This window comes from Streptomyces paludis (genome assembly GCF_003344965.1).
GTDB lineage: Bacteria > Actinomycetota > Actinomycetes > Streptomycetales > Streptomycetaceae > Streptomyces > Streptomyces paludis.
Genome location: NZ_CP031194.1, coordinates 4,989,828 through 5,103,423 on the forward strand (window position 1 = coordinate 4,989,828; position 113,596 = coordinate 5,103,423).

Below are 113,596 nucleotides of genomic sequence, written 5' to 3' on the forward strand. Positions count from 1 at the left end.
TACGTTGCCGCGCGCGCCCGTGGCGCGGACCGCCGGGCGTCGTGGCGGGCAGCCGTACGGGAGGCGGTGCCGGTGTCGGTCCGCCGCCTGGTCCTCCACGAGCTGCGCGCCCTCGCCTCCCTGGCGCGGTGGGTCCGGCGCGGCACGCACGGGGTGCGCCCCGGGGACCTGGCCGCCGCGTACACCGGGCCCCAGACCGGGATGATGTACGGGCTGCTCTTCGTGCTGGTCGTCGAGACAGTGGGGCTGGCCCTCCTCATCCCCTGGCCGGCGGTCCACCGGGTGGTCCTGGTGCTCGACCTGTACGGCGTCGTTCTCGTACTGGCCCTGCACGCCGCCTGCGTCACCCGGCCGCACGTCGTACGCCCCGACGGCTCTCTCCGGATCCGCTACGGAGCCCTCTTCGACCTCGCCGTACCGCCGGACGCGGTCGCCTCGGTCCGGATTGACCGCCGCTACCCCGAAGGCCGTCTGGTCACCCTGTCCGAGGACGGGGTCCTCGACCTCATCGTGGGCAGCCAGACCTCGGTGACCCTGGAGCTGAACCGGCCGCTTCCCTTCACCCGCCCGCTCGGCGCCACGGAGGAGACACACACCATCCGCTTCCACGCCGACGACCCGCGCGCACTGGTCCACGCACTCCGTCAGCCCGCCTGACCAGCGCCCGGAACCGAAGCCGTCGGCGCGTTATCGGTCCTTCGGCTCCGAAGCGGGAGAGAGCGATCCGCTCAGGATCTGAGGCGCGCCCGCTGAAGGCGCGTGCTCAGTTGCCAGGTGGTGGCGTACAGCAGTAGGGCGACTGTGAAGGCGGCGCCCGCTCGTTTGGTGGCGCCTGTCAGGACGCCTTCGGCGACGGTGGGCCAGGGGGCCAGGGTGGGTTTTTCGGGGTAGGTGGTTTCGCTGGTGCCGTCGTTTTGATTGATGGTGGTGGGGCGGCTGTAGTCGACTTCCGTTATGTGGCGGTAGGCGTCGAAGTCGGCGCGGGCGTGGATGGTGGCGCCCAGTGCGGGGGATGCGACGAGCAGGGCCACCGTGGTCCAGCGTGCCGCGGGGCTCAGGCGGGTGGCGGGGGTGCCCGGGGCCGTGGGGGTGCTTGGGCAGTTGCGGGTGCGGCGCCACAGGTGGAGGCCGATGGCTGCCAGGCCGAAGGCGGTGCTCGCGTACTGGAGCAGGCGGGCGGCTCTCAGCCCGCCCGGCATCTCGGCGCGCAGCAGCGCCACATGGGTGACCACGAAGCCGTCGCCGTGGGTGAAGGAGTCCCACACCAGGTGGGTGACGATGCCGATGACCGCGGAGATCAGCAGCCACAGCGCATACCCCGCCCTCGCCCTCGCCCGGCCGCCCGGCACCGGATCGGGCTTCGGAGTCGGCGTCGGCGTCGGCAGGCGGAGGCCGGCCGGGAGCAGCGCTGTGACCGGTGCGCGGAGCATCCGGTACGCCGCGACCAGCGCGAGGGTGAAGGGCAGGCCGACGAGCGGGCCGACGACGAAGGAGTGGGTCTCCGTGGCGTTGAGGAGCGGCCCGTACCAGTCCTCGGCGCTGGTCGACGACACGCCGAGAACGCCCAGGAAGTACGGGGCGTCGGGTGCGATGGCGCCCGCGACCAGCGCGGCCGGTACGAACGGCGGGCGCAGGAACGGCAGTACCGCGGCGGGATGGGACAGGGTGAAGGGCAACTCGGTGATCTTCCGGTGGAACGGGTCGACAGGGCATTCGGCACGGGCATGCGACAGGGCTCGATAGGCCATTCGAGAGAGTATTCATCTTGACGGACTATCGCAACCTCCGCTTCCTCTTCCGCTTCCCTTCCGCCTCAGCGCCTGCCGCGCACCGCCCGCACGGACGCGGCCAGCACCGCCACGCCCGCCAGCAGCGGGACCACGATGCCGAGAACCGGCAGGAGTTCACCCCAGGCGTCCGCATAGGCGTACGCGACGAGCGGCGGCGAAGCCACGGCCATCGCGCCCGCCTCCCGTACACCCGGCGAACCCGCGCGCACGGCGAGCGCCACGCCCGTCACGGCCAGGACCAGCAGCGGCCAGGCGCCGTAGTCCGTGGTCACGACGAAGGCGCCGGTGTGTACGGCCACCACCGGGAACCACGCCACGGCCGCCATCGCCCCGGCCGCCGCCGACAGCCCCCGGTCCCCGCGCAGGTCCGGCGGGCAGGCGAGGACCACGGCGACGGTCAGCAGCGCCGCGACCGGAGTGGCCACCTGTTCGCTGTGCGCGGGGGCGGAGACGGACCACAGGGCGGCCGTGCCCAGCGAGCCGCACACGGCCAGGCCCGCGCCCAGCGGCCACCGGCCGGTCAGCGCGACGACCGCGCCGACGCAGACCAGCGCGGACAGCAGCATGTACAGGGCCCAGACACCCTCCGTGGCCGCGGAGAGCTGGATCCACGCGGGCGCGGGCGAGCGGACGAGCGACTCGTACCACCTCGCCAGGCGCAGCCCGCAGTCCACCGCGCCGGCCGCCAGCGCGAAAGGCGCCGCCAGGCCGAGAAAGCGCCCGGCGGGCGAGGCCGAGTCGAGGCGCAGCCGGACCCGGACGGCGTGCGCGGCCAGATCGGCGTCCGCGCGCAGCCGGGCGGCACGCGGCAGGTCGGCCGTCAACTCCCGGTGCACATCGACGATTTCGCGGCCGTGGGCGGCCCGGTACGCGGCCGGGTACAGCCTCCACAGCGGGTCGCGCGGCGGGTCGCTCGGCGGGTCGAGCAGTGGATCGAGCAGCGGATCGAGGTGGCCGGTCCGGTCGGCTCCCGTCCTCCCGCTCACGCCGGCGCCGCCGATCCCTCCGCGCCGAGCCGCCGCCTGACCTCCCGCGCCGTCGCCGCCAGCCGCTCCGCCTCGGCCTCCAGCCGCTCCCGGCCGGCGGGCGCGAGGGCGAAGACCCGGCGCGCCCGGCCGTTCACGATCTCCTCGCGCTCGACCTGGATCAGCCCCTCGGCCAGCAGCCGGTCCAGCGCCCCGTACAGCGCCCCGGTACGCGGCACCACCCGGCCCTCGCTGATGGCCTTGACCTCCTGGGCGATGGCGTATCCGTGCCGGGGCGCGTTCGCCAGCGCCGTCAGCAGGAGCAGCGCCAGTTCCTGCATTCCTCTTTCGCTCATGTCAGCAGAGTATTCCGCCCGGCGGAGTCGGCGGAGTCGGCGGAGCCGGCGGAGTCGAGGGGCCCGGCTGAATCACCGCCCCTGGCCGCCTCAGGTGCCGGGCTTCCGCCCGTACACGTACACCGCGGTGCCCGTCTTCAGCATCGACCAGTACTTCTTCGCGTCCGCCGTCGTCATGTTCACGCAGCCGTGCGAGCCCGGCGGGTTCCACATGCTCAGCTTCACCGAGTGGAACGCCTGCCCGCCGTCGAAGAACTGGCTGTACGGCATCGGGACGTTGTAGATCGTCGAGACGTGGTCCTTGTTCCGCCAGTAGACCTTCTTCAGCCCGGTCCGCGTCGCGTACCCCTTGCGGCCCGTCCGCACCGGCACCGGGCCGTACGCCAGCTTCTTGCCGTCCTGGATCCAGCTCAGCTGCCGGGTCAGGTCGACGCACGCGATACGCCCCTTGTTCGTGGGGCACTTGCCGGCCTTGTTCGGGTCCTTGCCCGCGGCCTTCTGCTGGTTCATGAGGTCCATCACGCCCCAGGTCACCGGGCCCGCGTAGCCCGCGGTCGGTGTGATGCCGTGCTTCGACTGGAAGCCGCGGATGGCCGTGCAGTCCGCCGTGGACTGCTTGCCGTCCACCGGCCGGCCGAGGAACTTCTCCACCTGCTTCTGGTACGGGCCGACCCCCGCCGTACAGGCCGACGCCGCCGCCGCGGGCGTCGCGCCGAGCCCGACCACGGTCAGGGGCACCACCAGCGCCGCGATTCCGGCCGCCACGGTCCCACCGCGCGATATGTGTCCCATCCGCCCCGTCCCCATCCGCCCCGTCCCCCTCCAAGCAACATCCAATATGGCCATATGTGTGGCCTGTCTTGGGTGGTAGACGACCGGGGCGGGTGCGTAGTTGCGCGTTGGGGGCGGTTTATTTCCCGGCGGTACGGAGACGATCACGCGACCGGCGAAAACGATCACGCGACCGTACGGAGACGATCACGCGCCCGTACGAAAACGATCACGCCGCCTTCGCCGACAGCGCCTGCCGCCGCCTCTCGCCGCGCGCCGCGTGCGTCCCGTACAGCGTGACCGATACGACGCCGGCCCCCGCCAGCAGCCCCAGCGACACCGTCGCGCTCCAGCCGCCCGCGTGGAACGCGACCGCGCCCAGCGTGCCGCCCGCGCTGCTGCCCAGGTAGTACGCCGACTGGTAGAGCGCCGACGCCTGCGCGCGGCCCGTCGTGGCCGTACGGCTCACCGCCGCGGACGCGACCGCGTGGCCCGCGAAGAAGCCCGCCGTGATCAGCACCAGCCCGAGCAGGACGGCCACCAGCGTGTCCGCCAGCGACAGCAGCAGCCCGGCGGCCGTCGTGCTCACCGCCAGATACAGCGCGCCGCGCCGGCCCAGCCTCGCGACCAGCCGGCCGGCCGCCGCCGAGGAGACCGTACCGACCAGATAGACCAGGAAGATCGAACCGATCACGCCCTGCGGCAGATTGAACGGCGCCTCCACCAGCCGGTAGCCGAGCGCCGTGTACACCGCGCCGAACACCACCATGAACAGCCCGCCGATCGCGTACAGCCGGCGCAGCAGCGGATCGGAGAGATGGCCGCCGACCGTCCGCGCCAGCGCGCGCGGGCTCAGCGAACGCGGTGTGAAGTGGCGCGCCTTCGGCAGCAGCAGCCGGAAGACCACCGCGCACCCGACTGCCAGCAGCCCGACCGCACCCAGCGCCGCGCGCCAGCCCCACAGCTGGGCGACCCAGCCCGCGACGACCCGGCCGCTCATCCCGCCGACGCTGTTGCCCGCGACGAACAGCCCGATCGCCGCGATCAGCGCCTTCGGCCGTACCTCCTCCGCCAGATACGCCATCGCCGACGCCGGAACCCCGGCGAGCGCCGCGCCCTGGAGCGCGCGCAGCGCCACCAGCCACTCGATGCTCGGCGCGAACGGCACCAGCAGGCCCACCGCCACCGCGACCGCCAGCGACGCGGTCATCATCGTGCGCCGGCCGAACCGCTCGGACAGCGCGCTCAGCGGCAGTACGAACAGTGCCAGCGCGCCCGTCGCAGCCGAGACCGTCCAACTGGCGCGGCCCGCCGTCACACCGAAGCCGGCGGATATCGCGGGCAGCAGCGCCTGCGTGGAGTAGAGGAGGGCGAAGGTCGCGACCCCGGCGGCGAAGAGCGCGAAGCTCGTCCGGCGGTAGCCGGGGCGGCCGGGCGCGAGGCGCGTGTCGACGACGGACTCGGAGGTGGCGGGGAACTGCGCGGCGGAGGCACCCGTGGTGACGGGTGCCCCGGTACTGACTGAAGGCATGCTTCGAACGTAAACACCGCCGGTTCATGCGTCCAATGCACGGAATGGCGATAATCGTTCCCATGGTGCATGAGCCGAGGTCACAGCCGCGCGTGTCATGGAACAGTTACGAACACGACATGGATCACACAGAGCACGGCGCCGCCGCCGTCCTCGCCCCCCGCCTCGCGTACTTCGCCGGGGTGGCCCGCCACGAGCACGTCACCCGGGCCGCGCAGGAGATGGGCGTCCCGCAGTCCACGCTCTCCCGCGCGATGGTCCGGCTCGAACAGGATCTGGGCGTCGCCCTGTTCGCCCGCCGCGGCCGTACGGTCTCGCTGACCCCCGCCGGACGCACCTTCCTCACCTCCGTCGAACGCGCCCTCGCCGAGGTGGAGCGGGCCGCCGAGTCGGTACGGGCCGACGCGGACCCGGCGTCGGGGAAGGTCGCCTTCGGGTTTCTGCACACCCTCGGCTCCGAGACCGTACCGGGCCTGATCAGGACGTTCCGCGCCGACCATCCGCGTGTGCGGTTCCAGCTCGTGCAGAACTACGGCGAGGCGATGATCGAGCGGCTGCGCGCGGGCGATCTCGACCTCTGCCTCACCTCACCGGTGCCGGACGCCCCCGACCTCGTCGCCCGCCGGCTGGACGAGCAGCGGCTGCGGCTCGTCGTCCCCGACGACCACCGGCTCGCCGGCCGCCGGCGCGTACGCCTCGCCGAGGCCGCCGACGAAACGTTCGTCACGCTCGAACCGGGTTACGGGCTGCGCCGTATCACCGACGACCTCTGCGCGGAGGCGGGCTTCCGCCCGCGCGTGGCCTTCGAGGGCGAGGAGGCCGAGACCCTGCGCGGGCTGGTCGCGGCGGGTCTGGGCGTGGCCCTGCTGCCCCCGCCCGCCGTGGCGCGGCCCGGCGTGGTCGAGCTGACGGTGACGGCGCCGCGCGCGGTCCGCGAGATCGGGGTGGCCTGGCTGGACGGCCACCCGGACACCCCACCGGTGGCCGCCTTCAAGCGCTTCCTGCTCTCGCGGAGGGGCCAGCTGCTCGGCTAGATGGCCGGTTCCAAGGAGAGGGGATCCGCGGGCACGCGCGCCAACGTGACGTCGGTTTCCTGCCAGCGGACACACGTGCGCCGAGCCAGCATGGGCGCATGACCAAGTACACCGTGCTCCCCGTTGACGCTGCCGCCCTCAAGGAACTGCGGGTCGCCGACGACGCGGGCCGTCTCCGCGTCCCGTACGTCGCCACCCACGACGACGAGGGCTCCCCGCTGCGCTGCTGCCTGCGCCCCATCGGGCTCGGCGAGCGTATCGCCCTTGTCTCGTACGCCCCGTTGCGGCGCTGGGCCGCCGCGGAGGGCGCGCTTCCGGGCGCCTACGACGAACAGGGTCCCGTCTTCATCCACGCCGATGACTGCGGCGGGTTCACTCCGGGCGAGGAGTACCCGTTCGACCGGCCGGGCGCGCTGCGTACCGTGCGCCGCTATGACGCCCGGGGGCATATCACTGGTGGCCGCCTGCTGGAGATTCCGGCCGACGCGACGGCCGGCTTCGACGCCGCCTTCGACGAGGCGTTCAGCGACCCGGACGTGGTGCTCGTGCACGTCCGGGCACTGGAGTACGGATGCTTCCACTTCGAGGTGCGACGGCCCTCCGCCGAGGAGCGGTAGCCGTCATGGAGGCTTCGCGAGACCCCGCTCACGGCCGTAGCCCGGATACGGTCGCAGCCCGGTCACGGTCGCAGTGAGCGCCCGAAGCCCGCCGCCAGGGGCATCCGCAGCCCCAGTGGCGGCGGCGCCGCCAGTGCGTCGGCGACCGGCCGGGAGTACGTACGCGACAGCAGCGCGCCCAGCATGAAGTCCGAGGCCAGCGCGAGGACTTCGGCGTGGTGCTGGCGCAGCGCGTGGCCGTCGGAGTGGACCTCGAAGCGGCAGGTGTCGCGGTTCGCCTTCTTGGCGCGCTCGGCCAGCCGGAAGGAGAGCCGGGGGTCGGTGTGCGCGTCGTTCGTGCCGTGCATGATGAGCACCTGCCGCCCCACCAACTGCCGTACCGGCTCGGCGTCCTGACGGTCCTCGGCGGCCGGCAGACAAGGCGCCATCGCCAGTACGGAGTTGACCGCCTGATGGCCCGCCGCGCGCAGCGCCGCCCGGCCGCCCGTGCCATGGCCGGCCAGACAGACGGGAACGTCCCCGTACCGGCGTACGACCTCGTTCACCGCCCACTCGGCATCCGCCACGTGCGGGACGGCGTCCGTCACATGCGGGGCATCGGGGCCGGTCCCTCCCGTTGGCCGCCCGTAGCGCACCACATGCACCACCAGCCCCTCGGCCGCGCCCGCCGCCGCCAGCGACCGTGCCAGGGGCCGCATTCGCGCGTAGCGCGCGTACGACCGCAGATACGGGAGCGGCGACAGTGGCAGCCCGGTGTCTCCCGGTGCCGGCCCGCCCCCGGGGAGCACCAGCACCACGCCGCCGACCGCCGTGCCCTCCGGCGGCGCGGCGACCGCGCGGGCCAGCCTCGGGCCCCTCGTTCGCGGCGCGGCATCACGAACGTGTGCTTCCCCCAGCTGTCCCATAGCAGAAGAGTCTCAGAAGGGCAGGTGTACTCCACCCGTACGCGCGGTCACTGTTACGTATCGCCCGGTCGTACTCTACGCGCGTAGGGGGAGAGGCGTTACAGTGCTGGGATGACGAGCCAGACATACCGCCCACCCACCGCCGACCAGATCGGCCGCGCCCCCAAGGTCCTTCTCCACGACCACCTCGACGGCGGTCTGCGGCCCGGCACGATCATCGAACTCGCCCGCGAGGCCGGTTACGAGGCCCTGCCGGAGCAGGAGTCCGACAAGCTCGGCCTCTGGTTCCGGGAGGCGGCCGACTCCGGCTCGCTGGAGCGCTATCTGGAGACCTTCGCCCACACCTGCGCCGTCATGCAGACCCGTGACGCGCTCTTCCGGGTCGCCGCCGAGTGCGCCGAGGACCTCGCGGCCGACGGTGTGGTCTACGCGGAGGTGCGGTACGCGCCCGAGCAGCACCTGGAGTCGGGGCTCACCCTCCAGGAGGTCGTCGAGGCCGTCAACGAGGGCTTCCGCGAGGGCGAGCGGCGCGCCCGCGCCGACGGCAACCGGATCAGGGTCGGCGCCCTGCTCACCGCGATGCGGCACGCGGCCCGCGCGCTGGAGATCGCCGAACTCGCCAACAGCTACCGGGACTCGGGCGTCGTCGGCTTCGACATCGCGGGCGCGGAGGCGGGCTTCCCGCCCACCCGTCACCTCGACGCGTTCGAGTATCTGAAGCGCGAGAACAACCACTTCACCATCCACGCCGGCGAGGCGTTCGGACTGCCGTCGATCTGGCAGGCGCTCCAGTGGTGCGGCGCCGACCGGCTCGGCCACGGTGTGCGGATCATCGACGACATCGAGGTCGCCGAGGACGGTTCGGTGGAGCTGGGCCGGCTCGCCGCGTACGTACGGGACAAGCGGGTCCCGTTGGAGCTGTGCCCCAGCTCCAACCTCCAGACCGGCGCCGCCGCCTCGATCGCGGAACACCCCATCGGGCTGCTCCGCAAGCTCCACTTCCGCGCCACCGTCAACACGGACAACCGGCTGATGAGCGGCACGAGCATGAGCCGGGAATTCGAGCTGCTGGTCGACGCGTTCGCTTACACGCTCGACGACATGCAGTGGTTCACAGTCAATGCGATGAAATCAGCTTTCATTCCTTTCGATGAAAGACTGGCCATGATCAATGACGTGATCAAGCCCGGTTATGCGGAGCTGAAGTCCGAATGGCTGTTCAAGTAAAGGGCGTTGACCAGCACATACGCCCGCTGAATGGGCTCATCACATAAATCGGGAAGCGGCTCGGGACACGGAATCCCGGCCGCTTCCGGGTGTTTGCGGGCACCGCCCGCGTCTGGCTAACTTGCGGAGCCGCCCACATTCCCACCTCCGCAAGGACGAAAACCCAGATGAAGCAGTCCGCCGTCAAGACCATCGGTGCCGCCGCCCTCGGCGCCGCCTTCGCCGTCGCCGCCGCGGGCAGTGCCTCCGCCGCGCCCGCCCTCCCCGATGTCGGCGGGGCGCTGGACACCCTCGGTGTCGTCACGGAGACCCTGCCGCTGGAGGCCGTCGCCGAGAAGCTCCCGGCGCCCGCCTCCGAGGTCGTCACCACGGGCCGCGCCGCGCTCGACACGGTCAAGAAGACCGCGCCGCAGCAGGCGCAGCAGGTCCAGAAGGCCGGCCAGAAGGCCGCGCCCAAGGCCGCCAAGGCCGCCGACCCGCTCAGCGGTCTCCTCGGCGGGCTCCCCATCGGCGGCCTGACCGGGAACGGCCTCAACGGCATCCCGCTGGGCTGACCCGGCCGTACGCGCCCCCGGCCGTACGCGCCGTACCGCACGCTCAGACGCGCCCCGCACCACCCCGCCCGGTGGTGCGGGTTTGTGCTGTGCGGCGCGTCGGCTACCAGGCGGTCGCGGACGACTTCTTCTCGCCGGGCAGCAGCACCCACAGCGCCAGATAGACCAGGAACTGCGGTCCCGGCAGCAGACACGAGACCACGAAAATCAGCCGCATCGTGTTCGCGGAGATGCCGAAGCGCCGTGCCAGCGCGGCGCACACCCCGCCGATCATGCGTCCCTCACGCGGGCGGACCAGTCCGGACATGGTGGGCTCCTTCGCGAGACCGTCGAGGGAGCCGCTTCTTCGTATGCGCTCCCGATGTCTCCATGGTCCGCCCACAACGGGGACGAAGCATCGCTCTACGGGGCGATCCCGACCCTGGGAATCGTCGGGGTGGCCCCCTGAGGGATGTCATCCCGGGAACCCTCACGGACCCTGGACAGCTCACGCACCCGGGACGCCTCACGCACCCGCGAAGCCTCGCGAGCCCGCGACGCCTCGCGCATCCGGGCCGCCTCGCGGACCCTGGACACCTCCCGGAACATCCGCCGGGAGCCGCCGCCCGCCGAGCCCGGGCCGCCCTCCAGGCGCCGTCCCCGGCCGCGTACGGTACGGCGCGGCTGTCCCCGGCGCAGCCAGGAGCGGCCCGCGGGCACCAGCGCCACATGGACCAGCGCCACACCGGCCGTGTTCAGCATGAGCGAGTCGACATCGACCACCCGCCCCGGCACCACCGTCTGGATCAGCTCGATCCCGAGCGAGATCAGCGCGCCGGCCGTGGCCGTACGGGCCAGCGAGGCCCAGTAGGAGACGGTGAGCCGGCCGTCCGCCATCGGGAGCAGCGCCCCGAGCGGCGCCAGCAGCAGCAGGCTTCCGCCGATCCGGCGCGTGGCCTCCAGGGGCCCCAGCGCCAGGCTGGCCTCGATGCCCGCGAACGGCGTCAGATTGGCCGCGTGCACCCACAGAGCGTCCAGCGGGCGGAGCGTCAGCCAGCCCACCAGCAGGAGATGCAGGAGGAGGAGAACGCACCCCGCCTTACGGAAGCGGATGACGGCGCTGCCGTCCGGACCTTGACGCACGCTCCCCAAGACGCCACGCCGTGAGCGATCGGTTCCGCCGACGGCGTAAGAAGACGTTCATGAGACGCGAGTCACCCGGATGGCGGTACAGGCTCCGGGGGCCACGGGTCCTACCGGGACTTCGCGGACTCCGGGTCCTACGGGTCCTACGGGGACTCCGGCGACGCGGCGGAAGAGGCGGCCGGGGCGACCGGGCTCGGCGCGGCGACGTTCGGGTCGACGGTCGGCACCTCCGCGTACGGGGTCCGCTTGGTCTCGGGACCGCACTCGTACCCGCGCGCCGGATAGTCGCCCGGCCCGCCCAGGACCACCCGGCCGTCCGTGGACTCGCTGGACTCGCTCTCCGCCAGTGTGCAGACGATCTGCGCGAGCGCCGCCGTCGGCAGGTCCTCCGGCTGCCGGCTGATCCGCAGCGTCCCCTCGGGGTCCCCCTTACGGGCCCCGGAGACAACCAGCGGTCCGCGTACGGAGGTGGTGAAGCCCGCCTCCCGCTCGGCGGACGAGGGCTCGGCGAGCAGCTCGTCCACCAGCCCCTGGGCGATCTCCACCCGGTTGCCCGGCGAGGTGCCCTTGACGATCCGGGCGGCCCGCTCCACGGAGGAGAGCCCCGAGGCGCAGAGGAGATAGATCCGCACCGGAACGCCGGGTTCCGTCTGGGTGATGACGTTCTTGCCGGCGATGGCGCACGGCATCCGCGAGGGCGCGGCGCCCGCGTCCACCGGTATGGAGGTGGTCCTGATCCCGCACCCCGAGGCCAGCACGGAGAGCACGGCGAGCGCGAGCACGACGCCCGGCGCCGTCCGCCCCGCCCGGTTCTCGCAGCGGTTCTGTCCCCGACTCCGGTTTCGGTACGTCATGACGCGTCGCCCCCTTCCCCGGGAGCGTTCGGTTCCTCCGCGTCCTCCGGCCGGCCGTCGCGCGGCAGCCGCAGGACGAACATCGCGCCGCCGTCCGGCACATTGGCCGCGCTGATGTCACCGCCGTGGATATGCGCGTTCTCCATCGCGATCGACAGCCCCAGCCCGCTGCCCTCGGAACGCGGCCGGGAGGCGCTCGCCTTGTAGAAGCGGTCGAAGACGTGCGGCAGCACCTCCTCCGGGATACCGGGGCCGTGGTCCCGTACCTCGATGATCAGCTCGTCGCCCTCCGTACGGACCGCCACCCGGACCGGCGAACCGCCGTGCTTGAGCGCGTTCCCGATCAGATTCGCCATGATCACATCGAGCCGGCGCGGATCGAGCCGCGCCATGATGCCGCGCTCGGCGTCCAGATCCACCGCGTCCAGCCAGGCACGCGCGTCGATGCACGCCGTGAGCTGGTCGGCCACATCGACATCGTCCAGGACGAGCCGGGCCGTACCCGCGTCGAAGCGGGTGACCTCCATCAGATTCTCCACCAGCACATTGAGCCGCCGGGTCTCGCTCACCACCAGCGTCACCGCGGGCGCGATCATCGGATCCAGGCTGTCCGCCTCGTCCTCCAGCACCTCCGTCACGGCGGTGAGCGCCGTCAGCGGGGTACGCAGCTCGTGCGACATGTCCGCGACGAAGCGGCGGCTGGACTCCTCCCGCGCGCTCATGTCCTCGACCTTCTTCTGGAGCGACTCGGCCGCGTTGTTGAACGTCCGCGAGAGTTCGGCCAGTTCATCCGTCCCCGACACCCGCAGCCGGGTGTCGAACTCGCCCTCGCCGAGCTGCCTCGCCGCCTCGCCGAGGCGCTGCACGGGCTTCAGTACGGTCGTGGCCGCGGCCTGCGCGAGCAGCGCCGAGCCGATCAGCGCGAGGGCGGCGGCGATCCCCAGCGACCAGGCGAGCGAGTTGAGGTCCGCGCGCTCCTGGTCGAGCGACTTGAAGAGATAACCGGTCGGCCCGCCCCCGATCACCCGCGTACCGCCCACCAGATAGGGGGTGTCACCGCGCTCGGTGCGCTGCCAGAAGACGTGGTACGGGTGCTTGTTGGCCGCGGTGACCTGCTGCCGGCTGTTCACCGCGTCCTGGAGCGACTGCGGTACGTCGTCGAGCGTGAACCGGTCGGGATCGGAGGCGCCGACGATCGGCTTGCCCCGGTCCCGCTCGCCTATCAGCAGCACGCAGTAACCGGCGTTGTCGCCCGCCATCTGCTCGGCCGTGGTCTGGAGGTCGGACTCGCTGGGCCGCAGGGGCAGTTCGGCGGCACGGTTCTGCATCTCCTGCTTGAAGTCCTTGAGGGCGGACTCCTGGGTACGGGTCAGCACGGCCTCGCGGTTCAGCCAGTACGCGATACCGGAGGAGGAGACGGCGGCGGTCAGCGCGACGGCGCCGAAGACGACGATGAGACGCAGCCGCAGACTGCTCCAGCGCAGCCCCGACAGGACGGCCCTGCGCAGGCCCCGGCGGCTCTTCTCCGTACGCGCGGTGTCATGTGCCGGGTCGCCACGCTCCGTGTCGCGCGCTTCGTCGTGCGGTCCGTTGTTCAGGGGCTTATCGCTCACGAAGGCGTGTCCAGCCGGTAGCCCACTCCCCGTACCGTACGGATCAGGGTCGGCGAGGACGGCACGTCCTCGACCTTCGCGCGCAGCCGCTGCACACAGGCGTCCACCAGCCGCGAGTCGCCCAGGTAGTCGTGCTCCCACACCAGCCGCAGCAGCTGCTGCCGGGACAGCGCCTGGCCGGGGCGGCGGCTCAGCTCCAGCAGCAGCCGCAGCTCGGTCGGTGTGAGCTGCATGTCCTCGCCGTTCTTGGTGACCGTCATCGCGGACCGGTCGATCACCAGGCTGCCGAACGTCGCGGAGTCCGTGGACTCCCGCTCGCCGCGCCGCAGCACCGCGCGGATCCTGGCGTCCAGCACCCGGCCCTGCACCGGCTTCACCACGTAGTCGTCGGCGCCGGACTCCAGGCCCACGACCACATCGATGTCGTCGTTGCGCGCGGTCAGCAGGATGATCGGCAGCTGGTCGGTACGCCGGATCCGCCGGCACACCTCGAAGCCGTCGATCCCGGGCAGCATCACATCCAGCACGATCAGATCCGGCCGCTGCTCACGCAGCAGTTTCAGGCCGTCCTCTCCCGTCGCCGCGGTGGCCACTCGGTGGCCCTGGCGTGACAGCGAGAGTTCGAGGGCCGTGCGGATGGCGTCGTCGTCCTCGATCAGCAACAGGAAAGGCACGAGGAGCATTCTGTCTCATGGGGGGCCGTAGTACGACTGCCGGAGCCCGCCCACGGAGGTTCCCGCGCACTCCGTACTTTCCGCCCGGAAGCCGAAGTCCCCTGTGACAGGGCTGTGACAGTCGACGGACAGGGCCATGAAACTGCCCCGGCAAGCTCATTGGCACACGGAACGAAGCAACTCCAAACGACGGGGGGCGCGGGATGAACGCACCGCACGGCACGACCACCGGACCGGTACTGGTCACGCGTCTGCACGACGTCATGAGGAGCGCCGAGAAGTCCGGTGCCGTGAACGGGCGGGGGTGCGTTCGCGGCACCGGGCGTCAGCACAAGCCGTCGTACATGACGGTGGTTGACGCGACCACGGAGGAGCGGACGCTCCGGACGAACACGGCGGACGCGGGGGCGTCCGGTGTGTCCGGTGCGTCGGGACCGGCCGGTGTGCCGGGGGCGGCTGGGGTGGCTGAGGTGTCGGGGGACGCCGAAGCCGCCTTCACCGCCTACGTCCAGGAGCGCCGCGCCTCCCTCTACGCGACCGCCTACCACCTGACCGGCGACCGGTTCGAGGCCGAGGACCTGCTTCAGAGCGCCCTCTTCTCGACGTACCGGGCGTGGGACAGGATCAGCGACAAGGCGGCGGTCGGCGGCTATCTCCGCCGCACGATGACCAATCTGCACATCAGCGCGTGGCGCAGGCGCAAGCTCAACGAGTACCCGACGGAGGAGCTGCCGGAGACGGCGGGCGACACCGACGCGATGCGCGGCACGGAGCTGCGCGCGGTGCTCTGGCAGGCGCTCTCGCACCTGCCCGAGTTGCAGCGCACGATGCTGGTGCTGCGCTACTACGAGGGCCGCACGGATCCGGAGATCGCGGAAATCCTCGACATCAGTGTCGGCACGGTGAAGTCGAGCATCTGGCGGTCGCTCCGCCGGATGCGCGAGGACAACGTCCTCAGCTTCGGCCGTGACGAGGAAGAGTCCTTCGGCGAGCTGGTCGCCTGAGGGCAGTAGGGGGAAACCGGGGGGACCGGGAAACCGGGGGACCAGGGGGAAAATCGGGGGAAGCGGGGAATGCGGGGCCCGTCGGCTTCGGGGGGAGCGGCGGGAGCAAGGGGGAACGCGGGGAAGCGGGAAGGAAGCGGGACTGTACGGGCCGGGGGGCCTGTAGGGTCCCGCTTCTCTGCGTTCAGTGGGTGGCGCCGGCTTCCGCCTCTGCGGCGGTCTGCGCCGCTTCCACTGCTTCGGTCGTCTTCGCTGTCTGCGGCGTACGCTGCCGGACCGCCGGGCCCGCCGCCGCGGTCGCGATACGGCCGAACGCCTCCGCCTTGTCGCACGGGTGCGCCCCGAGGGCCGTCTGCCGGCCGACGATCGCGCGCTCCGCGCGCATCAGCCGCCAGCCGCGCCGCAGCAGGAACGGCACCGACTTGCGGCCCTCGCGCAGATCGCGCATCAGCCGCCGCCGGAACGTGGTGGACGGCCGGCCGCGCAGACAGAGCGCGTCGGCGAGGACGCCCAGCTCCTGGCAGCGGGCCACGATGTCGGCGGCGAAGATCCCCTCCGCGAGGAAGAGCGGGGTGCGGCCGATGTCGAGGGCCTCCGTGTCCACGCGGGAGCTGGTGGCGATGGCGTAGACGGGGACGGTCGTCCGTCCCGTACGGCACAGCTCCACGACCGCGGCGACGGCGGCGTCCGCGTCCCACGAACGGACCGAGTCCCAGTCGATGTCCGTGCTCTCCGGCACCAGCGGCAGCGTCGGGTCGTCGCCCTCCTTGTAGAAGTCGTCAAGTCGCAGCACGGGCAGGCCGGTGCGGGCGGCGAGGGAGGATTTTCCGGAGCCGGAGGGGCCCGCGAGGAGAACGACGCGGGCCGGCGTGGTGGGAGCGGTCACGGGACACCAGTGTGCGGCATGCGAGCGGAAAGCGAACCCTCGGGGAACGTTTCGGGCGGACAGGTGGACGCCTTCGGGTGGTTTGGTGTTTTTGGCCGTACGGCACAACCTTGCGTCAACTACGCTGTGTGCCGGTCCGCTTACTCAATCCACCGGCCGGGCCTGTCCGGCCAGGCAGGAAAATTCCATGGCACGTCACGCAGCTCCCCCCTCCCCGCGCCGTACTCTGCTGCGCGCCGGTCTGACCCTCACCGCGGCGGGCGCGGCGCTGGGGCTGGGCGGCGCGGCGGCCCAGGCGGCGGCCCCGGCCGCGCCCCTGCCCCTGTCGGGCACGGACAAGCCGCTCCTCGACATCACGGAGGTCCCGGTCGCGGGCGAGGCCGTGGCCTCGGCCCTCGGCCACTCGGCGGCGGGCGCCCTCGGCCCGGTCAAGAACCTCCAGCTCGACCCCCTGGCGGGCACCGGCACCGACCCGCTCGACAACGTCCTCGGCACCCAGATCGCAGACTTCAAGCCCATCTCCACGGCAGCGGTCACGGGCCCACTGACGGACGGCGGCGCGTTGAAGGACCTGCCGTTGGTGGGGGGAGTGGTGGCGCTGCTGCCGGGGTGAGGGTTTCTCTCAGGCGCTGCGCCCCAAATGCATGACGGTGATGGTGATCACGGCGTCATCGATCTCGTAGATGACTCGGAACAGTCCGATCTGGATGCGGCGGAGGTCCGGGGAGCCGTACGCGAAGGAGCCGTTGGGGCGTGGCTCATGGGCCAGCAGGTCCACAGAAGCGAAGACCTGTAAGAGGCCGGCCGGATCGTCGACCATGAAACGGTCGGCCCCCTTCAGGGCCGCTTCCCGCCAGTGAATTTCGTAGGTCATGCCCGCGGCTCCAGACCGAGCCTGCGCTTTGCCTCCTCGTGGGTGACGGTACTCAGGGTTCCGTTGGCCTTTTCGGCCATGTACTGGGCTACCGCGACCGCGTCTTCCAGATCCTCCAGCTCCTGCGGGTTGATCAGTATGGCCGCCACATGCCCGTGGTCGGTGATGGCGATCCGCTCGCGGGAATGGGCGGTTCTGCGGACCAGCGTGCCGAAGTTGGCGCGGGCTTCCGTCATGGCGTATGTGTCAGTCATGTACAGAAGCGTACGGTGCTGCAAAGTGCTGTGCACTGAAGAAGTCCCGCATTCCTCCGAACGAGGGAATGCGGGACTCCGTGCGTGACGCTGTGTGTTTGTCGGTAGAAATCAGTACGCCGAGCCGGACGCGCCCAGGGAGCCCGTTGGGTGCCAGACCGTCTTTGTTTCCAGGAAGGCGGTCAGGCGGTGGGTGCCGGGGTTGGTCAGCCAGTCCTCCGTGCGGGGGCGGAGGACGCGCTTGAGGTTGTCGGCGGCGGCGATTTCCAGTTCCTTGGCGAGCGCCTCGTCCGTGCCCGCGCCCGTCAGGTCGATCCCGTTGACGTCCTGGTGCGCCGCGAGCGGGGCGCCGATCTCGGCCGCCGAGCCCGACAGGATGTTGACCACGCCGCCCGGCACGTCGGACGTCGCGAGCACCTCGCCGAGGGAGAGCGCCGGCAGCGGGTGCCGCTCGCTGGTGACGACGACCGCCGTATTGCCCGTGGCGATCACGGGGGTGATCACCGAGACCAGCCCGAGCAGCGACGAGTCCTGCGGCGCCAGCACCGCGACGACCCCCGACGGCTCCGGGGTGGACAGGTTGAAGAACGGCCCCGCGACCGGGTTCGCGCCGCCCGCGATCTGGGCGATCTTGTCCGTCCAGCCCGCGTACCAGACCCAGCGGTCGATCGCCGCGTCGACCACGGCCGTCGCCTTCGGCTTGGACAGCCCCTCGGCGTCCGCGACCTCCCGTACGAACTGGCCCCGGCGGCCCTCCAGCATCTCGGCGACGCGGTAGAGCACCTGGCCCCGGTTGTACGCGGTCGTGCCCGACCAGCCGCCGAACGCCTTGCGGGCCGCGACGACCGCGTCACGGGCGTCCTTGCGGGACGCGCGCGGAGCGTTGGCCAGCCACGCATCCTTCGAGTCCGTCACTTCGTACACCCGGCCGCTCTCACTGCGGGGGAACTTGCCCCCGACGTACAGCTTGTAGGTCTTGAGGACGTTCAGACGGTCAGACATCGAGGTATGCCTCCAGGCCGTGACGGCCGCCTTCACGGCCGTAGCCCGATTCCTTGTAGCCGCCGAACGGCGAGGTCGGGTCGAACTTGTTGAACGTGTTGGCCCAGACGACGCCCGCCCGGAGCCTGCTCGCGACCGCGAGGATCCGCGAGCCCTTCTCCGTCCAGATGCCCGCCGAGAGGCCGTACTGCGTGTTGTTGGCCTTCGCGACGGCCTCGTCCGGCGTACGGAACGTCAGTACGGAGAGCACCGGGCCGAAGATCTCGTCGCGCGCGATCGTGTGCGCCTGGGTGACGTTCGTGAAGACCGTCGGGGCGAACCAGTAACCGGCGGAGGGCAGTTCGCAGGCCGGGGACCAGCGCTCCGCGCCCTCCGCCTCGCCCGCGTCGGCCAGCGCCTTGATCCGGGCCAGCTGCTCGGCCGAGTTGATCGCGCCCAGGTCCGTGTTCTTGTCCAGCGGGTCGCCCACGCGCAGCGTGGCCAGCCGGCGCTTCAGCGCGTCCAGCACCTCGTCGTGCACCGACTCCTGGACGAGCAGCCGCGAGCCGGCGCAGCAGACCTGGCCCTGGTTGAAGAAGATCCCCGTGACGATGCCCTCGACGGCCTGGTCGACCGGGGCGTCGTCGAAGACGATGTTCGCGCCCTTGCCGCCCAGCTCCAGCGTCGCCTTCTTCCCCGTACCGGCGATCTCGCGCGCGATGGCCTTGCCCACGGCCGTGGAGCCCGTGAAGGCCACCTTGTTCACATCCGGGTGGGCCACCAGGGCCGCGCCCGTACCGCCGTCGCCGGTGACGATGTTGACGACGCCCCTCGGCAGCCCCGCCTGGCGGCAGATGTCGGCGAAGAAGAGCGCGGAGAGCGGGGTCGTCTCGGCGGGCTTGAGGACCACCGTATTGCCGGTGGCGAGCGCCGGGGCGATCTTCCAGGCGAGCATGAGGAGCGGGAAGTTCCACGGGATGACCTGGCCGGCCACGCCGAGGGGGCGCGGGTTCGCCCCGTAGCCCGCGTGGTCGAGCTTGTCGGCCCAGCCCGCGTAGTAGAAGAAGTGCGCGGCGACCAGCGGGAGGTCCGCGTCGCGCGTCTCCTTGATGGGCTTGCCGTTGTCCAGCGTCTCCAGAACGGCCAGCTCGCGCGAGCGCTCCTGGATGATCCGGGCGATCCGGAACAGATACTTCGCCCGCTCGGCGCCGGGCAGCACCGACCACTTCTCGAACGCCTTACGGGCAGCCTTCACCGCCCGGTCGACGTCCTCGGCGCCGCCCTGCGCGACCTCGGACAGCACCTCCTCGGTGGACGGGCTGACGCTCTTGAAGACCTTGCCGGCGGCCGCCTCGGCGAACTCGCCGTCGATGAACAGGCCGTAGGAGGGCGCGATGTCGACGACCGCGCGGGACTCCGGGGCCGGCGCGTACTCGAATGCCATGGGTCAGTCCACCGTTACGTAGTCGGGGCCGGAGTACCGGCCGGTGCTGAGCTTCTGGCGCTGCATCAGCAGGTCGTTCAGCAGGCTGGAGGCGCCGAAGCGGAACCAGTGGCTGTCCAGCCAGTCCTCGCCCACCGTCTCGTTGACCAGCACCAGGAACTTGAGCGCGTCCTTGGTGGTGCGGATCCCGCCGGCCGGCTTCACGCCGATCTGCGTGCCGGTCTGCGCCCGGAAGTCGCGTACGGCCTCCAGCATGAGGAGCGTGTTCGCCGGAGTCGCGTTCGTGCCGACCTTGCCGGTCGACGTCTTGATGAAGTCCGCCCCGGCGATCATGCCCAGCCAGGAGGCGCGGCGGATGTTGTCGTACGTGGACAGCTCGCCGGTCTCGAAGATGACCTTGAGCCGGGCGGCCCCCGCGGCCTCCTTCACGGCGCGGATCTCCTCGTACACCTTCAGGTAGTGGCCCGCGAGGAAGGCGCCGCGATCGATGACCATGTCGATCTCGTCGGCCCCCGCCGCGACGGCGTCCCGGGTGTCCGCGAGCTTCACACCGAGCGCGGCGCGCCCCGCCGGGAAGGCAGTCGCGACGGAGGCGACCTTCACCCCGGAGCCGGCGAGCGCGGCGGCGGCCGTCGCCGCCATGTCCGGATAGACGCAGACCGCGGCGGTGGCGGGCGTGGTGCGGTCGGTCGGATCGGGGTGGCGGGCCTTGGCGGAGAGCGCCCGGACCTTGCCCGGGGTGTCCGCGCCTTCCAGCGTGGTCAGGTCGATCATCGAGATGGCCAGGTCGATGGCGTACGCCTTGGCCGTGGTCTTGATCGAGCGCGTACCGAGCGACGCCGCGCGTGCCTCCAGGCCGACGGCGTCGACGCCGGGCAGCCCGTGGAGGAAGCGGCGCAGTGCGCTGTCGGACGCTGTCACGTCAGCGAATGCGGGGGTGATGGTGGGCATGGTCACTAGATGAGCATATCTACGCGCGTAGCGACCTGTACAGGGGGTGTGAGGTTGAGCGGGGATTGCCCGGGCGGTTGTGCGTGGGGTTGTGCGTGGGGTTGTGCGGCGTGGGGGTTGTCAGTGGCGTACGGCAGAATCGGAGCCATGACGAGTCCCAGCCCGAACCCGCCGCCGAGCAGCGATGGCCCTGGCCCTGGCCCCGGCCCCGAGGGGGCGTCTGGCCCGTCTGGTGCGTCTGGTGGGGGCGGCGCGTCTGGTGGCTCGGGTAGCGGCTCCGGCGGGGAGCCGGGCTTCGCCGATCGTGTGTACCGGTCCGCCGGCGGGATCATGGGCGGCGGCATGCTGCTGCTGATCGTTCTGTGGCTCGGCTTCGACGCGCTCTTCCGCGGCACGGGCCGTGCGCCGTGGCTGTCGCTGGCCGCGATGCTGTGCGCCGTGCCGCTGATCGTCGCGTTCAGCCTGCGCCCGGCGGTCTTCGCGGGCGCCGATCAGCTCCGTATCCGTAACCCTTTCCGTACGATCACGCTGCCCTGGGGGGCGGTCTCGACCGTACGGGCCGAGTTCTCGTGCGAGGCGCTGACCGAGGACGGCCGGAAGTTCCAGCTGTGGGCCGTGCCGGTCTCCCTGCGCCAGCGCAAGCGGGCGAACCGCCAGACGGTGGGCGGCGGATTCGGCCGCCGCGCGGTCGACGCGAACGAGCAGCCGCAGCAGGCCCAGGCGGACCGTACCGTCGTGGAACTGCGCGAGCTGGCCGACGGGGCCGCGACCCGTCCTTCGGCGCAGGGTGAGCCGGCGGTGCGCTGGGCGTACGAGGTGATCGCGCCGTCGGCGGCGGGGCTGGTCGTGCTCGTAGTGCTGCTGCTGATGACGGGCTGAGTGGGGGGCCTCCCGGTTGGGGGCCGTGGTCCGGGCGTCGGTTCGGGCTGGGCCCGGTCGTCTCGGTGCCGGGGGCCGGGGCACTCCGGAGGCGCATCCCCGGATGCATGATTTACGCCGCGTGCGGCATATCGGCCGACTGTATGCGCGTACAGCGGCACAAATCACGCTCTACATCCGGGGACGTCACCTCCTGCGACCCCGGCCCCCTCCCGCCGGTGGGGCGGACCCCGGCGCCCTCCCGTTGGGGACAAGTACCGGCCGGTGTCGTCATGATGGACGCGGTCATCCGGAGCGCAGGGGTAGTGGGGGCACGATGGATATCGGGATGGTGCGGGCCGCGGTTGGGCCCGAGAGTGACGTGGTCGTCAACGGCCCAGGTGTGTACGTCTGGATCGATGCCGGTGTTCCCGAGCGGCCGGTGCTCTACATCGGCAGGTCGGGCAATGTCAGCCTGCGTACGAGCAATGAGCGCCTGTGGACCGATCAGTTCCGGAACGCCCGGGGGCGCGGCAACAGCCTGTGGTATTCGGCGGGTTGCGGGCTGGCGCCGGTCCTCGCGGGCGCGCGCGATCCGCAGGTGCTGGCGTGGCCGATGGAGAAGGCGCGCGCGGGTGCGACGGAGACCGCGCTCATACGTCTGGCGGCGATGACCGGCGGGACTCCGCCGGCCCAGGGCGCGGGGTGGGGTTGGGGCCGTGGCGACTGCGCTGACAGTGCCCATCCGGTGCATACGCTGCTGAACGCCTGGTTCGACCCGGAACACGCGGTCAGCGTCAAGCTTGCGAGCAGAGAGGGAGAGCCGGCCCTTGGACAGGTCGGTCACTCGGTCCAGGGGGAGGGGGCGAGGGGCCGGGAGCTGTAGCGTTCGCCGCAGATGAGGTAGGCCGTACGACCGGTGGTCCATGCCTCGTGGGCCGAGTGGATACGGTCGCGCTCGTCGGCGCGGCACAGGGTGTTCGTCTCGTGGAGAGTGGCCCAGCGGTAGGTGACCGGGCTGCCGTCTTCTGTGTCGTGGGGTGCGCCCAGCGCACTGTTCGGCGGGATGCGGCTGCCCTTGAAAACGACATCGAGCCCCTCGGCCTCGGTGACCCCTCGGGGGATGTGGTCCACGACGAGGATCTCCTCGGGCGACGCGGCGGGTAAGCCGGCCTTCGCGGTGACCTCCCGCACGTACGCCTCGTGGAGGAATTCGTCGTCCTGGGCGTTGCCGCCCGGCAGTTGCCATGTGTGCCGGCCGTGGTCGCTGAGCAGGACGTTCAGTTCGCCGCCGATACGCCGCGCGAAGAACCCGGCGACGCCGGTGCGGCGGGGCGGGGGGCCGGGCCGGTCGATTTCGTCGTACATGCTCACCGTTCCTTCTGGCGGGGAGTTGGCTGCGCGGGCGCCTGCCACTGGAACACCAGGCCCTTGCCGGTCAGCGTTCTGACGACCGACCACCCGGGCGCGAGCGCGTCGAGCAGCTCCAGGCCGCGCCCGTGCTGGTCCCAGGCGCTGTGCGGTCGGTGGCGCCTGGTGGGCAGCGTCGTCTCGCCGCGGTCGTGAACCTCGATCCGTACGGTGCGGTGCCGCGGGGCGTGACAGATCAGATCGAACGCGCCGCCGCCGGCGTGCAGCACGGCGTTGGTGACGGTCTCGCTGACCAGCAGCTTCACGACGCCGTGGTCGACCCACGGGTATGGGGCGTAGGCGCGGGCCGCTATGGCTCTGGCCTGGGGTACGGCTACGGCGGTGCAGGGGTAGCGCTCTACGGCCAGGACGTATTCGTGTGCGGGCAGTTCCATGTCCGTGCCTCTGCCTTTCGGTGCGCGCGGAACCAATACGCCGTGCGGCTGTGTGCGTTCGCAGGGCGCGCCCCAGTGTGTGTCACGTGACTTGCCCTGCGCAACTCAGTGTGTGGAGTTCATTCCGGAGAGTCATGGTGCGGTCGGATGGCCGATACTCTGGGCGCGTCAGGAGACGACGCCGCCGAAAGGGGAGCCGTGGCTGTCAGTGTCAACGCGAACGCGATCTTCGCGATGCGTCGGGTAGGGGAGGAACTCCAGCGCCTGCGCAGCCAAGCCGGCCTCCAACAGGAGGCGGTCGGGCAGGTGTTGGGCGTCTCGCGCTACACGGTGGGCAAGATCGAGCGGGGCCGGGCGTTCCCGACGGATGAGCAGCTCCCGAAGCTGCTCAAGCTCTTGAAGGTCACGCCCGAGGAGCGCGCGGGCATCGTCGCGACGATTGAGCAGGGCCGGTCGTACGGGCGGACGTGGTACGAACAGCCTGAGGTGCAGGCGCTGTTCAGCGGCGACTCGTATCGGTACCTGTCGCTGGAGGACGCGGCGGAGCGCGTGTCGATGCATTCGGGGACGTATGTGCCGGGGCTGTTTCAGACCCGTGAGTACATCGAAGCGATCGTGGCGTTCGGGCAGCGGCACGAGAGCACGGAGCATCGTGAGACCTTCGTCAAAGCCCGGCTGAAGCGGCAGGAAGTGCTCACGCGCAGGAATCCTCTTGCGGTGGACGCCCTCATGTTGGAGTCTGCGCTCAGAGCGGTTGTGGGTGGACCGGAGGTGATGCGTGCGCAGCTACGACACTTGGTGGCGTGTGCCGGGCGGCCGAATGTCACATTGCGCGTGATCCCGTTCTCGGCGGGTGCTCCGAGTGTTGCCGCCGCGATGTTCACCATCGTTGACTTCCCGGGCGCCGACAATCGCAGTGTCCTTCTACAGGAGCGGGTAACCGGCGAGACCCTCCAGGACGATCCGGCAGAGGTGCGGCGGGCCCGCCGGAGGTTCGCTGACTCAACGTCCTACGCGTTGGATGAGGAGGCAACCATTCGATGCATCGAAGAGATCGAGAAGGAACTCCTGTGAGCAACCCGAAAGACGACCTCTACGCCGCGCCGCTGGACGGCGAGTGGGAGAAGTCTTCGTTCAGCGCCATGAACGGCGACAACTGTGTCCAGATCATGCCGATAGCCGGGGGTGTTGCCTTCGGTGACAGCAAGCGCCGGGATCTGGATGGTGCGTTGCGCTTTACGGACGGGGAGATGCTGGCGCACATCCTGGCGGTCAAGGCGGGTCAGTACGACCACTTGATCCCGGACGGGACGGAACTTTGAGGGTCCCCAAAGGCGCGGGGAGTAGGCGAGCAGCCGCTCTCAGACCGGCCATTTACGGGGAACACCCCCGCACGCGCGGGGAGCAGCTCGCGTTCCACCGTCACGCCATCGCGCTGGCGGGAACACCCCCGCACGCGCGGGGAGCGGGGAGACGAACGCGGCGCCCTGTTCGGCGTGCAGGGAACACCCCCGCACGCGCGGGGAGCGGGGGACGTCTGCGCCAGCTCGATGCGGCGGACGGGGAACACCCCCGCACGCGCGGGGAGCGGAGCCTCGCTGCCCTGACCGCCGTACTCCACGTGGGAACACCCCCGCACGCGCGGGGAGCGGACTTCGTGAGCTGGGAGTTTATGGCAGGGGTGCAGGGTTTTGCAGCAGTTTCGTTGAATCCGGCGGATCGGCCATAACGGGCTTTGGCGGCAGGGGTATGTGCCTCGGGGCGTCCCGCGCTCCGGCACGGTACCGGCTGGCCCACACCCCCGCCGAAGGCGGCCCGTGGCTATGTGCCGGGGCTCTTGCAGACCCGCGAGTACATCACGGCCATCGCCGCGTTTAGTCAGGAGACTGACCCGGCGGATTTTGCGCTGGGCGGGGAAGAAAACATTCGACGCATCAAAGGGATTGAGAAGGAGCGGTCATGAGTGATCCGAAAGACGACCTCTACGCCGCGCCGCTTGACGGTGAGTGGGAGAAGTCCTCGTTCAGCAACGGCTCCGGGGATGCCTGCGTCCAGATCATGCCGATAGCCGGGGGCGTTGCCTTCGGTGACAGCAAGCGCCGTGACTTGGATGGCGCGTTGCGCTTCACGAACAGGGAGATGCTGGCGCACATCCTGGCGGTCAAGGCGGGCCAGTACGACCACCTGATCCCGGACGGGACGGAACTCTGAGGTCCCCGCAGGTGCGGGGAGCAGTGATTGATCGCGCGCTTGGCCCCGAGACCGGCGGGAACATCCCCACACGCGCGGGGAGCAGTATGCGCGGGCTGTTACACCGTCAGGCATTTCGGGAACAATCCCGCACGCGCGGGAGCAGGCCACCGACGTCTTCCCCACACCGCCCTTGTTGGGAACACCCCCGCACGCGCGGGGAGCAGCGGGCGCGCGGCCCGTCCCAGGAATGGGAGACGGGAACACCCCCGCACGCGCGGGGAGCAGCACGCCAAGGCTGCGGCGTGATGGGCAAGCAGGGGAACACCCCCGCACGCGCGGGGAGCAGCACGCCAAGGCTGCGGCGTGATGGGCAAGCAGGGGAACACCCCCGCACGCGCGGGGAGCAGCTCACGGTGATGAATCCGTTCTTCGTCTGGTGGGGAACACCCCCGCACGCGCGGGGAGCAGTGAACCTGCCGGAGGGCCTTGATGGCCGTTCCGGGAACACCCCCGCACGCGCGGGGAGCAGACTTCGTGACCTGGGAGTTTATGGCAGGGGTGCGGGGGTTTGGGGCGGTTTCGTTGAATCCGGCGGATCGGCCATAACGGGCGTTGGCGGCAGGGGTTTGTGACGTGGTGTCACCACCGGCGGGAGGGGGGTGGGGTCGTAGGAGGTGCGTGTCCGGACGTAGAGCGTGATTTGTGCCGCTGAGCGATACCCGCGCGTACGTTCCGGTCCGCACGCGGCGTAAATCATGCAGTCCGGGCATGTGCCTCCGGAGGCCCCGCGCCCCGGCATCAGGCCGTACCACCCGCGCAAAGGCGGACCCCGCCGGAGGCGACCCGTACCCCGGCATGGGACCGGCTGGCCCGCGCCCCCCGCCGGAGGCGACCCGCCGCCCTCGCCGGAGGCGACCCCCGTCAGATGCCCGCCGCCTCCGCCACGTCTCGCTTCAGCGCCGTCAGGACGGCCTCGCCTCGCTCGCGCGCCGACGCCAGCTCCGTCGCGTTTGCCACCGGCACCACCGCCTCCAAGTAGCACTTCAACTTCGGTTCCGTGCCGCTGGGGCGGACGATGACTCGGGCCTGGTAAGCGCCGTCGAGGTGGTAGCGGAGGCCGTCCGTGGGGGGGAGGGTGGCCGTGCCCTGGGTGAGGTCCTCGGTGGAGGTGACCTGGACGCCGGCCAGTTGCTTCGGCGGGTGTTCGCGTAGGCGGTGCATCGCGGCTGCGATCAGGGAGAGGTCCTGGACGCGGACGGAGAGTTGGGACGTGGCGTGGAGGCCGTGGGTTACGGCCAGGTCGTCCAGGAGGTCGGTCAGGGTGCGGGCCGATTCCTTCAGCTCTGAGGCCAGTTCGGCCACCAGGAGCGCCGCCGTGATGCCGTCCTTGTCGCGGACGCCTTCGGGGTCTACGCAGTAGCCGAGGGCCTCCTCGTAGCCGTAGCGCAGGCCCTCGACCCTGGCGATCCACTTGAAGCCGGTGAGGGTCTCCTCGTACGGGAGGCCGGCCGTTGCCGCGATGCGGCTGAGGAGGGAGGAGGAGACGATCGACTCGGCCAGTACGCCCGTCGCGCCGCGCGCGACCAGGTGCGCGGCCAGGAGCGCGCCCACCTCGTCGCCCGTCAGCATGCGCCAGCCGGTGTCCGTTCCGGGGGCGGGTACGGCGACCGCGCAGCGGTCCGCGTCGGGGTCGTTGGCGATGATCAGGTCGGGGTTCACGCGGCGCGCGGTCGCGAAGGCCAGGTCCATCGCACCCGGTTCCTCGGGGTTGGGGAAGGCCACGGTCGGGAACGCGGGATCGGGCTCCGACTGCTCCGGTACGGGTACGGGCGCGGGGAAGCCGGCGCGGGCGAACGCCGCGAGGAGCGTTTCCGTACCGACGCCGTGCAGCGCGGTGTGCACGATCCTGGCCGTACGCGCCGAGCCGGGCGCCAGTACCGCGTCGGTACGGGCCAGGTAGGCCGTCAGGACGTCGTCGTTGAGGGTCTCCCAGCCGGACTCGGGGCGCGGCACAGCCGACAGTGCCTCCACCGCCGCGATCTCCGCCGCGATCTCCGCGTCCGCCGGCGGCACGATCTGCGAGCCGTCGCCCAGATAGACCTTGTAGCCGTTGTCCCGGGGCGGGTTGTGGCTCGCGGTGACCTCCACGCCGGCCACCGCGCCGAGGTGGCGTATGGCGAAGGCCAGCACGGGTGTCGGCAGCGGGCGCGGGAGTACGGCGGCGCGCAGTCCGGCGCCGGTCATCACGGCGGCGGTGTCGCGCGCGAAGTCCGCCGACTTGTAGCGGGCGTCGTAGCCGATGACGACCAGCCCGGCGCCCTCGCCCTTGGCCTTCAGGTACGCGGCCAGCCCGGCGGCGGCGCGGATGACGACGGCGCGGTTCATCCGCATCGGCCCGGCGCCCAGCTCGCCGCGCAGGCCCGCCGTACCGAACTGGAGCGTGCCGGAGAACCGGTCCGCGAGGTCGGCGAGGGCGTCGGGGTCGCCGGCCTCCGCCGTCTCGATCAGCGCGCCCAGTTCGGCGCGGGTTCCGTCGTCCGGGTCCTCGGCCTGCCAGGCGGCGGCCCGTGCGAGGAGGTCCCGTCGCGCGGTCGCCGCGGTCTCCGTCGTCGTCACGTCCTGCTCCTGCCGCTCGTTCTGCCGCATGGTGGAGGTACCTCCGTCTGGGCTGCTCATGTCGTCTGGGCTGCCGGTGTCATGTCCGTACGCGTACTCAGATACGTTCCAGCACCCGTGCCAGCAGCGACCCCATCTGGGTCGCCGAGTCGCGGCCCGCCTGAAGGACCTCCTCATGGTTGAGGGGCTCGCCGGAGATGCCCGCCGCCAGGTTCGTCACCAGCGAGAGGCCGAGCACCTCGGCGCCCGCCTCGCGGGCCGCGATGGCCTCCAGGACCGTGGACATGCCGACCAGGTCGCCGCCCATCGCGCGGACCATGTTGATCTCGGCGGGCGTCTCGTAGTGCGGGCCGGTGAACTGGACGTACACGCCCTCTTCGAGATCCGGGTCGATCTCCTTGCACAGCGCCCGGAGCCTCGGCGAGTAGAGGTCCGTCAGGTCCACGAAGTTCGCGCCGACGATGGGCGAGACCGCCGTCAGGTTGATGTGGTCGCTGATCAGCACGGGCTGCCCGGGGCGCATGCCCTCGCGCAGGCCGCCGCAGCCGTTCGTCAGGACGATGGTCTTGCAGCCGGCCGCTACGGCGGTACGGACGCCGTGCGCGACGGCCGCGACGCCCCGGCCCTCGTAGAAGTGCGTACGGCCGAGGAAGACCAGCGCGCGCTTCTCGGCGATCTTGTACGAGCGGATTCTGCCGCCGTGGCCGGCCACGGCCGGGGGCGGGAAGCCCGGCAGGTCGGTCACCGGGAAGTCGGCCTCGGGCTCGCCGAGGGCGTCACCGGCCGGTCCCCAGCCCGAGCCCATCACAAGAGCGACGTCATGGGTCTCGGCGCCGGTCAGCTCGCGGAGCCGCGCTGCGGCGGCCTCGGCGGCGGCGAGGGGGTCGGCGGGTCCGTCGGCGTTGGCCTGGATAACTGATGCGTTCACGCCGATGAGGGTAGCCGGTCAAGCCCTACGCGCGTAGATGATAGGGGGATTGGTCTGGACATCGTTGTGTTGTCGTTTCCGAAGGAAGTGTCCGGCCGTCCCCGGCGCGGGCGGTTCCTCCCCTTCCGCGCCGGGTTTCCGCGCCCGCCTCAGCAGGGGCGCTTGCGCAGCTCCATCACGTAGTCGTGCGGTGCCCCCGCCGACTCCGCCGCGTCCGCCAGCTCGCCCAGATACCGGGCCGAGGGCAGCCCGCCCTCGTACCCGTTCAGGACGTACAGCCAGGTCGGCTCCTCGCCGTCCAGCGTGTGCACCCGTACCCGCATCCGGCGGTAGATGTCGAGCCCGACACCCTCCCAGCGGTCCATGGAGTCCTCGTCCATGGGGGCGATGTCGTACAGCGCGACGAAGACCTGGGAGCGCGGCGCCTCCACGATCGTGACCAGCGCTCCCTCCCAGCCCATCTGCTCGCCACCGAAGGTGAGCCGCCAGCCGTTGAGCCAGCCGGTCCCGCGCAGCGGTGAGTGCGGGGCGCGGCGGGACATCAGCCGCGCGTCGAGGTTGCCGGCGTACGCGGCGTAGAGCGACATGGGGTCGAGGGTACGGGAGGTACGGGCGTGGCCGCCGATGTGTCCGGAGGGTCACATGCCCGGCCGGCGCCTCCGGGCGGCGCTCGTGCGGCGGGGGCGGGCAGGTCAGAGGGGCGGTGCCCGGATGGCGGGCCCCGGGGAGAAGCAGCTTGGCGGGTGCGGGACAATGGAGTACGTACTGCATCCCCCGGGGCTTCCCCCGGAACCCCGGCCGGGGTGGCAGACGGGCCGGGTTGACACGCGAGGCGGATTTTTTTCGTGACCCGGATCGTGATCATCGGCGGCGGACCCGGCGGCTACGAGGCGGCCCTGGTGGGCGCCCAGCTCGGTGCGGAGGTGACCGTCGTCGACTGCGACGGGCTCGGTGGCGCCTCGGTGCTCACCGACTGCGTACCGTCGAAGACGCTCATCGCGACGGCCGAGGTGATGACCACCTTCGACTCCTCCTACGAGGAGCTGGGGATCATCGTCGCGGACGACCGGGAGCCCGCCGAGAAGGCGGCCCGCGTCGTCGGCGTCGACCTCGGCAAGGTCAACCGCAGGGTCAAGCGCCTCGCGCTCGCCCAGTCCCACGACATCACCGCCTCCGTCACCCGGGCCGGCGCCCGGGTCATGCGCGGCCGGGGGCGGCTCGACGGGCGGCAGGCCGTGGACGGCTCGCGCCAGGTGATCGTGACCGCCGCCGACGGCAGCGAGGAGTCCCTCACCGCCGACGCCGTCCTGATCGCCACCGGCGCCCACCCGCGCGAGATCGCGGACGCGCGCCCGGACGGCGAGCGCATCCTGAACTGGACGCAGGTGTACGACCTCGACGAGCTGCCCGAAGAGCTGATCGTGGTCGGCTCCGGCGTCACCGGCGCCGAGTTCGCCGGCGCGTACCAGGCGCTGGGCTCCCGGGTCACGCTCGTCTCGTCCCGCGACCGCGTGCTGCCCGGCGAGGACCCGGACGCCGCCGCCGTCCTGGAGGACGTCTTCCGGCGGCGCGGCATGAACGTGATGTCCCGCTCGCGCGCCGAGGCCGTGAAGCGCGTGGACGACCGGGTCGAGGTCACCCTCGCCGACGGCCGTACGATCTCCGGCACGCACTGCCTGATGGCCGTCGGCGCGATCCCCAACACGGCGGGCATGGGCCTGGAGGAGGCCGGCGTCCTCGTCAAGGACTCGGGCCACATCAAGACCGACCGGGTCTCCCGTACCTCCGCGCCCGGCGTGTACGCGGCGGGCGATGTCACCGGGATCTTCGCCCTCGCCTCCGTCGCCGCCATGCAGGGCCGGATCGCGATGTACCACTTCCTGGGCGACGCGGTCGCGCCGCTCAACCTCAAGACCGTCTCGTCGAACGTCTTCACCGACCCCGAGATCGCCACCGTCGGCTACAGCCAGTCCGACATCGACGACGGCCGGATCGACGCCCGCGTCGTGAAGCTGCCGCTGCTGCGCAACCCGCGCGCCAAGATGCAGGGCATCCGCGACGGCTTCGTCAAGATCTTCGCTCGTCCGGGTACGGGCATCGTCGTCGGCGGCGTTGTCGTCGCCCCCCGCGCGAGTGAACTGATCCACCCGATCTCGCTCGCCGTCGACAACAATCTGACGGTCGAGCAGATCGCGAACGCCTTCACGGTGTACCCGTCGCTTTCGGGTTCGATCGCCGAGGTGGCACGGCAGTTGCACACGCGGAAGTCGGGCGAGGAGATCTGACGGGGCGGGCGGCTGCCGCCCGCTGGGGCGTTGCGGGCCTTGGTCTTCGAGTCTTACGGCTCGGGGCCGGGGCCCGTTTCGTGTGTGCCTGCCGGTGCCCGTTCGGGCGGGCCGTCCGTCCGTTCCGGCGCTGAAAGCCCTTTCTGGGCGTACACGTTCGAGCGGATGGGATCGCTTTATACCATCGTGGACGCTCGTCTGTGTACAACTTCTGTTATTCGGCGCAAACTGCTGAAAGCAGACGGTCGTTGGGGTTACTGTCAGTTTCGTGTTCGCTGCAGAACGTCGCCAATTGATTCTCGAAATGGTGCGCGCCAACGGGGCCGTGTCGCTCCGTGAGCTTGCCCGTGTCGTCCAGACCTCTGAAGTGACCGTACGGCGGGACGTGCGGGCGCTGGAGGCCGAAGGACTCCTCGACCGCCGGCACGGCGGTGCGGTACTGCCGGGTGGATTCACGCGAGAATCCGGCTTTCCGCAAAAATCGCATCTCGCAACGGCGGAGAAGACGGCCATCGCCGATCTCGCCGCGAGCCTCGTCGAAGAGGGCGAAGCCGTGGTCGTCGGCGCCGGTACGACCACGCAGGAGCTGGCCCGCCGGCTCGCGCGGATCCCCGGGCTGACCGTCGTCACCAACTCCCTGCTGGTCGCGCAGGCGCTGGCGCACGCCAACCGCGTCGAGGTCGTCATGACCGGCGGAACGCTGCGCGGCTCCAACTACGCGCTCGTCGGCAGCGGCGCGGAACAGTCCCTCCAGGGCCTCCGCGTCACCCGCGCGTTCCTCTCGGGGAGCGGGCTGACGGCCGAACGCGGCCTCTCCACGTCCAACATGCTCTCGGCGAGCGTCGACCGGGCGCTGGTGCAGGCGGCGGCGGAGGTCGTCGTCCTCGCCGACCACACGAAGCTCGGCACCGACACGATGTTCCAGACGGTGCCCACCGATCTGATCAGCCGCCTCGTCACCAACGAGCCGCCCGCGCAGGACGAGCGCGCGGCGACGGAGCTTCAGGCGCTGGCGGATCAGGGCGTACGGGTGTCGGTGGCGGGCGGCGTCGCGTCCGGGGTGGCCGGCGGGTCCGGTGGTTCTGCCGGAGGTGACTCGGGGGGGCCGCCGGGGGCGCGGTCGCGCCGCGATGTGCCGCTTCCGGGGCAGCGCCGTACGCATGGCCCGTCCGGGCCGGGGAGCCCGTCCGGCGGGACGGGGGGCGCGCAGCCGTTACGGAGCGCACCGCCGCTGGCCCAGCAGGAGCCGGGGGAGCGGGCTCGGGTGGCGGACATGCGGCGTCGGTAGTCCGGGGTGCGACCGGGTCGCCTCCCGGCTGGGGGTCGTGGGGTTTGGACGGGTGCGGGGTGCGGCTGGTTCGTTTTGTGCCGGAGGCCGGGGCACTCCGGAGGCGCATCCCCGGATGCATGATTTACGCCGCCGCGCGGCAGGGTTCTTCGACTGCGGACCGTACAGCGGCACAAATCACGCTCTACATCCGGGGACGTCACCTCCTGCGACCCCGGCCCCCTCCCGTCGGTGGACGGCCTGTGTCCAAACGTCCTGGGCTCAGCCCGAGACGTCCGGAACCCCAGGTTCTTACCGCGTCGCAAGGCCCATCAGCGTCAGTTTCAGCAGGCGGTCCGCCACGTCCGGGTCGGACGGAGTCTGTTCCGCGGCCAGGGCGATCGCGTTGGTGAGCTGGAGGAGGTCGTCGATGGAGACCTCGGGGCGTACATGGCCGGACTCCACCGCGCGGGCGAGGAGGCGGGCGCCGGCCTCGCGGAGGGGGGCGCAGCACTCGAAGAGGGCTGAACTCGTGTCGTGGGACGCGGACATGAGGGCGCGGGAGAGGCCGCGGTACTCGCCGGCGTGGGTGACGATGGCGCCCAGCCACTCGACCAGCGCCGTGCAGGGGCGGTCCGCCGCGGCCAGTTCGCGGGAGCGGGCCAGGAGTGTGGTGAGGGCTTCGCCGAAGACGGCGTTCATGAGGGCGTGGCGGTTCGGGAAGTGGCGGTACAGCGTGCCGATGCCGACGCCCGCGCGGCGCGCGATGTCCTCCAGGGAGGCGTCCGTACCGTGCGCGGCGAAGCTGAGGCGGGCCTCGGTGAGCAGGCGGTCGTAGTTGCGGCGGGCGTCGGCGCGCATCGGCCGGGCCGGTGCTGTCGCCGGTGCCGGGGCCGGGCCGGTCGGCCTCGTTGCCGTGTTGCTCGCCATCGCGGTGCCTCCTGTCTCTCCCCGTGGCGTCCAGGATGCCACCGAGGCCCCGTCCGGTGGACCGGGCGGGGCCTCAGGGCCGTAGAAGGAAGAGCGTCAGCTCTTGATCTCGCAGATGGTGGCGCCGGACGTGAGGGAGGCGCCGACCTCGGCGCTCAGGCCCTTGACCGTGCCGGAGCGGTGCGCGTTGAGGGGCTGCTCCATCTTCATGGCTTCGAGGACGACGATGAGGTCGCCCTCCTTGACCTCCTGGCCCTCCTCGACGGCCACCTTGACGATGGTGCCCTGCATCGGGGAGGCGAGCGTGTCGCCGGAGGCCGCGGAGGCGGACTTCTTGGCGGCGCGCCGCTTCGGTTTGGCGCCGGCGGCGAGGCCGGTACGGGCCAGGGACATGCCGAGGCTGACCGGGAGGGAGACCTCCAGGCGCTTGCCGCCGACCTCGACCACGATGGTCTCGCGGCCGGACTCGTCCTCGTCGCTCTCACCGGGGACGGTGAACGCCGGGATCTCGTTGACGAACTCCGTCTCGATCCAGCGGGTGTGGACCGTGAACGGGTCGGCGGTGAAGGCGGGGTCGCTGACCACGGCGCGGTGGAAGGGGATCGCGGTGGCCATGCCCTCGACGTTGAACTCGGCGAGGGCGCGGGCCGCGCGCTGGAGGGCCTGCTCGCGGGTGGCGCCGGTGACGATGAGCTTGGCCAGCAGCGAGTCCCAGGCGGGGCCGATGACCGAGCCGGACTCCACGCCCGCGTCCAGCCGGACGCCGGGGCCGGACGGCGGGGCGAAGACCGTCACCGTGCCGGGGGCCGGGAGGAAGCCGCGGCCCGGGTCCTCGCCGTTGATGCGGAACTCGAAGGAGTGGCCGCGTACGGCGGGGTCGCCGTAGCCCAGCTCCTCGCCGTCGGCGATACGGAACATCTCGCGGACGAGGTCGAGGCCGGTGACCTCCTCGGTGACCGGGTGCTCCACCTGGAGGCGGGTGTTGACCTCAAGGAAGGAGATCGTGCCGTCCTGGCCGACGAGGAACTCGACCGTGCCGGCGCCGACATAGTCGGCCTCGCGCAGGATCGCCTTCGAGGCGGCGTACAGCTCGGCGTTCTGCGCCTCGGTGAGGAACGGCGCGGGGGCCTCCTCGACCAGCTTCTGGTGGCGGCGCTGGAGCGAGCAGTCGCGGGTGGAGACGACGACGACGTTGCCGTGCGAGTCGGCCAGGCACTGGGTCTCGACGTGCCGGGGGCGGTCGAGGTAGCGCTCCACGAAGCACTCGCCGCGGCCGAAGGCGGCGACGGCCTCGCGGACCGCCGAGTCATACAGCTCGGGGATCTCTTCGAGCGTACGGGCGACCTTGAGGCCGCGTCCGCCACCGCCGAAGGCGGCCTTGATGGCGATCGGCAGGCCGTGCTGCTCGGCGAACGCGACGACCTCGGCGGAGCCGGAGACCGGGTCGGGGGTGCCCGCGACCAGCGGGGCGCCGGCGCGCTGGGCGATGTGCCGGGCGGCGACCTTGTCGCCGAGGTCGCGGATGGCCTGCGGGGGCGGGCCGATCCAGATCAGGTCCGCGTCCAGTACGGCCTGGGCGAACTCGGCGTTCTCGGACAGGAAGCCGTAGCCGGGGTGGATCGCGTCCGCCCCCGAGTCCTTGGCAGCCTGGAGCACCTTCGCGATGTCCAGATAGCTGGCCGCCGGGGTGTCACCGCCCAGGGCGAACGCCTCGTCTGCCGCGCGGACATGCAGGGCGTCCCGGTCCGGGTCGGCGTAGACGGCTACGCTTCCGATCCCGGCGTCCCGGCAGGCCCGGGCAACGCGGACAGCGATTTCGCCACGGTTGGCGATGAGCACCTTGCGCACGATGGCTCCCTCCTCGAAACAAGTTGAGTTTAGGGACTGCCGACACGCCCTTCTGGCCTGTCCCCCATGTTGACGCAGATTGCGCGGAGCGCGGTCAGGACCTGGCTCGCGGCGCGAAATCCCTTGTGACACCACGGTACGCCGGGATCCTTTGTCGCACAGTAGCGCTCGAATGTGGTCCAGCTCTCTGTCCGAGTGCCCCTCGGCGGATCACGATTCTTTGTGGGGTCCCTACGAATGGCGGAATGATTTTTTGCCCCGGTGCCGGTCCGGTGCCGGGCGGTGCGGCCCGCTGCCCAGCCCGTGCCGGAGAGTGGGGGCGCGTCAGGCCCAGAGGTCGGTGATTCCCACCCCGTGCTCGGCCAGGAGCCGGCGCAGCAGCGGCAGCGACAGACCGATGACATTGCCGTGGCTGCCCTCGACGGAGTCCACGAACGGTGCCGAGCGGCCGTCGAGGGTGAAGGCGCCCGCGACATGGAGCGGTTCGCCGGAGGCGACGTACGCGGCGATCTCGGCGTCGGTCGGCTCGCCGAAGCGGACGGTGGTCGAGGCGGTCTCGCCGACGCGGCGGCCGGTCGCGTTGTCGATGACGCAGTGGCCCGTACGGAGCACACCCGCGCGGCCGCGCATGGACTTCCAGCGGGCGGTGGCCTCCTCGGCGTCGGCCGGCTTGCCGAGCGCCTCGCCGTCGAGTTCGAGGACGGAGTCGCAGCCGACGACGAGGGCGCCGGCGGTCTCTTCGAGCGCGGCCACGGCGGTCGCCTTGGCCTCGGCGAGTACGAGCGCGAGTGCGGCGGGGGTGGCGGCGGTCAGCGCGTCCTCGTCCACCCCGCTGACGATCACCTCGGGGGCGAGCCCGGCCTGCCGGAGCAGTCCGAGACGGGCGGGCGAGGCGGAGGCCAGGACGAGACGGCGGCGGAGCGGTTCGGCGGTCATACCGGTCATCGTAGGACGCGGGGGTACGGGGCCGGCCGGGCGGGCGTGCGGGGGCGGCGGAGCCTCGGTCGCCCGTTCAGATGAAGCCCAGGATGATCATGCCCGCCACGATGGCGAGGGCGAGCAGGATGCCTGCGCGGCGCATCATGAACTGTGCGTCGCGCAGCTCCTGCGGGGGCTGATTCTCAGGGTCGGACCACAACATGCCTTTGATCCTCCGGCGCGGTCGGCGTGGATGCCTGAGTACCCGTACTCAAGAGTTGTTCAGGAGTGCACCGGTCGTCCGCTCAGCGGCCACTCGTTCCGGCGCCGATCGCGGGCCGCGGGCGGGGTTCCGGGCCGCGGCCCTGACGGCCTTGGCGGCCCCGGCGGCCCTGGCGCCCCGGGCGGCCGGGCCGGCCGGGCGAGCGGCGCGTCGGGGTGGACGGGACGCCCTGGAGCCGGATGACCGCCTGGAGGCCGCCGCCCTGGGCGGGCAGCAGGATCGCCTCGCCGCCGCCGGCCAGCGTCAGGCGCTGGACCAGGGAGAGGCCCAGGCCCGTACCGCCCTTGGGGGCGTCCGGCGCGCGCCAGAAGCGGTCGAAGGCGCGGCGGCGCTGCTCGGCCGTCATCCCCGGCCCCTGGTCCACGACGCTCAGCTCCGCGCCGGTGGAGGTCGGCCGCAGGACCACGGTCACCGAGCCGTTGATGAAGGAGACGCGCAGCGCGTTGGAGAGCAGGTTGTCCAGGATCTGTTCGACCGCGCCGGGGACGGCCAGCGCCGGGCCGACCGTCTCGCCCGCCAGGAGCAGCCGTACGCCCTGCTGCTCGTACAGGCCGTGCCACGCCGTGAGGCGCTCCCGTACCACCGCTTCCAGATCGACCGGCTCCGGCGTGAGCGCGGTCTCCTCCATCCGGGCGAGCGCCAGCAGCCCTTCGACCATCCGGGCCAGCCGGTCGGTCTCGGTCATCGCCGCAGTCAGGTTCGGACGCAGATGGGGCGGTACGTCGATCTCCAGGTTGTCCAGCCGCAGCCGCAGCGCCGCCAGCGGGGTCTTCAGCTGGTGGGACGCCTCGCCCGCGAAGGCGCTCTGGGAGGCGAGCAGGTGTTCCAGCAGCGCGGCCGTCCGGTTGAACGTCGCGGCCAGCCGCCGTACCTCGGGCGGCCCCTTGGTGACGGAGGCCGGGCTGGTGAGGCTGCCGCTCGCCAGCGTGCGGGCGGCGCGCTCCAGTTCGAGGATGGGCCTGCCTATCCAGCGGGTCAGGACGAGCGCCACCACGGCGACGCCCACCAGCACCCCGAGCCCGCCCAGCGCCAGCGTCAGCCACACCCGGTGGACATCGTCGGCGACCGTGTCGGTGGGCACCGCCAGCCGTACCGCGCCCTGGAGCTGTCCGTCGTGGCGCACCGGCACGGCGACCGACAGCCAGCTGACGCCGCCGACGGTGGTCGTACGGACATCGGCGCCGGCGCCGCCGCGCAGCGCGTCGACGACCTCCGGCAGTTCGGCGAGGCCCTCCCGCTCCTGGGCGGTGAGCCCGTGGGAGGAGTAGAGCAGCGCGCCCCGGGGGCCGACGACGAAGATCTGGCCGCCGATCCGGGTGGCGCACGCCGTGACATGCGTGGCGAGGTCGTCCGGCCGCCCGTACGCGAGGGAGAGCGCGGCGTAGTCGGCGACCGACTCGGCCTCCTGGTGGGCCGCGTTGGTGGCGCGGTCCCGCTCGGCGCCGCTGTAGACGTACCCGAGCGGGATCTCCAGGCAGACGAGGACCAGCGCGGCCAGCGTCAGATAGCTGAGGAGCAGTCGGCGCGTCACCGGAGCGCGTCGCTGCTGGTGCGGACCGCGAGGCGCAGACCCACCCCGCGCAGCGTCTGGATCCACGCCGGGTCGCCCAACTTGCGCCGCAGCGTGGCGACATGGACGTCCAGCGTCTTGGTCGGACCGTGGAAGTGCGGATCCCAGACCCGGTCCAGGATCTGCTGGCGCGAGTAGACCGCGCCCGGGTCCTCGGTCAGCAGCGCCAGCAGGTCGAACTCCTTGGGCGTGAGCGGGATCTGCCGCTCCCCGACCCAGACCTGGCGGGTGCGGCGGTCGACGATCAGCGCTCCGGTGGGGGAGGTCGGGTCGGGATCGGGGGCAGGCTCGGGGGCGGGATCGGGGGCGCGCAGAGGTGCGGACCGGGGGGTCGACAGGGGTACGGGTATGGGGAAGCCCACCGGGTCCTGTGCGCCGAACGCCGGTCCGAAACCGAAGCCGGCGGCCGGGGCCGGTGTCGGTGCCTGGAACGGTGTCGGCGCCGGTGCTGGGATCGGTGTCGGCAGCGGTGCCTGGAGCGGGCCCGGGTCGGTGCCGAACCCCGGCGGCGGGCCGAAGCCGTCCGGTGTGCCGAAGCCCGCCGGCACACCGCTGCGGCGCGTCACCGCGCGGATCCGGGCGATCAACTCCCGTACGCTGAACGGCTTCGCGAGATAGTCGTCGGCGCCCAGCTCCAGCCCCAGGACCCGGTCGGCCTCCGTGCCGCGCGCCGTGAGCATGATGATCGGCACGCCCGAGACCCGCCGGATGCCCCGGCAGACGTCGATGCCGTCCATGTCCGGCAGCCCCAGATCGAGCAGCACGATATCGCCGTACGGGCCACGCAGCCCGGCCGCGCCGGTGGCCGCCCGGTCCACCGTCAGACCGTATCGGCCGAGCCCCTCGGCCAGGGGTTCGGCGATGGTCTCGTCGTCCTCGATGAGCAAGGCCCGAAGGGTCATTGAGTTCCGTTTCTCCCTGAATCCGGACACCGCGAATTCCCCGGGTCCCGGACCCGGGGAGCACACCGTACAGTGAATTCACTGAAGGTGCCCGTATTCACCGGCACTGGGATCCGGATCACAGGATAGAGGCCACTCGGGCCAAATTCTTCCTGAGGTTTAGTGTTCTTCTAACCTTCGCCTTGCCCGGTCGTCCCTACGGTGTGGAAGCAGGTCCTGGCCGCAGCCACACCGTTGGAGGAGGCACCATGAAGGCACTGCTCGACCGCGCCCGATCGTTCCGGCGCAGGGTGGATTTCGAGAGCGACGCATACCGGAAACTGGCCGAAGGTCAATTTCCGGAGGCGCTCTTCGTCGCCTGTTCCGATTCTCGGGTGATTCCGGCACTGATCACCGGTGCGCGACCCGGCGAGGTATTCGAAATGCGCAATGCGGGCAACATCGTGCCGCCCCACCGGCCCTGCGCGGTGTCCGGGGAGGCAGCCACCATCGAGTACGCGCTGGAAGTGCTGGATGTTCAGGACATCGTCGTCTGCGGCCACTCGCACTGTGGTGCGATGGGCGCGCTGGCCTCCGGCAAGGATCTCTCCGGGCTGCCCGGGGTCGGCGCCTGGCTGGAGGTCGCCCGGCCGGGGCTCGCCTCCGTACTCGAACGGCCCGTGCCCGGCGACGGCGGGATCATGGGCGGAGCTACGGGCCAAACCCCGGGCGAACCCGGATCCGCGCTGGTCACCGAGCTGGCGCAGCTGAACGTACGGGTGCAGCTGGCCGCCCTGCGCGAGTACCCGGCCGCCCGGCGGCGGCTGGCCGAGGGACGGCTGCGGCTGCACGGCTGGTACTACGAGGTGGACACCGGCGAGGTGTGGGAGCTGGACGAGAGCGACAACAGCTTTCTGGTGCACGCGTGCTGAGCCCGGGACAGGGCCGGCGCCATGAGTACGGTTACGGTCCCGGCGCCGTCCAGCAGGCCCCGGTCGGCGGCGGCGGACGCCACCGCGCACGGCACGCCGCGCCGCCAGGACCCAGCCGTACGCACCCCCAACCGGTCACCTCCTACGCGGACTTCGACGCCTTCGACGCGCACTACGCGCAGGGAGCACAGGGCGCGCAGGGCGCGCACGGGACCTATGGCGCGCCCACGCGCCCCACGATGCCGCCCCGCCCGCCGGCCGCGCCGCCGCCACGGCCACCCGATCTCGCGAAGAAGCCCGGCAACGCACCTGGTACCGCGCCCAAGGTGGACCTCGCCACCGAGATCGTCGCCTCCTTCGTCGTCTTCCTCGTCGCGCTCCCGCTCTGCATCGGCGTCGCCGTGGCCTCCGGTGCCCCGCCGGAGCTGGGCATCATCTCGGGTGTCGTCGGCGGCCTGGTCGTGGGCATGGCGCGCGGCTCGACGCTCCAGGTCAGCGGCCCGGCCGCCGGGCTCGCCGCGCTCGTCGCGGACGCCGTGCTGGAGTTCGGCCTCGCCACCCTCGGGGTGATCGTGCTGGCGTCCGGGGTGCTCCAGATCGGACTGGGGCTGATCCGGCTCGGCCGGATGTTCCAGGCGATCTCCATCGCGGTCGTCCAGGGCATGCTGGCCGGGATCGGGCTGCCGCTCATGTTCAGCCAGCTCTATCCGATGGCCGACGCCAAGGCGGTCGGCAAGCCGGTCGAGAACATGCTCGGTGTCCCCGGGCTCCTCGTGGACACCTTCGCCGATCCCCAGAAGGCGATCGCGGCGGCGCTCGGCGCGGTCACCGTCGCGCTGAGCTTCGTATGGAAGAAGATCCCGCTGCCCGGCCCGCTGAAGAAGGTGCCGGCCGCGCTGGTCGCGGTGGCCGGCGGGATGGCGGTGGCGGCGCTGCCCGGGGTGGAGATCACCACGCTCCAGGTCGGCAATCTGCTCGCCTCCGTACAGGTGCCGGGACCCACGCAGTTCGCGGCGCTCGCCAACGGCGCCGTGCTCACCACCGTCCTCACCTTCACCGTCATCGCCTCGGCGGAGAGCCTCTTCACCGCCGCCGCCGTGGACCGTATGCACAGCGGCCCCCGCACCCGCTACAACTCCGAGCTGATCGCCCAGGGCGCCGGCAACACCCTCTGCGGACTCCTCGGCGCGCTGCCCATGACGGCCGTCGTCGCGCGCAGCTCGGCCAACGTCCAGGCGGGCGCGAAGACCCGGATCTCCCGCACCCTGCACGGGCTGTGGCTGCTGGCCTTCGCGCTGCTGCTGCCGAACGTGCTTGCGCTCATCCCGGTCTGCGTACTGGCCGGGGTGCTGGTGCACAGCGGCTGGAAGCTGTTCGCGCCGGAGGAGTTCCCGAAGATGTGGCGGCAGGACCGGGGCGAGTTCGGCGTCATGACCCTGACCACCGTAGTGATCGTCGCCACCGCCCTGCTCGAAGGCGTGCTGGTGGGGCTGGCGGCGGGGATCGGGCTGGCCGCGCTGCGGATGTCCCGTACCTCCGTACGCACCGAGGTACGGGACGACACGGCGAAGCTGGTCATGACGGGCAACGTGACCTTCCTGCGGCTGCCGAAGCTCATCGACGCGCTGGAGGAGGTCGCCGCCGCCGGGACGCCCCGGATCCGGCTCGACCTGACCGGTGTGACCCACTGGGACCACGCCTGCCGCAGCCAGGTCGACGAGTTCGTCGCCCAGCGCCGGGCCTCGGGCGGGATACGGGTGGAGCTGCTCCGCCCGGACGAGCCGGGCGCCCCGACCCCGCCGGTGGTTCAAGCGGCTCCCGCGGCGCCGGACGTGCCCGGCCCGACGGCGGAGTGGTTCTACCTCGACCCGACCCCGGTGGAGGATCTGCTGCCGCCGGAACAGCGCATCTGGGCGCGCGCTGACCGCTAGCCGGCACGCTCTAGCCGGGCCAGTACGTACGTGCCCACGCGCGCGGTCCCGGCGCCGGCAGCCGGTGGTGGGCGATCCGGGCCGGGGCGGACCACTCGGCGGGCGGCGCCGGGGGGCCCGCCGCCTGCCCGGACGCCGCCGTCGCCGCCGCGCGGGCCTGGACCACGGCGAGGGCGGCGGCCAGCTCCTCGGGGGTGGGGTTGCCTCGTACAACCTTGATCATCGTGGGCTCCAGGGCTGGACAGGAACGGATAGGACTAGAGGGGGATGTTGCCGTGCTTCTTCGGCGGGAGGCTCTCCCGCTTCGTCCGCAGCTGCCGCAGCCCGCGCACCACATACGCCCGGGTGTCCGACGGCATGATCACCGCGTCGACATAACCGCGCTCGGCCGCCACATACGGGTTGAGCAGCGCGTCCTCGTACTCCTGGATCAGCCCGGCGCGCACCGACTCGCGCGCCTCGTCGTCGCCCGCCGCCGCGATCGCGCGCCGGTGCAGGATGTTGACGGCGCCCTGCGCGCCCATCACGGCGATCTGGGCGGTCGGCCAGGCGAAGTTGAGGTCGGCGCCCAGGTGCTTGGAGCCCATCACGTCGTACGCGCCGCCGAACGCCTTCCGGGTGATCACCGTGATCAGCGGCACCGTGGCCTCGGCGTACGCGTAGATCAGCTTGGCGCCGCGCCGGATGATCCCGCCGTACTCCTGGTCGACGCCCGGCAGGAAGCCCGGCACGTCCACGAAGGTCAGGACGGGGATGTTGAAGGCGTCGCAGGTCCGCACGAACCGCGCGGCCTTCTCCGAGGCGTTGATGTCCAGACAGCCCGCGAACTGGAGCGGCTGGTTCGCTACGACGCCCACCGGGAATCCCTCGACCCGGCCGAAGCCCGTGATGATGTTCGGCGCGAAGAGCGCCTGTGTCTCCAGGAACTCGCCGTCGTCCAGGACATGTTCGATCGCCGTGTGCATGTCGTACGGCTGGTTCGCGGAGTCGGGGATCAGCGTGTCCAGCTCGCGGTCCTCGTCGGTCGCTTCGAGGTCGGCCTCCTCGGGGAAGGCGGGCGGCTCGGAGAGGTTGTTCGACGGGAGGTACGAGAGCAGGGACTTGACGTAGTCGATGGCGTCCTTCTCGTCGCCCGCCATGTGGTGCGCGACCCCGGACACGGTGTTGTGCGTACGGGCGCCGCCCAGCTCCTCGAAGCCGACGTCCTCGCCCGTCACCGTCTTGATCACATCGGGACCGGTGATGAACATGTGCGAGGTCTGATCGACCATCACCGTGAAGTCCGTGATCGCCGGCGAGTACACCGCGCCGCCCGCGCACGGCCCCACGATCAGGCTGATCTGCGGCACCACACCGGAGGCGTGCACATTGCGGCGGAAGATCTCGGCGAAGAGACCGAGCGCGGCCACCCCCTCCTGGATCCGGGCGCCACCGCCGTCGTTGATCCCGATCACCGGGCAGCCGGTCTTCAGCGCGAAGTCCATGACCTTCACGATCTTCTCGCCGTAGACCTCGCCGAGCGAGCCGCCGAAGACCGTGAAGTCCTGCGAGTACACACAGACCGGACGGCCGTCGACCGTGCCGTAACCGGTGACGACCCCGTCCCCGTACGGGCGGTTCTTCTCGATGCCGAAGTTGGTGGAGCGGTGCCGCGCGAACTCGTCCAGCTCGACGAACGACCCCTCGTCGAGCAGCAGACCGACCCGCTCACGGGCCGTCAGCTTGCCCCGGGAGTGCTGCTTCTCGACGGCGCGCGCGGAACCGGCGTGGGTCGCCTCGTCGACGCGGCGCCGGAGGTCCGCGAGTTTTCCGGCGGTGGTGTGGGGCGCGGCGGCGGTTTCGTGGGTGCTTTCCGGCTCGGACATCGGGATGCGGCTCCCTGCGGGGTCACGGGTGCGGGTGCGTGTGCTGGTGCGGTTGGGGGTTCTGTGCGGTGCGGGTTGCTACTGATCCGTAGCGTATCGGCGGGGGTGCGGTTCGGCAGTGCGGTGTATCCCACACCTACGCTGGGTTGCATGACGGAGCACCATGACCCGGCCAACCGCTGGTCCGACCTCGAACGCCCCCCGCTGAACCTGCGCGCGCTGCGCCGCGGGCTCGTCGTCCCGGGCGGTCTGTGGACCGCGCTCGACGTGGTGACCGCGACCGGGTCCACCAATTCCGACCTGGCCGCGCGCGCCCGCGACGGGGCGGTGGAGGGCGCCGTACTCGTCGCCGAGGAGCAGACCGCCGGGCGCGGCCGGCTGGACCGGCGGTGGACGGCGCCCGCGCGCTCCGGGATCTTCTTCTCCGTACTCCTGCGGCCCGGACCCGAGGTCCCCGTCGAGCGTCTCGGCTGGCTGCCGCTGCTGACCGGGGTCGCCGTCGCGACCGGGCTGGCGCGCGCGGCCGGGGTGGACACGGCGCTCAAATGGCCCAACGACCTGCTCGTCACCGTCGGCGGCGAGGAGCGCAAGGCCGGCGGGATCCTCGCCGAGCGCGCCGGGGCGGACGCGGTCGTCGTGGGCGTCGGCCTGAACGTCTCGCTGCGCGCCGACGAACTTCCCGTCCCGACCGCCGGTTCGCTCCACCTCGCCGACGCGGTCTCCCTCGACCGCGACACCCTGCTGAGGGGCGTACTCCGGTCGCTGGAGCAGTGGTACGGCAGATGGCGCGCGGCGGGCGGCGACCCGGCGCTGTCCGGACTCCAGGAGGCGTACGCGGCGGGCTGCGCGACCCTCGGCCGTACGGTACGGGCCGAGCTGCCCGGCGACCGCGCGCTCACGGGCGAGGCGGTCGCTGTCGACGGCGACGGGCGGCTGATCCTGCGGACGGCGGACGGGACGCGGCAGGCGGTGAGCGCGGGCGACGTGGTGCATGTGCGGCCGGCGGGGGCGGCCTGAGGAAGCGGGGCGGCCCTGAGGAAGCGGGGGCGGCCCGAGGGGTCCGGTCGGGTGTTCTGCGCCTTCTTTGCTGGTCGCGGGCGGGGGCACCGGCGGGGGCATCGGCAGGCAGGGCGGTTCTTGACCGACGGCGATACGTGAGCCAGGGCACATCTGCCGTATCGTTGAGGCGATCCACGACAGATCGGTAGGGCAGTGCGCAGGGAACGGGCAGGAGGCGGCTGGTGACCGTCGATGATTCGACTTCCGGCGAGGAAGCGCAGCCTCCGCCTCCGCCGTCGCCGTCGTCGGACTCCCCGGGCCATCCGAACCCGCACCACATCGTCGACCACACGGCCGAGCCCTCCGACGACCCGCTGGCCATCCGGCTCGAACAGCTGATCCTCGGCGCCGAGCGCCGCTACACCCCCTTCCAGGCCGCCCGTACGGCCGGTGTCTCGATGGACCTGGCGTCCCGCTTCTGGCGGGCGATGGGCTTCGCGGACGTGGGCCAGGCCAGGGCGTTCACCGAGGCCGACGTACTGGCGCTGCGCCGGCTCTCCGGACTGGTCGAGGCCGGGCTGCTGAGCGAGCCGATGGCCATCCAGGTCGCCCGGTCGACCGGCCAGACCACCGCCCGGCTGGCCGAGTGGCAGATCGACTCCTTCCTGGCCGGGCTCATCGAGCCGCCCGAACCCGGGATGACCCGTACGGAAGTCACGTATCCGCTGGTGGAGCTGCTCCTGCCGGAGCTGGAGGAGTTCCTGGTGTACGTGTGGCGGCGCCAGCTCGCCGCCGCCACCGGACGCGTCGTTCAGGCGGCCGACGACGACGAGATGGTCGACCGGCGGCTCGCCGTCGGCTTCGCCGACCTCGTCGGTTTCACCCGGCTGACCCGGCGGCTGGAGGAGGAGGAACTCGGCGAGCTGGTCGAGGCGTTCGAGACGACCTGCGCCGACCTCGTCGCCGCGCACGGCGGCCGGCTGATCAAGACCCTCGGCGACGAGGTGCTGTACGCGGCGGACGACGCCGGTACGGCGGCGGAGATCGCGCTGCGGTTGATAGAGACCATGACGCACGACGAGACGATGCCGGCGCTGCGCGTCGGTATCGCGTTCGGCACGGTCACCACGCGGATGGGCGATGTCTTCGGTACGACGGTGAACCTCGCGAGCCGGCTGACGTCGATCGCGCCCAAGGACACGGTGCTGGTCGACGGCGCGTTCGCCCAGGAGCTGATCCGTACCGGCGAGGTCCCGGCCTCCGAGGCGCAGGCCGCCGAGGCGGCGGCGCGCGCCGAGAAGGAGGGCGCGGTGCCGCCCCCGTACCGCTTCGGGCTCCAGCCGATGTGGCAGCGGCCGGTGCGCGGTCTTGGCGTGGTCGAGCCATGGCTCCTGGGGCGGCGGACGACTTAGGATCCCTTCCGGTGAACCGTCGTTAACCGGAAGGTGGTCGGGGTCGTGGGTGAGGACGCAGAGCTGGTAGGGGCGGACGCGGAAGCGGTGCCGGCGCCGCTACCGGTCGAGCAGCGGTTCGGGGAGTTCGTCGTGGTGCGGCGGCACGGCCCGGTCGCGGAGCTGGTCCTCGACCGGCCCAAGGCCATGAACGCCGTATCGACGGAGATGGCCCGCTCCCTCGCCGCCGCGTGCGCGGCGCTGGCCGGGGACCGGGGCGTACGGGTCACGGTGCTGACCTCGACCCACGCGCGCGCCTTCTGCGTCGGCGCGGACCTCAAGGAGCGCAACTCCTTCAGCGACGCCGAGCTGGTGCGCCAGCGGCCGGCCGCGCGCGCCGCGTACACCGGTGTGCTGGAGCTGCCGATGCCGACGGTCGCCGCCGTGCACGGCTACGCGCTGGGGGGCGGCTACGAGCTGGCGCTCGCCTGCGATCTGATCGTCGCCGACCGGACCGCCGTCGTCGGACTCCCCGAGGTGTCGGTCGGGGTGATCCCCGGCGGCGGCGGTACGCAGCTGCTGCCGCGCCGGGTCGGGGCCGCGCGGGCGGCGGAGCTGATCTTCACGGCGCGCCGGGTCGAGGCGGCGGAGGCGGGCGCGCTCGGGCTGGTCGACCATGTGGTCGACGCGGGCACCGACCGGGACGAGGCCCTCGCGCTGGCCGCCCGTATCGCCGCGAACTCGCCGGTCGGCCTGCGCGCCGCGAAGCGCGCGCTGCGGCTCGGGCAGGGGCTCGATCTGCGGGCCGGGCTGGAGGTCGAGGACGCGGCGTGGCGTTCGGTCGCCTTCTCGGGGGACCGGGCGGAGGGGGTCGCGGCGTTCAACGAGAAGCGGGCGGCGAGGTGGCCGGGGGAGTAGGGGCGGCACCGCGCAGCCTCCCGCGGCACCGCGCGGCATCCCGTTCCGCGTCTTCAAATCGCCCTAAACCACCTCAAGGTACTTAAGGTGGAGTGATGGGAGTGGATGGGGACGCGCGACTGCGCGCCATAGTGGCACTGTCCCAGGCGATGGCCGCGGCCCCCACGGCCCAGGACGCCTGGCGGGCGGCGGCGCGGGGCGCGTACGAGGCGCTGGGCGGGAACTTCGCCGCGCTGTCGCTGTGGGAACGGGATCTCGGGCGGCTCAAGGTGCTGGTGAACGCGGGGGAGCGGGTGGCCGGGGAGGAGGAGTTCCCGGCGGACGAGTCGTATCCGGTGCACCGGTTCCCCGAGATCGCGGACTTCCCGCAGGAGCGGTGGCCGGCGGAGCCGGCGGGTTGCGGGGGTGCGGCGGGGGGTGCGGGGGCTTCCGGACCGGCTTCCGGATCGGCTTCCGGGACCGCCGGGGCCGCTGGAACTGCCGGAACCGCTGTCGTTGGCGTGGTCACGTCGGACGTGGACGGGCCCGCCGCCGGGGCGCGGGCGGCGGCGCTGCGGCGGCGCGGGCGGGGCTGCTGTGTCGTCGCGCCGATCGTCCTGCACGGGCGGGCGTGGGGCGAGCTGTACGTGGCCCGGCCGCGTGGCGCGCCGCTGTTCGACGCGGACGACGCGGGCTTCGCCACCGTCGTCGCCTCCGTCGTCGCGGCCGGGATCGCCCAGACGGAACGCCTTGAGGAGGTACGCCGGCTCGCCTTCACCGACCCGCTGACGGGCCTGGCGAACCGGCGCGCGGTCGATTCGCGGCTCGACGAGGCGATCGCGCGGTACCGGGAGGAGGGGGCCGTCGTCAGCCTCGTCGTCTGCGACCTCAACGGCCTCAAGGCCGTCAACGACACGCTCGGTCATGCCGTCGGTGACCGCCTGCTGGAACGATTCGGCTCGCTCCTCTCGGTCTGCGGCGCCCGCCTCCCGGGCGCGCTGGCCGCGCGGCTCGGCGGCGACGAGTTCTGTCTGCTGACGGTGGGGCCGTCGGCCGACGAGGTCATCGCCGTCGCCGACGAGCTGTGCCGCCGGGCGGCGGCGCTGGACCTGGGCGAGGGCGTGGCCTGCGGAATCGCCTCCACCGGCGACCCCATCGGCGAGCTGCGCACCGCCCGCCGCCTCTTCCGCCTGGCAGACGCAGCCCAATACCGCGCAAAGGCGGCCCGCTCCCCGGGCCCGGTGGTGGCCGGCCGAGACGACGAGGTACTCACCCTGGCCGACACGCCGTCGCCGGCGGCAGGCGACCGGAGACGGTTCCGCGGGGCGTAGGCGGCGCGGGGCCGGGCTGGGCGCTGTGGGGCGGCCCCTCCAGCCTGGGGGCCCAGGAGGTGGTGCCGCACTGCCACTCGGCTCAGGGTCTGGCGGGCGGGTGGGCCCTGCGGGGCTGCGCGGTAGAGGATTGGGGCTGCCGGGGTTGTCTCGGCGGCTGACGGCCGCCGGTTGGTTGAGACTCATGCGCCGCTGGGCGCTGTGGTGTTGCTGTCTGCGGGTCAGTACCAAGAGGTAGACCGGGGTGTACGGGGGCGAGGTGCTGGGCGCTGGGCCGCCCCTCCTTTCGCCAGTGTCGCGCCTCCAGGGGAGGTGTAAAGGGCGCTCCTTCGTCGCGTCGCTGCGCGATGGGCTGCGCCCACCCTTGACACCTCCCCTTCCGGCGCGTGTACGGGAGAGGGGGGGCGGCCGGGGGGAGGGGGGCCCGGGGGGTGGTGCCGTGCTGCCGGCCGGTTTAGGGTCCGGCGGGCCGGTGGGCCCTGCGGGGCTGCGCGGCAGAGGAATGGGGCGGTCCGACACCGGCTCGGCGGCTGGCGGTCCGATGTTTGCTGAGACTCAAGCCCCGCTGGTCACCGTTGCGCTGTGGTGCCCGGAAGGTGGATGGGTTCTGCGGACTGGTCGGGTCTGCGGGCCGCCCTCCTGTCGATCCGCCCCATATGGGGCGTTTTGGCTGGCGGTTGGGGGGCTCTTTGGGCGGCACGTGTGTCCTCGGGTGCGTTAGCGGCACTCCAGGGCGCATGGGTGGCCCTCGGGGGCCCACTTGGTGCCACATGCGTCCCGGCGGGCGCCTTTCCGTGCCGCCGGACGGGGCCTGCCGCCCGGTCGGCCTCTCGGGCCACCCGCCCCCATCCGCATGTCCCATATGGGCAGGTTTGGCGACCCGTTGGGGGGCTCCTCGGGCGGCACATGTGTCCTCAGGTGCGTTAGGAGCCCTCCTTGCCGCATGGACGGCCTTCAGCGGCCCACTTGTTGTCACACACGTCCCGGCAACCCCACAACCCACACCACGGTGACCAGCGGGGCATGTGTCTGAGGAACCGGCGGCCGTCAGTCGCTGAGATGAGCCGGGCGGCCCCATTCCTCTGCCGCGCAGCCCCGCAGGGTCCACCGGGCCGCCAGCCCCTGAGCCGAGTGGCAGTACGGCGCCACCTCCTGGGCCCCCCTTCCCCCCGGCCGCCCCTCCCGAAAGCCGCACTTGCGCCGGAAGGGGAGGTGTCAAGGGTGGAGCGCAGCGTAATCGGCGCAGCCGACGCGACGAAGGAGCGCCCTTTACTCCTCCCCTGGAGGCGCGACGCTCAAAGGCTGGAGGGGCGGCCCCACGCCCGACAACCTCCGCCACCGGCCCACCCCCGACAGAGTTCCGCTCTGACCCGCACCCGGCAACCCCATGGCGCCCGGCGAGGCATGGGGCTCCGGCTCGTGACAGTTGGGGATTCAGTCCGTAGGCTCCTGAATATGGATATGCACACTGTCGTGGTGGGGACGGCGGGGGCGACCGCCGAAGGTGTTGTCGCTGTTGCCCGTGGCCGTGCTCGCGTTGAGCTTTCGGGGGAGGCGCTTGCCGCGCTCGCTCGGGCTCGGGAGGTTGTGGAGGCGCTGGCCGCCAAGCCGGAGCCCGTGTACGGGGTGTCGACCGGGTTCGGGGCGCTGGCCACGCGGCACATCGGGCCGGAGCTGCGGGTGCGGTTGCAGCGCAACATCGTGCGGTCGCATGCCGCCGGCATGGGGCCCCGGGTCGAGCGTGAGGTCGTACGCGCGCTGATGTTCCTGCGGCTGAAGACCGTCGCGTCGGGGCACACCGGGGTGCGGCCCGAGGTCGCGCAGACGATGGCGGACGTGCTGAACGCCGGGATCACGCCCGTGGTCCACGAGTTCGGCTCGCTCGGCTGCTCCGGGGACCTCGCCCCGCTGTCGCACTGCGCGCTGACGCTGATGGGCGAGGGCGACGCGGAGGGGCCGGACGGCACCGTGCGGCCCGCCGGGGAACTGCTCGCCGCGCACGGCATCGAGCCGGTGGAGCTGCGGGAGAAGGAAGGGCTCGCGCTGCTCAACGGCACGGACGGCATGCTCGGCATGCTGGTCATGGCGCTCGCCGACCTGCACCGGCTCTACACCTCCGCCGACATCACCGCCGCGCTCAGCCTGGAGGCGCTGCTCGGTACGGACCGGGTCCTCGCGCCCGAGCTGCACGCCATCCGGCCGCACCCCGGCCAGGGCGTCAGCGCCGCCAACATGCTGCGGGTGCTCGCCGGGTCCGCGCTCACCGGGCACTTCCAGGAGGACGAGGCCCCCCGGGTGCAGGACGCCTACTCGGTGCGCTGCGCGCCCCAGGTCGCGGGCGCCGGGCGCGACACCCTCGCGTACGCGCGTACCGTCGCGGACCGGGAGCTGGCCTCGTCCGTCGACAACCCGGTGGTGCTGGCCGACGGCCGGGTCGAGTCCAACGGCAACTTCCACGGCGCGCCCGTCGCGTACGTACTGGACTTCCTGGCGATCGCCGTCGCCGACCTCGCCTCCATCACGGAGCGGCGTACCGACCGGCTGCTCGACAAGAACCGCTCCCACGGGCTGCCGCCGTTCCTCGCCGACGACCCCGGTGTCGACTCCGGGCTGATGATCGCCCAGTACACGCAGGCCGCGCTGGTCAGCGAGCTGAAGCGGCTGGCCGTACCGGCCTCGGTGGACTCGATCCCCTCCTCCGCCATGCAGGAGGATCATGTCTCCATGGGCTGGTCCGCTGCGCGCAAGCTGCGGACCGCCGTGGAGCATCTGACCCGGGTCGTCGCCGTCGAGCTGTACGCCGCGACCCGCGCCATCGAGCTGCGCCGGGACCACAAGGGGCTGACGCCCGCGCCCGCCTCGTGCGCCGCCATCGACGCGCTGCGCGCCGCCGGTGTGGCCGGGCCGGGGCCGGACCGGTTCCTCGCGCCGGATCTCGCCGGTGCGGAGGCGTTCGTACGGGAAGGACGGCTGGTCGAGGCCGTGGAGGGGGTCACCGGGCCGCTCGCCTGAGCCCCCCACGTAGGACGCAGGCGTACACGAGCGGTACGGGAGTCGTTACGCGAAAAGGCCCGTGGATGCGCGCGCTCGCGCACCCACGGGCCCCTTGATCAACTCAGCTCGCGGCCTTGACCGGGGTGTTCACACTGCCCCGGCCCTCCGTCAGCAGCCACTCCTTGTTCACGGCCACCAGCGGGATGTCCTTCTTGAAGAGCGGGGTCCCGAAGATCGTCAGCTGGAGCCTGAGCGAGCCGTTCAGGTCGATGCCGCCGTGCAGCTTCCAGGCGCCGGACGCCGCTCCCGTGGAGTCGGCCGATCCGGTGGCGACGGCCTCGGCCTCGGCGCGGAGGAACGGGGCGACATCGCCGACCACGCCGACCGTGCCGTACAGGCCCACGGCGGCCTCGACGCCCAGGGACGCCTTCACCTTGCCGGCGGTGGCGACGGAGGCGCGCAGCGGCTCACCGGACATGTTCGACTCGCTGATCGGCTTCCAGCCCTTGAACAGGGAGAAGCTGCCGCCGACCTTGAAGTCGCCCTTCAGGTCCTGCTGTACGTCGACCTCGATCCGGCCGTCACCGTCCACCTGGAAGTAGGCGGTCACATCGAGGTTGACGACGATCGGCACCACACCGACCTGGATCACCGGGTTGGTGTGCAGCTCGGCGAAGGGGATACGCAGCGGCTTGCCGCCCTGCGTCTTGGCGGCGGCCTGGCCCTTGAGCGACCACTGCGAGGCCCAGTCGCCCGCGAGCGCGAGCGACGCGGAGCCCGGCGCGCTCTTGCTGCCGGAGCCGTTGTACGAGAACTCGACCTCGGGCGCGAGCTGGACGAAGCCGTTCACCGAGGCGGCGGCGGACGCGGGGGCGCCCTGGGCCGTGGCGACGGCGGCGCCGACGTCGATGCGCAGGCTGCCGAAGGGCAGCTTGGCGGACTTCGGGCCGAAGGTCAGCCCGGCGCTCTTGGCCCAGGACACCTTCACGCCCTCGACCAGCGGCTTGACCTCCACGGTGGAGGGGTCGACCGGGACGCTGCCCTCGGCGGTGGCGTCGCCGAGCAGGGCGTTCAGGGTGGACGGCGCGGTCGCGACCTCCGTACCCGCGTAGGTGGTGCCGATGACCTCGGTCACCTCGGCGAGCAGACCGTTGGGGGCGCCGGGGGCGGGGGCGCTGGCGATGATGTCGCCCACGGAGACCGTGTCGGTGTCCTCGGCGGTGTCCCCGGCGTCGGTGTCCCCGCTGTCGCGGTCGCTGTCGCTGTCGTCGGCGGGGGCCTCGGTGGCGGGCGCTTCCGTGGCGGGGGCCTCAGCCGCGTCCGCGTCCGGGGTGGCCGCCGGCTCGGTCCCGTCCGGGCCGGCGGGGGCCTCGGTGGCGTCCGTCGTCGGCGCGGTGTCCTCGGCGCCCTCGGCCGGGGTCCCGGCCTTGTCGCCGCTCTTCTCCCCGTCTCCCTTCCGGGTGACGGCCGCGATCACGGCCCGGCCGGTGTCCGCGTTGTACGACGCGACCTTGAGCCCGGGCTTGTCCTGCGCGGTGGAGCCGTTCGCCGCCGGGGTCGCCACGGCGGTGGGGGTCGTACCGTCGTCTCCGGTGGTCGCCGGGACGACCGCGAGCTGTTCGCCCGCCGGGTTGGCCTTGGAGCCCACGCCCTCGGCGGAGGCGTCGGGGGACGGCTCGGCCTCGCTCGCGGTGCCGACCATGGACGTGTCGCCGCCGGAGGAGCAGCCGGTGACGAGGAGGGTGGCCGCCGCCATGGTCGATATCAGGGCGAGGCGGGTCGCTCTTCTTGATCTCTGCACGCTTCTTGAACTCTGCACGCAAATCCTCGGGGGACGGAGAGGCGGGGGAGTGCCCACCCGGGAGAAAGCACCGGGAGGGGAGGGAGCACACGGAGCCCCCACTGGGGGCTACTGATCGGTAGCTCATGGGGAGCATGCCAGTCCCGCTCCCGGTGCCGTCACCGATTCCGTACGGCCGGGGCCATGATGTGGGTCACTTCTCGATGCTCAACCCGCCAGGAAAAGTGCAGAGTTGGTCAGAACTCGCGGGCTCCCCGGCGTATCGAGTACGTGACGAAGCCCGCGCCGATCGCCAGACAGACCGTCCCGCCGACCACATACGGCGTGGTCTCGATGGCGCCCGTGTCGGCCAGCACCGGCTGCACCGACGGCTCGGGCTCCGGCTCCTCCGGCTGCCCCTGGACCTCGGCGCCGGGCGCGGCCGGCGGGTCGTCGGAGTCGGTCGAGGTGATGGGCTTCTCCGAGGCCCCGGCGGTCGTGGACACCTCGTAACTCTGGAGCCCGAGGCTCTGTGCCGACGGTGCGGAGCGCTGTCGAGGCTCCTCCGGCGCGCCCGTGGCGTTCGCCGACGGTACGAACCAGAGCGCGCCGAGCAGGGTTCCGGCGGCGGTCGCTGTCAGCAGTGGGCGGCGTGCGACGGACACGTAAGGGATCCCCCTTGAACAACACCGAGGTGGCTGGGTGCGCTGATGCTAGTGAAAGCAGCGGGTCGCGGGAAAGTCGTGAGGGTCGGTGGCCCTACGCTCCGTCGTATGAGCACTTCTGAGACATCACGGTATGTACGGCTGCGCGTCGAATTGGTGCTGGAGGTGGAGGACGCCGAGCGACTGGGCGCCGCGGCCCTCGACCGCGTCGACGCCGACGAATCCCTCCCGGACGCCGAGCGCGCGCAGGCCCGCTCGGCGGTCCGGGCGGACGCGGCGGAGGCCCTCGCGTACCTCGTGGAGCCCTTCGACCTGGTCAAGGACGTCCCCGGGATCGAGCTGGCGCAGGCGTCCTGGACCAGCGAGCTGATCGACTACGACCCCGACGCGGTCGAGTGGGACCTCGACGACCTCGACGAGGACGACGAGAGCGGCGAGAGTGACGAAGTAGACGAATCCGATGAGTCTGTGCAGGTCACGGCGGTGCGCGCGAACGGAGGCGTGGGAGTCGGTAGAGCCTAGCCGAGGAGCGTGACACTCTGGTGAGCCCCGGACCCGCGGTGGACGCGGCGGGCCGGGGCTCGCCCGTTCCCCGAGGGGAATCGGTTCACTCGCGACGCATTCCCCGGTACGAGTGGTGTTCACCACAGCTTGGGCCGGGGTGGAACCGGATGGGTTGCCGAGGGCGTTCTTAAGGGTTATCGGCAGGGTAAGCGGCGATGATGGAGAAACGTGTGATGACGGACAGCAAGCGGCGCAGGAGCCTGGCGGTGGCGTCTGCGGTGCTCGGTGGCGTTCTGGTGCTCTCGGCGTGCAGCGGCAGCGACAGCAAGGCTGACGCCGACAACGCCAAGGGTTCGTCGTCGTCGCAGGCCCAGGCGGACGCGGCAGCGGCCAAGGAGTCCTCCAAGGCCCAGATAGCCATCGCGCCGAAGAACGGCGCGACGAACGTCGGTATCAACAACGACGCCAAGGTCTCGGTCACCGAGGGCACCCTCACCGACGTCAAGATGACCACCGCCGATGGCACCGCCGTCAAGGGCACCCTCGCCGACGACAAGCTGAGCTGGCAGCCGGACGATCAGCTCGAACGCTCCACCGTGTACAAGATCGCCGCGACGGCCACCGACGCCAACGGCCTCAAGGCCGTCGACAACTCCTCCTTCACCACCGTCTCGCCGGAGAACAGCTTCATCGGGAACTTCACCCCCGAGGACGGCTCCACCGTCGGCGCCGGTATGCCGGTCTCGATCAACTTCAACAAGGCGATCACCGACAAGAAGGCCGTCCAGGAGGGCATCACCGTCACCTCCAGCAGCGGCCAGGAAGTCGTCGGCCACTGGTTCAACGCGCAGCGCCTCGACCTGCGCCCCGACGACTACTGGAAGGCCGGCTCCACGGTCACCCTGAAGCTCGCGCTGGACGGCGTCGAGGGCGCCAAGGGCGTCTTCGGGGTCCAGGAGAAGACGGTCAGTTTCAAGGTCGGCCGCAGCCAGGTCAGCACGGTCGACGCCAAGGCCAAGACGATGACCGTCACCCGCGACGGCAAGGTCATCAAGACCATCCCGATCTCCGCCGGCTCCCCGGAGACCACCACCTACAACGGCCAGATGGTGATCTCCGAGAAGTTCAAGGAGACCCGGATGAACGGCGCGACCGTCGGCTTCACCGACTCCGACGGCAAGGGCGAGTACGACATCAAGGACGTCCCGCACGCCATGCGGCTCTCCACGTCCGGCACGTTCATCCACGGCAACTACTGGGGCGCCAAGTCCATCTTCGGCGCGGTCAACACCAGCCACGGCTGTGTGGGCCTCTCGGACACCCAGGGCGCCAACGACTCCAGCACACCCGCCGCGTGGTTCTACGACAACTCGATGATCGGCGATGTCGTCATCGTCAAGAACTCCGACGACAAGACCATCGCCCCGGACAACGGCCTCAACGGCTGGAACCTGAACTGGGCCGACTGGAAGGCCGGCTCCGCGGTCTGACCGCACCTGGTCCGACCTCACCCGGCCTCATCGCGCACGCCTGACCCGTACGCCCCATCGCGCACGTCTGACCCCGACGGCGGCGGCACCCCTCCGGTGCCGCCGCCGTTCGCGTTCTCATGCGGCTCTCACCCGGGCCTTAACTCCTCATCACAACGGGCCCCTAACTTCACGCCCATGTTCTTCACCTACCTCAGGCGCGAGCTGCGCCGTCGCAGAAAGGCGGCGCTCGTCGTCGCCTCGGGGCTCGCCCTGGGAATCGCCCTGGTCATCGTCGTCAGCTCTGTCTCCACCGGCATGAGCCAGGCCCAGGACAAGGTCCTCCAGTCGCTGTACGGTCTCGGCACCGACATGACCGTCACCAAAGCCGCCACCCCGCCCGGCGAGGGCGGTACGGCGCAGCGCCCGCGCTTCGAGTTCGACGCCAACGACGGCGACTCCGAGCAGAGCAGCGACCGGGTGATGGTCCAGGGCTTCCAGACCCTGGCCTCCTCGACCGTCACCGAGGTCGGTGACCAGAAGGGCGTCTCCGAGGCCGTCGGCGGTCTCAGCCTGAACGTGGTGAAGATCGACGGCCAGTTCTCGCGCGGCGAGATCACCCCGCAGGAGGGCACCACCGGTGGCGGCGGGGGCGGCGGCGGTCCCGGCGGTTACGGCGGCGGTACGGGCGGCAACGGCGGCGGCGAGGTCCGCGGCGGTGGCGCGGCGTTCGACGTGAACGCCTACACCGTCTACGGCGCGGACGTCACCGTGACCGGCCTCGGCCCGCTCACCTCCTCCAAGATCACCAAGGGCCGTACGTTCAAGACGACCGAGACCGACGCGGCCGTCGCGGTCCTCGACAGCGCGTACGCCAAGGAGAAGAGCCTCGCCGTCGGCAAGACGCTGACCATCGCCAAGACGAAGTTCACCATCATCGGCATCGCCACCGCCGACAGCGGCGACGCCGCCGCGAACGTCTACATCCCGCTCAAGAAGGCCCAGACCCTGGCCGACGCCAAGAACAAGGTCACCACGGTCTACGTCAAGGTCACCGACTCGCAGCAGATCGACACCGTCAAGGCCGCCATCCAGAAGAACATCTCCGGCACGACGGTCACCACCTCCGCCGATCTCGCCGACACCGTCTCCGGCTCCCTCTCCACCGCGTCCAACCTCGCCTCCAACGTGGGCAAGTGGCTCTCCATCGCCGTGCTGATCGCCGCGTTCCTGGTGGCCGGTCTGCTCACCTCGTCGGCGGTCAGCCGCCGCGTACGGGAGTTCGGCACGCTGAAGGCGCTCGGCTGGACCAGCGGCCGGGTCACCCGGCAGGTCGTCGGCGAGGCGCTCGTCAACGGACTGCTCGGCGGTGTGCTCGGTATCGCGCTCGGCGTCGGCGGCGCGTACCTCGTCACGGCCATCAGCCCGACCCTCACCGCCGAACTCGCCTCCGCCGGACGCGGTGGCGGTATGGGCGGGGGCATGGGCGGCCCCGGCGGCATGGGCCCCCAGGCCGCGGCCAAGGCGGTCGACATCGCGCTCAGCGCGCCCGTCGCGCTCAGCTCCGTGGGCATCGCGGTCGCCCTCGCCGTGACCGGCGGGCTCGTCGCGGGCGCGTTCGGCGGCTGGCGGGCCTCGCGGCTGCGCCCGGCGGACGCGCTGAGCCGTGTCGAGTAGCGCGGGCGTGCTCGCTCCGTACGGTGCCGATCCGGCGCGCGTGGTCGTGCCGTACCGCGTCACCGTTCCGTATCGCCTCGCCGTTCCGTACCGCGTCGTCCCCTATCGCATTCCGTACAGCAGGAGTTGAACCGTGTACCAGCTCAGCGGCGTCACCAAGCGCTACACGCGCGGCAAGAAGACCGTCGACGCCCTCGCCGGGGTCGACCTGACCATCGAGGACGGTGGCCGCCTCGTCATCCAGGGCCCCACCGGCGGCGGCAAGTCCACCCTCCTCCAGATGCTCGGCGGGCTCGACCGGCCGACCCAGGGCACCGTCGAGTTGGACGGGATGAACCTGGGCGGACTGTCGGAGGCCAAGCTCACCAAGGTGCGTGCCGAGAACATCGGCTTCGTCTTCCAGAGCTTCAACCTCATCCCCACCCTGACCGCCCAGGAGAACGTCGAGACCGCTCTCGTCCCGCTCGGCATCAAGACCGCCGACCGGCGCGAACGGGCCGCGCAGGCACTGGAGTCCGTCGGGCTCGGCGAGCGCGCCGGGCATCTGCCGAGCGAACTCTCCGGCGGCCAGCAGCAGCGGGTGGCGATCGCCCGCGCGCTCGTCAAGCAGCCGAAGGTACTGCTCGCCGACGAACCCACCGGAAACCTTGACGAATCCACCCGTGACGACATCATGGAACTGCTCGAAGGGCTCTGGAAGGAGCACGGGCTGACCTTCATCATGGTCACGCACGACAGCTCGATCGCCCGCCGCGCACCCCGGCTCGCCACGATCCGCAAGGGCAAGGTGACGATCACCGAGAACGCCGCGGCCTGACCGCCGCCGAACGGTCCCTCCCTGCGCGGGCGGGACCGTTCGGACGTCCGGACGTCCCCGTAACCCCGGGGCGTCATCACTTCCGTACGCGTAGGTTCGAGCCATGCTGATCACTCTGGGAAGCCCGCCCTCGGACACCGAGACAGACGCCTGGCACGCGGTGGTCGTGGCGGCACACGACCGTGATCTCCCCGCCGCGGTGCCCGAGCCCAGCAGGACCGAGACGGCCGGCCGGCTGCGGGTGCACTCCGTCGGCGGGCCGAGCACCCATCTCGCGATGACCGCGTCCGACGGGTCGTACCAGGGTGTCGCCTCGCTCCGGCTGTTCGACGAGCCGGAGAAGCGCCGCACGGCGTTCCTCACCGCGCTGGTGGTACGGCCCGACGCCCGGCGGCGCGGTGTCGGCGCCGCGCTCTGGGCCGAGATACGGACCCGGCTCGCGGCGGCGGGCCGCGACTCGGTCGCCGCGGTCCTCGAAGTCGGCGGCGCGGGCGAGGCGTTCGTGGACAGCCTCGGCTTCACGAATGTGCTGCCGCTCGGCTGGTACGTACAGCGCGTACGGCAGACGCTGGAGGAGATACCGCCGCCGGTGCTCCCGGCCGGCCTGCGCTTCGTGGAGTGGACGGGGGCCGTACCCGACGCGTACGCCGACTCGTTCGCCCGCGCGCACGCGTCGATGGACGACGCGCCGGCCGGCCGCCTGGACGATCCGCCCGTCCGCTGGGACGCGGAGCGTGTACGGGCCGCCGCGCGCGTCATCGAGGCGCGTGGCGGCGTCATCCACACGGCGGCGGTGGTGGACGCGGACGGCGCGATCACCGCCTACACGGAAGTGGTCCTCGCGGACCCCGGTGACACCCGCGCACTCCAGTACGACACGGTCGTCGTCCCCGGCAGCCGGGGCCACGGGCTCGGCCGCGCGGTCAAGCGCCACCTGCTGGAGAGCCTGTGCGCGGCGCGGCCCGAGCTGCGGGAGATCAGTACGACGGTCGCGGACGGGAACACGGCGATGCTCGCGGTGAACGAGTCGCTGGGGTACCGGCGGGAGCGCCCGGCGGGGATCTTCCAGATGAAGCTGTAGCGGGGGGAGCCTTCAGGCCGCGCTCCCGGCCGCGGTGGCCGTCCGTGCCCGGGCCCTGGTCGCGGCCCCTCCCGCCGGGGGCCCCGGTCGCTACCCTCCGCAACTCGCGCGCGGCAGGCGGTACGCCGACCCCAGGCGGTAGTCGCCCGGCTCCGTGACCGTCAACTTCGTCCAGTCGCCGTCGCGTTGGACGCAGGCGCCGGGGGCGTGGAGCCAGGGTGAGTACGCGATCCGTACCGTCACCGAGCCCGCCGCCGGCAGGCGTACGGTCAGCTCCGCGTCGTCGCCGCGTACGACCGTGGCCGGTGCCGGGACCAGCGGTACCGCGTTCCGTACCCGGTAGACCGTCCAGTCGGCGTCGCCCCACACCCGCTCCAGCCAGTCGGGCCCCGACGCGACGAGCGCCGCCTCGGCCTCGGCCGGGCCGTCCGGCTTTCCGTGCGGGACGACGACGAGACCGACCGCCCAGCGGTCCAGCCAGGCGCGGTACGCGGCCGGGTCCAGGGTGTCGGTGCCGGTGTGGTTGGCGTAGAAGAGGCGTCCGCGCTCGACGTCGAGCTGCCGGTTCCAGCCGCGCGCCATGTTGACGTGCGCGGCGAGGACATCCGCCTCGCGGTGGTTGCGGGCGGGCACCACCTCGACCCGGGTACGGTCCGCCCCCAGCCGCTCCAGCGCGGCGACCACCCCGTCGGTGCGGGTGGCCCAGCCGGGCACGACGGTGGACACCGCGAGGTCGTCGTCCGTCTTGCTGAGCAGCCAGTACGAGTTGAAGGCCACCCCGCCCGCGAGCAGCGCCGGGAGCACGGCGGCGAGCACGGCCGGGCGCGCGACGGCCGGGCGCCCGGCCCGGCGCCACGCGCGCGGGGCGGTCCGGGCCAGGTCCCGCAGCGGGCCCACCCCGCGCGTCAGCAGTGCCGCGAGCAGCACCGGCGGGCCCGCGAGCCCCACCAGCCGCTCCACGTTCGTGCCGACCGGCGAGGACACGAGGAACGTCAGGACCACCCCGAGCGCGTACACCGCCGCGCCGTACCGCACCACCCGCCACGCGCGCGGCGCCGCGCAGCACAGGACCGCGCAGACCAGCAGCGGTGTGGTCAGCTTGCCGGGCGCCATCGGCTGCTCGCCCTGGAAGGGGAACAGCAGCGTCGTCGCCCCGACGACCAGCGCGGGCGGCACCAGCAGCGAAGCGCCCCTGACCCACTGCCGGTCCAGCGCGTACGCCGCCCCCGCCACCACGAGGAACAGCCCGGCGACCGGGCTGGCCAGGGTGGCGAGCGCCGCGAGGGCAGAAGGGAGGGCCGCCCCGAGGGCCGCCCCGGGGGCGCGGCGCTGTACGAGCAGCAGCGCGAAGAGGCCGATGGCCACGCCCAGCGCGAATGTCGTCCGCCCCGACGCCACATTGCACCAGAGGGCCACCGCGCCGAGGAGCGCCGGCCACAGCGCCCGGGGCACGCCGGTCCGTACGAACAGCGCGGCCATCGCCCAGGTCCCGGCGAGGCCCGCCAGCACGGAGACCGTACGGACGCCGAGGAGCGCCATCAGCGGCGGCGCGAGCACGCTGTAGTTGACGGTGTGCATACCGCCGTACCAGGACAGGTTGTACGCGGAGCCCGGATGCCGCGCCATGAAGCCCGCCCACGCGAACTGCGCCGCGAGATCGCCCCCGCCGGTCGCGAGGAACGCGGCCCACACGGCGTACAGCGGGACGGCGCCGGCAGTCACGAGGAGCGGCATCCGCCACCACGGCCGGGGGCGCCCCTGCCCCTGCTCGGGGGCCGGGTCCGGGGCCTGCGCCGGGGTGTTGTCGCGTTCGGCCGCCGCCGTACTGTCGCTGGTCCACACGGGTGTCAGCCTAGGGCGTCAGTACGGCTCCCGTACGTACGGCGGGACCGGTCAGCGCCCGCAGAGTTCGGCGAAGCGCCGCGTGTCGATGTTGCCGCCGGAGAGGATCACCCCGACCCGGCGGGGGAGCCGCTCGACCCGGCCCGCGAGCAGGGCGGCGAGGGCGGAGGCGCCGCTCGGTTCGAGGACGGTCTTCAGCCGTTCGAAGGCGAACCGCATGGCGTCGCGGATCTCGTCGTCCGTGACCAGCGCGATGGAGTCGACCAGCCGCCGGTTGACGGAGAACGTCAGCTCACCCGGGATGTCGGCGGCCTGGCCGTCGGCGATCGTACGGGGGACCGGGATCGCGACGCGCTCGCCCGCCGCCAGCGACCGCTTCGTATCGTCGCCTGCCGCAGGCTCGACGCCGACCACCCGGATCCCGGGCAGCAGCCCCGTCGCGGCGGTGGCGCTGCCCGCGATCAGCCCGCCGCCGCCGACCGGCACCACGAGCGCGTCGAGCGGGCCGGCCTCCTCGATCAGCTCCAGCGCGGCGGTGCCCTGCCCGGCGATGACCTGCGGGTGTTCGTACGGCGGGATCAGCGCCAGCCCGCGTTCGGCGGCCAGCGCCTCACCGATGGCGACACGGTCGCCCGTATAGCGGTCGTACGTGACGATCTCCGCCCCGTACCCGACGGCCGCCTCCCGCTTGGAGGCCGGGGTGTCCTCCGGCATCAGGATCACGGCGGTGGTGCCCAGCTCCCGCGCGGCGAGTGCGACGGCCTGGGCGTGGTTGCCCGAGGAGTACGCGGCGATGCCGGCGGCCAGCTGGTCCGGCGAGAGCCGGGAGGCGGCGTTGTAGGCGCCCCGGAACTTGAACGCGCCGACGCGCTGGAGGTTCTCGCACTTGAGATGGACCTCCGCGCCGACAAGCGCGTCCAGCGTGCGGGAGCGCAGTACGGGTGTGCGGTGGGCGACGCCCTTGATCTGTTCGGCGGCGGCGCGTACGTCGTCCAGGGTGACCGGGGGTGGGGGAGTCATGGGCGGGGCGCTCCGTCCGGGAGGTTCGTGGGTGAGTTGGCGTTGTTGCCTGTGCCGGACTGCGCGCGGGCGTCGCCCAGGTAGTGGTACGCGGAGGCCCGGGAGATGCCGAACCGGGCCGCGACCTGCTCGACCGCCCGCCGTACGGCGAAGACCCCGCGCTCGTCCAGACTCCGGAAGAGCGCCAGCCGCTCCGCCCGGTCGAGATCCGCCCAGGACTTGTTCTGCCGCAGTTGGTGGGCGTCGACCATGGCGTCCACGACGGAGTCGATGTCGTTCCCGAAGGTGGTGGCGGGCATGGCCGTAAGCGGGGCGACCCCGGCGATTTCGCCGATCACGGCATGTGCCTGGTTGACGGCGGTCACGTCGAGGTTGACGCACAGCGCTCCGAAGACCGTGCCCGCCGAGTCGCGCAGGATCATCGTGGAGGACTTGACGATCTTTCCGCTCTCCGTACGGGTGAGGTAGTTCACCTCGTCGGTGGCCTCGTCGCCGCGCGCCAGCAACCGCATCCCGATCTCGCTCATCGCCCCGCCGACCCGGCGCCCGGTCACGGCCCCGGCGATCGCCACGACCGAACGCTCCGGGCGGCGGTAGTCATGGATGACGACCTCGCAGAACGAGCCGAAGGTGGCGGCGATCCCGTCGATGACGGGGGTGAGCGAGGCGATGATCGCGTCCTGCTCGTGCTCCTGCTCCCGCTCCCGGTCCAGCTCCCGCCCGATCTTGCCGGTCTTATCGCTCTTAATTTTCTTCGGGACGGTCATCCGGGCGCCACCACCTTCGTTCTGCTATGTCTCTGGCCGCTGCTCTCCTGGACTGGTTGTCCAGAGGTTGGATTTAAAATCTAACCCCTGGGTCCGGGTCACGGCAAGACCACCCGCCCCGCCCGCAGCTCCAGCCGCCCGCCCGTGAACCGCGCGCGGAAGCGCCGGTCGTGGGAGACCGCGACCACCGCCCCCGGGAACCCGGCGAGCGCCTCCTCCACCTCCTCCACCAGGTCAGGCGCCAGATGGTTCGTCGGTTCGTCGAGAATCAGCAGGTCCGCCGGACGGGTCACCAGCCGGGCCAGTGCCAGCCTGCGGCGCTGGCCGACCGAGAGCGCGGCCACGGATACGGCCAGATCGGCCGGGCGGAAGAGACCGAGGGCCAGCAGCTCGTCCCCGTACTCCTCCGGCGGTCCCGGACGGCCCGCGGCGAAGGCGTGCAGCAGCGGGCGGCGGGACGGGACGGCGGGCAGCTCCTGGGCGAGATAGCCGATCAGGCCGCGGTGGCGGACCGTACCGCCGCCGGGTTCCAGATCACCGGCCAGGACCCGGAGGAGGGTGGTCTTGCCCGCGCCGTTGGGGCCGGTCACCAGCAGCCGTTCGCCCGCACGGACGCGGAGGCCGGGGACGCGCAGGCGGTCGGCGACCGTGACGTCGGTCAGTTCGGCGACGGTGGTGTCGTCCGTACCCGTACGGGCGCTGTCCGGGGTACGGGGTGAGGTGGGCGCGGTGAACGCCGCCGTGAACCGCAGCGGCTCCGGCGGCGCCGGTACCGGGGCGCGCTCCAGCCGCTCCAGCCGCCGGCGCGCCGCCCGTACCTGCCCGGACAGCTTCGCGTCATGCGCGCGGCGGTGCTTGCCGAAGCCCTGGCGCGGGTCCTTGCCGGTGGCCGCGAGGCGCTGCCCGGCGGCGCTGGACAGCTCCCGCGCGCCGGCCACCTCGGCCAGCCACGCCAGGTGCTCCTGCTGCCGGCGCAGCCGTTCGGCGGCCTTGGCGGCGCGGTAACCGGCCCAGCCGTCGCCGTACCGGCGCACCGTCCGGGTGTCCCGGTCGACTTCGAGGACCGTCGTCGCGATCCGCTCCAGGAACGCCCGGTCGTGGGTGACGGCCAGTACCGTGCCGCGGTGGGCCCGCAGCCGCTCCTCCAGCCAGGCGGTGGCCCGGTGGTCGAGGTGGTTGGTGGGTTCGTCGAGCAGCAGCAGTTCGGGGGAGGCGGCGAGGACGCACGCGAGCGCCAGCCGGGACCGCTCCCCGCCGGAGAGCGAGCCGAGGGTGCGGTCGCGGGTGATCCGGGCGAGGCCGAGGCCGTGCAGGGCGGCTTCGACGCGGGCGTCGGCGCGGTAGCCGTCGCGCTCCTCGTAGGCGGTCAGCAGCTCGCCGTACGAGGCGAGTTGGGCCGCGCTGTCTGCCGTATCGCCTACCGCGCCGCTTGCCGTACGGTCCGTGATGGCGCTCGCCGCGCCGAGTGCGGACTCGGCCGCCGCGATCCGGCGTTCGAGATCCCGCAGCTCGGCGAGGGCGTCGTCCACGGCGTCCTGGACGGTACGGTCCGGGCCGAGGCCGAGGGTCTGGGCGAGATGGCCGACCCCGCCCGGGAACGAGACCGTCACCTCGCCGGAGTCCGGGTGCTCGGCCCCGGCCAGCAGCCGCAGCAGCGTCGACTTGCCGGAGCCGTTCTCCCCGATGACCCCGGCCCGCTCACCGGGCCGTACGGTCAGGGAGACCTGATCGAGAACCGATCGGTCTCCGTATGCCTTCGATACATCTTTGATCGCCAATTGGGCGCGTTCGCGCATGACTCTTCCTGGGGTGTCGCTGGGACTGATCCGGACCCTGAAGTGCGGGTCCGGATCACAGGAAGAAGTAGTGCTTGAACATGCCGTCCACCGTAGCCGCGCGATCCGGCGCGGCCCACTGGTTTTATCGCTGGCCGGGCTTTGGCGTGCTGGGCTTGGTGGTCTTGCAGGGCTTGCCCGGCTTGACGGGGAGGTGGGCGCGGTAGTCGAGCGCGTACGCGAGCTTGCCCGGCTTCGCCTCGGTGACCGGCGTACCGAGCTTGCCGAACTCGCCGCCGGTCGCCTTCTTGCCGTCGTTCCACTGCGCCATCCGGCCCAGCTCGTCGGCCGTGCGGCCATCGGCGATGACGGTGTCGCCGGGTGTCGCCGACATCGCCTCGGAGGCGGCGCGGATCGCGGCGAGGTACGAGTCCGTGGAGGTCAGGTCGTACGAGGCGAGGTTCACCCGGTCACGCAGCCAGGTGCCCCACTGGAACTCCAGGAACTCCGCCGCGTCGGCGGGCGGCTGGTAGCCGATGTCACGGGTGAAGTAGACGAGGCTGCGGTAGCGGTCGTCGTGGAACCGCGCCAGGCCGAGGCGGCTGGGCAGCTGCTGGACGGTGATGGGGCGGTTGTTCTCGTCGCGCAGCCGGACCCACTTGCGCTCCTGCATGGTCTTCCAGAACGCGGTGGTGGAGAGATTGCTGAGGTTGGCCGTGACGCGGAGCCGGATGTGGGTCTTCGGGCCGCCGCCGGGCGTCTCCAGGAAGGACGTCAGCGAGTGGTGCCCGTCAGTCAGATAGAGGGTGCGCCCGGGGCCGACCACGACGGTCTTCATCGCGGCGCGGGTCTCGGCGGTCTCCTTGCCGACGGGCACGGTGCAGGTGAAGGACGACGCGTCGGAGATCTTCGCGTTCGGCTGCACACTTGCGGCCTTCTCCTGGCCGTTGGTCTCGCACCAGTCGTCGAAGCGCTTGTTGAAGTTGCCGTTGGCCTCGTCCTTGGTGGAGCTGTAGCGGCCGAGCTTGTAGTAGATCTGGTCGAAGCCCACGGTCGGCTGGGTGGGGCGCAGCTGGTCGAGCGTGACGTCGAGGAGGTCACCGGCCTGGGGGGCGGCGGGCTTGGCGGGCGTGGCGGGCTTGGCCGGGGCCGGCTTCGGGGCGGCCTTCTGAGGGGCGGCTGTCTGAGGGGCGGCCGTCGCCGTACCGCCGCCTGCCAGGGCGCCGCCGAGGGCCAGCGCGGCCACGGTCAGGGCCGTCACCGGGCGCCGGGCGAGAGCGTTCTGGGGGCGGGTCGAGGTGGTCATACGGACTCCACGTGTCTGCGGGCGGGACGCGCTGGCGTGGGGGTGCGCGGCGGGTGGGGAAGAATCGGTTCCTCATCCACTCATCCCTGCCCGCCCCATCCGGTGGATCCTGCCGGTCGCTCAGGTGGCCGCCCGGTGAACGCCGTCGTCGGCGCCGATATGGGTGATGTGGGACCGCAGCAGCCAGACGCCGTAGCCGACCGGGAAGACATAGACGCACGCCTGCCACCAGTCGGGCGCCGCGCCGGGCGAGTGGATGCTGAAGAAGTTGCCGGACCAGTGGACGACGACACCCGGCCAGACGGAACCGGTCGCGTACCGCAGCGTCGCGCAGCCGAACCCGAAGAGCGATGTGGACAGCACCTGCCACAGCGTGTTGTCGAGCGGCGAGCCGAAGAACAGATAGTTCTGGAAGTGGCCGACACCGAACAGCACGCCGACGAGGACCGACGTCCGCGCGGGCCCGAGCGGGGCGGCGGCCCGCTGCACCAGACCGCGGCTCTGGAACTCCTCGTTCACCGAACCCCAGAACAGCAGGACCACCCCACCGACGAGCGTTCCCGGGCCGCCGGAGACACCGGCGGCGGCGTACGAGCACTCGACGAGCAGCAGCGGTACGGCGAGCCACCAGCGCCGAGGGGCGCCCAGGGTCGCCACGCCCGAGGAGCGCAGCCACCCCCAGCGCCACAGCAGGCCCAACACGGCGACCGCGCACGCCACGTTGACGAGCGCCGAGCCCAGGTCGGGGAACCAGCGCGGTGCCAGCGGCGGCAGGATCACCTCGGCCACGAGCAGCAGGACGGCATGCCACGCGAGCGTCAACTCGACGGCACCCAGGACCGGATGGCGTACGACATGGAGCTTCCACCGTCGGACCATGCGAGGACGGTAGCGGCTGCCGGGGGAGTGCGGCAGGGGAGGCGGGGTATGACCGCCTCCCCTGCGGTCACTGGCTGGGCGGGACTTCCGCGTTCAGTGCGACGGTGTTCGTGTACAGGACACGGCCGAAGGACGCCACCTTCGCCAGCGCCCACCACTCGCCGGAGGCCCCGGCCGGACCCGGGTCCGGCGCGGTGGTGACGGTGAAGTCCAGGGCGGTCGTGGCGCCGGGCGCGAGCGCGAAGCCGCGCAGCCGGGGCGCGAGGGTGAGCGGGTCGCCGGGCGCGCCCCAGGTGCCGTACGGGCTGATGAGGTGGGCCTCCCCGCGCACCTCGCCCGCGGTCGGGTTGGCCAGCAGCAGCGTGAGCCGGCCGGGCCCGGGGCGGGTGAGCCGGGCGCCGAGGTCCAGCGGGGCCGCCGGGTCCTCGGGTGTGAACGGCAGCGCGTCCTCCAGCAGTTGGCCCTCCTCGTCACGTAGGCGCGCGGCCACGAAGTACGTGCCCGGCGCCGCCGCCGAGTCCCGGCGTACGCGGATCTCGAACTCGGCGTACTCGCCGGGCGCGAGGTCGTAGTCGAGCGGCGGCAGGGGGAGCGCGCTGAGGCCGGGCGGGAGGTCGAGGGTGACGGTGCCACGGGCGGGCCGCGCGGAGACGGAGACGGTGATACGGAAGGCGGCGGTGTCGGGTGTCTCTGCCGTTCCCGCCGTTCCCGTCGTCTCCAGTCGCGTCAGGCGGATGTTCGTGGGGAGGCCGCCGATGGGTGCGGGGCCGGTGTTGTGCAGCCAGTAGCGCGCGAAGACGGGCTGGACGGGCTCGTGGGCGGGCGACGGCCGCTGTTCCTCATGGCCCGCTTGCTGCTGTTGCTGCCGCCCGTCCGGACGGTGCAGGGGTACGGCCGCGATCGTCGCGATGTCGGCCGCGCCGAGGGGGATCCGTACCGCTCCGTCCGTACCGCACTCCAGGGCGGTCGGTGCCGGGGCGGTGGAGTGCTCCAGGAGGTCGGTGCGCTCGGGCGCGGCGAGGCCGCCGTACACCCGGAGTTCGGCCGTGACGGGGCGGCCCTGCGTCTCGTACAGCCGGACCGTCAGGCCGTCGCGCGCGGGTGCCGTGTCGCCGGGCAGGCCGGACGACAGCGGGTTGCCGCGCGGCTTGAGCGCGCTGAGGCCGACCGTGGCCGGGGCGACCTCGACGAGCGAGACGCGCGGCGGCAGTTGACCGGGGGAAGGGGCGGTGGCGGTGGCCAGCAGCGGGTGGTTCGCCTCGTGGCCCGCCCGTACGAAACCGGCCTGGCGCCAGTCGCCGGGGCCCGCGGTGAGGCTGAAGCGGAAGTCGTGGCTCCAGTGCTGGAGGTTGAAGCCGCTGCCGTCGGGCGCGGTGCGCCGCTCGCCGTCCAGCCAGACCCCGGCCGGCCAGTCGGTGCACGCGCGCATGAGGGTGAGGTGGAGGCTTCCGTCGGGGGTGGCGACGGAGCTGGGGGTGCCGTGGTTGAGGAGCGCGGCGGAGTAGTCGCAGGCGGGCTCGGCGGTGGTCGGGAGCCCGGCCGGTACGGGGACGTCGACGGCGCCGTCGACGAGGTCGGCCAGGGTGTCCCCGGCCCGCACGATCAGGACCGGCAGGTCCCGTACGCCGCGCAGGTCGGCGCCCGGCCGCCAGGACGCGTGCCGGGACCGTTCGGCCGGGACGAAGACCCGCCCGTGCGCGGCGAGTGCCTGCCGGAACTCCGGTGCGCAGGAGGCGAGGACGGCCTCGGCGAACGGGTTGTCGGCGGGATTGTCAGTGGTGGGTGTCACTCTGATGTCGGGCAGATTCGAGTCGGCGTCGAGCGAGCCGTAGCGCGGGCTGTCCGGACGGGTGCTCGTGGCGGTCACGCCGCGGGCGACGAGACGGGTGAGCAGGGGGCGGACGTGAAGATCGGCGGGGGCGATCACTTCGGCGATGCCGAAGGCGTGGTGCAGGGTGGTGCCGTCGGCGCCGTGCAGGGCGACGCGGGCGGTGGTGGAGAGGCCCGACCAGGTGTGGGCGGGGTTGTCGAGGGTCCACATATGTTCGGCCGCGTCGGAATCCGGGAAGCCGAACGGCCGCCCGATGGCGGCGAATCCGACCTCCGAGACGGGCAGCGTGCCGGGCAGATCGAGATCGAAGCGTACGCGCAGCAGCCGGTCCTCCCCGATCGAGCCGTCCACACGCGTGTGGAAGTCGACGCGCTCGGAGCCGTGCAGCAGCGTGGCGGTCTGGGTGAGCCGCAGCCCGTCGAGCGGCGTCTCGGTGACGAGGCGCTCGCCGAGGGGAGAGCGCTCGACGCGTACGGACGCGGCGGGCCGGTCGCCCGTGCGGTGCGAGGCGGGCCCCTTGGGGAGCAGATGCCAGGGGCCCTCGCCCCAGACGGGGTGGGTGGTGTGCTCGTCCTGGAGGGTGAGTTCGGCCCCGACGCCGTTGGGGCGCAGCAGTTCGCGGCCGTCGCGCAGGTCGGTGATACGGGTGAGGACGCCGCCCCGGGCCGGGTCCGCCTCGATGCGGAAGCGGTCGTTGGCGGCGGCGGTGGCGCCGGGGACGGGGGTCCAGGCGGCGGGCTGGTCGTGCGTTTCCTCTTGTACCTGATCGGTTGGCTGCTCGCCCTCCGCCAGGGGGGCCAGGTGGTACACGCGGTGGCCCAGGGAAGGCACGTCGCGGGCGAGGAAGGTGACGGTGCCGGCGCCGGTGGCGGAGGGGACGGTCACGGAGGGGACGGTCTTGCCGTCCGTGTCGCGTACGACGACGGGCCGGGAGCCCGTAAGGCCCTCGACCGGCAGGGTGTCGTGAGGCAGCGTGTCGAGGGGCAGCGTCACGAGCCCGTCGCGTTGCCACGAAAGGGTGTTGGCGACAAGCACGGCCTGCCCCTCGCCGCGCGTGTCGGTGTGGCAGGCGAGGGCGCGCAGGGCGGTCGTCCGGACGCGGTCACCGAGTTCGTACGCCTCGCGCCAGCCGCCGACGAGGTCCAGGTACACCTGGTCGGACTCGGTCCCGGTGATGGCGTCGTGGTGGGCGCCGTAGGCGAGTTGGCGCCACGCCTTGTCGAGGTCGGCCGCCGGGAAGGACTCGCCGAGGAGCGCCGCCAGGGTGGCGAGCCGCTCGCCGTCGAGGACGGCGGTCTCGGCGGCGCGCTGGGCCTGCTTGGTGTCGATGTAGGAGACGTCCTTGCCGGTGAAGACCGGGTTCATGTCGCGGGTCTGCGGGCTGATCCGGCGCGCTGGCGATCCGGTTCCGCCCGCCGACTCACGGCGTACGGCGGCGAAGAAGTCGCGCGGCAGCCCCATGGTGAAGCGGGGCCAGACGTACTTCTCCGACCAGGCGCGGTGGATCTCCGTGCACCAGCGGGAGGGCACATTGTGGTCGTGCCCGACGGGCAGCAGGACGTTGCGGGTCGCGGCGACTTTCTTGAGCGAGGCGAACTGGTCGTAGGCGGCGGCCATCGCCGCGTCGAGCGACTCGGTGCGGTGGATGGCCCAGCCGGCGGTGTAGTGCCCGGCCATGTAGTGGGTGAGGACACCGCGCCCACTGGGCGAGATCCACTCGAACTCGGAGGGGAACTCCATCCGTTCGATGTCGCCGGTGTGCCCGACGGGGCCCGAGTTGTGGAAGGGGCCGCGCGCCCAGGCGCTGGAGTCGAGTCCGGCGTCCGCCAGCAGCCCGGGGTAGGCCGGGTCATGGCCGAAGACATCGAGCTGCCAGCCGGAGCGGGGGTCGCCGCCGAGGATGTCGCGCTGGTAGCCGACGCCCATGACGGTGTTGCGGATGGTGGACTCGGGGTGGGTGAGATTGGTGTTGGGCTCGTTGTAGCTGCCGCCGACGAGTTCGATGCGGTCGTCGCGCAGGAAGCGGCGCAGATCGGCCCGGTCGCGGGGGAAGGCGTCCCAGTGCGGCTTGAGGTAGTCGATCTCGGCGAGGACGAAGCGGTAGTCCTCGTCGTGGCGGGCCGCGTCGAGATGGGCGCGGACGAGGTCGAAGGCGCTGCGGACGTGCGGCGGGCGGAGCCGGTCGACCCAGGGGAGGTCGGGCAGTTGGTGGCGGATCTCGGTGAAGCCCGCCTGGGTGTTCCACCAGACCGGGTCGTAGTGGAAGTGCGAGATCATCCACATCGTCCAGCCGGTGGCCGAGGCGACCACGCTGCCGCTCCCGACGGCCTGTCCGCTTCCGCCGGCCCGCCCGGCGCCGGTGCCCGAGCCGCCGCCGCTCCCCGGGCCTGTGGTCTCCTCCCACACCGCCGTGACCCGGTGGACCGAGCCCTCGGGCGCGGGCGCGGCGATCACCACGCCCGCCTCGACGACCCGCTCCTCGCCCGCCGCCAGCGCCGGTACGGGCACGGGCGCGGGCGTGGAGACGGTCGGGCCCTCGACGCGCAGCCGCGACGGTCCGGTGCCGGCCCCGGGGCCGGCCTGCACGGTGACCCGTACGACCTGGCGGGGGGCGTGTGCCGGGCCGGTGAACAGGTCGGTGGACCGGACGTCGCGGATGCGCATGCGGGAGGGTGCCTTTCGTCGTTCGGTGTGCTCAGGCCGTTGGGGTCGCTCAGCCGGTTATGGCCATGGCGGTTACGGCGGTTGAGGCGGCTACGGCTGCGGCTGCGCGGACGCGGGTCAGCGCCTGGTCAGCCGTACGGAGAGGCCGTTCGCGGTGTAGACCGGCTCGGCGCGGTATCCCTTGGCGGTGACGGTGACGGTGTCGAAGCGCCCGCGCAGCTTCCGGGCGCCGATGACGGGGACGGTGCGGTCCTTGAGTCCGGTCCTGGCCCCGGCCGCGGTCGCGGCCTGCTCGGCGTCGAGGTTGATGACGAGCGCGCTGCCCCGGCTCAGGACGGCCTCGTGGGCGACGACGAGCGCGGGGTCACGGTGGGAGGCGCCGGGGGTGATCTCCAGGATCGTGCCCGCCGACTGCGTGTAGCCCCTGCGTATCTGTACGCCGCCGTTGGCGGACGCGGTGCGCAGGGTCCCGCCGCGCACCTGCACGTCGCCGCGGCCCAGTGCGTGCGGGGACGCGGCGGTGAGGGTGCCCTCCTGGACGACGGTGCCGCCCGTGTACCGGTTGGCGCCGGTCAGGGTGAGCGCGCCGGTGCCGCGCTTGGTCAGACCGCCGCCGCCGTCGATGTCGTTGCGCCAGGTGTCGGCGGCGCGGAAGCCGCCGCCGGCCGCGTCCAGGGTGACGCGTACATCCCGGTCGAACGCGGCGTAGCCGTCGGCCGCAGCGAAGAGGTCCAGGCGTCCCCACAGTTCGCTGCCGTCCAGCAGGACGTATCCGGAGGGCAGCGCGGTGGTGCGCAGCACCTCGCGGCGCTGGGCCGCGTCGAGGTAGGGCAGCCGGGTCTCCAGCAGCACTTCGGCGCCCTTGGGCACGGTCATCGGCCGTGCGCGGCCGTGCCGCCGGGGCAGCACGTAGGTCAGCCGGGGGGTGACGGCGGCGGCGTTGGCGGCGCGGTCGGCGTACGGGTCGGTGGCGGTGCCCGCCGCGTGCGCGGTGGCGTACAGGGTGTCGGCGGTGCTGCCGGTGCGCGCCCGGAAGTAGGCGGCGGCCTGCTGGACGGCGGCGGACTTGAGGTCGGCGTTGCGCGGGTCGGACAGGGCGGCGGCGGCCAGCGCGGTGGCCATGGTGCGTCCGCTGATGACGTCGACGGTGGAGTGCATGCCGGCGACGATGCGGCTGTGGCTCAGCTCGGACGCGCGGGCCACCAGCTCCTGGAAGCGCTCGGGGACCGCGTACGCCAGTGCCAGGCAGGCCAGGTAGAAGGCGTTGGTGTGGCCGCTGGGGTAGCCGCCGTCCTCGGTCGGTGTGCTGCTGCGCTGGCGCAGCAGCTGCGGGACGACCACGACGTCCGACCGGTAGACGGGGTAGCCGAGGTCATCGGTCCGCCCGGTGTCGACGACCTTGCTGTCCTCGGTCATGCGCCAGGGGCGGGGGTACTGGTAGGCGAACTTGCTCGGGTTGCTGGAGGCGGACGGCCCGCGCAGGGTGTTGACCAGCTCGACGACCTTGCCCAGCTCCGAGTCGGGCGAGCCCGCGCCGATCGCGGACCCGGCGGGTGCGCCGGCCGGGACGGCGTCGTTGATCTTGGTGTCCGGGACGGTGTCCGGGGCGGCGGTGATGCTGGTGACGGCCTTCGCGCCGGCGCGGTACAGCTCGGCGAGCGGGCCGAGGCCGCCGATCGCGGCGTAACTCTGGTCCTGGCGGTCGTAGATGAACGCCTGGCGGGCCTGCGCGTCGGTGCGTGCGCGGGTGATGCGCGCGCAGTAGCGCATGTTGGCGCGCAGGACGTCGGGCTGGAGCGGGGTGCCGGTGTTCCAGGCGTCGCCGGTCTTCCACACGTCGGCCATGCCGCCGAGGATCCGTACGACGGCGTTGGTCTCGGGGGTGAGGTTGGCGACGGTGTTGGTCGTGTAACTGTCGACGAAGGCGGCGGTCCGCGCGGCCGTGGCGGACGCGGCGGAGTTCGCGGCGGGCGCGGCGCCGGTCAGCGGCGCGGCGGCGGCCGTGGTGGGGTGCGTCAGCCAGGTCAGCACGGTCGGGGCGGTGACCAGTGCGGCGGAGACGCCCGCGGAGCGCAGCAGGAAGCCGCGCCGTCCGAGCGTGTCGGGGCCGGCCGGGGGGAGGGTCGTCATGCGGTGCTCTCCTCATCGTCGAAAGCATCGGGGGCGCCGGGTGCGGCCACGGCTCCGAAGGCCCGGGAGACTTCGGTCACGGGGGCTCCGAGGGTTCCGGGGGCTTCGAAGGCGCCGCGGGCGCGGGGTCAGGTGAGGGGCCGGGCCAGTGCGACGGCCCCCTCGACGGGCGGCACCCGCAGGGGGTGCGTCCGGGTGTCCGGGAGGGCCAGGGCCAGGGCCTCGGTGAAGGCGGTGTACAGGGCGGGTTGCGCGAGTACGGTGCCGCCGGCGACGACGACATCGGCCACCGAGGCCCCGCGTGCGGCGAGCCGCACGACGAGTTCCGCGAGCGCCCGCCCGCCGTCAGCGATCACCGTACGGGCGAGGGATGAACCCGCGGCGGCCGCTTCGAAAACGCTCGGTGCGTGGCGGCCCCACTCGGCGGAGAAGGAGGCCGCCGCCTCCAGGGCGGCACCCAGCGCGGGCACTTCGGGTACGTGGAGGGAGGCGGTGAGCAGCCGGGCGAGTTCGTCCGGGGGTTCGGCCCGGTCGTGGGCGGCCCATACGGCGCGGGCGGCCTCGCGGACCAGACCGGCCGAGGCGCCCTCGTCGCCGAGGGCCGCGCCCCAGCCGCCGACCTGGACGGCGGTGCCGTCGGGCAGCCGCCCGACGGCGACCGAGCCCGTACCGGCGACGAGGCCCACGCCGTCGGGCAGTCCGGCGGCGGGCGCGAGGAGTTCGGCGTCGCCCACGACCAGGCAGGGCACACCGAGCCGGGTGTGGAGGGCGGCGCGAATACCGGCGCACTGCCGGGGGGTCTCGCAGGCGTGACCGCCGACGGCGACCGCGGCGGGCGCGGTCCCCGGTGGCAGGGCATCGTGGATCAGGGCGGCGAGCCAGTCGGCGGCGCCCGCGGTGTCATGCGGCCGCCAGCCGTCGCTAGGACGGACATGGTCGGTGACGGTGTCCGCCCCCGCGCAGGCGCGGAGGTGGGTTTTGGTGCCGCCCACGTCGATTCCGACCGTGAGGGGCGGGGGGACCTGCACGGGGCCTCTTTCGTTGCGCGGTACTGCGCACGGCGGGCGAACCGTGGCGGGAACTGCGGGGGTTCGGTGCGGTGGAACGGTGGATGGAACTGCTGAGACCGCTGCGCGGCAGGCGAGTACCGCGCAGTTGATTAGGAAATTAACTAACGAAGTAGGGTGCGTCAAGAGGTGTGACACAGAGGTCTGACAACCGGAACCTCGGGACGCGCGACCCGGGCCAACGACTCGCAGACGAACGACTCGCAGGCCAACGACTCGCTCCGGGCCGGACGGCCGGACCACACTGTCCCACCACACGATCCACACGACCCGCGCCACCGCACGACCCGCGCCACCGCACGATCGACCACAGCACCCGATCCACCCCACCACCCGACCGCACAGGGGGACGCATGCAGTTGACCGAGAGCGCCGGCACCGTCTTCACGGTGCTGGCCGACGCCGGGGTCGCGACCAGACCCCAGCTCGCCCTGCGGGCCGGCCTGTCAAAACCCACCGTCTCCACCGCCGTCGCCGAGCTGGAGTCCGCCGGGCTCGTCGCCCGCTCCGGCACTTCCTACGGCGGCATGGGGCGGTCCGCCGCCGTGTACGGGCTCGGCCGCAGCGCCGGATCCGTGCTCGCCATCGACCTCGGCTCCACCCACACCGAGGTACGCGGCTGCGCCCTGGACGGCACCGTGCTCGCCACCCGCAGCACCGACGGCGACCCGAGCCCGCGCGAGGCCGTGCGCGCCGTGCTCGACAGCCTGCCCGGGACGTCGGTCCGCGCCGCCGTCATCGCCGTGCCCGACGTCGCCTCCGTACGGGACGGCGCGCCGCCCCGGCCCGCCACCCCGCGCGTCGCGGCGGCCGTCGACGCGCTGGAGCTGCCCCGGGACATCCCGGTCCACATCGAGAACAACGTCAACTGCGCGGCCCTGGCCGAGCTGCACGAGGGGGCCGCCCAGGGCCGCGACACATTCGGCTATCTCCAGGTCGGGTACGGGATCGGCCTCGGTCTCGTGGTCGGCGGCCGGGTGCTGCGCGGCGCCAACGGCGCGGCCGGCGAGATCGCCCGGCTGCCCTACCCCTGGGCCGACGGCCGGGACTCCGTCCACGAGGGGCTGGAGGCGTACGCGGGGGCCCGTTCCCTGCTCCGGCGCGCCGAGGCGGCCTGGCGCCCGGCGGACGGGCCCTGCCCGCGTTCCGCCGAGGAGCTGTTCGCGCTCGCGGCCGAGGAGACCCTGCCCGGTGGGGCCCCCACCGGGCAGGCGCGGGCCGCCGAGTTCGTCGCCGCGCACGCCCGCGAGGTCGGCCGGCTGGCCGCCGCCGTGGCCGCCGTACTGGACCCGGGGCTGATCGTGCTCGGCGGGGGCATCGGCGCGAATCCGCAGCTCCTGCCGGGGGTACGGGCCGAGCTGGCCCGGCTCAGCTGGCCCACCGAAGCGGTCAGCAGCATGGTCGGCGAGAGCGGGACGGTGGCCGGTGCGACCAGGCTCGCCGTGGCGCGTGGAGTCCGAACCGTTACCGGAGGGTAGGGGTCCGGCCATTGACTCCTTCCGGCCATTCGGTGAATATCTCGGCAAGCGCTTACCGAGTCGGCTGGAATCCGACTCCGGATGAGGCGTCCCGCCGTGCTCCAGAGCACGGCCGCCGTACGAGGGCGTGCTCGTACGGTGAACGGCCCGTCACACCGGTCGCGTTGACCGGCGGTCGGACCGGGGACCCCCCGTCCGTCAGGAGTGCACCGGCCGGGCGAGGCCGCTGCTCCCGGAAGCGCACCCCGAGGGAACCCGTACGGCACCGGCCGGCGGCGTATCCGACACGCACACCCAGGGAGACACCCAGTGGGCCACACCATCTCGCGCAGGAATCTGCTCCGTTCGGCGGGCGTGGTCGCCGCCGCGACGACCTTCGGCTCCGTCCTCACCGCCTGTTCGGGCACCGGGGCGGGCACCACCGGCGGCGATCTGACCATGGCCTGGTGGGGCAGCGACGAGCGCCACACCGCCTACCAGAAGGCACTGAAAGCCTTCACCGCGAAGAACGCCGACATCAAGATCAAGCCGCGCTACTCGGGCTACGACGGCTACTTCGACAAGTTCAACACCCAGGTCTCCGGCGGCAGCGCCCCCGACCTCGTCCAGATGGACACGGCGCTGGTCGCCGCGTACGCCAAGAAGGGCGTGCTGGCACCGCTCGACGAGTACGTCGGGAAGTCCCTGGACCTGACCGGCTTCTCCAAGTCGCTGCTCGCCGCCGGCACGGTCGACGGCAAGCTCTACGGAGTGCCGTCGGGCATCGGCGTCAACATCGTCACCATCAACGTCACGGGGCTCAAGGAGCTGGGGCTGACCGAGCCCGACAAGGAGTGGACCTGGGAGGAGCTGAAGAGCTACGCCGCCAAGATCTACAAGGCCAGCGGCGGCAAGATCTTCGGCGTCGACGACGGCGGCGGCTCGACCAACCAGGCGTTCGACATCTTCGCGCGGGAGAAGGGCCAGAACCTCTACACGGCCGACGGCAAGCTCGGCTACACCAGGGAGACCCTGGAGGAGTGGTGGACCTACTGGGCCGAGATGCGCAAGATCAACGCCTCGGCCGGCGGCGCCGTCACCTCCTCCGCGCACAACGACCTCACCAAGAACGCCGTGGTCATCGGCAAGGCGATGATCACCTTCGACTCCGGGCTCAACAACTCCGGCGGCTCGATCACCGGCGCCACCCTCGACTTCGTCCCCACCCCGCAGGGCGGCTGGTCCGGCGCGCGCGAGGGCAACTACGTCAACGGCGGAGTGCTGCTCAGCGCGACCAAGCGCAGCTCGCGCGTCGCCGACTCGGTCAAGATCATGTCGTACTTCGCCCAGGACGAGGGGGCGATCAAGGACATGGCGCTGCTGCGCGGCATCCCGCCGACCGACAAGGCCCGCGCCCTCGTCGCCCCCGAGATGACCCCGAACGACAAGCGCGCCTCGGACGCCGCCGCCTATGTCTCGGACCGGGTCGCCAAGGCCACCGACGCGCTGCCCGCGCCCGTCGCCCCGCCCGAGGGCGCCAACCAGATCACCGAGCTGCTGTTCCAGTCCAACCTGGCGATCGCCTTCGGCAAGAAGTCGGTCAAGGCCGCCCTGAGCGAGTACTTCGACCAGGCCGAGAGCATCCTGTCGGCGTAACCGACCCGCACCGGGAGATTCCACGCGCCGACAGACCGCGCGAGCAGCGAGCCAGGAGAAGCCAGGGAGATGAGTGTGACCACCGAGACACTGCACAAGGCCGGGGAGGAGCCGCCGGCCGCGGCGGCCCCCGCCGGCCGCGAACGCGACCGGGAGCGCGAACGCAAACGCGCGGCCCGCCGCCGCGCCGGGGGCTGGTGGCCGTTCCTCTTCCTGGCACCCTGGTTCATCGGTGTGTTCGGGCTGGTCATCGGGCCCATGCTCGACTCGCTCTACCTCTCCTTCACCAACTTCGACCTGCTCACCCCGGCGCAGTGGACCGGCGCCGACAACTACACCCGGATGTTCACCGAGGACCCGAACTTCTGGCAGTCGGTCCGGGTGACACTCGTGTACGTCGGGGTCTCCGTCCCCCTCAAGCTCGCCCTCGCCCTCGGCGTGGCGATGCTCCTCAACCGGCCGCTGCGCGGACTCGGCTTCTACCGCGCCGCGTTCTATCTGCCGTCGCTGCTCGGCGGCGCGGTCGCCGTCGCCATCATGTGGCGGCAGATCTTCGGCGAGGACGGGCTGTTCAACGCGGTGCTGGGCTGGTTCGGCATCGAGGGCCAGGACTGGATCTCGTCGCCCGACACCTCCATCTACACCCTGATCCTGCTGGCGGTCTGGCAGTTCGGCACCCCGATGGTCATCTTCCTGGCCGGCCTCAAGCAGCTCCCGAAGGACGTGTACGAGGCCGCCGCCATCGACGGCGCCGGACCGTTCACCCGCTTCCGCCGGATCACGCTGCCCCTGCTGACACCGATCGTCTTCTTCAACGTGATCCTCCAGATCATCGGCTCCTTCCAGACGTTCACCCCCGCGTATGTCGTCAGCAACGGCAGCGGCGGCCCGATCGGGTCGACCATGCTCTACTCGCTCTACCTCTACAAAAAGGGCTTCGCCGACTTCCAGATGGGATACGCCTCCGCGCTGGCGTGGGTGCTGTTCCTGGTCATCGCCCTGTTCACGGCTGTGAACTTCATCGCCAGCCGCTACTGGGTTCACTACGACGACTGACCAGTCGGCGAGGAGTACGTACGACATGTCCATGCTCGCAAAGATGACCTCCGCCACGCCCGCGAAACCGAAGGGCCCGGCGGGCCCCGGCCGCCGTATCTTCATCCACACCCTGCTCATCGGCGTGGCGCTCGTCATGCTCTATCCGCTGATGTGGATGATCAGCAGCTCGCTCAAGCCCGACCAGGACATCTTCACCGACCCGTCCCTCTGGCCCCAGAACTTCCACCCGCAGAACTACGCCAAGGGCTGGACCGGCTCCGGCAACTCCTTCACGCTCTACCTCACCAACTCGCTGATCGTCACGATCGGCGCGGTGATCGGCAACGTACTGTCCTGCTCGCTCGCCGCCTACGCGTTCGCGCGGTTCGAGTTCCGGGGCCGGCGGATCTGGTTCGCGCTGATGCTCGGCACGATGATGCTGCCGATGCAGGCGACCCTGATCCCGCAGTACACGCTGTTCTTCAACCTCAACTGGATCAACACGTTCCTGCCGCTGATCGTCCCGAAGTTCCTCGCGACGGACGCGTTCTTCATCTTCCTGATGGTCCAGTTCATCCGCTCCATACCGCGCGAACTCGACCAGGCGGCCATGATGGACGGCGCCAACCCCGGCCAGATCTATCTGAAGGTCATCCTGCCGCTGATGAAGCCGGCCCTGGTCACCACGACGATCTTCACCTTCATCTGGACGTACGACGACTTCTTCAGCCAGCTCGTCTATCTCTCCGACAACGAGAAGTTCACCGTGCCGCTGGGACTGACGCTCTTCCTGGACAAGACGGCGGGGTCGTCGTTCGGGCCGATGTTCGCGATGTCGGCGCTGGCACTGCTGCCGACGCTGATCTGCTTCCTGGTGTTCCAGAAGCGGCTGGTGGAGGGCATGGCGACGTCGGGGATGAAGGGCTGAGGGCGGCAAAGGTGACAGAGGAAGTAGCGCAGCGACACGGGGAGTCCGCCGAGGACGAGCGGAGCCCCCAGCCCCAGCCCCTCCCGTTCCCCCTCCCCCTCCCGCTCCTCCCGCACCAGTGGGCGTCGCTGCACGATCTGCCGGACGACCCGGCGGCGTACGACGAGGTGCTGGCCCGTGTCACGGAAGAGGCGCTGGCCCGGCTCACCCCGGCCGGGAACCTGGAATCACCGGCGGCCGACGACGACATCGGGGACACGTCCCTGGGCGTCACGGCGCTGCTCGCGCTCGCGTGGCACCGTACGAAGGACCCCAGGCTGCCCGAGGCCGTACGGCGCTCCACCGCGTTCCACCTGCGCGAGCGCGTCTACCGTACGGACAACCCCGGCTATCCGAACCTGCGGACGCAGCACTCGGGCCTGCCGTACGCGCGCTATGTCCTCGCCCCCGGCGCGCACCCGATCGGCGACTGGCCGTCCACGGTGTGGGCGCTGCTCCAGGCGGTCAACGTGCTGGACGCGGCGCGCGGGACGGCACGCGGGGAAGCGCACGAGGCGGCGTGCGGGGAAGCGCACGAGGCGGGGGACTGGCAGCTCTGCGACCGCGAGCAGTACGACGAACTGCTGTCCGTCGCCCACGGCTACTGGCGCTGGCTCACCGAGGTCACGTACTTCAACCCGCAGGCCGCCGCCAACCAGGCCATCGGCTGTGTCACCGGCGGCCTGATGCTGGCCGCGCACCTGCCGGAGGCGGCGGCCGGTGCCGTACGCGCGTGCGCCCTCCGCCTGTACGAGACGGAGATCCGCGCCCACCGCGTACACGACCGGGGCGCCCTGCTGCCCCCCGAGCACGGTGGCGCGTACGACAACAACTACGGCCCGATCTCCCTCTCCTTCCTGGCCCAGGCCCACCGGGTCAGCGGCGAACAGGTCTTCGCAGACGACGGCGACGAACTCGCCCGCTACCTCGACGCACGCCTCGCCGGCAGCGGCTTCGACATCGGCGGCCCGCGCTACAGCGAGCAGCACTCGGCGTTCGAATCCGTCCTCGGCCTGCGCTACTTCAGCGCCCGGATCGGCGCGGACCTCGGCCGCTACCGGGGCGACACCCGCTGGTCCCGGCACGCCGTCGCGGCCGATGGCGGGCTGGACGGCCACTTCGCGTTCATGCTGGTCTGGCAGATCCAGGACACCGCTCGCTGGCACCGCACCCCGAGCGAGGCGCCCGCCCGCCACCAACTGCGCGCCGGTACGGTGACGGTCTCCTTCGACGAACGGCTGACCCCGGCCCTGATCGAGGTCGCGGGCACGGTCGTCATCCCGGCGGCGGTCAACCGGCAGCACGGCTTCGGCCCGGTGAGCGAGGGACATCTGCTCTGCCGCCCGATGGGCCGCATCCGGGTGGCGGAGGCGCGCGTAACCGAGGGGCGTACGGCCGGCCTGACGGCCAAGCTGATCACCACACCGGTGGTGACCCGTGACCACACCCTGCGCCATGTGCGGACGCTGTACGTCACGGACGGCTCGCGCCTCTGGCTGACGGCGGTGGTGGAACGCCTGCCGGGCACCCCGTACCTGCTGGGCGGACTCCCGTACGTGACAGCGGAGGGCGACCGGCTGCGCCGGATCGCGGCACCGCCCGAGGGCTTCGCGAACGCCCCGGCCGGCAACGTACGCCTGACGCACCCGGAGCCGCCGGACCCGACCGTCTTCCTGTCGACGTCCCCCACCACCCAGGAGACGGCGGCCTTCGCACTGGCGGCGGACCCGAGGGGCTACGGCGACCCGGACGAGGGCTGGGGCCATATCGTCGCGACATCGGCGCTGGAGGCGTCCCCGCTGGCCGACACCCCGGATGACCTGCACGTTTTCGCGATACGGTACGGCGCGGCGGACGGGCGGCCGGAGCTGAGGGTCGAGCGGACGGCCGAGGGCCGCCTGTCGATCGTGACGCCGGAGTTCACGGCGCTGGTGGACGAGCGAGAGCCGGACCCGACGGTGACGCTCACGGTAACGCTCACGGAGCAGGTATCGAGCCCGGCCGGAGCCGATGGATCAGATCCAGGCGGCCGTTGAGCAGATCGTCGTGGTGGAGGGCGAAGTCTCCGTTGGGGAGGCGGACTTCGCCGAAGTGGGCGCCCATCACGGTCCGGGGCAGGAACCCCCGCAGCTCATGCCGGATTCCCGCCGGATAGTCGACGGGCGCTCCCCCCTCCGGGGCCACGTCCGTCCCGTACAGCACACAGTGGTCCGTGGGTACGTCGGCGGTGAGGTCGGGCGCGCCGCCGGTGTGGCAGTCGAGGGCGGGCAGGACCAGCAGGTCGGGGGAGTGCGGCGCGTACCACATCATGAGCGGCTTGGCGCGTGCCGCCTCGGTGTTGTCGAAGCAGCACACCGCGAGTGAGTGGCCGGGGTAGTGGGCCGCGTAGAACTCCAGCAGCTCCGGATCGAGCCGTGGCCGCTTGCGCCACGGCACCCGGGCGAGGGCGGCGGGCAGGAGGGTGGGGTCGTCCGCGAGCAGCACCGTATAGATGTCGTGCTCGAACACCTCGACACGCGGCCCGTCGTCCGCCCCCATCCAGTCCATGGCCCCGGCCGAGGCGGCACCCACGGGCATGGGCCACACGGCGTCGACCATCCGGCTGAGCACCTCGCCGGCGCGTCCGACGGAGAGGAAGTTCTCCTGGCCCATGCGCCGGCGCGCGGGCAGATGCAGAAGCATGGCGTTGCCGCCGCCACTGGGGTTGGCGTCGGCGGCGAGGCTGACGGCGGTGTTCTGGTACCCGAGGACATGGATCAACCCATGCTCGGGGTGCCGCAGCCGCCCGGCGTACAGGGTCGTCTCGGAGAACTCAGCCCGGTCCATGGAAACGCACATGCCCAAAACGTAGTTCACCGCCCGCGTTACGTCGCCGGGGCCACCCACACCACCCGAGCACTGACATCCGCCCCACGCCCAAACATCCGCACCACCCGCTCCAGCGAGCACACACGCATCCGGCACCCACTGTCCACCGAAACCACCTCAGCCCCCTCCTCAAACGCCATCCCCCAAGCCGCCACCCGCGCGTCGGCCCCACCGGGGTCGCGGTCACCGGGCTCGTAGGACTGGACTACGGCGAAGAGGCGGGGCGCGGTGTCGTGGACCAACTCGTCGGCGAGGGTGGCGAGTTCGGTTGAAGTGAGGGTGGGGCTGAGGTTGAGGGGTTCGGCGGTCACGGCATCCTCCACTGTTCGCGATCGGTTAACTCCGTTGCGTGACACTATGGTGGCATGGGTGATGCGAAAAAAGTGGGTCTTCCATTTTTCGCTCAAACGGGTCACTGGACGGCGGAGGTTTGATCATGACTCAGGGGCAGTTCGGTGGGGCGTCCGTGGTGCGACGCTGGCAGCTCGCCGACTCGTTGAAGGGGCTGCGGGAGAAGGCGGGATTCACCCAGGAGCAGGCGGTCGCCGAACTCAAGAAGGGAGCGGGCCGTTGGTCCGCCGCGAAGCTCTCACGGATCGAGACCCGTGTGCACCGGGTCAAGCCGCGTGAGGCTGAGCAACTTCTGGACGCGTACGGTGTCACCGATGTTGAACTCCGCGACAGCCTTACGCAGTTGTCGGCCACTGCTTCTGAGCAGGGGTGGTGGGTCGGGTTCGACAATGAACTTCCGAAGGCCGTGAAGCCGTTGCTCAGCATTGAGAGCGGCCTGGTCGCGCTCCGCGACTTCCAGCCGCAGCTTATGCACGGGCTGTTGCAGACGCCTGACTACGCCCGCGCGCTGATGAATGCCGTCTCGCCGGGCACCTGCCACCCGGAAGAGCTTGAGCGCAGGGTTACCGCACGAATGATTCGGCAGCATGTGTTGCTCAAAGAGCCACGGCCGAGTGTGCACTTCGTCATCGATCAAGCGGTCCTGGAGCGAGTCATCGGGGATCCGCAGGTCATGCGTGGTCAGTTGCGGAAGCTGCTCGACGTTTCGGAAGAACCGAACGTGACCATCCAGGTTCTCCCGCGCGACGCGGGCGGCAGTCCCGGGCTGGAAGGTCCCTTCGCCATCCTGACGCTGCCGGACCCCATTCCCGACATCGGCTATACGGAAGGACCTGCGGGTATGGTCTACGTCGAGGATCGCGACCGAGTTCGAGCATGGACACTGCGTTTCGGCATCCTGACCGAGTTGGCGCTCTCATGCGGCGACTCCGTCGATGTCGTTGCTGCGACGATGGAGTCGTTCGAATGAGATAGGGCGAGAGGGACGGCCAGATGTCACAGGCGGACTCGTTGACGCATGTGGAGTGGCGCAAGAGCAGCTTCTCCGGTGGCAGTAACGGCGGCGGAGGCGAGTGCCTTGAGACGGCGTTCCTCTCGGACGGCCGAGTGGCAGTCCGCGACAGCAAGATCCCCAGCGCGGGCGCGCTGGTTTTCTCGCGTACGGGCATGGCTGCCTGGCTGGCCGGCGTCAAGGCGGGCAGGTTCGACAGCTTCGATGTCTGACGGTGCGGAGCTTTGTCGGGTGCGGGTCAGTACCAAGAGGTAACCGAGGTGTACGGGAGCGAGAAGCTGAACGCCGGGTGCCTGCCGGGCCGCCCCTCCTTTCGGCAGTGTCGCGCCTCCAGGGGAGGTGTAAAGGGCGCTCCTTCGTCGCGTCGGCTGCGCCGACTCCGCTGCGCTTCGCCCTTGACACCTCCCCTTCCGGCGCGTGTACGGGAGAGGGGGGGCGGCCGGGGGGAGGGGGCCCGAGGGGTCCGCTGTCCTGCCACTCGGCTCAGGGGCTGGCGGGCCGGTGGGCCCTGCGGGGCTGCGCGGCAGAGGAATGGGGCGGTCCCACACCGGCTCAGCGGATGACGGTCCGCTGTTGGTTGCGACTCATGCCCCGCTGGTCGCCGTTGCGTTGTGGTGCCCGGATGGTGGGTGGGTTCTGCTGCTCGGATGGGGTCCGCGGGGGCTCCTCGGGCGGCTCATGTGTCCGGGGGTGCGTTAGCGGTACTCCTGGATGCATGGACCGCTTCCAGGGGGGTCTGAGTGGCTGGTGGGGCAGGGGTGGCCGGTCCGGTGGTGGTTAATGCGTGGCGTGTTGTTGCGCGGTGTTGGAACACTGCGGCGGTGACCACTTCGGTACTGCTTCGGCCGCGTGCTCTGAGTCCCGGCGATCTCGTTGTCATTGCGGCGCTGTCCGGGCCGCTCCACGCTGTCTATGAACCTGATCTTGAGCGGGCGGTGGTGGTGCTGGAGCGGATGGGGTTTCGTGTGCGGCGGGCGCCGCTTCTTGAGGCGGGGCGGGGTCATTGGTGGAGTGCGGCTCGGCCGGTGGAGATTGCTGAGGAGTTCAATGGGTTGCTGCGTGATCCGGAGGTGCGTGCGATTGTCGCGCATGACGGTGGTCAGACGGCGCTCGGTTACCTGGACCTGATCGACGTTGAGGCGGTGAGGGCCGATCCCAAGCCGATCCTCGGGTACAGCGACATTTCGTTGTTGCATTTGGTGCTCTATGCGCGTGCGGGGCTGGTGGGTTTCCATGCGGACCTGGCCACTCCCGGACTCGGCGGGCACTGGCAGGCCGCGCCCGCAGCGCGCCAGGCGGTGCTTGAACAGCTCTACTCGACGCTGTTGACGAGCGACGAGCCGATCGGTGCGCTGCCTGCCACTCCGTCGTGGGAGTGCTGGCGCGCGGGGCGTGCCGAGGGTCGGCTGCTCGGTGGTGTCATCAACCGGATCGTGCTGGCGCAGGCGACGCCTTACGCACTGCCGCTCGAACGGTTCGACGGCGCGGTGCTGTTCTGGGAGGAGATGGGCGGCTACGCATCGTATGTGTGGAGCAATCTCCAGGTGATGCGGCACTGCGGCATCCTCGACCGGATCTCCGGCATGGTGGTGGGTGTCCCGCACGCGATCGACGGCCTAGGGACGGACGGGTCCCCGACCCTCCGCGAGATCGTCCTCGACGTTCTGGGTGACCGTGACATCCCGGTCCTGGGCAACGTCGAGTTCGGCCACGCCGGCCCCAACCTGCCAATGCCGGTAGGCATCCGCGCCGCCCTGGACGCGGGGCAGCGAACCCTGTCACTCCTCGAACCAGCAGTACGCCCCCGATAACGCCCCCGAGCCCGCACTTCTCGCCCACCGCCGGCCCGCCAGCCTCCCCGCCCCACCCGTCACTCCAGTCCCCCTGGAGCCGCTCCATGCATCCAGGAGTGCCGCTAATGCACCTCAGGACACATGAGCCGCCCAAGGGAGCCTCCAGCCGCTCACCAAACCACCCTATATAGGACATGCGGGCGGGAGTGGGTGGCCCGAGGGGCCGACCGGGCGGCAGGCCCCGTCCGGCGGCGCGGGAAAGTGTCCGCCGGGGCGCGTGTGGCGCCAGGCGGGCTCCTGGGGACCGTCCATGCGCCCCGGAGTGCCGCTAATGCGCCCGTGGATGCATGAGCCGCCCGAAGGGGCCTCCGGCCGCTCACTAAACCGCCCCATATGGGGCAGATTGGCGGGAGGGTGGCCCGCAGACCCGGCCGGACAGCAGAACCCGCCCACCTTCCGGGCACCACAGCGCGACGGTGACCAGCGGGGCTTGCGTCTCAGCAAACGGCGAACCGTCAGCCGCTGAGCCGGTGCCGAGTCACCCCATTCCTCTGCTGCGCAGCCCCGCAGGGCCCACCGGGCCGCCGGACCCTGAGCCGACCGGCAGGACAGCGGACCCCTTGGGCCCCCTCCCCCCGGCCGCCCCCCCTCTTCCGTACACGCGCCGGAAGGGGAGGTGTCAAGGGTGAAGCGCAGCGTAATCGGCGTAGCCGACGCGACGGAGGAGCGCCCTTTACTCCTCCCCTGGAGGCGCGACACTGGCAGGAGGAGGGGCGGCCCACCCCGCACCAAGCGCCCAGCACCTCGCCACCGACCCACCCCGGTCTACCTCTTGGTACTGACCCGCACCCAACAACCCCACAGCGCCCAGCGGCGCATGAGTCGCAACCAACAGACGGCCGTCAGCCGCCGAGACGACCCCGGCCGCCCCATTCCTCTGCCGCGCAGCCCCGCAGGGCCCACCCGCCCACCCGCCCGCCAGCCTCTGAACCGACCGGTAGTACGGCGCCACCCCTCGGGCCCCGGCCCAACGCTCGGCACCTCGCTCCCGTACACCCCGGTCTACCTCTACCTCTTCCTCTTGGTACTGACCCGCGCCCGACACCCCCACGGTCCCCACTGCCGCCTCAAAAAATTGCGCCGCATGTGAAGCAACCGCCCACTGCTGTCGCGCATCTCTCTCTGCGACAAGATCAGCCCCGGCAGCGCGATCCAGCTATCCAACGGATAGGTCCTGTTGATGCCTGCCGGTGACAGAGTGCGCAATCGTCCTTGGGGGGACAGTTGTTCAGCAGCAGCAGCAGCAACAACAACAGCAGCAGAAGAACCGGCGCGGCCATGGTTGCGGCGCTGCTCACCGCCGGGCTCGCCACCGGGTTCGCCCCGGCGACCGCCGCGACCGCTGCCGGAGCGGGCGGTGCGAATGGCGCCCTCGGGGTGTCGGCGGCGGCCTCCCCGGGTGGGGGTGGGACGGTGACGCTGATCACCGGTGACAAGGTGCATGTGGACGCCAAGGGCCGGGTGAGCCGGGTCGAGCCTGCCAAGGGGCGGGAAGCGGTGCGGGTTTCGATCACCCGGCATGCGGGCGGGACCTTCGTCATCCCGCAGGACGCGGTTGAGCTGGTCTCCCAGGGCAAGCTGGACCGGCGGCTGTTCAATGTCACGGGCCTGCTGAAGGCGCAGTACGACGACGCGCACCGGGCGACGCTCCCGCTGATCGTGTCGTACGCGAAGAACGCGAACCAGAAGGCGGCGGCGAAGGCCGCCATCGCGGACGCGGACGTCTCCGTCCGCCGTACGCTGCCCGCTGTCAGCGGCGAGGCGCTCACCGCGCCCAAGGACGAGACCGCCGACGTCTGGGACGCGCTCACTGCGGCCGGCGACACGCAGAACGAGGCGCGCGAGGCCGCACCCGGCATCGAGCGCGTGTGGCTGGACGGCAAGCGCAAGGCGCTGCTCGACAAGAGCGTCGCGCAGATCGGCGCGCCGACTGCGTGGGGGGCCGGTTACGACGGTACGGGCGTGAAGGTGGCCGTCCTGGACACGGGTGTGGACCAGACGCACCCCGACCTCAAGGGCGTCTCCATCGCCCGTAAGGACTTCTCCGGCTCGGGCAACACCGTCGACCACGTCGGCCACGGCACGCATGTCGCCTCGACCGTGGCGGGGTCCGGCGCGCAGTCGGGCGGCAAGTACAAGGGGGTCGCGCCCGGCGCGAAGATCCTGGACGCCAAGGTGCTCGACGACGACGGGTTCGGTGGCGAGTCCGGGATCATCGCGGGGATGCAGTGGGCCGCCGACCAGGGCGCCAAGATAGCCAACCTGAGCCTCGGCACCGACGACACGCCCGAGGTGGACCCCGTGGAGGCGGCGGTCGACAAGATCTCCGCCGAGAAGAACATCCTCTTCGTCATCGCCGCAGGCAACGAGGGCCCGGACGCGCAGACCGTCGGTTCGCCCGGCAGCGCCGCCTCGGCGCTCACCGTGGGCGCGGTCGACAGCAAGGGCAAGATCGCGGACTTCTCCAGCGTGGGGCCGACGGCGGACGGTTCGCTGAAGCCGGACATCACCGCGCCGGGCGTGGACATCGTCGCCGCGAAGGCAGCCAAGGGCTTCATCGGTGACCCGGCCGGCACCGGTTACGTAGCGCTGTCCGGTACGTCGATGGCGACGCCGCATGTCGCGGGCGCCGCCGCGATCCTCGCCCAGCAGCACCCGGACTGGAGTGGCCAGCGCATCAAGCAGGCGCTCACCTCGGCCGCCAAGCCGTCGGCCGGGCTGACGCCGTACCAGCAGGGCACCGGTCAGGCCGATCTGACGAAGGCGATCACGCAGACCGTCATCAGCGAGCAGACCTCGCTGAGCTTCGGCACCCAGCTGTGGCCGTACACCAGCGGCAAGCCCCTCACCAAGCAGATCACGTACCGCAACACCGGTACGGTCCCGGTCACCCTCGATCTGACGCTGGACACCGTCGGCCCGAACGGCAAGGCGGTCCCGGCCGGCTTCTACACCCTCGGCGCGCGGCAGGTCACCGTCCCCGCCGGCGGCACCGCGAATGTCGCTCTCACCTCGAACGCGACGGTGGGTACGGGGCACGGCGCCTTCGGCGGCGCGGTCGTCGCGAAGGCCACTGAGGGCGGGCAGAGCGTCCGTACGAGCTTCGGCACCCTCCGCGAGGTCGAGTCGTACGACCTCACGCTGAAGTTCATCGACGCGAAGGGCAAGCCCGCCCGGTCGTCCACGTCGGTCTACGGCCACAAGAGCGCCTTCAGCGCGGATGTGGACGGCACCAGCGGCAGCGGTACGGCCAAGGTCCGGGTCCCGAAGGACGCGCACCTGATCAGCGCCGTGGTGCTGACTCCCAAGGCGAAGGGCGAACCGGACGCCGCCTGGATGGTCCAGCCGAAGCTGGACGTCACCAAGAACGCCACGGTCACCCTCGACGCCCGCAAGGCGAAGCCGATCAGCATCACGGCGCCCGACTCCGCGAAGATCATCGACGGGTACGCGGGCTTCGACCTCGCCGCGCCGAGCGGCCCGCTCGTCGCCAACTGGTCCCTGGACTCGTTCAAGGGCTTCAGCCTCGGCCAGGTCGGCGCGTCGGTGCCGGCGAAGCTGTTCAGCGCGCAGGCCGGCGGTCTGTGGCAGAAGGGCACCAGCAACTACAGCCTGCTCTACAACCGCACCGGCTCGTTCTACACCGGCTTCACCCACAAGACGGCCAAGAGCGAACTCGCCCAGGTGAACCTCAAGCTCGGTTCAACGGGCAAGAACCGCGAGGGCTTTGTCTACCCGACCTGGTACACCCCGTCCGGTTCGTTCAGTCTCGGCCAGATGTCCGACCCGGTCGCCGTGCCCGCCACGGTGAAGAACTACGTCACGACGCCCAAGGGCTTCAAGTGGTCCTTCGGCGCCGCCCAGACGAACAGCAAGTCCGACCAGCTCACCGGGCACGAAGCGGGCCCGCCCAAGACGTTCACGGCGAAGAAGACGTACACGGAGTCGTTCAACATCGGCGTGATCAGCCCGAAGGCGCTCAAGTCGAGCGTCCAGCGGCACGAGAACGAACTGTTCGCCTGCATCCCCGAGTTCTCCGACGGCGCGGGCCACGAGGGCTACTCGGCGACGTCCAAGCAACTGTCCCAGATCCTGGTCAACGGCAAGAAGGTCGTCAGCTCAAAGAGTTCGCTGTGCATAGGGGCGGACTCGCTGCCGGCCGCGTCGGCCAAGTTCAAGATCACCACGGACGCGACCCGTCCCGCCGCGGTGGCGGGCACGACCACCCGGCTGCTGGCGGACTGGACGTTCACCTCGAAGGCCACCGCGGCCGGCAAGGTCGTGAACCTGCCGGTCTCGACGGTCCGCTTCACCCCGGCGCTGAGCCTGACGAGCACCGCGCCCGCGGGCAAGAAGTTCGCGGTCCCGCTGACCATCGAGGGCCCGGCGGCGAAGAACTTCAAGTCGCTGGCCGTGCAGGTCTCCTACGACGGCGGCAAGAAGTGGTCCAAGGCCCCCGTCACCACGAAGAACGGTAAGCGGAGCCTGTCCCTGACCCACCCGAAGAAGGCCACGTCGGTCTCCTTGAAGGCGAAGCTCACGGACAAGAGCGGCAACGTCTACAACGTGACCATCGAGAAGGCGTACCTGCTCAAGTAACCACGCGAGCACCCACGCACCGGCCGCGCCGGGAGAGAACGCCCCCGTCTCCCCAGCGCGGCCGGCCCGTTTTCCGGTTTCCGCGCGGGGCCCGGCTACGCGCCGGTACAACCTGCCCCGACGCGTCGGTCACCGTGAATGCGACGACGCGGGCCGCCCGGTCCCCCCGTACCTACGCCTTCTCCTCATCCTCGTATCGCGGCTGCGCCGTGAACTCCGCCCAGAGGTCCACGGCTTCCTCCAGGCTCAGCGCGGCGACCTTCTCGCGGGGGACGCCGACCGTATGGATGAGCCGGTTGGCGAGCCAGTCGGGTACGGGATCTCTTGCCTCTTCCCGGGCCACGGTGAGCACTCCGGCCAGGCGGCCCAGGCGTTCGACCACCTCCGCGAGCCGGCTGTACTCGGGGCGGTGGCCGCCCGCTTCCCGGACCCGGGCGGTGGCCTCGGCGTAGACCTCCGCGTTCGCCCGCGCGCCCACGGCCCAGACCTCGCAGATCTCCACCGACTTCTCGTCGACGTAGCGATAGACCACCCGCCAGGTGTTCCGGCCGACGATGAGCTTGCGGTAACCGGTCAGCTCGCCGCCGAGTGGATACCCGGCGGTGGGTTCGTCGATCAGGATGAGCAGTTTCTTGAGGATTTTGGGCACGGAGTCCGGCCCGATACGCCGCAGATCATCGATTGCCGCGTCGGTGAAAGTGACATCAGCCATGGATCACTCGTCGTCCGGCAGGGCTTCGAGCGACTCACGGGTGTGGCCGAACGCCGCCAGGACGTCGTCCATCGACGTCCGCTGTCCCGTGTCGCCCGTGGCGCGGGCCAGGACCAGTGCCAGATCGTGCAGGTCGGTCGCCGCATCCTCCAGCGCGGCGAGCCTGTCGATGCCGACGACGGCGGCGACGGGCTGGTGCCGACGGGTGACCAGCAGGTCCGAGCCCTGCTCGGCATCCGCGACCAGCCGTGCCACACCGCGTCTGGAGGCTTCGGTGACCGTCAGCTCATGGGCATCGCGCAGTATCGTCATGACCGAACTGTACAGAAGTCTGTGTAGATTTTCCTCCGCGGCTTCAGCCCCTGGTCAGTGCTCCGACGGGTCCGACGCCGGGGCGATGCCCGTGGGGCAGGAGCGGCCCCAGTTGGTTTCTGAGGGGCTGGAGAGGGTGACTCCTGTGCCGCCGATGCCGCAGTAGCCGTCCGGGTTCTTGTCCAGGTACTGCTGGTGGTACGCCTCCGCCGGGTAGAAGACGCGGCCCTCCGCCGGGAGGATCTCGGTGGTGATCGTCTTGTGGCCGGCGGCGGTCAGGACCTCCTGGTAGGCGTCGCGGGACGCGGTCGCGGCCTCGGTGTGGGCCTCGGTGTGGGGGTAGAGCGCGGAGCGGTACTGGGTGCCGACGTCGTTGCCCTGGCGGAAGCCCTGGGTGGGGTTGTGGGACTCCCAGAAGACCTTCAGGAGCTGGGCGTACGAGACGACGGACGGGTCGTAGACCACGCGGACCGCTTCCGTGTGGCCCGTCAGGCCCGAGCAGACCTCGTCGTACGTCGGGTTCGGTGTGTAGCCGCCCTGGTAGCCGACGAGGGTCGTCCAGACGCCCGGCGTCTGCCAGAACTTCCGCTCGGCACCCCAGAAGCAGCCCAGGCCGAAGTCGGCGACCTCCAGGCCCTCCGGGTACGGGCCCGCCAGCGGGTTCCCCAGGACCGTGTGGCGCGCGGGGATCCCGAACTCGGGCTCGGGGCGGCCCCGGAGCGCCTGCTCGGGGGTGGGGAGTTCGGGGGTGCGGCGCGTCAGGAACATCGGGTGGTCTCCTCCGGGTGCGGCGGCCTCCTCGGGACGAGGCCGCCGGGCGTTCATGGGCGGGTGCTGCGGGCGTACAACAGGTACAGCGCTTACTCACGGGAACGTGTGGCGCGCTCCCTGCATTCCGGACGCGGTCCCCACTCAGCGCCCTCCCTCAGCGCGGCAGCGTCGCCGGGCTTCCCCCGTTCGACTCGTATCCCGCCACCGCCAGCGCCCGGTACACCGCGTACCCCGCCGCCGGGTCGCCGTCCAGCGTCCACGGCAGCGCGCCGACGTGGCCGTCGACCCGTACCAGCTGGTTCATCGCGTCCGACCAGCGCTCGCAGCGGACGAGGAACAGGATCAGCAGATGCCGTACGTGCGAGAGCATCGGATCGTCGGGGCGCGCCGAGTGCACCGCGTAGAGCGCGCCGTCCACCGCCTTCGTCACCACCGCGCTCTGGTAGAAGCCGCGCACGAGGTTCACCTCCGGCAGATGCTCGTGCACCGCGAAGAGCGGCAGCGCGGCCAGCAGCGAGCCCTGGGGGGCGCGGGCGGCTGCCGAGGTCGCGAACTCGTCGGCCTCCTTGCGCGAGCCGTGCCACTTCTCGCACCAGTAGTGCAGCGCGGCCAGATGCGCGCCCATATGGGCCGGCGCGCGGTCGATGATCTTCGCCCAGAGCCGGTCGAACTCCTCGTGCGAGTAGCCCAGTCCACGGGCCACGGCCAGCTCCGTGATGTACGGCACGGGGTCGCCCGGCGCGAACAGCCCCGCCTGCGCGCAGACCGTACGCGCCTCCTCCAGGATGATCCGGAAGTCGTCCGACCCGGCGGCCGAGGAGCGCCACGCCTGCTGCACCAGGAACTCCGCGTGCACCGCCGCGCCGCCCGCGTCCTTCGGTGACTCCGCCCGCCACGCCCGCAGCCACGCCGCGCCCACGCCCGGCTGCTGCCCCAGCTCCAGCGAGGCCGCCCCGGCGAACGCCTGCACGCGCTGCCAGCGCACCTCGCCCTCCTTCGGCGTCCCGGCGAGCAGCTGCGCGGCGGCCCGCCAGTCCTGGGTGCGCTGGACCACGTCGAGCACATCGAGGAGATCCTGGTCCGGCCCCGGCAGCCGGATGTCCAGCTCCTCCTGCCGGACGAATCCATAGGCGGCCGGATCGGCGGCATCGGGCGATCCGGGCGCCACCTGCCGGATACCGCCGGCCCGGCGCCGGATGAACGGGACGACGACGGCGGTCATCAGACCCACCGCGATCAGGAACCAGAGAATCTCCATGCCCCCCATTGTCCCGGACCGGCGGCCGGACCGGTCCGGCCTGTGGACAACTCCAGGCAACCCCCTCCGCACGGTCCGACTCACCGGCGCGCGGCTGTGGAAAAACGTTACGGCGCAAAGCCGGCCGGACGGGACTTCGGACTTACTCGTCTAGGCTCGGCACTCATGAGCCACCAGCACTCCAGCGAGCAGCGCGAGCATGAGCGTCGCCACTTCGAGACGCTCGCCATCCACGCGGGCAACACCCCGGATTCCCTCACCGGCGCGGTCGTCCCCCCGATCTACCAGGTCTCCACCTACAAGCAGGACGGTGTAGGCGGTCTGCGCGGCGGTTACGAGTACAGCCGCAGCGCCAACCCCACCCGTACCGCGCTGGAGGAGAACCTCGCGGCCCTGGAAGGCGGCCGGCGCGGACTCGCCTTCGCCTCCGGGCTCGCGGCCGAGGACTGCCTGCTGCGTACGCTGCTGGCGCCCGGCGATCATGTCGTCATCCCGAACGACGCCTACGGCGGCACGTTCCGGCTCTTCGCCAAGGTCGTCTCCCGCTGGGGCGTCGAGTTCTCGGTGGCCGACACCTCGGACCCGGCCGCGGTACGGGCCGCGCTCACGCCCCGTACGAAGGTCATCTGGGTCGAGACGCCCTCCAACCCGCTCCTCGGCATCACCGACATCGCGGCCCTCGCCGGGATCGCGCGGTCGGCCGGGGTCCGGCTCGTCGTCGACAACACCTTCGCCAGCCCCTACCTCCAGCAGCCGCTGGCGCTGGGCGCGGATGTCGTCGTGCACTCCACCACGAAGTACATGGGCGGCCACTCGGACGTCGTCGGCGGCGCGCTGATCACCGACGACGCCGGACTCGCCGAGGAACTCGTCTACCACCAGAACGCGATGGGCGCGATCGCCGGCCCGTTCGACGCGTGGCTGGTGCTGCGCGGCATCAAGACGCTCGCCGTACGGATGGACCGGCACTGCGAGAACGCCACGCGCGTCGTCGAGATGCTCGCCCGCCACCCCCGTGTCTCCCAGGTGCTCTACCCGGGCCTGCCGGAGCACCCGGGTCACGAGGTCGCGGCGAAGCAGATGAAGGCGTTCGGCGGGATGATCTCGTTCCGGGTCGCGGACGGCGAGGAGGCGGCGGTCGCGCTCTGCGACCGTACGGAGATCTTCACGCTGGGCGAGTCGCTCGGCGGCGTCGAGTCCCTCATCGAGCACCCCGGCCGGATGACCCACGCCTCGGCGGCCGGTTCGCCGCTGGAGGTGCCGTCCGATCTCGTACGGCTGTCGGTCGGCATCGAGTCCGCCGACGATCTGCTGGCCGACCTGAAGCAGGCGCTGGGCTGACAGCCCGCAGCAAGGGGCTGTGGTGGCCGGCCCGGGAGGGATCTCCGCGCCGGCCACCGCACACAGCAAACGACTAACAGCCGCCGCAGTCCTCCAGCGGCGGTGTCGTCTCCGCCGGCGGTACGTACCACGGATGCGCCGTCCACGCCCAGACGGTGAAGACCAGCGCGGCGGCCAGCAGAACGGCCCAGAGCAGCAGCCGGACCGCCCTGCGCAGCCGCAGCAGCCGGGCGCCGCGCGCGGTCGCCCGCGCGACGAGGCCCACCGGCACCGCCGGAGGCGCGTCGTCCAGCAGCCGCCGCACCTCGGCCTCCCGGCGGCTCGTACCACTCCCGCCGGACGGGCCGCTACCGCCGGGCATGGGACACCCGCCCCCGCCGCATCGCCGCCACCCCTCGCGCGCAGATCGCCCGTACCCGGTCCTCCGGCAGCCCGATCAGCGACGCCGTCTGCCGGTCGGTGAGCCCCTCGTACAGCCGCAGGACGAGGACGAGCCGCTCCTGCGGGCCCAGCGCGCCGAGCACGCCCACGGCGCCCGGACCCGCCGCGGGCCGGGGCGGGCTCAGCCGCTCCCAGTGGACGCGCCACGCGCCCCGGACGAAGCACAGCGCCAGCGCCTGGCGCGCCCGGTCGTACGGGTCCTCGCCCCGAAGCAGGTCCCACTCCGCGTACGTACGGGCCAGCGCGGCCGTCAGCAGGCGCTCGGCGCGCGGGGCGGCGGTGGACGGTTCGGCCGTCAGCAGTACGGCGGCATGCAGCAGCCGGCCGGCCGCGCCCGCCGCGAATGCCTCGAACTCCCGGGCGCGACCTCGATCCCGGTCCTCCCGCCGCTCTCGCACGGTCTCATCGTGCGGCCCGCCGGGGGGCCGTGGTCAAGAGGGCGTACCGGCGCCGCCCTGCTCCGCGGCCTCCGTACCCGGGCCCGACTCCCCGGCGGCGCGGGCCGCGCGGGCGGCGAGCGCGCCGTTGAAGCGGGTCAGCAGTGTGGTGAAGGAGTGCCGTTCCTCGTCCGTCCAGTCGTCTGTGACCTGCGACATCAGCTCACGGCGCGACGAGCGGACCTCTTCGAGCCGGGCGAGCCCGCGCGCCGACAGCTGGAGCACCACCGCGCGGCCGTCCTCCGGGTGCGAGGCGCGCTTGACCAGCCCGGTGTCGACCAGCGGCGCGACCTGCCGGGTCACGGTCGAGGAGTCGATCCCCATCCCGGCGGCCAGGGCCTTCACACCCATCGGCCCCTCCAGATCGAGCCGGTTGAGCAGCAGATACGCGGCGCGGTCCATCGAGTTGCGCACCTGGCCGACCCCGCCGAGCCGGGTCTGTTCGGCCCGCCGCGCGAAGACGGCCACCTGGTGCTGGAGTGCATCGAGGAGGGCGGCGTCGTCGGAGGGTTCGACGGGCCTTTCCGGGGCGGCCGACGCAGCGGAAGTCATGTCCTGCACAGGGGGCATGGCTGTGGCTCTCTGGTGCGGGGGTCGGATGGTTGGGGGAAAGAGTACGCGGCCGGAACGGGGACCGTACCTGCCCTGAACAAACCGGCGACGACATCGGTGAGGGCTGCGCGCGGGCTCGGGGAAGGGTCGGGGAGGACCCGGGGGAGGCTCGGGGAGGACCCGGGGGAGGCTCGGGGAGGACCCGGGGGAGGGATCCGGGGCGGATCAACTGTGATCGTCCGCGATCGCCGACGACCGCTTTTCAGCCAGTGAGCTGCGAGACTGGCTGACATGAGCTTCGGTACGTCCCGCGCCACCTCCGACCCCAGCAGCACCAAGGGCTCCGCCCGTCCCCTGACGCTCGAAGACATCCGCGGCGCGCGAAAAATCCTCGCCGGAGTGGCACGGGCCACCGCGATGGAGGGCAGCCGTTATCTGACCAGGCTCATCGGCGCCCCTGTCCTCCTCAAATGCGAGAACCTCCAGCGGACCGGCTCGTTCAAACTGCGCGGCGCGTACGTACGGATCGCCGGACTCTCGCCCGAGGAGCGCGCGGCGGGCGTCGTCGCGGCCAGCGCCGGCAACCACGCGCAGGGCGTCGCGCTCGCCTCCACCCTGCTCGGTGTACGGTCCACCGTCTTCATGCCGGTCGGCGCCCCGCTGCCCAAGGTCGCCGCCACCCGCGAGTACGGCGCGGAGGTACGGCTGCACGGCCAGGTCGTCGACGAGACGCTCGCCGCCGCGCAGGAGTACGCGCGCGAGACGGGCGCGGTCTTCATCCACCCCTTCGACCACCCGGACATCATCGCCGGTCAGGGCACGGTCGGCCTGGAGATCCTGGAGCAGTGCCCGGAGGTGCGGACGATCGTCGTCGGCATCGGCGGCGGCGGGCTCGCCGCGGGCATCGCCCTGGCGGTGAAGTCGCTGCGCCCGGACGTCCGGGTGATCGGGGTGCAGGCGGCGGCCGCCGCCGCGTATCCGCCCTCGCTGCGCGCGGGCCGCCCGGTCTCGGTGCCGGCCGGGCAGACGATGGCCGACGGCATCAAGGTGGGCCGCCCCGGCGATCTGCCGTTCCGGCTGATCGAGGAGCTGGTGGACGATGTCCGCACGGTCACCGAGGACGAGCTGTCCAGCGCGCTGCTGCTCTGTCTGGAGCGGGCGAAGATGGTCGTCGAACCGGCGGGCGCGAGCCCGGTGGCCGCGCTGCTGAGAGACCCCGGCGCGTTCCGGGGACCGGTCGTCGCCGTCCTGTCGGGCGGCAACGTCGACCCCGTACTGATGCAGCGCATCCTGCGGCACGGCATGGCGGCGGCCGGGCGCTATCTGAGCCTGCGCCTCCGGGTCACCGACCGGCCCGGCGCGCTCGCGACAATGCTCGGGGTGCTGTCCGTGGCCGACGCCAATGTGCTGGACGTCAGCCATGTACGGACCGATCCGCGGCTCGGGCTGACGGAGGCGGACGTGGAGGTGCACCTGGAGACGAAGGGCACCGAGCACTGCGCGGAGGTCGCGGCGGCGCTGCGGTCGGCCGGGTACACGATCCTCGGCTGAGCGTCGCCCGTACGGACGGTGAGCCCGTACGGACGCTGAGTACGGAGAAGGCCGGGGCGCCTGGCGTGGCGTCCCGGCCTTCTCGTACAAGTGCGGGCGGTGCGGCGGGCGGGTGAGGGCGGTCAGGCCCGGTAGGGCTTGGCGTCGAGGATCTTCACCGTGGCGCTCTTGCCGTTCGGCAGCTCGTACTGCGCGGTGTCGCCGGCCTTCTTGCCGTTCACGCCGCTGCCCAGCGGGGACTGCGGCGAGTAGGTCTCGATGTCCGAGCTGGCGTACTCGCGCGACGCGAGCAGGAACTCCAGGGTGTCGTCCGGGTCGCCGTCGAAGGCGATCGTCACGACCATGCCGGGCTCGACGATGCCGTCGTCCGCCGGTGCTTCGCCGACCTTGGCGTTCTGGAGCAGCTGCGTGAGCTGGCGTACCCGCAGCTCCTGCTTGCCCTGCTCCTCCTTGGCCGCGTGGTACCCGCCGTTCTCCTTGAGGTCACCCTCATCACGGGCCGCCGAGATCTTCACAGCGATCTCCGTGCGGGCGGGACCAGACAGGTAGTCCAGCTCGGCCTTGAGCTGGTCGTACGCCTCCTGGGTGAGCCAGGTGACGTTCTCGCTGGTCTGGGTCACAGGTGCTCCTCGTAGGTACTCGGAATACAAAGCAACGCCCTACCCAGAAGGATGTTCCCTCTCGGGTGGGCGAAACCACGAGCGTAACAATTTAGTGGCGCGAGGGGGAGGACAATTGCCGTCAGAATTCCATCAACGCAGGTCAGCCCAGGTCAGCGCCGGTCAGTGCGGGATCGGCGTCGGGGGCGGCGCCGCGTCGTGACCGTGAGGGCCGGGCCGCGTCCGGCGGTCAGTCGGACGTGCAGCCGACCAGCTCGGTGGCTGTCGCGCTCTCCGTCGTACGGATGGTGACGACCGTGTCGATCCGGGTCTCGCCCGCGCCGAAGCGGACGTCCTTGCGGCCGACCTCGGCGCCGTTCTCCGCGATCGAGCGCAACGTACAGCTGCCGGTGGCGTCGCGGTCCTTGCGGACTTCGAGATGGGCCTCGACGGCCGTCGCCGAAATCCGTTTGAACTTGATCAGCTCACCGGAGACACTGCGGTCGACCACGTAGTGATAGCCGTACCAGCCGAGCAGGACGAGCAGAGCGGCCCCGAGCGCGCCGCCGACGATCCGCAGCCGCCGGTCCGCGCTCTGGTCCGCAGAGCGGCCGTAGCGGCCCTGGGGGAGGTCCTCGCGTACCGCCGTCATGATCGTTCCCTTCGGAGTCGGGCGACCCGGAATTTCCGCCCTCCGATATCCGTCACTATAGAAGCCGACCGATGCGACACATCACTGAGGATCGAGTCTTGACTGACCAGCTGCGACTGATGGCCGTTCACGCCCACCCCGACGACGAGTCGAGCAAGGGCGCGGCCACCATGGCCAAGTACGTGTCCGAGGGGGTGGACGTGCTGGTCGTGACCTGCACGGGAGGCGAGCGCGGCTCCATCCTCAACCCGAAGCTCCAGGGTGACGCCTTCATCGAGGCGAACATCCACGAAGTCCGCAAGAAGGAGATGGACGAGGCCCGCGAGATCCTCGGCATCCGGCAGGAGTGGCTGGGGTACGTCGACTCCGGGCTGCCCGAGGGCGACCCGCTGCCGCCGCTGCCCGAGGGCTGCTTCGGCCTCGCGGACGTCGACGAGGCGGCCGGCCGGCTGGTGCGGTCGATCCGCTCGTTCCGGCCGCAGGTCATCACCACGTACGACGAGAACGGCGGCTATCCGCACCCCGACCACATCATGACCCACAAGATCTCCATGGTGGCCTTCGAGGGCGCGACGGACGCCGAGAAGTACCCGGAGGACGAGTTCGGTCCCGTCTGGCAGCCCGTGAAGCTCTACTACAACCAGGGCTTCAACCGGCCGCGTACGGTCGCGCTGCACGAGGCGCTGCTGTCGCGCGGCATGGAGTCGCCGTACGGGGAGTGGCTCAAGCGCTGGGACGAGTTCGGGCGGGACGAGCGGACGCTGACCACGTACGTTCCCTGCGGTGACTTCTTCGAGATCCGGGACAAGGCGCTGATCGCGCACGCCACCCAGATCGACCCCGACGGCGGCTGGTTCCGTATCCCGCTGGACCTCCAGCGGGAGATCTGGCCGACGGAGGAGTACGAGCTGGCGAAGGCGCTCGTCACCACATCCCTCCCCGAGAGCGACCTCTTCGCGGGCGTCCGCGACAATGCCTGATATGTATGCGACTCAGGCCGCCGCCCAAGCGGTGACGCACGTGATCCCCCTCGCCCAGGAGCTGGACAAGAACAAGGTGACGCCCGGGGTGCTCGGGTTCATCGTGTTCGCCGTGATGGCGGGCGGGGTGTGGATGCTCATGAAGTCCATGAGCCGCCACATGGAGCGGGTGAACTTCGAGGAGGCGCCGCGGACGCCGGAGCCGCCCAAGGCGACGGCGCGGCCCTCGGAGCCACTGGGCGGCGAGTAGCGCGCGTCCCGGCTCCTCCCCGGTCACCCGTACACGTAACGCGTACGTACTACGTACGTACGCGCGCGTACGGTGACCGGGGATGCCGCCGTAGGCATACGGCGTACGGCCTCAGGTGTCAGGTCGGCGTGACGTCTCCGCGCACATCCGCCGATACGCGCAGCGACACGTCCGCCGAGACGTCCACCGGTACGCCCATCACCTCGCGCGCGTGCCGGCTCGGGACCATGCCCAGGTCCCACGCCTGCCAGCCGTCCTCCAGCCGGACCCCGCGCCCCAGGATCACCGCGAACGTCGCCGCCGACTCCGCGAGCTTGCTCTCGCGCGCCGGGTGCCCGGCGGCGGACAGCTCCGCCAGCTCCTGCTCGGCGACCACCGAGCCGACCTCGACCCCGCCCGCCGACGCGTACGGCAGCAGCGTGCAGCGCAGGAAGCGCGCCCAGTCGGCGCCGCGCCGGTCACCGTACGAGGTGAAGAGCGCGAGCGCGTCGTCGCACAGTTGCAGCGCCTGGGCGGGCCGGTTGTTGCCCGCGTCGACGATCGCCAGCTCCAGGCAGGTCCACGCCTCGCCGTGCGCCACCCCGATCCGGTGGAAGTCGGCGCGCGAGTCCACCAGCAGCTGACGGGCGAAGCCGGAGTTGCGCAGGTTGCCGGTCTGGGCGGCGCGCTGGTCGCGGGTGACCCGCCCGGAGTGATGACGCGCGCACGCCAGACCGTACACATCGCGCATCCGCGAGAACTTCGTCCGCGCCTGCCCCAGCTCGCGCACCGCCTCGTCGCGGTCGCCGTCCTCCTCCAGCGCCTGCCCCAGGTAGTACAGCGTCCACGCCTCGCCGCGCGCGTCCTCGCTCTCGCGGTGCCGGGCAAGTGCCTCGCGCAGCTGATCGACGGCCTGCCCGGCCTCGCCGTCCACCAGCCGCGCGCGGGCCAGCTGGGTCAGCGCCCACGCCTCGCCGCGGGCGTCGTGCGTCCGGTCGTACCGCTCCAGCGCCGCCCGCAGCTCGCTCTCGGCGCGCGCCACATCGCCCGTCCGCAGGAACAGCTGCCCGAGCTGGTAGTGCGCCCACGCCTCACCGTGCACCGACTCGCTCTCCCGGTGCAGCGCCAGCGCCGACGTCAGCAGCGCGAACGCCTCCGCGAGGCCGCCGCGGTCGCGCTCGACCGCCGCCAGCGCGTGCATCGTCCAGCCGCGGTCCCCGGCGAGCGAGGGCTCGGCCTGGAGCGCCAGCGCCTCCCGCAGCTTCGCCGACGCCTCGGTGAGATTGCCCTGGTGGTGCAGGGTGATGCCCAGCGAGCAGAGCGCGCGGGCCGCGCCCGCGTCGTGCTGCGCCTCCTGGTAGAGGCCCACCACCGAGGTGAGCGTAGAGCGCGCCTTGTCCAGCTCGCCGAGCTGCCGGGCCGCGATACCCGTACGCCACTGGACCGAGCGCAGCAGCAGACCCTGGTCCACGGCCTGCGTCAGCTCGCTGATCTCGCCCAGCCGGTAGAGGTCGCCGCGCAGCAGGCAGTAGTCGCAGAGCGCGCCGAGCAGCCCGAGGACGGCCTGCTGGTCGACGCCCTCGGCGTGCCGCAGCGTCGCCGTGATGAAGCTCGACTCGTCGTCCAGCCAGCGCAGCGCCGCGTCCAGCGAGGAGAATCCGTGTGAGTTCGCCGCGGTCCTGAAGAGATCCGCGCGGGTGGACGTCTTGCCGTCGACCAGCCGGATCACCGAGTCGGCCAGCTCGCCGTAGTTGCGGATCAGCCGCTCCTGCGCCGCCGTCCGCTCCTCGGCGGGCTCCTCCTCGCGCAGCCGGGCGTGCACGAAGGCCCGTACGACATCGTGCAGCCGGTAGCGGCTGCCGCGTACGTGATCGATCAGCCCGGCCCGGGAGAGCGCCGCCAGCAGCCGCGCCGCCTCCTCCTCGTCGGTCGCCAGCAGCGCCGCCGCCGCGGCGGTGCCCAGCGAGGCGCGCCCGGCCAGCGCGAGCCGCCGCAGCAGCCTGCGGGCCTGGTCGTTCTGGTCGGTGTAGCGCAGCCACAGGGCCCGCTCGACGGGGCCCACCGGGCCGTACGCGGCGAGATCCGTGGCCAGTTCGAGCGCGGTGCGCTCGCCGAGCGAGGAGCCCGCGATCCGCAGCGCGAGCGGCAGCCCGCCGCACAGGTCGCGCACGCTGTCGGCGGACTGGAAGTCGTACGGGCCCGCCGCGGCCTCGGCGGACTCGCCGGACGCGATCCGCAGCAGCTCCTCGGCGCCCGCGCCGTCCAGCGCGGCCACCTCCAGCTGGTGCACCCACGCGGGCACATCGGCCGGCAGATCGAGGCGGGTGCGCGCCGTCACCAGCACCAGGCTGTCGGAGCGCTCGGGCACCAGCGCCCGTACCTGCGCGGGATCGGAGGCGTCGTCGAGCACGACGGTGACGGGCAGCCCCTTCAGATGCTGGTGGTACAGCTCGCTCAGCCGCCGCACCTGCTGCTCCGGCGAGGAGCCCTCACGGAACAGCAGCTGCTCGCGGGGCGCGCCCAGCCGGTTCAGCAGATGCAGCAGCGCGTCCCGCGTCGACAGCGGCGCCTCCAGGCTGCCGCCGCCGCGCAGATCCACCACACACGCGCCGCGGAACTGGTCCCTGAGCCGGTGCGCCGCCCGTACGGCCAGCTCGGTGCGGCCCGATCCGGGGTCCCCGTACAGCACGACGACGGTCGGCTTCGTCTCGGTCGAGGCGCGGGCGGCCTGCACCCACTGGGTGAGCTGCGCCAGTTCGGCGCGGCGCCCGGCGAACGGCCCGTCCGGCTCCGGCAGATGGGCGAAGGACTGCTCCAGCACCGTACGGCGGCGGGCGGCGGCGCTGCGGTCGCCACCGCGCAACTGCGGTACGACGGCGGGCTTCTTGACGGCCGTACGCTTCGTCGCCGACGCCAGCACCCGCTGCTGGTCGAGGAACGGGCGGATGCCCCGTACCTCCAGCGCCGTCAGCCACTGGAGCCTCAACTGCTCGGTGCCGCCCGGCTGTCCGGCGGCGCCGGCGCGGCGGTGGGCGGCCGGCCAGTGCGACACGGTCACCTTCGCGACGGTCGTCGCGGCCCCCGCCACGGCGACGACGGCCCCGGCCCCGAGCGCGATCCCGGTCGCCGTGCCCAGCGCCACATCGGCCCCGACGGCGGCCATGGCGGCCACGGACGTCACGAGCGCCGGTGTCCCGATGGCCTGCTTGCTGAACCGCTGTGCCAGCGAGGGATGTCCGGCCGCGTCGGCGTCGAGCGCGCGCACATACGCGGCGTACTCCTCGGCGGCCCCGGCGGCCAGGGCGTCGAGCGACCCGCGCCCCCGCGCCAGCAACGCGCCGCCCTCGCTCCGCCCGCCGGAACGCCGGACTTCCTCCTCCACGGCACGCACCAACAGCCTCTCGGCCTCGGCGCGGTGGCTTTCCCGCATGTGCGTTCCCTCCGCGAGCATGAGTGAGAGCACATTGTCCCGGCTGGGCGGCGCGAGCGCGAGTACGGATCGCGGCGGGGTGGGGCGGGGTACGGCGCTGCCTCCTCGAAGCCGCGCGACGAGGCGCCCCCGGGCGTTTCCGGCGGTGGGTTACTCTTCCCGGACTTTGCCAAAAACTGGGCAAGTGCCAGGTCCGGGCCTGGTTGAGTTCCTTGGGGGGAACATGTTCGAGCTGTCCGTCATCCTTCTCATAGCAGCCGTCGCGCTGTACGTCGTAGGCCGGTTCAACTCCCAGGCCAAGTGGCGGATCGGGAGTGTGTTCGCACTGCTGGGGGCGGTACTGGCGGCCGTGGTGAGCTGTGTGCACGTGGTGAGCGCGTACCAGGTGGGGGTGCCGGTGGCCTTCGGGAAGGTGGGGAAGCCCTGGGGCTCGGGCATCCATCTGAAGTCGCCGTTCACCACGGTGACGACGTTCTCGACCCGCCCGGTCGACCTGAACCTCTCCGGCAAGGAGGTCGTCGAGGTGCGTTCCTCGCAGGGCGGGGTGATGTACGCGGAGCTGACCGTCAAGTGGGCGGTGAGGCCGGACAAGGCCGTGGAGCTGTACCGGCTCGCGGGGACGGAGCAGGCGATCCAGGAGCGGCTGGTGTTCCCCGACAGCCGGGAGATCGTCCGTAACGTCTTCGCCCAGCACACCAGCGAGGAGGGCTACACCTCCGCCCGCGAGAAGATCAACGCCGAGATCGGCGACCTGATCAAGCAGCGCCTCGCACCGCGCGGCATCGCCGTGACGGCCGTGAACCTGCGCAACGTCAAGCCCTCCGAGCAGCTCCAGGACCAGATCGACAAGAAGATCCAGCAGCAGCAGGCCACCGAACGCGCCACCGAAGCCGCCCGCACGGCAACGGCCGAGGCCGAGCGCCGCCGGATCGAGGCCGAGGGAATCGCGAAGGCGAACAAGATCCTGGAGCAGTCCCTCAGCGACAAGGTCCTCATGAACCAGTGCATCGACGCGTTCCGCGAGGCCGCGAAGGAGAACCCGGTCTACACGGTCCCGTGCGGCTCGGGCAGCGGCACACCGGTAATCGTCGGCGGCAAGAACTGACCCGGGCCCGAACGCCCAACCGACCACGCGGCGCCTGACCGCCGCCTGAGCGGCGCCTGACCGAGCGGCGCCGCGCGGACACCGGCGAGCCGGGCCGCCCGGCCGGCTGGGGCAGGATGGGAGGTATGGCGAACCGACTGGCCCATGAGACCTCTCCCTACCTGCTCCAGCACGCCGACAACCCCGTCGACTGGTGGCCCTGGTCGCCCGAGGCGTTCGCGGAGGCGCGGCGGCGGGATGTGCCCGTGCTGCTGAGTGTGGGGTATTCGAGCTGTCACTGGTGCCAGTGAACTCGCGAACCCAGTAGTCCGCAGCTCTCCCGCTATCTCAGGCACAGGGGCCCTGCGCCCGCACTCAGGACGTGGTGGCCACCTGGAGGTGGACGCGCTGCGACCGGGGGACCGCCAGCTGATCGCTGAGCTTCCGTCGTCTGAGAGCATTGCTGTAGTTAGGTTGTGGCGCCGCTGGAGCGGAGTCCACTGAGGCCAGCGCGGCCTCGCCAGACATCCAGACATGGTGTTACCGAGCGGGGGCCTAAATGCCGTTGGAACGGTTCTCGCTGGAGAACTACCGCTGCTTTAGAGAGCGGCAGGAGGTGGAGCTTGGAAAGATCACCGTGGTGCTGGGTCGGAACAATGCTGGTAAGAGTGCGGTTGTCCGAGCCCTCCCGCTTCTCTCGGCCGGGGTCCGAGGGGATTCTCCGCACCCTCTCGACTCGGATCAGATCCAGGAATTCCCTCCAACGTTCACCGATCTGATCCATGGCTCTTCGCCTCACGGGCGAATCCGCATGGGGGCATCGTTCGGTATCGAGGGTGGCAGGGTCGTCGATGCCACCGCTGAGGTCCAGAATATCGCCAACCAGGGAATCCAGTTGGTTTCCTCGTTGGAGATCTCCTGTGACTCAGAGGTTACGAATCTCACTTGGATTCCCAGTCGCGATGCCTACTCTTCGGAGAAGCGCGCGTATCTTGTCGACGGACACGAGGCAAGCGTCGGGTTCCGTGGGCTGCTGCCCGATCCTGCAGACTGGCCAGACTCCGTCGGCGGTATGCACGGAGTCACCAGGAGGATTCGAGAGGAGCTTGACGAGATCCGGTACCTGGGGCCTTTCAGGAAGAGTCCGGAGCGCTCCTTCCGATCCTCCTGCAGAGCATCGGATAGCGTCGGCTTTTGGGGTGAGAGGGCGTTGGGCATGCTCGCCACGGATGAGATGCACGGGCGTGGCCGGCTCGCCCGCGAGGTCAATGTCCTGCTGGCAGGAATCCTGCCCGGGTGGCGCCTCGAAGTCGCCGATGTCGGCTCGGGAATTTACGTTCCCAAGCTGCGTTCCCGGCATGATGCTGAACTCGTCGTCCACCTCGATGATGTAGGCACCGGTGTGGCCCAGTTCCTCCCGATCGTGATCCAACGGGCTGCGGACCGGGTGGATCCGCCCGTGAAGTCCGTGATCGAAATCGTGGAGGAGCCCGAGCTTCACCTCCATCCGTCCGCGCATGCCGCGATCGCCGATCTCTATGTTGACGCCGTTCGGGGGTCACGGGTGCGATTCCTAGTGGAAACGCACAGTGAGAACTTCCTCCTCAGGCTGCGTCGGCGGGTTGCGGAGCGGAAGCTAAGCCCGGAGGAAGTGAAAGTCTACTTTGTTGAACAAGCCGATGGATCCGCTTCCTTGCGAAAGATCAAACTAGACACTCTCGGCAACCTCGACTACTGGCCTAGGGGAATCTTCGCAGAGGACTTCGAAGAGGTCCGCGCCCTCGCAGACGCGCAGGCTAATCGGATCGCTGATGCGCGTTGAGATTCCGGTTGACCTGCTGAGGGGCCGCGAGGGTGACGAGAACGCGGAGCTCGTACTGAAGCTGATCACGTTCTTCAGGGAGGCACGGCATGAGTGGGTGATATCCCCGCGCGACGTGGGCATCCTTCAAGTGTTCCTACAGCGTCACGTCCCGACCTTGGCGCAGACCTACCTGCTGCTCGCACAGAAGGCGAGCATGGCGCAGGCTTGGGCACCGCATGGTGAAAGCAACGGTGTGGTCAGGGTGGCTGGCGAGACGCTGGCGAGCGACATTCGCGATTTGGAGCAGCCGGCCGTGTTGGTTGTGGAGAACGCGTTTTATGACTGGCAGATGATCGAAGCAATCGCGCGCCTGCTGGACTGCAAGGACGTCGTTGACGCCAAGGAAAGCAGCCGCCTCGGTGTGTACAACGGTGGCGGCAAGGACGGTGCGGCCTGGCACGCTGTCGACCAAGCCGCGAAGTTCTCTAGGACCAAGCGTGTGGTTCTTGTCATCGACAGCGATAGTTTCTACCCAGCAGACCGGACCGGGAATCACGAGAAGGCTGATGCTGCAACCTGCGGAGGCGTGAGTTCGCATGTCCTCAGCTTCCGGGAGATGGAAAACTATATTCCCAACCGGGTCTTGGCTCGACAATCGAAAAGAACTACCGGAATGTCTTCGATGGCCAAGCGCCTGGAATCCCTAAAGGCGCTTTTGCCGGAACAGCGTGCTCACTTCGACATGAAGCATGGGTTCAAGGGTAAGCCGCATCGGAGTCCTGATCAAAAGAGACGGCACACCAGGCAGGCGGGGACGACGTTTTTCGTCCCATCGCGCCACGGCGATTTGTACGACGGAGTAGCAGAGCAGGATCTTATCGTCCTTCAGGAGGGATTTGGAACGGACCTGCCGAGCTTATTCTTGCAAGAGGTGATGCGCGGCGGGATATCGGAGCGAGATCTGGATGGCCTGGGACTTGACGCGAAGCAGGAATTGCGATCGATGTTTGAAATGATTCGGAGTGTGATCTGAGCATGGGAGGTGTCGAGGCGTTCAAGGATATCTCCGTGGTTCCGGAGGCCTACTTTCTGGAGCAATTGCTGGAGCGGATTGCGCGGGGAGAGTTGCGTGTGCCAAAATTCCAGCGCCCGTTCTTGTGGCGTCCCGAACAGATGCTGCAACTATTTGATAGTCTGGAGCGCGGTTACCCGATAGGGAGCTTCCTCGTCTGGGAGACGGCTCTGCCGCTTGAAAGCCTTGATAGTATCGGCGGAATCAGCATTCCTTCGCCACCGGAGGGAGTGAAAGTCGCCTACGTGTTGGACGGGCACCAGCGGCTCTCGACGCTCTTTGGGTCCCTCTACCGATCGGTCGACGCCCCACGGTCCACCCGGCAGGAGGACTGGATGTGGTGGGTCTACCGGTCGCTTGCCCGATCGGATCACGAAGGGGTGCGCTACCTGCATTGGAAGAGTGGCGAGCCGGCTCCCACTGACTACCTACCTATGAGAGCCGTGCTGAGGACTCTGGACTTCCTCGAATGCGTGCGGAAGATGTCCGATGCTACTGGCTCTCGGGAGGAGGCCGACCGCCTTATCGCGGAGAGTGAGCGCATCGCCAGGCGCGTGAAGAACTACAGGGTCCCCGTGGTGCGCATGGAGGGTGGCGATCTACACCAGTCCATCGAGGTCTTCTCCAGACTCAACAGCGGTGGCCAGGAGATGAGGCCCGATCACATGGTCTCCGCCCTGACCTACAAAGTCACGGGACCGGAGACTCTCAGCGACAAGATGGAGGAAATCAAGGGGCGGGTCGCTGCCTCGGGCTTCGGCGAAATCCCAATCATGACGATCTTCCAGACCATCCTCGCGCTCTCTGGCGAGGAGGACGTGCAGTGGGGGTCTTCCTGGGAAACGATGGCCGGCAGGGTCCCAGGCCATCTTATGACCGCCGTGAAGGACACTGAGCGGAGCTTGCAAGAGGTGGTCGCGTTTCTGCAAGGCGAGGTCGGGGTTCCGATAGGCCGCCTAGTCCCCTACAACATCCAGATCATGTTGCTCGCTGTCTTCTTCCACTTCTCCGACGAGGTGGAAGCGGAGCAACGAGCCAGACTCCGGAACTGGTTCTGGACCACGTCGCTGGCAGGTACCTTCGCCGGAGTTGCGGCCGCTCAGGTTCGGAGATTGATCCAGCAGATGAGGGACTTCGCGCAGGGAGAGAGCGGGCTCAGCTGTCCGAGTGAGCGGGCCCGTGCCTTCCCCGACCGCTTCGACCTGCGCAGTGCGCGGGTACGTGCCTACCTCCTCTGGGATCTGCAGGAGTTCCCGGAACGGAAGAACTTCGATGGCAGCACCGTAAACGTGCTGGAGCAGCTAGCGACAGCACACGGAGAGACCTATCGACACATCATCACCCAGAGTGGAGTTCCGGGGGCATCCAGCCCAGCCAACCGGATCGTCATGACAACGCCGCCAGGCATGTCAATCCGGCAGGCGCTCATTCGGCTTGCGGAAGAGGGGAGGGCCAATGTCCTGGATTCACACGGGGTCAGCCTAACGTCCATTGAGCACCTCAAGGCCCACAACCACACCGCATTCATCTTCGCGCGTCAACACGATCTGGCCGCGCGGGAGAGACAGTTCATCGAGAGCCTGGGCATTGAGTCGGCAGATAGGGAGGTAGGAGAGGCCGACATCGACACCGAATGACGAGCAGCGAGTCTAGGTTTCGCCGTCGAGAGCGCCGGCTTATAAGAGGCTGACGCGTATGAACCGGCTGGCTGGTGTGACCTCGTCTTGCTTGCTTGGCCAAGGAGAAGTGGGACACCATCGTTGTCATCTTTGAGCCAGGCGGTTCCTCCTGAGGGCTCCGACAGACGGCCGGAATGCGGCTTCAGCGCGTGTAGAGTTTGTCCGCACCTTGCTGCTGCGCATGGGATTTGCTGTTCACCCTTTCGCCAATTTCCTGTGCCTGTCCCCAGTCGCAACTGGGGTATCCAGGCCGTCGGCGTTGTGTCATCAAAAGCGACTGCGGTCTATGGCCTCCTGGATTGCGTGATGAATAGCCCTGTGGATAGCGTCGTCTTGGAGGAGTCGACCGAAATGCCTGGCGGAGCTGGGGTGCGCTTGGAGTGCGTCTGCCGCTATTTGGGCTGCGTGTCCAGAGAGCTGCCGTAGCCACGGGGCGATCTGGTTCTGTGCCTTCCACTGGTCCCAGGCTCCGTCCCAGATCAGCATGCAGCGGACGGACTCGTCGAGAAGGTCCCATGCTTCGAGCGCTGCCGCCTCCGCCACGATCTGCTGAAGCCAGAGGGCGGTCAGGTTGGCTTCGCCGAATTGGACGCGTCTGCTCCCATCCCCGTTGACCAGATTGGCGAGTGAGCCAAGGACGGTTGCGGCACGAGCGGGGCTGCTTATGAAGTGCTGGACTGCGGGCGCAGGTGGGAGGGCGGTAAGGCTTTGGAGATGCAGGTCGTAATGTCGGGGGTGTTCGACGGCCAAACCGATCACGTCCCGGACGGCGTCTCCTTCTCCTTCCTTCGCGCCCACGAGCAGGGTACGGACACGGCTTTCCAACGAAACTGAAGGACCGGCAAGCTGACTGTTTATCAAAGCCAAGAGGCTCTGAACGGTCTGCGGACGATTCTGGGGCTCCTGCTCGGTAGTTTGTCGGACAACGGTGCGCCAGGCTCCCCATTCTGGACCTGGATACAGCGGGACGTTAGGTCGGGGTCGCTCGCCGGTCAATGCCCAGGCGACCAAGCGGCCGATGCTGTAGATGTCACTCGCCGGGGATGCGTTATGCGGTGAGGTTGAGAGTTCGGGCGCGGCGAAGCCCTCGGTGCCGATGGAGGAGCGGGTGCGGTCGGGCTTTGTGGTCTGGCCACGGGGGCGTCGCACGAGGCCCCAGTCGGCGAGCATCCAGCGACCGTCGAGTAGCAGCACGTTGTAGGGCGTGATGTCACGGTGAAGCCAGTCATGCTGGTGTGCCGTTGACAGCACGTCGATGAGGCTGTTGACCAGGCCAAGGATGCGCTGAGGGTTCCGCAACTCGTTCTGGCGTTCTGCAGCAGTGGCTTCGGCGATGGGCATGACGATCCAGTCCTCGTTGGCGTTGGCGTCGAGGATCGGCATGAAGTGGGCGTGGCCTTCGAGGACCTGCGATATCTCGATCTCGCGCTTCATCCGCGCAATCGGGTCATCCAATGACGAGGTGCGGCGCTTGTACACGACGCGAGTCCGTGTTGTCTTGTGGGTGGCCAGGAAGATGTCCGCCTGGCCACCGTGCTTCCAGCGGGCAGGGTCGAGTGCATAGTCCCTGCGTTCGCCGCGGCCGCGGCCACGGACGATCTCGTAGCCGGTGGTATCGGAACTCGATGAGAAGCTGTCAACGTTCGATTACCTGTCCCGTGCGGTGAGCGACGCTGGGGACGCGACGGGGATGCGGCGGCCGGCGTAGATGGGGAATCCGCTGATGCGGTCGACCGCAGCGATGGAGTAGCTGTCGCGCCCCAGGGCCTCGTTAAAGAACTCCAACAGGTGTTCCACCTCCTTCGTGTCCGGACGCACGACAGGGTGGACCATCTCGGCAAGGAAGCGCAGGAAGGTATCGTCGCTGCCGCGCAGCAGGTCGAACCGAATATCGGTGAAGATCCAGTCCTCCTGCCAGTCATCGTTATTGAACCGGTGCTGGTAAATGTCCCCCTCGGCCGTCTCGAACCGACTATCAGTGCTCGGTAGTTTGCCCAGGTCATAGATGCGCTCAAGGAATTCGGCGTCAGTCAGAGCGCCGTACCAGCTCAAGCCGCTCAGCTTCAGCATGTCGATGATTCGACGCCGCGTGACCTCTGTGATCCGGTTCTCAGCGACACCGGTCGCTCGAGTAGCGGCGGGGACGAGAGCTTGACGCCAATCAGCCGCTGGTTCGGGCAGCACTGGCCGGACCACGATCCGGTCGACAGCGCTACGACTGTTTTGCTTGCACACCTCGGTCAGCGTGGGCTGGACATGAGTCAGCACATCAGTTGTGAACGCTGGTCGATCGATCTCCTCGACGTAGAACACGGCTGCCCAGTAGTAGTCATGCCAGTTGCTCTCAGTCACGAAACCGTCGTCGGTCTGCTCGAAGTCCACGCGCTGCACAGCGCGCAGCAGATCGAGAGTGCCCAGATCGCCGCTGGCAGCGAACAGCGAAGCGGTTTGAGCCAAGATCCGTTCGCCCTCGCTGGCGTCGTCCAAGATCATTCCTAGCGCTCATCGTCGTCGAAGACGGAGACGATTCGATATTTTCGCCATTGTGCCAACCAAGTTTTCTCCAGGCCTCGACTTTCAGGAAACCTCAGAGGATGCCCCCGACCACCGCGCTGGCGGACAGTCGCAGCCAGCGTTCGGCGCCTTCGTCTCGGTGGCGGGACTCGACATGGTGATCACCAGCTATGTGAGTCCTGACTGACCGTGCCAGCCGGGCGGTTGCTGCTCCGTTGTCTCGCGCGGCCAGGATCGCCGCACGAGCTTCTACGCTCGACTCGGCGGGCATCGCTCTTGTCTCCCGGTGCCCTTCTGTCTCGCCGCTGACGGCGACGTCCGCGTACGCGGACGGCTGTAGGCCCAAGCCCGGGTCGGTCTTGTAGGTGCCGCCCCGATTGGTCCGAGAAGAAGCGATGCGGACGCTGACGGTCAAGCGTCGACAGCCGGGCGGCTTCTCGGGTCCTTACAGGACCCCAAGATCGACCGTGACAGGGAATGGTGCGGTGGCCTTCACCGTGCCGGTGAACATCTCGCCGTCCCGGTAGGCCTTGGTGGCGGGGTCGAGGACGTAGGTGTACACGATTGGGACACCGGTGGCGGCCTGTTCAATGCGCCAGTAGAAGGGGATGCCAGCCTTGGCGTACTGGTCCACCTTTACGATCCGGTCTGTGGTCTCCGAGCCGGGCGACACCACCTCGACGACCAGGAGCACGTGCTCGGGTCGGGTGGGCGTGAGGTCGATGGTTTCTGCCCGGTAGACGACGACGTCAGGGCGGCGATTGGTGAGGGGAACGTCCTGTAGACGGACGTCGAAGTCCGTGTCCGCGTTCCAGTCCGGGCCCGCGGCGGCGTCCAGGGCGTTGGCCAGGATGCGGGCCAGCCGGTTGTGGCGCTTGGAGGCGCTCGGGCTCACGACGACCATCCCGTCCACGATCTCGATGCCGGCGCACTGCTCCTCGGACCAGGAGTCGTACTGCTCCGCGCTGATCTGCGTGTGCATCCACGCGGGCGCCACCATCTCGGCGGTCATGGTGTACCTCCTTCGAGAGGCCTCGGCAGGTCCGGCGCTGCTGCGCCAAGCCTACTGTTCCGAGGTGCCGGGCTGCCCGACTCGGAAAGGAAGGAGCCGCCCACCACGTCATGGCGCATAAGTGCAATTCGGCTAAGTGAGGCGGGCTCGTCAGCGTTTCACCGGTCGCGGGAGGCGCTGTGAGAGGCTGGGCCGTATGAACCGGCTAGCTGATGTGACCTCGCCTTATCTGCTTCAGCACGCTGCCAATCCGGTCGACTGGTGGCCGTGGGGACCCGAGGCGTTCGAGGAAGCGAAGCGGCGTGATGTACCCGTTCTGCTGTCGGTCGGCTACTCCGCGTGTCACTGGTGCCATGTGATGGCACACGAGAGCTTCGAGGACGTCACCACCGCGAAGTACCTGAACGCGCACTTCGTCAGCGTCAAGGTGGACCGTGAGGAGCGGCCCGATGTGGATGCGGTGTATATGGAGGCCGTGCAGGCGGCTACTGGGCAGGGTGGGTGGCCTATGACGGTGTTTTTGACGCCGGATGCGGAGCCCTTCTACTTCGGTACGTACTTTCCGCCCGCGCCCCGTGCAGGTATGGCGTCGTTTCCGCAGGTGCTGGAGGGGGTCAGTGCCGCGTGGACCGATCGGCGGGAGGAGGTCGCCGAGGTGGGGGCTCGGATTGTGCGGGAGCTGGCCGGGCGGTCGCTGGCGCACGGTGGGGACGGGGTGCCGGGGGAGGAGGAGGTGTCGCAGGCGTTGCTGGGGCTGACGCGGGAGTACGACGCGCAGCACGGCGGGTTCGGCGGGGCGCCCAAGTTCCCGCCGTCGATGGTCGTCGAGTTCCTGCTGCGTCATCACGCCCGTACCGGTTCCGAGGGCGCGCTCCAGATGGCCGCGCACACCTGCGAGGCGATGGCGCGCGGTGGGATCTACGACCAGCTGGGCGGCGGCTTCGCGCGCTACGCGGTGG

100 protein-coding genes, 1 pseudogene and 1 CRISPR repeat array (2 of these 102 only partly in view) are annotated in these 113,596 nt (G+C 71.0%); of the genes and pseudogenes, 45 read left to right on the forward strand and 56 right to left on the reverse strand.

The annotated features are described in order from the left end of the window. Positions 1-657, forward strand: partial view of a hypothetical protein gene (locus DVK44_RS22130; protein WP_181957501.1) — the 3' portion only. The gene continues 180 nt to the left of window position 1, outside the view; the window shows 657 of its 837 coding nt (coding positions 181-837); the start codon falls outside the window, past its left edge; its stop codon occupies positions 655-657. Between the two features lie 71 nt (positions 658-728). Here DVK44_RS22130 and DVK44_RS22135 read toward each other — a convergent pair whose 3' ends face one another. The 5 genes from DVK44_RS22135 to DVK44_RS22155 all read right to left on the reverse strand — a co-directional run bounded on the left by DVK44_RS22135 (position 729) and on the right by DVK44_RS22155 (position 5,413). Then, entirely contained in the window at positions 729-1,748 is a 1,020-nt protein-coding gene (locus DVK44_RS22135) for a DUF4184 family protein (protein ID WP_114661230.1), read from the reverse strand. A gap of 65 nt (positions 1,749-1,813) precedes the next feature. Further along, the gene (locus tag DVK44_RS22140; protein ID WP_114661231.1) at positions 1,814-2,776 is read right to left on the reverse strand and encodes a hypothetical protein; all 963 of its coding nucleotides are present in this window, start codon (positions 2,774-2,776) and stop codon (positions 1,814-1,816) included. Then, positions 2,773-3,111, reverse strand: a complete 339-nt coding sequence (locus tag DVK44_RS22145) for a PadR family transcriptional regulator (protein WP_114661232.1) — start codon at positions 3,109-3,111, stop codon at positions 2,773-2,775. The genes DVK44_RS22140 and DVK44_RS22145 overlap by 4 nt, the downstream gene beginning before the upstream one ends. A 90-nt stretch (positions 3,112-3,201) precedes the next feature. Beyond that, a complete protein-coding gene (locus DVK44_RS22150) occupies positions 3,202-3,903 on the reverse strand; it encodes a L,D-transpeptidase family protein (protein ID WP_114661233.1) in 702 nt (233 codons plus the stop codon). Positions 3,904-4,111: 208 nt separating this feature from the next. Next, positions 4,112-5,413: an MFS transporter gene (locus DVK44_RS22155; RefSeq protein WP_114661234.1), complete on the reverse strand. Its 1,302-nt coding sequence runs from the start codon at positions 5,411-5,413 to the stop codon at positions 4,112-4,114. 62 nt (positions 5,414-5,475) lie between these two features. Between DVK44_RS22155 and DVK44_RS22160 the strand changes: the two genes are divergently transcribed. Continuing rightward, the gene (locus tag DVK44_RS22160; protein WP_114661235.1) at positions 5,476-6,447 is read left to right on the forward strand and encodes a LysR family transcriptional regulator; all 972 of its coding nucleotides are present in this window, start codon (positions 5,476-5,478) and stop codon (positions 6,445-6,447) included. A gap of 98 nt (positions 6,448-6,545) precedes the next feature. Beyond that, positions 6,546-7,064, forward strand: a complete 519-nt coding sequence (locus DVK44_RS22165) for a DUF1203 domain-containing protein (RefSeq protein WP_114661236.1) — start codon at positions 6,546-6,548, stop codon at positions 7,062-7,064. A gap of 62 nt (positions 7,065-7,126) precedes the next feature. Here DVK44_RS22165 and DVK44_RS22170 read toward each other — a convergent pair whose 3' ends face one another. Further along, positions 7,127-7,969 carry an alpha/beta hydrolase gene (locus tag DVK44_RS22170; protein ID WP_114661237.1) on the reverse strand — a complete coding sequence of 281 codons (843 nt, stop codon included), beginning with the start codon at positions 7,967-7,969 and terminating at the stop codon, positions 7,127-7,129. A gap of 111 nt (positions 7,970-8,080) precedes the next feature. Between DVK44_RS22170 and DVK44_RS22175 the strand changes: the two genes are divergently transcribed. Together DVK44_RS22175 and DVK44_RS22180 are read left to right on the forward strand one after the other, a co-directional pair. Beyond that, positions 8,081-9,196 carry an adenosine deaminase gene (locus DVK44_RS22175; protein WP_114661238.1) on the forward strand — a complete coding sequence of 372 codons (1,116 nt, stop codon included), beginning with the start codon at positions 8,081-8,083 and terminating at the stop codon, positions 9,194-9,196. Positions 9,197-9,363: 167 nt separating this feature from the next. Continuing rightward, positions 9,364-9,750 carry an ATP-binding protein gene (locus tag DVK44_RS22180; RefSeq protein WP_114661239.1) on the forward strand — a complete coding sequence of 129 codons (387 nt, stop codon included), beginning with the start codon at positions 9,364-9,366 and terminating at the stop codon, positions 9,748-9,750. Positions 9,751-9,853: 103 nt separating this feature from the next. Here the strand turns inward: DVK44_RS22180 and DVK44_RS22185 are convergent, their stop codons facing one another. From DVK44_RS22185 to afsQ1, 5 genes are all read right to left on the reverse strand, one after another. Next, positions 9,854-10,057, reverse strand: coding sequence for a PspC domain-containing protein (locus tag DVK44_RS22185; protein ID WP_114661240.1), 204 nt, complete (start codon positions 10,055-10,057; stop codon positions 9,854-9,856). Positions 10,058-10,152: 95 nt separating this feature from the next. Further along, the gene (locus DVK44_RS37940) at positions 10,153-10,872 is read right to left on the reverse strand and encodes a VanZ family protein (RefSeq protein ID WP_114665354.1); all 720 of its coding nucleotides are present in this window, start codon (positions 10,870-10,872) and stop codon (positions 10,153-10,155) included. A 146-nt stretch (positions 10,873-11,018) separates the two neighbouring features. Beyond that, on the reverse strand, positions 11,019-11,729 hold the full coding sequence (locus tag DVK44_RS22195) for a hypothetical protein (protein WP_228447319.1): 711 nt from the start codon (positions 11,727-11,729) through the stop codon (positions 11,019-11,021). Beyond that, on the reverse strand, positions 11,726-13,237 hold the full coding sequence (locus DVK44_RS22200; protein WP_114665353.1) for a sensor histidine kinase: 1,512 nt from the start codon (positions 13,235-13,237) through the stop codon (positions 11,726-11,728). Before DVK44_RS22200 ends, DVK44_RS22195 begins: the two co-directional genes overlap by 4 nt. 101 nt (positions 13,238-13,338) lie before the next feature. After that, entirely contained in the window at positions 13,339-14,016 is a 678-nt protein-coding gene (afsQ1, locus tag DVK44_RS22205; protein WP_181957661.1) for a two-component system response regulator AfsQ1, read from the reverse strand. A gap of 203 nt (positions 14,017-14,219) precedes the next feature. Between afsQ1 and DVK44_RS22210 the strand changes: the two genes are divergently transcribed. Further along, positions 14,220-15,020, forward strand: a complete 801-nt coding sequence (locus tag DVK44_RS22210) for a SigE family RNA polymerase sigma factor (RefSeq protein ID WP_114661242.1) — start codon at positions 14,220-14,222, stop codon at positions 15,018-15,020. 184 nt (positions 15,021-15,204) lie between these two features. Here the strand turns inward: DVK44_RS22210 and DVK44_RS22215 are convergent, their stop codons facing one another. After that, the gene (locus tag DVK44_RS22215; protein ID WP_228447320.1) at positions 15,205-15,906 is read right to left on the reverse strand and encodes an ATP-binding protein; all 702 of its coding nucleotides are present in this window, start codon (positions 15,904-15,906) and stop codon (positions 15,205-15,207) included. Positions 15,907-16,093: 187 nt separating this feature from the next. Here DVK44_RS22215 and DVK44_RS22220 point away from each other — a divergent pair, with 187 nt between their 5' ends. Further along, the gene (locus tag DVK44_RS22220; RefSeq protein WP_114661243.1) at positions 16,094-16,519 is read left to right on the forward strand and encodes a hypothetical protein; all 426 of its coding nucleotides are present in this window, start codon (positions 16,094-16,096) and stop codon (positions 16,517-16,519) included. A 9-nt stretch (positions 16,520-16,528) separates the two neighbouring features. Here DVK44_RS22220 and DVK44_RS22225 read toward each other — a convergent pair whose 3' ends face one another. The 5 genes from DVK44_RS22225 to deoC all read right to left on the reverse strand — a co-directional run bounded on the left by DVK44_RS22225 (position 16,529) and on the right by deoC (position 20,410). Further along, entirely contained in the window at positions 16,529-16,780 is a 252-nt protein-coding gene (locus DVK44_RS22225) for a type II toxin-antitoxin system RelE family toxin (protein WP_114661244.1), read from the reverse strand. Continuing rightward, positions 16,777-17,034 carry a type II toxin-antitoxin system Phd/YefM family antitoxin gene (locus DVK44_RS22230; protein WP_114665356.1) on the reverse strand — a complete coding sequence of 86 codons (258 nt, stop codon included), beginning with the start codon at positions 17,032-17,034 and terminating at the stop codon, positions 16,777-16,779. The genes DVK44_RS22225 and DVK44_RS22230 overlap by 4 nt, the downstream gene beginning before the upstream one ends. A gap of 111 nt (positions 17,035-17,145) precedes the next feature. Beyond that, the gene (locus tag DVK44_RS22235; RefSeq protein ID WP_114665357.1) at positions 17,146-18,036 is read right to left on the reverse strand and encodes an aldehyde dehydrogenase family protein; all 891 of its coding nucleotides are present in this window, start codon (positions 18,034-18,036) and stop codon (positions 17,146-17,148) included. After that, positions 18,029-19,459 carry an aldehyde dehydrogenase family protein gene (locus DVK44_RS22240; RefSeq protein WP_114661245.1) on the reverse strand — a complete coding sequence of 477 codons (1,431 nt, stop codon included), beginning with the start codon at positions 19,457-19,459 and terminating at the stop codon, positions 18,029-18,031. Before DVK44_RS22240 ends, DVK44_RS22235 begins: the two co-directional genes overlap by 8 nt. Before the next feature lie 3 nt (positions 19,460-19,462). Next, positions 19,463-20,410, reverse strand: a complete 948-nt coding sequence (deoC, locus tag DVK44_RS22245; protein WP_181957662.1) for a deoxyribose-phosphate aldolase — start codon at positions 20,408-20,410, stop codon at positions 19,463-19,465. 306 nt (positions 20,411-20,716) lie between these two features. Between deoC and DVK44_RS22250 the strand changes: the two genes are divergently transcribed. Together DVK44_RS22250 and DVK44_RS22255 are read left to right on the forward strand one after the other, a co-directional pair. After that, positions 20,717-21,289: a PH domain-containing protein gene (locus tag DVK44_RS22250; RefSeq protein WP_331461619.1), complete on the forward strand. Its 573-nt coding sequence runs from the start codon at positions 20,717-20,719 to the stop codon at positions 21,287-21,289. Positions 21,290-21,605: 316 nt separating this feature from the next. Next, positions 21,606-22,154, forward strand: coding sequence for a hypothetical protein (locus tag DVK44_RS22255; RefSeq protein ID WP_114661248.1), 549 nt, complete (start codon positions 21,606-21,608; stop codon positions 22,152-22,154). On the opposite strand, the gene DVK44_RS22260 is transcribed toward DVK44_RS22255, so the two are convergent. Together DVK44_RS22260 and DVK44_RS22265 are read right to left on the reverse strand one after the other, a co-directional pair. Beyond that, positions 22,112-22,636 (reverse strand): NUDIX hydrolase, encoded by a 525-nt coding sequence (locus DVK44_RS22260; RefSeq protein WP_114661249.1) that lies wholly within the window; start codon positions 22,634-22,636, stop codon positions 22,112-22,114. The two genes, DVK44_RS22255 and DVK44_RS22260, sit on opposite strands and share 43 nt — an antisense overlap. A gap of 2 nt (positions 22,637-22,638) precedes the next feature. Continuing rightward, complete coding sequence (locus tag DVK44_RS22265) at positions 22,639-23,073, reverse strand: ATP-binding protein (protein WP_114661250.1); 435 nt, start codon at positions 23,071-23,073, stop codon at positions 22,639-22,641. Positions 23,074-23,220: 147 nt separating this feature from the next. On the opposite strand from DVK44_RS22265, the gene DVK44_RS22270 reads away from it, so the two are divergent. The 3 genes from DVK44_RS22270 to DVK44_RS37695 all read left to right on the forward strand — a co-directional run bounded on the left by DVK44_RS22270 (position 23,221) and on the right by DVK44_RS37695 (position 25,284). Then, positions 23,221-24,147, forward strand: coding sequence for a helix-turn-helix domain-containing protein (locus tag DVK44_RS22270; RefSeq protein ID WP_228447321.1), 927 nt, complete (start codon positions 23,221-23,223; stop codon positions 24,145-24,147). Then, positions 24,144-24,395: a DUF397 domain-containing protein gene (locus DVK44_RS37690; RefSeq protein ID WP_408055347.1), complete on the forward strand. Its 252-nt coding sequence runs from the start codon at positions 24,144-24,146 to the stop codon at positions 24,393-24,395. The genes DVK44_RS22270 and DVK44_RS37690 overlap by 4 nt, the downstream gene beginning before the upstream one ends. A gap of 57 nt (positions 24,396-24,452) precedes the next feature. Further along, a CRISPR array of direct repeats spans positions 24,453-24,724; the repeat unit is 27 nt; unit sequence GGGAACACCCCCGCACGCGCGGGGAGC. 308 nt (positions 24,725-25,032) lie between these two features. Next, the gene (locus DVK44_RS37695) at positions 25,033-25,284 is read left to right on the forward strand and encodes a DUF397 domain-containing protein (RefSeq protein WP_408055348.1); all 252 of its coding nucleotides are present in this window, start codon (positions 25,033-25,035) and stop codon (positions 25,282-25,284) included. 903 nt (positions 25,285-26,187) lie between these two features. On the opposite strand, the gene DVK44_RS22285 is transcribed toward DVK44_RS37695, so the two are convergent. The 3 genes from DVK44_RS22285 to DVK44_RS22295 form a co-directional block, all read right to left on the reverse strand. Continuing rightward, on the reverse strand, positions 26,188-27,912 hold the full coding sequence (locus DVK44_RS22285; protein WP_114661252.1) for a phospho-sugar mutase: 1,725 nt from the start codon (positions 27,910-27,912) through the stop codon (positions 26,188-26,190). A 67-nt stretch (positions 27,913-27,979) separates the two neighbouring features. Continuing rightward, a complete protein-coding gene (locus tag DVK44_RS22290; protein WP_114661253.1) occupies positions 27,980-28,810 on the reverse strand; it encodes a purine-nucleoside phosphorylase in 831 nt (276 codons plus the stop codon). 149 nt (positions 28,811-28,959) lie between these two features. Then, positions 28,960-29,397, reverse strand: a complete 438-nt coding sequence (locus tag DVK44_RS22295) for a gamma-glutamylcyclotransferase (RefSeq protein ID WP_114621718.1) — start codon at positions 29,395-29,397, stop codon at positions 28,960-28,962. Between the two features lie 258 nt (positions 29,398-29,655). On the opposite strand from DVK44_RS22295, the gene DVK44_RS22300 reads away from it, so the two are divergent. Then, positions 29,656-31,095 (forward strand): NAD(P)H-quinone dehydrogenase, encoded by a 1,440-nt coding sequence (locus DVK44_RS22300; protein ID WP_114661254.1) that lies wholly within the window; start codon positions 29,656-29,658, stop codon positions 31,093-31,095. Between the two features lie 268 nt (positions 31,096-31,363). Next, positions 31,364-32,383, forward strand: coding sequence for a DeoR/GlpR family DNA-binding transcription regulator (locus DVK44_RS22305; protein WP_114661255.1), 1,020 nt, complete (start codon positions 31,364-31,366; stop codon positions 32,381-32,383). Between the two features lie 291 nt (positions 32,384-32,674). On the opposite strand, the gene DVK44_RS22310 is transcribed toward DVK44_RS22305, so the two are convergent. The 6 genes from DVK44_RS22310 to DVK44_RS37705 form a co-directional block, all read right to left on the reverse strand. After that, positions 32,675-33,223: a TetR/AcrR family transcriptional regulator gene (locus tag DVK44_RS22310; protein ID WP_114665358.1), complete on the reverse strand. Its 549-nt coding sequence runs from the start codon at positions 33,221-33,223 to the stop codon at positions 32,675-32,677. A gap of 165 nt (positions 33,224-33,388) precedes the next feature. Then, a complete protein-coding gene (locus tag DVK44_RS22315) occupies positions 33,389-35,140 on the reverse strand; it encodes an acetyl/propionyl/methylcrotonyl-CoA carboxylase subunit alpha (RefSeq protein WP_114661256.1) in 1,752 nt (583 codons plus the stop codon). Positions 35,141-35,464: 324 nt separating this feature from the next. Continuing rightward, entirely contained in the window at positions 35,465-36,085 is a 621-nt protein-coding gene (locus DVK44_RS22320; protein ID WP_408055350.1) for a Maf family protein, read from the reverse strand. 67 nt (positions 36,086-36,152) lie between these two features. Then, complete coding sequence (gene mmpB, locus DVK44_RS37700) at positions 36,153-36,281, reverse strand: morphogenic membrane protein MmpB (protein WP_269439628.1); 129 nt, start codon at positions 36,279-36,281, stop codon at positions 36,153-36,155. Positions 36,282-36,363: 82 nt separating this feature from the next. Continuing rightward, entirely contained in the window at positions 36,364-37,872 is a 1,509-nt protein-coding gene (locus tag DVK44_RS22325; RefSeq protein ID WP_114661258.1) for a sensor histidine kinase, read from the reverse strand. Then, entirely contained in the window at positions 37,869-38,813 is a 945-nt protein-coding gene (locus tag DVK44_RS37705) for a response regulator transcription factor (RefSeq protein WP_114661259.1), read from the reverse strand. The genes DVK44_RS22325 and DVK44_RS37705 overlap by 4 nt, the downstream gene beginning before the upstream one ends. A gap of 248 nt (positions 38,814-39,061) precedes the next feature. Between DVK44_RS37705 and DVK44_RS22335 the strand changes: the two genes are divergently transcribed. Both DVK44_RS22335 and DVK44_RS22340 read left to right on the forward strand, forming a co-directional pair. After that, positions 39,062-39,724: a carbonic anhydrase gene (locus DVK44_RS22335; RefSeq protein ID WP_114661260.1), complete on the forward strand. Its 663-nt coding sequence runs from the start codon at positions 39,062-39,064 to the stop codon at positions 39,722-39,724. 239 nt (positions 39,725-39,963) lie between these two features. Further along, positions 39,964-41,655 (forward strand): SulP family inorganic anion transporter, encoded by a 1,692-nt coding sequence (locus tag DVK44_RS22340; protein ID WP_114665359.1) that lies wholly within the window; start codon positions 39,964-39,966, stop codon positions 41,653-41,655. Positions 41,656-41,665: 10 nt separating this feature from the next. Here DVK44_RS22340 and DVK44_RS22345 read toward each other — a convergent pair whose 3' ends face one another. After that, the gene (locus DVK44_RS22345) at positions 41,666-41,878 is read right to left on the reverse strand and encodes an acyl-CoA carboxylase epsilon subunit (RefSeq protein ID WP_114661261.1); all 213 of its coding nucleotides are present in this window, start codon (positions 41,876-41,878) and stop codon (positions 41,666-41,668) included. 34 nt (positions 41,879-41,912) lie between these two features. Next, entirely contained in the window at positions 41,913-43,520 is a 1,608-nt protein-coding gene (locus DVK44_RS22350; protein WP_114661262.1) for an acyl-CoA carboxylase subunit beta, read from the reverse strand. A gap of 150 nt (positions 43,521-43,670) precedes the next feature. On the opposite strand from DVK44_RS22350, the gene DVK44_RS22355 reads away from it, so the two are divergent. The 5 genes from DVK44_RS22355 to hutH all read left to right on the forward strand — a co-directional run bounded on the left by DVK44_RS22355 (position 43,671) and on the right by hutH (position 51,150). Then, complete coding sequence (locus tag DVK44_RS22355; protein ID WP_114661263.1) at positions 43,671-44,537, forward strand: biotin--[acetyl-CoA-carboxylase] ligase; 867 nt, start codon at positions 43,671-43,673, stop codon at positions 44,535-44,537. A 224-nt stretch (positions 44,538-44,761) separates the two neighbouring features. After that, positions 44,762-45,931 carry an adenylate/guanylate cyclase domain-containing protein gene (locus DVK44_RS22360; protein ID WP_114661264.1) on the forward strand — a complete coding sequence of 390 codons (1,170 nt, stop codon included), beginning with the start codon at positions 44,762-44,764 and terminating at the stop codon, positions 45,929-45,931. A gap of 87 nt (positions 45,932-46,018) precedes the next feature. After that, the gene (locus DVK44_RS22365) at positions 46,019-46,828 is read left to right on the forward strand and encodes an enoyl-CoA hydratase/isomerase family protein (RefSeq protein WP_114665360.1); all 810 of its coding nucleotides are present in this window, start codon (positions 46,019-46,021) and stop codon (positions 46,826-46,828) included. A 95-nt stretch (positions 46,829-46,923) separates the two neighbouring features. Further along, a complete protein-coding gene (locus tag DVK44_RS22370) occupies positions 46,924-48,138 on the forward strand; it encodes a GGDEF domain-containing protein (protein ID WP_114661265.1) in 1,215 nt (404 codons plus the stop codon). A gap of 1,461 nt (positions 48,139-49,599) precedes the next feature. Continuing rightward, positions 49,600-51,150, forward strand: a complete 1,551-nt coding sequence (gene hutH / locus DVK44_RS22375) for a histidine ammonia-lyase (protein ID WP_114661266.1) — start codon at positions 49,600-49,602, stop codon at positions 51,148-51,150. Positions 51,151-51,253: 103 nt separating this feature from the next. Here the strand turns inward: hutH and DVK44_RS22380 are convergent, their stop codons facing one another. Both DVK44_RS22380 and DVK44_RS22385 read right to left on the reverse strand, forming a co-directional pair. After that, a complete protein-coding gene (locus DVK44_RS22380; RefSeq protein ID WP_114661267.1) occupies positions 51,254-52,888 on the reverse strand; it encodes a hypothetical protein in 1,635 nt (544 codons plus the stop codon). A 281-nt stretch (positions 52,889-53,169) separates the two neighbouring features. Then, positions 53,170-53,577: a cell wall protein gene (locus DVK44_RS22385; protein WP_114661268.1), complete on the reverse strand. Its 408-nt coding sequence runs from the start codon at positions 53,575-53,577 to the stop codon at positions 53,170-53,172. A gap of 108 nt (positions 53,578-53,685) precedes the next feature. On the opposite strand from DVK44_RS22385, the gene DVK44_RS22390 reads away from it, so the two are divergent. The 5 genes from DVK44_RS22390 (at position 53,686) to DVK44_RS22410 (ending at position 59,125) form a co-directional block, all read left to right on the forward strand. Continuing rightward, the gene (locus DVK44_RS22390) at positions 53,686-54,099 is read left to right on the forward strand and encodes a hypothetical protein (protein WP_114661269.1); all 414 of its coding nucleotides are present in this window, start codon (positions 53,686-53,688) and stop codon (positions 54,097-54,099) included. Between the two features lie 200 nt (positions 54,100-54,299). Beyond that, positions 54,300-55,571 carry a L,D-transpeptidase gene (locus DVK44_RS22395; protein WP_114665361.1) on the forward strand — a complete coding sequence of 424 codons (1,272 nt, stop codon included), beginning with the start codon at positions 54,300-54,302 and terminating at the stop codon, positions 55,569-55,571. A 177-nt stretch (positions 55,572-55,748) separates the two neighbouring features. Continuing rightward, positions 55,749-57,227 (forward strand): ABC transporter permease, encoded by a 1,479-nt coding sequence (locus DVK44_RS22400; RefSeq protein WP_114661270.1) that lies wholly within the window; start codon positions 55,749-55,751, stop codon positions 57,225-57,227. A 133-nt stretch (positions 57,228-57,360) separates the two neighbouring features. Beyond that, positions 57,361-58,044, forward strand: a complete 684-nt coding sequence (locus DVK44_RS22405; RefSeq protein WP_114661271.1) for an ABC transporter ATP-binding protein — start codon at positions 57,361-57,363, stop codon at positions 58,042-58,044. 103 nt (positions 58,045-58,147) lie between these two features. Then, entirely contained in the window at positions 58,148-59,125 is a 978-nt protein-coding gene (locus tag DVK44_RS22410; protein WP_114661272.1) for a GNAT family N-acetyltransferase, read from the forward strand. Between the two features lie 90 nt (positions 59,126-59,215). On the opposite strand, the gene DVK44_RS22415 is transcribed toward DVK44_RS22410, so the two are convergent. The 9 genes from DVK44_RS22415 to DVK44_RS22455 all read right to left on the reverse strand — a co-directional run bounded on the left by DVK44_RS22415 (position 59,216) and on the right by DVK44_RS22455 (position 74,367). After that, complete coding sequence (locus DVK44_RS22415) at positions 59,216-60,859, reverse strand: hypothetical protein (protein ID WP_114665362.1); 1,644 nt, start codon at positions 60,857-60,859, stop codon at positions 59,216-59,218. A 159-nt stretch (positions 60,860-61,018) separates the two neighbouring features. Then, the gene (locus DVK44_RS22420) at positions 61,019-61,987 is read right to left on the reverse strand and encodes a pyridoxal-phosphate dependent enzyme (RefSeq protein WP_114661273.1); all 969 of its coding nucleotides are present in this window, start codon (positions 61,985-61,987) and stop codon (positions 61,019-61,021) included. Beyond that, positions 61,984-62,754, reverse strand: a complete 771-nt coding sequence (locus DVK44_RS22425) for a helix-turn-helix transcriptional regulator (protein ID WP_114661274.1) — start codon at positions 62,752-62,754, stop codon at positions 61,984-61,986. Before DVK44_RS22425 ends, DVK44_RS22420 begins: the two co-directional genes overlap by 4 nt. 98 nt (positions 62,755-62,852) lie before the next feature. Further along, positions 62,853-64,550 (reverse strand): ribosomal protection-like ABC-F family protein, encoded by a 1,698-nt coding sequence (gene abc-f / locus DVK44_RS22430; protein WP_114661275.1) that lies wholly within the window; start codon positions 64,548-64,550, stop codon positions 62,853-62,855. A 124-nt stretch (positions 64,551-64,674) separates the two neighbouring features. Next, positions 64,675-65,835, reverse strand: a complete 1,161-nt coding sequence (locus tag DVK44_RS22435; RefSeq protein WP_114661276.1) for a ParB/Srx family N-terminal domain-containing protein — start codon at positions 65,833-65,835, stop codon at positions 64,675-64,677. A gap of 120 nt (positions 65,836-65,955) precedes the next feature. Beyond that, positions 65,956-66,714, reverse strand: a complete 759-nt coding sequence (locus DVK44_RS22440; RefSeq protein WP_114661277.1) for a CPBP family intramembrane glutamic endopeptidase — start codon at positions 66,712-66,714, stop codon at positions 65,956-65,958. A 67-nt stretch (positions 66,715-66,781) separates the two neighbouring features. Then, positions 66,782-71,209: a glycoside hydrolase family 38 N-terminal domain-containing protein gene (locus tag DVK44_RS37710; RefSeq protein WP_114661278.1), complete on the reverse strand. Its 4,428-nt coding sequence runs from the start codon at positions 71,207-71,209 to the stop codon at positions 66,782-66,784. Positions 71,210-71,326: 117 nt separating this feature from the next. After that, on the reverse strand, positions 71,327-73,339 hold the full coding sequence (locus tag DVK44_RS37715; protein WP_114661279.1) for a phosphatase PAP2 family protein: 2,013 nt from the start codon (positions 73,337-73,339) through the stop codon (positions 71,327-71,329). Between the two features lie 128 nt (positions 73,340-73,467). Beyond that, complete coding sequence (locus DVK44_RS22455) at positions 73,468-74,367, reverse strand: N-acetylglucosamine kinase (RefSeq protein WP_114661280.1); 900 nt, start codon at positions 74,365-74,367, stop codon at positions 73,468-73,470. Positions 74,368-74,759: 392 nt separating this feature from the next. Here DVK44_RS22455 and DVK44_RS22460 point away from each other — a divergent pair, with 392 nt between their 5' ends. From DVK44_RS22460 to DVK44_RS22480, 5 genes are all read left to right on the forward strand, one after another. Continuing rightward, positions 74,760-75,884, forward strand: a complete 1,125-nt coding sequence (locus DVK44_RS22460) for an ROK family transcriptional regulator (RefSeq protein WP_114661281.1) — start codon at positions 74,760-74,762, stop codon at positions 75,882-75,884. A 309-nt stretch (positions 75,885-76,193) separates the two neighbouring features. Continuing rightward, positions 76,194-77,519 carry an ABC transporter substrate-binding protein gene (locus DVK44_RS22465; protein ID WP_114661282.1) on the forward strand — a complete coding sequence of 442 codons (1,326 nt, stop codon included), beginning with the start codon at positions 76,194-76,196 and terminating at the stop codon, positions 77,517-77,519. 69 nt (positions 77,520-77,588) lie between these two features. Beyond that, positions 77,589-78,575, forward strand: coding sequence for a carbohydrate ABC transporter permease (locus DVK44_RS22470; protein WP_114661283.1), 987 nt, complete (start codon positions 77,589-77,591; stop codon positions 78,573-78,575). A 25-nt stretch (positions 78,576-78,600) separates the two neighbouring features. Next, positions 78,601-79,485, forward strand: coding sequence for a carbohydrate ABC transporter permease (locus DVK44_RS22475; RefSeq protein ID WP_114661284.1), 885 nt, complete (start codon positions 78,601-78,603; stop codon positions 79,483-79,485). A gap of 128 nt (positions 79,486-79,613) precedes the next feature. Then, positions 79,614-81,560: a hypothetical protein gene (locus DVK44_RS22480; RefSeq protein ID WP_228447662.1), complete on the forward strand. Its 1,947-nt coding sequence runs from the start codon at positions 79,614-79,616 to the stop codon at positions 81,558-81,560. Here DVK44_RS22480 and DVK44_RS22485 read toward each other — a convergent pair. Continuing rightward, a complete protein-coding gene (locus DVK44_RS22485; RefSeq protein ID WP_114661285.1) occupies positions 81,502-82,362 on the reverse strand; it encodes a hypothetical protein in 861 nt (286 codons plus the stop codon). The genes DVK44_RS22480 and DVK44_RS22485 overlap by 59 nt on opposite strands. A 26-nt stretch (positions 82,363-82,388) precedes the next feature. Further along, on the reverse strand, positions 82,389-82,703 hold the full coding sequence (locus tag DVK44_RS22490; protein ID WP_114665363.1) for a hypothetical protein: 315 nt from the start codon (positions 82,701-82,703) through the stop codon (positions 82,389-82,391). Between the two features lie 125 nt (positions 82,704-82,828). Here DVK44_RS22490 and DVK44_RS22495 point away from each other — a divergent pair, with 125 nt between their 5' ends. The 4 genes from DVK44_RS22495 to DVK44_RS22510 all read left to right on the forward strand — a co-directional run bounded on the left by DVK44_RS22495 (position 82,829) and on the right by DVK44_RS22510 (position 90,207). Beyond that, positions 82,829-83,713: a helix-turn-helix domain-containing protein gene (locus DVK44_RS22495; RefSeq protein ID WP_114661286.1), complete on the forward strand. Its 885-nt coding sequence runs from the start codon at positions 82,829-82,831 to the stop codon at positions 83,711-83,713. Positions 83,714-83,736: 23 nt separating this feature from the next. Next, the gene (locus DVK44_RS22500; protein WP_114661287.1) at positions 83,737-83,967 is read left to right on the forward strand and encodes a DUF397 domain-containing protein; all 231 of its coding nucleotides are present in this window, start codon (positions 83,737-83,739) and stop codon (positions 83,965-83,967) included. 609 nt (positions 83,968-84,576) lie between these two features. Continuing rightward, positions 84,577-85,566, forward strand: coding sequence for a S66 peptidase family protein (locus DVK44_RS22505; protein ID WP_114661288.1), 990 nt, complete (start codon positions 84,577-84,579; stop codon positions 85,564-85,566). Positions 85,567-86,832: 1,266 nt separating this feature from the next. Further along, positions 86,833-90,207 (forward strand): S8 family peptidase, encoded by a 3,375-nt coding sequence (locus DVK44_RS22510; protein ID WP_228447322.1) that lies wholly within the window; start codon positions 86,833-86,835, stop codon positions 90,205-90,207. A gap of 172 nt (positions 90,208-90,379) precedes the next feature. Here DVK44_RS22510 and DVK44_RS22515 read toward each other — a convergent pair whose 3' ends face one another. The 4 genes from DVK44_RS22515 to DVK44_RS22530 form a co-directional block, all read right to left on the reverse strand. After that, positions 90,380-90,919 (reverse strand): type II toxin-antitoxin system RelE family toxin, encoded by a 540-nt coding sequence (locus DVK44_RS22515; RefSeq protein ID WP_114661290.1) that lies wholly within the window; start codon positions 90,917-90,919, stop codon positions 90,380-90,382. A gap of 3 nt (positions 90,920-90,922) precedes the next feature. Continuing rightward, positions 90,923-91,231, reverse strand: coding sequence for a prevent-host-death family protein (locus DVK44_RS22520; RefSeq protein WP_114661291.1), 309 nt, complete (start codon positions 91,229-91,231; stop codon positions 90,923-90,925). Between the two features lie 54 nt (positions 91,232-91,285). Next, complete coding sequence (msrA, locus tag DVK44_RS22525; protein ID WP_114661292.1) at positions 91,286-91,999, reverse strand: peptide-methionine (S)-S-oxide reductase MsrA; 714 nt, start codon at positions 91,997-91,999, stop codon at positions 91,286-91,288. Between the two features lie 157 nt (positions 92,000-92,156). Beyond that, on the reverse strand, positions 92,157-93,260 hold the full coding sequence (locus DVK44_RS22530; protein WP_114661293.1) for a hypothetical protein: 1,104 nt from the start codon (positions 93,258-93,260) through the stop codon (positions 92,157-92,159). A gap of 165 nt (positions 93,261-93,425) precedes the next feature. Here DVK44_RS22530 and DVK44_RS22535 point away from each other — a divergent pair, with 165 nt between their 5' ends. Beyond that, entirely contained in the window at positions 93,426-94,601 is a 1,176-nt protein-coding gene (locus tag DVK44_RS22535) for a cystathionine gamma-synthase (RefSeq protein WP_114661294.1), read from the forward strand. A 73-nt stretch (positions 94,602-94,674) separates the two neighbouring features. Here DVK44_RS22535 and DVK44_RS22540 read toward each other — a convergent pair whose 3' ends face one another. From DVK44_RS22540 to DVK44_RS22550, 3 genes are read right to left on the reverse strand one after another with little or no spacing between them, the layout of a single operon-like run. Continuing rightward, positions 94,675-94,962 carry a hypothetical protein gene (locus DVK44_RS22540; RefSeq protein WP_114661295.1) on the reverse strand — a complete coding sequence of 96 codons (288 nt, stop codon included), beginning with the start codon at positions 94,960-94,962 and terminating at the stop codon, positions 94,675-94,677. Beyond that, positions 94,949-95,440, reverse strand: coding sequence for a sigma factor-like helix-turn-helix DNA-binding protein (locus DVK44_RS22545; protein ID WP_114661296.1), 492 nt, complete (start codon positions 95,438-95,440; stop codon positions 94,949-94,951). The genes DVK44_RS22540 and DVK44_RS22545 overlap by 14 nt, the downstream gene beginning before the upstream one ends. A gap of 33 nt (positions 95,441-95,473) precedes the next feature. Beyond that, positions 95,474-96,049, reverse strand: coding sequence for a MarR family winged helix-turn-helix transcriptional regulator (locus tag DVK44_RS22550; RefSeq protein ID WP_114661297.1), 576 nt, complete (start codon positions 96,047-96,049; stop codon positions 95,474-95,476). Positions 96,050-96,322: 273 nt separating this feature from the next. Here DVK44_RS22550 and ilvA point away from each other — a divergent pair, with 273 nt between their 5' ends. Then, positions 96,323-97,582, forward strand: coding sequence for a threonine ammonia-lyase (gene ilvA, locus DVK44_RS22555; protein WP_114661298.1), 1,260 nt, complete (start codon positions 96,323-96,325; stop codon positions 97,580-97,582). A 122-nt stretch (positions 97,583-97,704) separates the two neighbouring features. Here the strand turns inward: ilvA and greA are convergent, their stop codons facing one another. After that, positions 97,705-98,202, reverse strand: a complete 498-nt coding sequence (gene greA / locus DVK44_RS22560) for a transcription elongation factor GreA (RefSeq protein WP_114661299.1) — start codon at positions 98,200-98,202, stop codon at positions 97,705-97,707. 229 nt (positions 98,203-98,431) lie between these two features. Next, on the reverse strand, positions 98,432-98,833 hold the full coding sequence (locus DVK44_RS22565) for a DUF4307 domain-containing protein (RefSeq protein ID WP_114661300.1): 402 nt from the start codon (positions 98,831-98,833) through the stop codon (positions 98,432-98,434). A gap of 98 nt (positions 98,834-98,931) precedes the next feature. Between DVK44_RS22565 and mca the strand changes: the two genes are divergently transcribed. Next, positions 98,932-99,813 (forward strand): mycothiol conjugate amidase Mca, encoded by an 882-nt coding sequence (mca, locus tag DVK44_RS22570; RefSeq protein ID WP_114661301.1) that lies wholly within the window; start codon positions 98,932-98,934, stop codon positions 99,811-99,813. Continuing rightward, entirely contained in the window at positions 99,806-100,063 is a 258-nt protein-coding gene (locus DVK44_RS22575; RefSeq protein ID WP_408055351.1) for a hypothetical protein, read from the forward strand. The genes mca and DVK44_RS22575 overlap by 8 nt, the downstream gene beginning before the upstream one ends. 118 nt (positions 100,064-100,181) lie before the next feature. Here DVK44_RS22575 and DVK44_RS22580 read toward each other — a convergent pair whose 3' ends face one another. Further along, entirely contained in the window at positions 100,182-103,472 is a 3,291-nt protein-coding gene (locus DVK44_RS22580) for a tetratricopeptide repeat protein (RefSeq protein WP_114665364.1), read from the reverse strand. Between the two features lie 223 nt (positions 103,473-103,695). Between DVK44_RS22580 and DVK44_RS22585 the strand changes: the two genes are divergently transcribed. From DVK44_RS22585 to DVK44_RS22605, 5 genes and pseudogenes are all read left to right on the forward strand, one after another. Next, the gene (locus DVK44_RS22585) at positions 103,696-104,577 is read left to right on the forward strand and encodes an SPFH domain-containing protein (RefSeq protein ID WP_114661303.1); all 882 of its coding nucleotides are present in this window, start codon (positions 103,696-103,698) and stop codon (positions 104,575-104,577) included. Between the two features lie 125 nt (positions 104,578-104,702). Further along, positions 104,703-104,861 (forward strand): annotated as a pseudogene (locus DVK44_RS22590) (DUF255 domain-containing protein); the annotation flags it as partial. Between the two features lie 254 nt (positions 104,862-105,115). After that, positions 105,116-106,378: a DUF3696 domain-containing protein gene (locus tag DVK44_RS22595; RefSeq protein WP_114661304.1), complete on the forward strand. Its 1,263-nt coding sequence runs from the start codon at positions 105,116-105,118 to the stop codon at positions 106,376-106,378. Further along, positions 106,368-107,393: a hypothetical protein gene (locus DVK44_RS22600; RefSeq protein WP_114661305.1), complete on the forward strand. Its 1,026-nt coding sequence runs from the start codon at positions 106,368-106,370 to the stop codon at positions 107,391-107,393. The genes DVK44_RS22595 and DVK44_RS22600 overlap by 11 nt, the downstream gene beginning before the upstream one ends. 2 nt (positions 107,394-107,395) lie before the next feature. Then, positions 107,396-109,069: a DUF262 domain-containing protein gene (locus tag DVK44_RS22605; RefSeq protein WP_114661306.1), complete on the forward strand. Its 1,674-nt coding sequence runs from the start codon at positions 107,396-107,398 to the stop codon at positions 109,067-109,069. Between the two features lie 309 nt (positions 109,070-109,378). Here the strand turns inward: DVK44_RS22605 and DVK44_RS22610 are convergent, their stop codons facing one another. The 3 genes from DVK44_RS22610 to DVK44_RS22620 all read right to left on the reverse strand — a co-directional run bounded on the left by DVK44_RS22610 (position 109,379) and on the right by DVK44_RS22620 (position 112,637). Next, positions 109,379-110,710, reverse strand: coding sequence for a protein kinase domain-containing protein (locus DVK44_RS22610; protein ID WP_114661307.1), 1,332 nt, complete (start codon positions 110,708-110,710; stop codon positions 109,379-109,381). Between the two features lie 48 nt (positions 110,711-110,758). After that, complete coding sequence (locus tag DVK44_RS22615) at positions 110,759-111,598, reverse strand: AbiJ-related protein (protein WP_162794014.1); 840 nt, start codon at positions 111,596-111,598, stop codon at positions 110,759-110,761. Positions 111,599-112,070: 472 nt separating this feature from the next. Continuing rightward, the gene (locus DVK44_RS22620) at positions 112,071-112,637 is read right to left on the reverse strand and encodes a Uma2 family endonuclease (RefSeq protein ID WP_114661309.1); all 567 of its coding nucleotides are present in this window, start codon (positions 112,635-112,637) and stop codon (positions 112,071-112,073) included. 196 nt (positions 112,638-112,833) lie between these two features. Here DVK44_RS22620 and DVK44_RS22625 point away from each other — a divergent pair, with 196 nt between their 5' ends. Further along, a protein-coding gene (locus DVK44_RS22625; protein ID WP_114661310.1) for a thioredoxin domain-containing protein crosses the window boundary here: on the forward strand, positions 112,834-113,596 show its 5' end (the start). The gene runs 1,313 nt beyond the window's last position; 763 of the gene's 2,076 nt are visible here — the first part of the coding sequence; it begins with the start codon at positions 112,834-112,836; its stop codon lies beyond the right edge, outside the window.

Excerpts from the sequence above, each read along its gene's own strand:
- DVK44_RS22135 (WP_114661230.1), bottom strand. The coding sequence starts at position 1,748 with ATGGCCTATCGAGCCCTGTCGCATGCCCGTGCCGAATGCCCTGTCGAC.
- DVK44_RS22145 (WP_114661232.1), bottom strand. The coding sequence starts at position 3,111 with ATGAGCGAAAGAGGAATGCAGGAACTGGCGCTGCTCCTGCTGACGGCG.
- DVK44_RS22150 (WP_114661233.1), bottom strand. The coding sequence starts at position 3,903 with ATGGGACACATATCGCGCGGTGGGACCGTGGCGGCCGGAATCGCGGCG.
- DVK44_RS22155 (WP_114661234.1), bottom strand. The coding sequence starts at position 5,413 with ATGCCTTCAGTCAGTACCGGGGCACCCGTCACCACGGGTGCCTCCGCC.
- DVK44_RS22160 (WP_114661235.1), top strand. The coding sequence starts at position 5,476 with ATGGTGCATGAGCCGAGGTCACAGCCGCGCGTGTCATGGAACAGTTAC.
- DVK44_RS22165 (WP_114661236.1), top strand. The coding sequence starts at position 6,546 with ATGACCAAGTACACCGTGCTCCCCGTTGACGCTGCCGCCCTCAAGGAA.
- DVK44_RS22170 (WP_114661237.1), bottom strand. The coding sequence starts at position 7,969 with ATGGGACAGCTGGGGGAAGCACACGTTCGTGATGCCGCGCCGCGAACG.
- DVK44_RS22175 (WP_114661238.1), top strand. The coding sequence starts at position 8,081 with ATGACGAGCCAGACATACCGCCCACCCACCGCCGACCAGATCGGCCGC.
- DVK44_RS22180 (WP_114661239.1), top strand. The coding sequence starts at position 9,364 with ATGAAGCAGTCCGCCGTCAAGACCATCGGTGCCGCCGCCCTCGGCGCC.
- DVK44_RS22185 (WP_114661240.1), bottom strand. The coding sequence starts at position 10,057 with ATGTCCGGACTGGTCCGCCCGCGTGAGGGACGCATGATCGGCGGGGTG.
- DVK44_RS22195 (WP_228447319.1), bottom strand. The coding sequence starts at position 11,729 with ATGACGTACCGAAACCGGAGTCGGGGACAGAACCGCTGCGAGAACCGG.
- DVK44_RS22210 (WP_114661242.1), top strand. The coding sequence starts at position 14,220 with ATGAACGCACCGCACGGCACGACCACCGGACCGGTACTGGTCACGCGT.
- DVK44_RS22220 (WP_114661243.1), top strand. The coding sequence starts at position 16,094 with ATGGCACGTCACGCAGCTCCCCCCTCCCCGCGCCGTACTCTGCTGCGC.
- DVK44_RS22225 (WP_114661244.1), bottom strand. The coding sequence starts at position 16,780 with ATGACCTACGAAATTCACTGGCGGGAAGCGGCCCTGAAGGGGGCCGAC.
- DVK44_RS22230 (WP_114665356.1), bottom strand. The coding sequence starts at position 17,034 with ATGACTGACACATACGCCATGACGGAAGCCCGCGCCAACTTCGGCACG.
- DVK44_RS22235 (WP_114665357.1), bottom strand. The coding sequence starts at position 18,036 with ATGTCTGACCGTCTGAACGTCCTCAAGACCTACAAGCTGTACGTCGGG.
- DVK44_RS22240 (WP_114661245.1), bottom strand. The coding sequence starts at position 19,459 with ATGGCATTCGAGTACGCGCCGGCCCCGGAGTCCCGCGCGGTCGTCGAC.
- deoC (WP_181957662.1), bottom strand. The coding sequence starts at position 20,410 with ATGCCCACCATCACCCCCGCATTCGCTGACGTGACAGCGTCCGACAGC.
- DVK44_RS22255 (WP_114661248.1), top strand. The coding sequence starts at position 21,606 with ATGGATATCGGGATGGTGCGGGCCGCGGTTGGGCCCGAGAGTGACGTG.
- DVK44_RS22260 (WP_114661249.1), bottom strand. The coding sequence starts at position 22,636 with ATGTACGACGAAATCGACCGGCCCGGCCCCCCGCCCCGCCGCACCGGC.
- DVK44_RS22265 (WP_114661250.1), bottom strand. The coding sequence starts at position 23,073 with ATGGAACTGCCCGCACACGAATACGTCCTGGCCGTAGAGCGCTACCCC.
- DVK44_RS22270 (WP_228447321.1), top strand. The coding sequence starts at position 23,221 with ATGGCCGATACTCTGGGCGCGTCAGGAGACGACGCCGCCGAAAGGGGA.
- DVK44_RS37695 (WP_408055348.1), top strand. The coding sequence starts at position 25,033 with ATGAGTGATCCGAAAGACGACCTCTACGCCGCGCCGCTTGACGGTGAG.
- DVK44_RS22285 (WP_114661252.1), bottom strand. The coding sequence starts at position 27,912 with ATGCGGCAGAACGAGCGGCAGGAGCAGGACGTGACGACGACGGAGACC.
- DVK44_RS22295 (WP_114621718.1), bottom strand. The coding sequence starts at position 29,397 with ATGTCGCTCTACGCCGCGTACGCCGGCAACCTCGACGCGCGGCTGATG.
- DVK44_RS22310 (WP_114665358.1), bottom strand. The coding sequence starts at position 33,223 with ATGCGCGCCGACGCCCGCCGCAACTACGACCGCCTGCTCACCGAGGCC.
- DVK44_RS22320 (WP_408055350.1), bottom strand. The coding sequence starts at position 36,085 with ATGACCGGTATGACCGCCGAACCGCTCCGCCGCCGTCTCGTCCTGGCC.
- mmpB (WP_269439628.1), bottom strand. The coding sequence starts at position 36,281 with ATGTTGTGGTCCGACCCTGAGAATCAGCCCCCGCAGGAGCTGCGCGAC.
- DVK44_RS37705 (WP_114661259.1), bottom strand. The coding sequence starts at position 38,813 with ATGACCCTTCGGGCCTTGCTCATCGAGGACGACGAGACCATCGCCGAA.
- DVK44_RS22335 (WP_114661260.1), top strand. The coding sequence starts at position 39,062 with ATGAAGGCACTGCTCGACCGCGCCCGATCGTTCCGGCGCAGGGTGGAT.
- DVK44_RS22340 (WP_114665359.1), top strand. The coding sequence starts at position 39,964 with ATGCCGCCCCGCCCGCCGGCCGCGCCGCCGCCACGGCCACCCGATCTC.
- DVK44_RS22345 (WP_114661261.1), bottom strand. The coding sequence starts at position 41,878 with ATGATCAAGGTTGTACGAGGCAACCCCACCCCCGAGGAGCTGGCCGCC.
- DVK44_RS22350 (WP_114661262.1), bottom strand. The coding sequence starts at position 43,520 with ATGTCCGAGCCGGAAAGCACCCACGAAACCGCCGCCGCGCCCCACACC.
- DVK44_RS22355 (WP_114661263.1), top strand. The coding sequence starts at position 43,671 with ATGACGGAGCACCATGACCCGGCCAACCGCTGGTCCGACCTCGAACGC.
- DVK44_RS22370 (WP_114661265.1), top strand. The coding sequence starts at position 46,924 with ATGGGAGTGGATGGGGACGCGCGACTGCGCGCCATAGTGGCACTGTCC.
- hutH (WP_114661266.1), top strand. The coding sequence starts at position 49,600 with ATGCACACTGTCGTGGTGGGGACGGCGGGGGCGACCGCCGAAGGTGTT.
- DVK44_RS22380 (WP_114661267.1), bottom strand. The coding sequence starts at position 52,888 with ATGGCGGCGGCCACCCTCCTCGTCACCGGCTGCTCCTCCGGCGGCGAC.
- DVK44_RS22390 (WP_114661269.1), top strand. The coding sequence starts at position 53,686 with ATGAGCACTTCTGAGACATCACGGTATGTACGGCTGCGCGTCGAATTG.
- DVK44_RS22395 (WP_114665361.1), top strand. The coding sequence starts at position 54,300 with ATGGAGAAACGTGTGATGACGGACAGCAAGCGGCGCAGGAGCCTGGCG.
- DVK44_RS22400 (WP_114661270.1), top strand. The coding sequence starts at position 55,749 with ATGTTCTTCACCTACCTCAGGCGCGAGCTGCGCCGTCGCAGAAAGGCG.
- DVK44_RS22410 (WP_114661272.1), top strand. The coding sequence starts at position 58,148 with ATGCTGATCACTCTGGGAAGCCCGCCCTCGGACACCGAGACAGACGCC.
- DVK44_RS22415 (WP_114665362.1), bottom strand. The coding sequence starts at position 60,859 with ATGCCGCTCCTCGTGACTGCCGGCGCCGTCCCGCTGTACGCCGTGTGG.
- DVK44_RS22420 (WP_114661273.1), bottom strand. The coding sequence starts at position 61,987 with ATGACTCCCCCACCCCCGGTCACCCTGGACGACGTACGCGCCGCCGCC.
- DVK44_RS22425 (WP_114661274.1), bottom strand. The coding sequence starts at position 62,754 with ATGACCGTCCCGAAGAAAATTAAGAGCGATAAGACCGGCAAGATCGGG.
- abc-f (WP_114661275.1), bottom strand. The coding sequence starts at position 64,550 with ATGCGCGAACGCGCCCAATTGGCGATCAAAGATGTATCGAAGGCATAC.
- DVK44_RS22435 (WP_114661276.1), bottom strand. The coding sequence starts at position 65,835 with ATGACCACCTCGACCCGCCCCCAGAACGCTCTCGCCCGGCGCCCGGTG.
- DVK44_RS22440 (WP_114661277.1), bottom strand. The coding sequence starts at position 66,714 with ATGGTCCGACGGTGGAAGCTCCATGTCGTACGCCATCCGGTCCTGGGT.
- DVK44_RS37710 (WP_114661278.1), bottom strand. The coding sequence starts at position 71,209 with ATGCGCATCCGCGACGTCCGGTCCACCGACCTGTTCACCGGCCCGGCA.
- DVK44_RS37715 (WP_114661279.1), bottom strand. The coding sequence starts at position 73,339 with ATGACGACCCTCCCCCCGGCCGGCCCCGACACGCTCGGACGGCGCGGC.
- DVK44_RS22460 (WP_114661281.1), top strand. The coding sequence starts at position 74,760 with ATGCAGTTGACCGAGAGCGCCGGCACCGTCTTCACGGTGCTGGCCGAC.
- DVK44_RS22470 (WP_114661283.1), top strand. The coding sequence starts at position 77,589 with ATGAGTGTGACCACCGAGACACTGCACAAGGCCGGGGAGGAGCCGCCG.
- DVK44_RS22475 (WP_114661284.1), top strand. The coding sequence starts at position 78,601 with ATGTCCATGCTCGCAAAGATGACCTCCGCCACGCCCGCGAAACCGAAG.
- DVK44_RS22485 (WP_114661285.1), bottom strand. The coding sequence starts at position 82,362 with ATGTGCGTTTCCATGGACCGGGCTGAGTTCTCCGAGACGACCCTGTAC.
- DVK44_RS22495 (WP_114661286.1), top strand. The coding sequence starts at position 82,829 with ATGACTCAGGGGCAGTTCGGTGGGGCGTCCGTGGTGCGACGCTGGCAG.
- DVK44_RS22500 (WP_114661287.1), top strand. The coding sequence starts at position 83,737 with ATGTCACAGGCGGACTCGTTGACGCATGTGGAGTGGCGCAAGAGCAGC.
- DVK44_RS22515 (WP_114661290.1), bottom strand. The coding sequence starts at position 90,919 with ATGGCTGATGTCACTTTCACCGACGCGGCAATCGATGATCTGCGGCGT.
- DVK44_RS22520 (WP_114661291.1), bottom strand. The coding sequence starts at position 91,231 with ATGACGATACTGCGCGATGCCCATGAGCTGACGGTCACCGAAGCCTCC.
- msrA (WP_114661292.1), bottom strand. The coding sequence starts at position 91,999 with ATGTTCCTGACGCGCCGCACCCCCGAACTCCCCACCCCCGAGCAGGCG.
- DVK44_RS22530 (WP_114661293.1), bottom strand. The coding sequence starts at position 93,260 with ATGGAGATTCTCTGGTTCCTGATCGCGGTGGGTCTGATGACCGCCGTC.
- DVK44_RS22535 (WP_114661294.1), top strand. The coding sequence starts at position 93,426 with ATGAGCCACCAGCACTCCAGCGAGCAGCGCGAGCATGAGCGTCGCCAC.
- DVK44_RS22540 (WP_114661295.1), bottom strand. The coding sequence starts at position 94,962 with ATGCCCGGCGGTAGCGGCCCGTCCGGCGGGAGTGGTACGAGCCGCCGG.
- DVK44_RS22550 (WP_114661297.1), bottom strand. The coding sequence starts at position 96,049 with ATGCCCCCTGTGCAGGACATGACTTCCGCTGCGTCGGCCGCCCCGGAA.
- ilvA (WP_114661298.1), top strand. The coding sequence starts at position 96,323 with ATGAGCTTCGGTACGTCCCGCGCCACCTCCGACCCCAGCAGCACCAAG.
- DVK44_RS22565 (WP_114661300.1), bottom strand. The coding sequence starts at position 98,833 with ATGACGGCGGTACGCGAGGACCTCCCCCAGGGCCGCTACGGCCGCTCT.
- DVK44_RS22575 (WP_408055351.1), top strand. The coding sequence starts at position 99,806 with ATGCCTGATATGTATGCGACTCAGGCCGCCGCCCAAGCGGTGACGCAC.
- DVK44_RS22580 (WP_114665364.1), bottom strand. The coding sequence starts at position 103,472 with ATGCGGGAAAGCCACCGCGCCGAGGCCGAGAGGCTGTTGGTGCGTGCC.
- DVK44_RS22585 (WP_114661303.1), top strand. The coding sequence starts at position 103,696 with ATGTTCGAGCTGTCCGTCATCCTTCTCATAGCAGCCGTCGCGCTGTAC.
- DVK44_RS22595 (WP_114661304.1), top strand. The coding sequence starts at position 105,116 with ATGCCGTTGGAACGGTTCTCGCTGGAGAACTACCGCTGCTTTAGAGAG.
- DVK44_RS22600 (WP_114661305.1), top strand. The coding sequence starts at position 106,368 with ATGCGCGTTGAGATTCCGGTTGACCTGCTGAGGGGCCGCGAGGGTGAC.
- DVK44_RS22605 (WP_114661306.1), top strand. The coding sequence starts at position 107,396 with ATGGGAGGTGTCGAGGCGTTCAAGGATATCTCCGTGGTTCCGGAGGCC.
- DVK44_RS22620 (WP_114661309.1), bottom strand. The coding sequence starts at position 112,637 with ATGACCGCCGAGATGGTGGCGCCCGCGTGGATGCACACGCAGATCAGC.